The following is a 115,343-nucleotide window of genomic DNA, read 5'->3' as shown; positions in this document are numbered from 1 at the left end:
AATTAAATCATTCTTTAGATATGGTAAACAAAAGATAATTTTTCTATTTTTAATTTATTTTTACATCATTTTTTTAAATAAACGTTAGCAATAAGAAAGGAAACTAATTACGCTCAAAAACATCACGAAGTTAAAAGGAAGTAAAGCGTAATAAGGAAATGTGAAATAAACATAAAGCTGATACTGAATCTAAAATCATTTTGCAGCTGACAAAAAGATCTGAATCTCCGGAAAAGCAAAACCCTGACAGGACGCTTCTGAACGCCAGGCCACGGTTAACATGACATGACCTAAATGGAAGTTTTGATAGGCAAATGTCCCAATGAGAGGATGACTACACATGCCGCCATCATGCAGCGGATGAACCCGGGTATCCAGTTCATTCAAGTTTAAACGCACCCCCAGCCCAGAGGCTTTTAATACCGCCTCTTTGGTGGTCCAGACTTTAAACCAGTAATCTGGATCCTGCTCCAGTTCATTCCAGCACTGCAATTCATGCGCATGAAAAGCATGGTTGGCCAAGGCTTCAAACCTGACCTTACGATCCAGATCCTCAATATCCACGCCCAGATCGCGCATCTGCGCACTAGTAGCTAAGGCATAATTCTTCTGGCTATGGCTATGATTAAAATAGAATTGAGGAAAGTCGATTAAATAGGGCTTGCCATAATCGGTCGTTGCGAAATGTGCCTGTTGAATAGGAGTCTGTAATTGCTGGGAAAGTAATTGATTACGATAATCGTAGATCTGATGTTTTTGCAGCTGAATTTTGCTTTTGCGATCCAATTCCGCAGCGACTGACACGATCTGCTCAATGCGTTCCACATCCACGCGAATCAATCTGCCCACCTGCATCCACCCGATCAAAAATAGAATCATATCTTAAAAGAAAAAAGCCCAAAGATCACTTTGGGCTTTTTGAAAAATTTAAATCCTGAGATGATTAACGTTTAAATTTCTTCTCGGCTTTCTTGAACTTCTGTACATAACGGCGTTTACGCGCTGCAGTACGTTCATCAATCTGAGATTTACGCCCTTCAAACGGGTTTTCCGAGGTTTTAAATTCGATTTTTACTGGTGTACCTTCCAGTTTGTACACTTTGCGGAACACGTTTTCGAGATAGCGACGATAATCATTCGGGGTCTTATCCACTTTGTTACCGTGAATCACGATGGTCGGGGGATTTTGTCCACCCATGTGGGCATAACGCATTTTGATACGACGACCCTGTACCATAGGTGGATGATGCGCATCTGTAGCATCATTCAAGATCTGGGTAATTTTTGCCGGTGAAACTTTCAGGTGTGAAGAGTCATAAGCACGGTGAATAGATGGATAGAGATCACCTACCCCTGTACCATGCAAAGCAGAAATCAAGTGAATTTTTGCCCAAGGAATAAAGTCAAAGCGACGATCGACATCTAACTTACATTGTTTGCGATCATACTCAGACATGTTGTCCCATTTGTTGATCGCAATCACCATGGCACGACCGGCTTCCAGCGCATAACCAATCAAATGCAAGTCTTGCTCGACAATCCCGTCGCGCGCATCAACCACAATCACCACAACATGGGCATCTTTCATCGCTTGTAAAGTTTTCACGATTGAGAATTTCTCAATCATTTCATCCACTTTACCTTTACGACGTACACCAGCAGTGTCAATCAGAGTGTATTTACGACCATCGCGCTCGAATGGAATATACACCGAGTCACGTGTTGTCCCCGGTTGGTCAAATGCCACCACACGGTCTTCACCCAACAGGCGGTTCACTAAAGTCGATTTACCCACGTTTGGACGACCAATAATCGCTAAACGTAAGCCAGTGTCTCTGTCATGCTGATCTGGATTTTCATCTTCAGGTACATCTTGCAGTACTTCTTCCAGCATTTGCTGAACACCGCGGCCGTGGCTTGCAGCCACCTGCATCGGCTCACCCATCCCCAGTTTGAAGAATTCAACCAGTGCTGCTTCTGCGTGTACACCATCGACCTTGTTGGCCACAAGAAAGACTTTCTTGCCTAAAGTACGCAAGTCACGTGCAATCTGTTCATCAGAGGCAAGTAATCCGGCACGTGCATCCACCACAAAGATGATCATGTCTGCTTCATGAATGGCAGTTTTAGACTGCTCCGCCATGTAAGAGTCAATTCCACCTTCGGTTTCGCCAATACCACCAGTATCGACCACGATGAATGATTTATTTTGATAAGTCGCGTCGCCATATTTACGGTCACGGGTCAGACCGGCAAAATCAGCAACAAGCGCATCACGGCTCTTGGTGATCTGGTTAAACAGCGTTGATTTTCCGACGTTCGGACGACCAATGAGCGCAATTACGGGTTTCATAGATTAACCTTTATTCAAGATCAGCCAGTTTGAGTGGCCTGAACATCAGAAACTGTGGAAGAAAAAATAGACCAGAGATCTAAATAAAAACACGGGGTATTGAGAATTATCAATCACCCCGTGTTTAAAAAAATACGGATTTTGCTTAGTTTAACATAAGGCTGAAGAAAATTAACGATTCTGCCAAATGCTTAAAGCGCCCTTACGTGTTGCCACATAAAGCTGATTATCAATCACGCGTAGTGAACGCACTTCACCACTGGTTTTTGAACGACCAATCAACTGGCCTGTGGTTGGATCAATCAGATGCAAGACACCATCCAGATCGCCAACCACCAGATCCTGACCGAGCATGACCGGATTACTCAACTGGCGATGCAACAAACTGTCGTTTTGCCATAATTGCTCACCGGTTGCCAGTGCATAAGCGGTAATTTTGCCATCTTCCTGTGCAACATAGACGGTATTATTAGCCACTTCTGGACGCTGGATACTGCTGGCATCCTCACTCCACACAATTTGTTGTGCAGCCAGATCCATCACTGTCACTTGCCCCTGGTAACTTGTGGTCACCAGAAATTGGCCAGCCACCACAGGCTCGCCATCAATATCGTTCAGGCGCTGAATATCAGAACGGCCTTCACTCACAGCTACACGGCGCTGCATACGTGGCACACCACTAATGATATCCAGCGCATAAACATAAGCATTCGATGAGGCAATCAGCACCGTACGCGGATCAAGCGCTACCGGTGTGGCTGTACCACGCAAGCTAAACTGTACGTTTGGAAGATTATAGGTCCAAACCTGCTGACCGGTCGCCAAATCATGCGCATACACAGTGTCATCGTTGGTCAGGGTAATCACACGACCTGACTGAATAAGTGATGCAGATAAAATCGCACCCGATAACTGTGCAGTCCAGCGTTGCTCACCGGTCGCCTGATCCAGAGCAAACAGTTGACCTTTTTTATTGCCAACCACCACCAGACCTTCAGCAGCTTCAATACCTGCACTTAGTCCTGACTTCGTCACCTTTTTCTGCCACAGACGCTGTTTACCTTGATAAGCAGATACTTCACCATCTGGATTTACAGTGAAGACCACACCATTATCGGCATCCAAACGTAAACGTAACGGATCTTCTTTACTGGTAGAAGAAACGCTTTGAGAAAATACAGGAACAAGACTTTTTGCCTGAACCAATTTTGGCAATGGATTCGGTTTCACCTCTTCCACTTTTGTTTTATTCGTAGAACAACCAACGAGTGCAAAGGTTAAAATTGTTAGTGCAAACGGTATCTTGTATTTTCTATCCATCACGACTCATCCACTTGTGTTTCTAAAATTGGGCGTTCAACATCAGGATCATCAACTAAAACGCCGACACTTTCGAGTTTAATTTGTAAAATTTGACGTTCTTGTTTACGTTCAAGCAGTGCATCCCATGCACTCATGTACGATTTTTTAGCATTTTCTATATCATTTTTAGCAACATAGACATCACCTAGCGCTTCATCAGCCGTTGCTTTAAACGCCGGATCTGTGACTGCTGACAAGGTTTTAATGGCATCATCATATTTTTTTTGCGCAAGCTGTGCATAAGCCAAACGTAGTTTTACCACTTGTACCAGACCAGCATCATCGACTTTGGAATTTTCAACTTTTTTCAATGCACGTTCTGCATGAGCATAATCCGCTTTGTCATAAGCCAGTTTGGCCATTAACAATTGAGTTTGAATGGCCTGTGCAGAATCTGGAGCTTCTTTGACAATTTTGTCCGCAGTTGCAGACAATGCATTAAATGCGTTGGCATCATCCTTCACATTCTTTGCATCATCCATCAATTGCTGCACCTTGGCTGTTTCCATTTGTGATTCAGCCAGGTTCTTCTTCTGCCAATATTCCCAACCGAAAAAGGCAATCAACGCGATTAAAATCCCACTAATGATGGCCGAGCCATATTTTTTAGTGAAACTTTTTAAGCTATCAAGTTGTTCCTCATCACTCAATGCGTTCATGTGATTACCCTTTTCCTTATGTTTTTCGGTTTATTTTGAAGAAAATTTTTCGATGATAAATGGCAAAAAATCCGCCACCACGATTTCAGTCTGTTCAGCCGTTGCCAACTCTTTCACTGAAATTTGCTGTGCTTCCGACTCACGCTGACCAAAGATTAAAGCGTACACTGCACCGGCCTGATCGGCTTTTTTCATCTGAGATTTCATTGAGCCTTGTGAACCCACTTTCAGACGAATTGTGCTATTTGTCGCTTCAAGCTGGTCACGTATCTGCTCGGCAAGTACCAAAGCGTGGCCTTGAGTTGCAGGGTCTGAAACCAGAAAAATTTCACAGTCACGTACAGGTGTGTTGTCTTCAACCTGTTCAAGTAGAAGTAATAAACGCTCCATACCCATGGCGAAACCTACAGCCGGTACAGATTGATCAGCCTTACCTTTGAGCTGACCCACAAGACCGTCATAACGGCCACCGGCACACACTGTCCCCTGTGAACCCAAATGTGTGGTGGTCCATTCAAATACGGTTTTGTTGTAGTAGTCCAGACCGCGTACCAATTTCTGGTTAATTACAAAACTCACACCCGCATCAGTCAGATACTGCTGCAATTGTGCAAAGTGGGCCAAAGTTTCCTCACCCATAAAGTCGTGAAGTTTAGGCGCATTTTCCAGAATCGACTGGGTCTTCGCATCTTTAGAATCCAAGATACGCAGTGGATTAGTAGTCAAACGACGCTGTGAATCTTCATCTAAATCTGCTTTATGGGATTCCAAAAATTCAACCAAAGCCGCACGGTAAGATGCGCGCTCATCCGCTTCACCCAAAGTATTCAGTTCGAGCTGAACCTTGTTTGCCACACCCATACGTTTCCACAAACGAGCTGTCATCAGAATCAGTTCAGCATCCTGATCCGGTGTTGCCACACCAAAGGTTTCCACACCAAACTGATGGAACTGGCGATAACGACCTTTTTGTGGTTTTTCATAACGGAACATTGGACCGATATACCACACACGCGGAGTCGCACCACGCAGCAAGTTATGCTCTAGCATGGCACGCACACAGCCTGCAGTTCCTTCCGGACGTAAAGTCAAAGACTCTGGCGGATTACCTTTATCTAAAAAGGTATACATTTCCTTTTCAACGATATCTGTTGCATCACCAATTGAGCGCTTGAACAGATTTGTTTGCTCAACCATCGGCAAACGAATTTGTTGATAACCATAAGCATCCATTAATGATGCTAAATGTTGTTCAAGACGTCTCCACGCAGAAGTTTGCGTTGGAAGAATGTCATTAAAACCTTTAATTGCGACAATTGAACTCATGATCTACTCAGAAAAACTTGTGCGAATAATCTCTTTTGCTTTAGCGTCTTCAATATCGCTAACACGTTGACGAACCATCGCTTCGATTTCATCAACCAACTGATTTGTATCAATTAAATGGCTCTTTTCACCATTACGATACACCAGTGAACGTGGACTTGCACCTACCACACCAATATCGGCTTCTTTGGCTTCACCCGGGCCATTCACTTTACAGCCAATCACGGATACATCCATCGGTACGCGAACATCTTCAAGACGCTCTTCCAATGTTTGCATCACTTTAATCACATTAAATTCTTGGCGTGAACAGCTTGGGCAGGCAATAAAGTTAATGCCGTTAGAACGAAGTCCCAATGATTTTAAAATATCAAAACCAATTTTCACTTCTTCTTCAGGTTCAGCCGCCAGTGAAATACGCATGGTATCGCCAATGCCTTCCATCAGCAAACCGCCTAAAGCAATCGCCGATTTCACTGAACCGGTACGATAGACACCAGCTTCAGTCACACCTAAATGTAATGGATTATCAATTTGTTGAGACAGCAAACGATATGCATCCATGGTCAAAAATACATTGGATGCCTTAACCGAGACTTTAAATTCATGGAAATTTAAACGGTCTAGAATATCAATATGACGCATGGCAGATTCAAGCAGCGCCTGACCTGTCGGCTCACCATATTTCTTTTGAATATCTTTTTCCAGTGAACCGGCATTGACCCCAATACGCATCGAAATGTCATTGTGCTTCGCTGCAGCAACCACTTCACGTATTTTCGCTTCCGAACCAATATTGCCCGGGTTAATACGCAAACAGTCTGCGCCCAAGTCTGCAACACGCAAGGCAATTTTATAGTCGAAGTGAATATCGGCAACCAACGGCACCTGTACACGTTTACGGATTTCACCAAATGCTTCAGCAGCTTCCATACTCGGTACGGAAACGCGCATGATGTCCGCACCCACATCCACACAACGCTGAATCTGTGCAACAGTAGCTTCCACATCACAGGTTTCAGTATTGGTCATACTTTGGATGCTGATTGGGGCATCACCCCCTACATACACAGAACCGACACGAATTTTACGAGTGGGACGGCGCTTAATCGGATTTTCAATCATTGATATCGCTCTATTCTTTACCCATTAACGTGACAAACGGAAATCTGCTTTTCCGTTGACGGTATAAGATGACAATGCAATCTTCTCATTATTCAATGTTAATGTGACAGCAGATGCATCATCCAAACGGATTTGGAACGGCGTTTCACCATTCAATTTCAACGACGATGCCTGACGGCCTGTTGCCAGTACTTTACCAGTTGAATCAACAATATGCACAGAAGTTGGATGACTAAACTCAAGCTCAAGCTGATCACCTGTTACTGCCGTAGTATTATCCATATTCAGGACTTGTACATCAGATTCAGCCGGAGCAATGTCCTGACCATGATTTGCTGTATTGGATGTCCAATTTTGGACTGCCATAACAGCAGCAGCAAGGACGACCAGTACCACCAAAGCAATCAGAATTCGTTTCAGCAATTTTTTGTTGCGGTCACTATTAGAACCTGGGAGTTTACCCATGATTTTAATCGGTGAATTATTTAAGGCATGATTTGGCAACAACCCTGTATCATTTTGATAAATATCATCAAAACGCTGGATAATAGATGTCGCATCGACCTTTAAATATTTTGCGTAGCTCCGATAGTAACCCTTAATGAAGGTTGCTTCAGGCAAGGTCTTATAATCATCTTGTTCTAATGCAGTCAAAGTTTTCACAGGCATGTTCAAATCTTTGGCAACATCATTTAATTCACGCTTTTGTGCAATTCGAATTTGACGTAAGTACTCGCCTGGACGCTGAACATTTCCTAATGCATTGGGTACTACGCTTGAACCATTCGATTGCGGTGAATTAGGATTTACTTCCATACGGCCTCAGTACTGTACTGTAATTGCAGATAACGTTGGTATTCTGGACTCTCTGGGAAAAGTGCACGCAACTGATTGACCAGTACCTGTGTTCCCATTGTGTCACTGTTTGCACGCGCAATTCGGATACCAATCCAGAGTGCACGCGCACCTTGATTCTTTTGACCGACATTACGCACAAACTGTTCATACAATTGTGTCGCCTCTGCGGTCTGCTGTCTTACATAAAAAATTTCAGACAACTCTAACATTGAAATATAAGAGTCACGATTCGCTTGCAAGGCTTGTTTGAATGATTTTTCAGCATTCGCACTATCACCCAGCTTTAAATAAATTCGTCCTGCATTTTCCAATGCTTTGTAACGTTGCTCATAACCCAAAGTAGCGCCAGCCACCTTGAGCTGTTCAAGCGCATCATTATAGCGCTCAATTTGATACAAATAAGTACCGTAGTTGTTACGCGCTTGTGCATTTTTCGGATCTGCAGAGATAGCACGTTTGAAATAGGAGTCCGCTTTATCCAGACTGATTTTACTGCCCTCTTGTTGCAATAAAACACCCATCATCATATTTGCCGTTGAATCTCTCGAATCAACATCAAGCGCCTGATCCAAAGTACGTTTTGCCGCATCCAGATCGCCCGATTTAATATATTCTGCCGCCAATTGAGTGCGAACTTTAACTGCCTTTTCAGGATCTTTCTTACCCAATGCATCGGGTGTCTGACACGCAGTAAGTAAAATAGCAGACATACAAATGGTTGTAATAAAAGCTAATTTATACGTGGGCTTTCTCAATTGGCGTCCCCTTTTTTATCCTTGAGTGCGCAGAATCTCATTTTGCTGCGCAACTTTCTTTTTCCACTGTTCCGCACGGCGGGTGCGGTCAGCAACTTGTCCGACCAGTTGTCCACACGCAGCATCAATATCATCACCACGTGTCTGACGAATCGTACACACAAATCCGGCATCAGACAAAGTTTTTTGGAAAGAAATAATGCGGTTACGGCTTGAGCGACCGTATGGCGCATGCGGGAAAGGATTAAACGGAATCAAATTAATTTTGCTAGGTAAGTTTTTAAGCAACTTGATCATTTGCTGTGCATGTTCAGGATGGTCATTTACGCCATCCAGCATCACATATTCAATGGTGACATGCTTACGTGAACTTTCATTGCCATCTTTGGCAATATAACGCTGGCAGGCTGCAATCAGCTGTTCTAAAGGATATTTTTTATTGATCGGTACCAGCTCATTGCGCAGCTCATCATTTGGCGCATGCAGAGAGATCGCCAAAGCCACATCAATATCTTGTGCCAATTGGTCAATCTTTGGCACCACGCCTGAAGTGGATAAAGTCACGCGACGTTTTGACATACCGTATGCGAAGTCATCCAGCATGATGCGCATAGAGTTCAGTACAGCATCATAGTTCAGTAATGGCTCACCCATACCCATCATCACCACATTGGTCACTGAACGTTCACGTTCAGCAACAGGCACATCTTCCATATATGAGAAGTTCGCCATCCACAGCTGACCAATGATTTCCGCTTGACTCAAGTCACGCTGAAAGCCCTGTTTACCAGTCGAACAGAATGAACAGTCAAGAGCACAGCCCACTTGCGAAGAAATGCACAAGGTCTTACGCGCGCCGGTTTTGTCTTCAGCAGGAATCAGTACAGTTTCAACCAAGGAGCCATCACCGTCTCCCACACGGAATACCCATTTACGGGTACCATCTTTGGAATAGTTTTTATGCACCACTTCGGGGGCTTTAATTTCACAAATCTTTTCTAATTTTTCACGCAGTTTGCCAGAAATATTGGTCATTTCAGCAAAATCGGTCACGAAAAATTGGTGAATCCATTTCATCACCTGCCCTGCACGGAATTTCTTCTCACCCATGTCTTCGAAGAATTTTTCCATTTGCGGACGTGACATGCCGAGTAAATTCACTTTCTCCACAGCATTTTGCTGCGCAGGAGCGGATGGAGATTGCTGCTGTTCAGCCGAAACCGCAGAGACAGCGACTACTTCAGTACTCATGTGTAATTACCTAAACCATGTCTAAAGATGAAAGGAGAAGCTCAATAAACGAGCAAAGTTTTATTCAGGGAATAAAAAAACCAGATAAGCATGATAACACTTATCTGGCTTGAATACTTCGAATTAACGAGTACGCGGAGCAATCTCAGTTTGAGCGAAGAAGTAGTTAACTTCACGATCAGCAGATGCTACAGAGTCAGAACCGTGAGCAGCATTTTCGTCGATGCTTACAGCGAAGTCAGCGCGGATTGTACCTGGAGCAGCTTCTTTAGGGTTAGTCGCGCCAAGGATGTCACGGTGAGCAAGAACTGCGTTTTCGCCTTCAAGAACTGAAACAACTACTGGACCAGAAGTCATGAATGCAACTAGGTCACCAAAGAAACCGCGTTCTTTGTGCTCAGCGTAGAAGCCTTCAGCTTCAGCTTGAGTCAAATGTTTCATTTTAGTTGCAACGATTTTAAGACCAGCTTTCTCGAAACGAGCAAAGATGTCGCCGATGTGGTTTTTAGCAACTGCATCTGGTTTAACGATAGATAAAGTACGTTCGATAGCCATGATTGGCTCCTTAGGTCAATTTAGACATGAAAATTTTGCCGCATTATACCGAATAATGTGTTGTTTTCAGCTTTTGATATGTAAAAAATTTGGATTTTTCGATATAGCGATTAACGGACTTCGTCAATCCAGGCCATTTGAATCCCTTCCAGCAAACCTTCAGTCGATTTGTTCGGATCATCACTAAAGTCCGGCAAAGCGCAAACCCAGGTATGTAAATCGGTAAAACGAATCCACTGCGGATCCACATCTGGATGCGCTTCAGAAAGCTCAATCGCGATATCAATGGTATCTGTCCAGCGTAAACCCATAGGTATTCCTAATCTTTTCAAAATTGTTGCTGTACTTTAGCAAATTTTATAAAAATCGCGTGAGTTTCCTGAGGCTTCTGCCGATATTTTTATAACATGATATTAAAAAAAGGGGCGCTCATAATAATTCCGCTCGCCACCACTACACCAATTAAAGCACCTACCAGCACATCACTAGGATAATGCAGACCCAGCACCATACGGGAAATTGCTACCAAAATAGTGAACGGCAACATCAGAATAAGCAGTACCGGCTGTATATAACCCATCACCGTACTGGCCATTACGGCATGCAAAGTATGACCGGACGGAAAACTAAAGTGGTCCAGCGGCGGCTCTTGCAGGCGAATCACCTGATGCACCTGATAAGGTCGTGGTCGTACCGTTTTATTTTTTAATAGCTTATAAATGGCGGTACCGACTGATCCGCCAATCAACAAATAGAGTAGCTGCACAATATAGAATAAACCTTCCAGCATCCACAAACTGGCCAACATAATTAGCCAAAACAAACCATTGCCAAAACGGCTGATCATTTTAAAAAAATAGGCTACAGCTTGTGAATGCGAAAAGTGATTCAGGTACAAACAGCCTCTTAAATCGAGATCCAACATCGTTATTTTTGCTTTTTTTAAATTCATGATGATGCTCCTTTAAACTTGTGCTTAAAATTCAGGATGTCATTTCCGTCTCCATTGCAACCCCATACAATGCTTGCTCAAACTGTTGTACGGGATGCTGCCAACCTATATGCTGTACAGCCTCTCGGGCTTGCAGCCCCATCTGTTTTAATTGCCGGTTATTCGGCAACTGATAAATGGACTGAATAAAACTTGTGGTATCTCCCAAGGCACTTAACCAACCTGTTTCACTGTTTTTGACATGCAAATGTGCACAGGCATAATCATAAGCAATCACTGGCAAACCACTCGCCATCGCTTCTAGAACTACATTACCAAAGGTCTCAACCTGACTTGCAAATACAAAAACATTGGCACTTGCATAGGCTTGGGCAAGCTTCAGACCAGACAGATTTCCTGTAAAGACCACATCCTGACCTTGGCTTAACATTTCCAAACGTCCACGTTCCGGACCATCACCCACAATGACTAGCTTGATGTCCTGTTGTATATTTTTCTTCATGGAGCGATAGGCTTTGATCAGCACATCAATTTCCTTTTCAGGAGATAACCGCCCGACATACAGCATCACCTTGGTTGTAGATGTCGCACCCCATTGTTGACGCAACGCATCTGAACAATGCTGTGGAGAAAAACGTGCAATATCCACGCCACGCCCTACCACCACCAAAGGACAACAAACACCAAACTGTCTCAAAATATATTCCGTATCTTTACTGGGAATACAGGTGAGTTGTGTGTTGTTGTGAAACCAACGTAAATAGCGTTGAATCGGCTTAATTAAAAAGGCTAAATCGAAATAGCGACTAAATTCTTGAAAAGGTGAATGGAAGCCGCTCGAAACTGGTATACCCTTTGTTTTAGCAGCTTGCAAAACACTGAGTCCCAACGGCCCTTCAGTAACAATATGCACTACATTTGGTGCAAACTTATCTAAAGCATTCGAGACTTTTAAAAATTGTGGCCAGCCAAATTGCAAGCTTGGATATTGAGGAATAGCTTGAGCTTTGACCAGGCACTCATGATTTGGCAAGAATTCATGGCACTTCTGCTTTTGCTCAGGTCTAATCAGTAATATTTTATGACCTTGCTGCTGCAACCCTTTACATAGTTGCAATAAAGACAGCGCTACACCATTAATTTCAGGTGACCAAGTTTCTGTCACTATGGCAATTTTTAATCGCGGACGGATTAAATCCTGAAGCGTAGCAATACCATCACAAATTCGATTTTGTTGATTATTTTTAAAATAAAATTGAAAACTTTCTGGAAAATTTTGTTGTTTTAACAGGCTGTGCGCATAAAAATTTGCCATACAACACCTATGTTGTTCATTTTAATTCAGCATAGATGTTGTTTCTTTCAGTTTGATGATTTTTAAGTGACCGTTTGTTGACACATACCATTCAAAACTAACCCAATATACAATTTGATCAGCCTAATTGTTGCGAAACACATGAATGAATGCTGTTCACCCTAACCTATCATTTACACCTTTCTGGCACATGATTCAGCTAAAACAATAAGCTTATAAATACCACATCTCTATAAGTCCCCACCGGGGTACGAATAGAAGGCTGCTCTTCTAGACGCACAGCAATAATATATTTACTGTCTTTTAATGCGCCAGACTGTGAAAGAGGCACATTCCACTGATTTCTGACTGGTCCAGAAATGTTCATTCTGGTTTTTAAGCGATATGGCCCATTCGATACATAGCTTGAACCGTCAGAACTGCTTAAATTTAAACTACTAAATTGAATAGAGTAAGCTTGATCACAAAAAACCCGAAAAGAAGTCGCAGATTGACTATGATAATAATTAGCCAAACGCATGACTGGTTCCGAGACCGAATCTAAAGAGCATTGCCCTGCATACATCAAAGTACTGTTCGCAGAGAGCAAAATGACCATCATTATTTTTTTCATTTTAATCACCTCTAGCGGCAGATCACATCTTTCACTGACGGTTCTGTAGCTTTGTTATTTAAGTTTGGAACTTCAAAAGTGGCATGACACATTTTTCCTTCTTCCATTTTGGCTAAAATACGGTATTGCCCCGGCTTTAAGCCATACAAATATATTTTTCCTTCTGCACCCACAGGGAAATATTGACTATCTTCGTCATTCAAATAAACCTCCGTTGCACGAGGTAATATTTGATTATCCTGATCCTTTAAACGCAAAATAACTTGCTGGGTGTGATAAACAGGGAAATTCAAAATATAGCCACGCTGATTTAAACCAATCATTCTTTTATTTGAATAATCAAAAGCATCTTCAATATCTAACTGGTTCTGATCAAAAGAAATATCATAAGGAACATAAGGAATAATATTATGAACAAACAAATAACCATTTTTATTGGTACTGCCTATTGGAGACAATGACCTTGCAACATCCACATGAGGCGAATCTTGCACCTGTACCAAGGCAAAAGCATTATCCACAGATTTGGTCATAGCGACCTTACCGCCCAACCAGACCAAGGCACCACGATAAATAACCTGATTATTATCATAATCATCAGAATGATCGATTTGGACTCTTAAATCGCCAACATTCGATTTCAACAAACCGTAGCCTTGATAGGACAAATCACCATTACGCTGATTAGCGCCTAACACATAATCAAATCCGGTTTGCTTAGTGCTCGCCTTAACAAATTGAACCCGTGTTTCGTTCTCAGTTGAATGAGATAAGTAGGCATTTTTATTATTACCAAAACTATAGTTAAATGATATATAACCACCTGAATTTTCATTTCCAGCAAATTCTTTAAAATAAGAAGTGGTAAAATATAAATTAGGCAACAGCGTTCTAGAAATACCGACAGTCAAAATACGGCTATCGGAAACATTAAAAATATTACCCGGATAATAAACACGCTCAATATAATTAATATTAAAGTTTTGAATAATCGGGATATCATATTTACTAAAATAAAATAAAACCTCATATTTAGGAATAGAAACGGCATCGCTATAACCTAAATTTTTATACTCCTGACTTGAATACTGCGCACTTAAACCTAAGTAAATTTTACTTGCGTTACGACTAATTGAACCACCAACAGAATAGCCGTTACCTGCATCACTATTACTGCCTGCCATATACGTATCTAATAATGCATATTTACTAATTGCTTGAGTCCACAGTAACCCTAAATTTTTAACATCTTCACTATAAGCAGCATTAAAGCCAAGTGTTGTAGAGTTTGTAATACCTCTACGGAAATATAAATTAGAAAAAAACTCACGATAATCATCATTCTGAATATCATAATTGTATCTAATTTTCCCTAAAGCAATATTATATTCATTGAGCTTAGGTTTGAGTAAAAGGTTATTAATGTAGACTGGAAAAGTCTGAACCGACCTATTCCCCAAAACATCCTCAACCACAACTTGTACATCACCAGATTGTTGAATCATTGACCCAGGTTGTAGATTGTAATCACCTGGCGTAACCTTTTGTTGTGATATACTGACACCATTAATATAGAGATCTACCGTGGAAGGTAATACTGCACTCCCTTTTAGCGTCGGCATATTCCAATAAATATAATCAGGTCTGTCTGTAAAATTTGTACCAAAACTTAAGCCAGCAAATCTAACCGAATTAATGAAGGGATTTGAAATAGTTGACGTATCACCCAGAGTTAATTGTTGATATTTTTCGGGAAAGTCCAAATTTAGTGTAGATTTTAAACGTACTACTTTTTCTGTTTCAATATCTCCTTGCTGCTCTGGAATATCGAGGCTACGCACTATCATTGCATTTTGAAACATCCAATAGTCTTTAAAAATCCCCAATTCGGTCAATGTATTAAATTCATCTTGCTTGGAAGTCTGGCCATAAAAAAAATCATAATTTAAAAAAGCACCCAAGGCAGCCTTATCAGGCATAATCAACTGTTCTTGTTGAAGGTTTTTTACATTAAAAAATTCTGCAGGCAAGGTAACTTTAACAGACTGTATACTTGCATCCATTTCTGCTTGTATAGGGTTTTGAGTTAACAAGCAAAAATCTTGTTTTAACATATGTTTGGGAAATAGTTCTTGCTTTAAATCTAACTGGTTTAAAGCCTGACATTCTATATATATTTTTTTATTTTCTTCAAATGTAAGTGCTTCAATATTTCGATCTATACCATTTAACCACACATTGCTAAAAACAACATTATTCCCATCTGCATTTGCATGCTGAACAGGAATCACCACGCTTAAAAAAATGCATGGTAAAAATAATATAATTTTTTGCATAATTCATCATCCCGATAAATTAAATTCCATTGGCAAATTATTTCTATCCGTTTCAATAATTAATTTATATTTATTTAAGTTCTCTATTTTAACCTCCCCAAAATCAAAATCTTTTTGTTGGTTTTTAAGTAGATATTTCATGTCATTACTGACTGCGATTTCTTTCTTATTATCATCAACCAGTGTTATTTTTTTAATTTGAACATGGGTATTAGTATCATTTTTTACATTTAATGTGAGTTGTTTTCCTTTAAAAACAGGCTGTATTGCCAATTTAATTTTATCTTGTTTACCCACAAATAATGGAAGAGAGATATTGAACAAAAAACTGACAGCATTCTGCTTTACAATAGGTGGGACTTCATTAAAAACAATGCGCCAAGTCTCTTCATTTTTATCCGATGTTGGTTGAACAAAACCTACTCGCACAATTTGTTTACTATTTGGTTGTAATACAAAGTTTTTAGGATTAATGATTACAGATGAATCAGGTTCTAAAACATCCTCACCTTTTGAATTTTGTGTCCACTTTACAGCAGAAACCTCAAAGATTTTTGGGGTCTCTATATCTCTATATTCCATTGTTACTGTTGCACTTCTTTGCTTTTTCGTGTCAGATATATACAGCTGAATTGGTGTAATTTTTAATCCTGCATATATCGTTTGCGCACAAACCAATGAAATAGACATAGCAAATATTGATAATAACTTTTGCATAGTTCACCCACATCTAAATGTACTTTTATTATTTTTAATTTTTCTATCTAAGAATAAGAAAGTTGGAATTACCCGAAGGTAAAACCAACTTGATTTTTTTATTAGAATGAAACTGCAATACGTAGTTCTTCTTTATATGTACCAACAGGTTTATTAATACCAACTTCACCCACTTTAGCGGTTACGTCATATTTTGTCCAGCCACCAAGAGTAAATGGTTGACCACCTGTAGTCGCATTTAGAGGAATAACTGTGCCACCACGTTTAGTGACAATTGAAACTGGAATTTCATTATTAGCAAATTTTAATTTCTCACCATTTGCAGTTGTTAAGTTGATTTTAAATAGAGCATTTGCGCCCACTTTAAAACTACCAGTTTTAGTATCACCACCAGCTTTATCTTGTAAAGTTAAGGTAGGTGTAGTCACATCAATATCGCAGTGTGGTTCAACGTTTAAAACAATATCAATTTTATCTTTACAATCTACACCACATCCTACTGGTGCACGCTCAGGAGTACGTTTATCATTTTCACCTGCATATACACCTGTTGCGCAAGCACCGAGTACAAATGCAGCTAATGCAGCTTGAGTCATTTTATTCATGATTTTCTCCATTTCTTTTTTTAAAAGAATATATTTTTTGTTTTTTTAACAATTACGTTTGTAACTCTTTTAATTATGAGTAAGGTTACGTAACCGTTGACTTATCTTATTATCATTAAGTAAAAAACTGGCAAAAATGTTATTATTCACAATATATTTTATAACGAACTAATTTTCCTAAAAAATACATACAGCGTATTGTTTTATAAGTATTTTCTTAAAACATAAAATGATACAATTTAAATTTGTTTCTATTTATGTCTCACATAAACATATAAAACCCTGCCAAAGCACCATTAAGAAAAAAATAAATAATTAATTTTAAATGTTTTTTAAGTAAAATATATACATTACACAACCACTAAAGAACATTACCTAATTTACAAAAAGTTTGTAAATTATTGCATATAATTTAATAAATAAGTGATTTCATCCTTAATTTAAATTTAGTTTTCAAACAACATCACATTTCTAAATTACCGAATAGCACAATTTAGAACTAAAAAATCAATTCAAAGCAAATAATTATAAAAAGAATCCCATATAAAAACCTATATGGGATTTTTTATTTAAAATATCACTGTTACTTTGATTGTGCTTTTCTATTTAAATATTACCAAAAATGTAAAAATCTTGTAATCAACATAGTTATGTATGTAATTTCAACCTATTACCTTTTCCATAAAATAATTAATATTATAAAACATTATAATTAATATAAATATTCACTCAAAAAAAATATCATTCAATATGATATAAAAAATTTAAATATAATTAAAAACCTTAATTAAATATGTTTTTAATTATTTATCACCTGATTAAGCAGCCCATTTTCAACTTGATAAACATTACCATTACCGAAATCAATTTGCTGCTTTTCTCCATGAATAGCTGGAAATCCAACAATATTTTCTAATTGGGGTGAGCGTTGAAATTGATTAGTTTTAGGGTTATACATCCAATAGATGAAGCGCTTATCTTCCACTTTTCGATCATTTGAAGTATCTGACAAGACCACATCATAGTATCCGTCAAAGTTAATATCCATATAACCAATACTTTTAGGATAGGCCGTAAATCCGGTCAAACTTTGCACCACTTGATTATTTGTTTTATTTAATACGTCCACTTTTTTAATGGCTTTTCCATAAGGTTGCTGATTACCCTCCAGACCATAAAAATTAAAGACAAATAATGGCTTTTCTTTTGCTTTAAATGCAGGTTCAAATTGAATCGGAAAATTTACAGGATAATTAACTGACCTGAAAGCTGATACCAATTCACCTGAATTTGCATTTAACTGACCATTTAATTGATATTGCTCTGATGACTTTTCATCGCCATTGATACTGACAGACTTGAGATCTATTTGATCCCCCTTCTGCAATCCTTTAAATGCGATAGCTTTCTGATCAACGAGATCATAAAGAGTACCATGAGGATTCCAGATACCTGCATATAAATCCAGAAAGTATCGCCCCTCTACTGAACGGAGCATACGCTGCATGGAAACACGCACATTGGTAAAAGGCTTTAAGTTATTATTATTCGTGCCCGGAACGGCTTCTGCAAAGCTTAAACCAGGAAAGAACAAGGCCGCCAGACAGATAAAAGTTCGAGTATTCATTGTACAAGCACGCTCAACAATAAAATAAATTATGTCTACTGTATCACAATTAAAATTACATCTAATCTACATCCAAGCACTGTGTTTTGTTGCGAATTGGTAATAGAGTGATCTTCATACAAAGTAGCAATGCTTGAAATAATGCCCCGCTTTTGCAAAATTCTTATAGTATCAAAATTTGTTCTTTTCTCCCTATAATCTTCTTCACTTGAATTTAATATCTAAACGAGTACAAGGCAGAGCTACATTCTCCTACCATAAAAAACTCTTACCAATCTAAGTGGACTTTTAGCACTCCAATAAATGATTCTAAAAATCTGCTCTCCTCCCTATCAACAACCCTGTTTACTTAAGTTCAAGGTATGAAAGGGTTTAAAGAACTGGTTTGAGCAACGCTCAAGTTACCTATACATAATTAAAAAACCCACTCAAAACTGAGTGGGTTTTAGCATCAAATCAATAGATTCGAGAAATTAGTTTTTCTTTTTATCAACGATTTTGTTTGCATGAATCCAAGGTACGAGAATAGATGAAAGTACTGCTTTCATCTATTTGAGGCACGAAACCTGAGTTCTTTTCTTTATCTACAATTTTTTTTGCTTGAATCCAAGGTACGAAAAAAAATGGGAAAGCACTGCTTTCCCATTTTTTAAGGCACGTAACGCGACCTTAGTTCTTTTCTTTGTCTACGATTTTGTTTGCTTGAATCCAAGGCATCATCGCACGCAGTTTACCGCCAGTCACTTCAATACCGTGCGCCGCGTTTTGACGACGACGAGCAGTCATAGATGGGTAGTTCAACGCACCTTCTTGGATGAACATCTTCGCATATTCACCAGATTGGATACGTTTCAACGCATTACGCATTGCTTCACGAGACTGTTCATTGATTACTTCAACGCCAGTTACGTATTCACCGTATTCAGCATTGTTCGATACCGAGTAGTTCATGTCCGCGATACCGCCTTCGAACATCAAATCTACGATCAATTTAAGTTCATGTAGACATTCGAAGTACGCCATTTCTGGAGCATAACCAGCTTCGACCAAAGTTTCGAAGCCCATTTTAACCAATTCAACAGCACCACCACAAAGAACTGCTTGCTCACCGAATAAGTCAGTTTCAGTTTCTTCACGGAATGAAGTTTCGATAATACCTGTACGGCCGCCACCTACGCCAGAAGCATAAGAAAGCGCTACGTTACGTGCGTTACCAGAAGCATCTTGGTGAATCGCAATTAAGTCAGGAACACCTGAACCACGTTGGAATTCAGAACGTACAGTGTGACCAGGTGCTTTAGGTGCAACCATGATTACGTCTAGGTCTTTACGTGGAACAACTTGGTTATAAAGAACAGAGAAACCGTGAGCAAAAGCTAAAGTCGCGCCTTCTTTAATGTTTGGCTCGATTACGTCGCGGTAAAGTTGAGCTTGGAACTCATCTGGAGTCAAGATCATTACCAAGTCAGCTTGAGCTACAGCAGCAGGCACTTCTGAAACTTTAAGACCAGCATTTTCAGCTTTTTTCCAAGAAGTAGAACCTGCACGTAAACCTACAGTTACGTCAACGCCAGAGTCTTTAAGGTTAAGCGCATGCGCGTGACCTTGTGAACCGTAACCAATAATCGCTACTTTTTTGCCTTGGATGATAGATAAGTCTGTGTCTTTATCGTAAAAAATTTGCATTGCTGTCTCCGCTTAAATGCTTTGTGTCCGTTTCGCTTAATTTTTAGATTAAGCTCCTCTCCATAAATACAGGAGAGGATGAATGAGGTATTAAAAAATTAAATTGTTAAAACTTTTTCGCCACGTGCGATACCAGATACACCTGAACGTACGACTTCAAGAATCGTATTTTCTGCCAACGCATCGATAAAACCGTCGAGCTTTTCAGTGGTACCGGCAATCTGGATGGTATAAGTCGTTGGTGTTACATCTACAATTTGTGCACGGAAAATGTCGGCAGTACGCTTGATTTCGGCACGTGCTGATCCCAGTGATTTCACCTTAATTAGCATCAATTCACGTTCGATGTGCGCACCTTCTGACAAATCAACCACTTTCACCACTTCAACCAGTTTATTGAGCTGTTTGGTGATTTGTTCAATTTTATGATCATCACCATAAGTGGTTAAAGTTAAACGTGACATGGTTGGATCTTCAGTTGGCGCAACGTTCAAAGTCTCAATGTTATAATTACGTTGAGAGAATAAACCTACCAAACGAGAAAGCGCGCCCGCTTCGTTTTCTACGAGAACAGAAATGATATGTCTCATTGAGTGCGCTCCCCTTTTCCTAACCACATATCTTGCATCGATTGGCCAGCTACCAGCATTGGATAAACATGCTCGGCACGGTCAACCATAACGTTAATAAATACGCATTTATCGTTAATTGCCATAGCTTCTTCAAGCTTGGATTCAAGTTCATCAGCATGATCAATCTGAATACCGACATGACCGTAAGCTTCCATCAACTTGGCAAAATCTGGCAATGATTCAACATAAGAGCTGGAGTGACGACCTTCGTAGTTCATATCCTGCCACTGTTTCACCATACCCAAGGCACGGTTATTCAAGCAGAGAATTTTCACATTTAAGCCATATTGCTTACATGTAGAAAGTTCTTGGATACACATCTGAATCGATGCTTCACCAGTGATACAGACCACTTGCTGATCCGGGAATGCCAATTTCGCTGCCATGGCATAAGGCAAGCCCACACCCATAGTACCCAGACCGCCAGAGTTGATCCATTGACGTGGACGAGTGTATTTGTAATACAACGCGCCAAACATCTGGTGCTGACCAACATCAGAAGTAATAATCGCCTGACTATTGGTGATTTTATCTAAAGCTGCAACAACTTGCTGTGGCTTCATTGTGCCATCAGTTGGTGCTACAACTTTTAAGCCGTGCGCTGTACGCCACTCATTAATTTGCTTCCACCATGCTGCAATATCGTCAGAATTTGGTTTCGAAACATTCATTTGTTTCAATTGAACCAACATCTCTTGAAGTACAGGCTCTACCGCACCCACAATTGGAATGTGTGCCATGATGGTTTTAGAAATGGTTGCCGGGTCAATATCAATATGAATAACCTTGGCATTTGGACAGAACTTCGCCGGATTATTGGTCACACGGTCATCAAAACGTGCACCTACACACAGGATCAAGTCTGCATTATGCATGCTCATGTTGGCTTCATAAGTACCGTGCATCCCGAGCATACCCAAAAATTGAGGATCGTTGCCCGGGAAAGCACCTAAGCCCATCAAGGTATTTGTTACAGGATAGCCCAACAAATGTGCCAGTTCAGTCAATAAAGCTGATGCATTACCTTGTATTACACCACCACCAGAGTAAATCACCGGACGTTTAGCCGTGATCAGTTCATCAATCGCTTTACGAATTTGACCTGAGTGACCACGATGTGGCGGCTGATACGAACGCATCTTCACTTTTTCAGGATATTCATAAGCGAATTTTTCTGCAGGATTGGTCGCATCTTTAGGAATATCAATAACTACAGGACCTGGACGACCAGAAGAGGCAATATAAAATGCTTTTTTAATGATCGCAGGAATTTCGCTGGCATGACGCACTTGGAAACTGTGCTTTACGATTGGACGAGAAATACCGACCATATCGGTTTCTTGGAACGCATCCTCACCGATGAGATGGCTTGCAACCTGACCAGACAAAATCACCATTGGGATTGAGTCCATATAAGCTGTTGCAATTGGTGTTACGGTATTGGTCGCACCCGGACCAGATGTGACGAGTACCACACCCGTCTTACCTGTTACGCGCGAATATGCATCTGCCATATGACCGGCAGCTTGTTCATGACGTACGAGGTAATGATTGATTTTGTCTTGTTGAAAGAGCGCATCGTAAATATGTAATACTGCGCCGCCTGGGTATCCAAAAACATGTTCAACGCCTTCGTCCGCCAATGCGCGAACGAGCATTTCACCACCAGATAAAAGTTCCAACGTGATTCACCCTAATCTTTTTTCACGCACAAATGGAGGGCATTTGTGGTGATTCATTCATTCACTGTGTGCTCTGTTATAGCACACAAATTTCATAGTTTTCATAGCAATAAGAAAAAAATCTGACCCGGTTGCCGTTTGAGCAATATGAGGTCAAAAACATGTTGGGATAAACATATTTTGTTGGCTTTGTTCAGCTTCTCGGCTAGAGAAGAAGTCCATTGCTAAAATGTACTTATTCGAAGGGTGATCGATCTAAGACATATAAAACTAAAGCAGCATTTTTGTAGTTTCGTGTATTAAAGTCAAGTTTAAAAACTGGCTTTTTATGGATTATTTTTGAATTGCCGACTTTTTATTTAGCTGTTTTTTATTTCATTGTTAAAAAAGAATACTCAAATAAATAAAAAGCTTTTTTATTTCAATTTATTACAAATTATTTTCATGAAAAATAAATATTCCATTCATAAAAAAAATGAATAATTTTTTTCCTTATGCAAATCTGTTTTTTATTAATAAAGAACGTTTATCTCTCCAGCCATCAAATTTATCTTTTATACATCAATCTGAAATATCTTCGAGCAAAACTATTTTCTGCATGAACAAATAGAGGTACAGATTTAAGTGATGTAGCCCAAAACAATCCTCTTATCTACATTTTGTAACAGCTCATCTATTTTTTCTGTAAATCTATCAATATTCTATAAAATAACCCGAAAATAGGATGTTAATTTTTATCTGCTATTACATCTTTGATCATGACTATAGGACGTATCTATCATGGCATCATCTTTTATTAAAATTGGATTTATGACTGCAAGTCTGATGTTGAGTTTAAGTTCAACCACAAGTTTTGCTAAAGAATACTATAAATGGGTCGATGCTAAAGGTTCTACGCACTACAGCACCACTCCTCCACCAAAATCTGCAAAAAAGAAAGGGAAAGTAGAGACTTATGGTGCTAGTCACTCATCTAGCAACATGACCCATGAAAACAATAGCGTAAAAGAACAACCAGCTCAAAATACAACGAGCCTAACCGGTGACAAAGCCACTGCAGTTCCGAATCAAAATAATCAAGGCAAACCTTCCACTTCAGCCACTCAACAAAAACTTTAGATATAAAGTCAATTTCACTGAGTTGGATTTATCAAAAACTTCGATATTTTCTGATTTATCCAGAGCGCAAAATTCACTTTTCAGTGCATTTTGCGCTATGCTGTGCGTTAAACTTTTTAACCGTTATTCCTAATTTACGTTTATGACTACTCACATTGACCCTGAATATCAAGCCAGTGCGATTGAACCAACAGTCCAACAAGACTGGGAAACTCGCAAAGCCTTTAAAGTTGCCGACACTGTAGAAGGTCCACGTCGTTATATCCTCTCGATGTTCCCTTACCCAAGCGGCAAACTGCACATGGGTCATGTGCGTAACTATACTATTGGTGACGTGATCAGCCGTTTCCACCGCCTCAAAGGTGAAACCGTGCTGCAACCGATGGGTTGGGATGCATTCGGCCTACCTGCTGAAAATGCTGCGATTGCCCACCAAGTTGCCCCTGCAAAATGGACCTTTGAAAACATCGATTACATGCGTAATCAGTTGAAAAAATTAGGTCTGTCTATTGACTGGGATCGTGAATTCGCAACCTGTACCCCTGAGTACTATCGTTGGGAACAATGGTTATTTGTTCAGCTTTATAAAAAAGGTCTGATCTACCGTAAGCTTTCAACCGTGAACTGGGATCCTGTTGACCAAACAGTTCTAGCCAACGAACAAGTTGAAAATGGTCGCGGCTGGCGTTCAGGTGCATTGGTAGAAAAACGTGATATTCCAATGTATTACTTCCGCATTACAGACTATGCACAAGAATTATTAGACGACCTAGAAACATTAAAAGATGGTTGGCCACAACAAGTCTTGACCATGCAGCGTAACTGGATTGGTCGCTCACAGGGGATGGACATTACCTTCCCTTCCGCAAATCCAGAAATCTATGCCGATGGTTTGACTGTATTTACGACTCGTGCCGATACCTTAATGGGTGTGACTTATGTTGCAGTTGCAGCAGAACATCCAATGGCGCTTAAAGCTGCAGAGAACAATCCTGAGCTTAAAGCTTTCATCGAAGAATGCCGTATGGGTTCAGTGGCAGAAGCAGATCTTGCTACTGCCGAGAAGAAAGGCATGGCAACAGGTCTTTCTGTAAAACACCCAGTTACAGGTGAAGAAGTTCCAGTTTGGATCGCCAACTACGTCTTGATGTCTTACGGTTCAGGTGCGGTGATGGCAGTGCCTTCACACGATGAACGTGACTTTGAATTTGCCAATAAATATGGCTTAACCATTAAGCAAGTGATTGATGCCAAAGGCGCAGATGATGCTGAGTTCTCTGCTACAGAATGGCAAGAATGGTACGGTTCGAAAGAAGGCAAACTGGTTAATTCAGGCGAATTTGACGGTTTAGACTTCCAAGGTGCGTATGATGCATTCCTTGCGAAATTAGAACCAACTGAACTTGCAAACTCGAAAGTACAATTCCGTCTACGTGATTGGGGTGTTTCCCGTCAACGTTATTGGGGTTGTCCAATTCCAATGATCAACTGTGAAAAATGTGGTCAAGTCACAGTTCCAGAAGATCAATTACCTGTTGTACTTCCAACGGATGTGGTTCCAGACGGTTCAGGTAATCCACTCAACAAAATGCCTGAGTTCTATCAAACCACTTGCCCATGTTGTGGTGGCGATGCACGTCGTGAAACCGATACGCTAGATACTTTCGTAGAATCATCTTGGTATTATGCGCGTTATGCATCTCCAGACTTTACGGATGGCATGGTGAAACCTGAAGCGGGTCAAACTTGGTTGCCTGTAAACCAATACATCGGTGGTGTTGAACACGCGATTCTTCACTTACTTTATGCGCGTTTCTTCCACAAATTGATGCGTGATGAAGGTGTGGTACAAGGCAACGAACCGTTCACCAACCTGTTAACTCAAGGTATGGTACTAGCAGATACTTACTATCGTGAGTCTGAATCAGGTAAGAAAACTTGGTTCAACCCTGCTGACATCGACCTAGAACGTGATGAAAAAGGTCGTATTCTTTCGGCTAAGTACCAAGGTGACGGTCAAGAAGTGACTGTTGGCGGTCAAGAGAAGATGTCGAAATCGAAAAATAACGGTATCGACCCGCAAGCGATTATTGATCAATACGGCGCAGATACAGCACGTGTCTTCATGATGTTCGCAGCTCCACCTGACCAATCTCTTGAATGGTCTGATGCAGGTGTTGAAGGTGCAAACCGCTTCTTGAAACGTGTATGGCGTCTGGCAACCGGTTTCCTTGAAAAAGGCAATGCGGCGACTGCAATTGATGCTGCAAAACTTTCAACTGCTGCTCAAGACCTGCGTCGTAAAACGCATGAAACCATCCAAAAAGTGGGTGATGATATTGAACGTCGTCATGCATTTAACACTGCCATTGCAGCATTGATGGAATTGTTGAATGCCAACAACAAGTTTGAAGCGAAAGATGACAATGACGTTGCTGTAGCACGTGAATCGATCACGACACTCCTGACTTTATTGGCTCCCTTTGCACCGCACTTAAGCCAAACATTATTGGCAGAGTTTGGTATCGAATTGACTCAAGCAGCATTCCCAAGCGTTGACGAATCTGCATTGACGCGTAATACGCAAACCATCGTGGTGCAGGTCAACGGTAAACTTCGCGGTAAATTAGAAGTATCTGTAGATGCATCTAAAGATGACATTCTTGCACAAGCCAAAGCATTGCCTGAAGTTCAACAATTCTTGACGGGTCCAACCAAGAAAGAAATTGTAGTGCCGAATAAATTAGTGAACTTGGTGGTTTAATCCTTATAGCTCCTTCTCCCTCTGGGAGAAGGTTGGGATGAGGGTAATTAACCTCTCCCTAGCCCTCTCCTACAAGGAGAGGGAAAATCCCTTCTCCCATAGGGAGAAGGTTAGGATGAGGGGCACAAAAGGATTTCACAATTCCCAAACAAAGCCCGTTGTCAATCAACGGGCTTTGACTTTACAATCCAAATCAGAATTTCAAATTTTCCCCTTGGGGACAGTAGAGGACAACGCATGCATTTGGGCAAACGTTTAGCAGCAATTGTTTTAACTTGTGGTCTAGGTGCAGGCTTAGTCGGCTGCGGCTTTCATTTAAAAGGCACCAGCCCGATGACCGCGCCAGTAGCTTATTCTAAAATGAAACTGGTATTACCAGATAATACTGATGAATTACATGAAAAACTGGCAATTTATTTAGGTGCAACTGGCATTCAACTCAGTAATAGTCCAGATGCCTATGTGTTACATGTATTGGATTACACCCCACAGCGTCATGAATTGAACGGTAAACTGGTTGAAACTTTATTGCGTTTAAGCGTGACTTTCCGGATTGATGATGCGCAAGGGAATCCTGTTACAGAACCTCGCACCATTACTGCTTCACGTAGCTATCAATATGATGTTGCAACCGTAAATACCGATGATCAGGAACAAAAGTATCTCAAACAGGTGATTGTTGATGATGTTGCACAGCAAATTGTGCGTCAGATTTCATCGAATCGCTTACCTAAAGTTGTGACTCAACCTGCCGCATCAACAACACAACCTTAGTATAGACTGGAAGCTATGAAACTTGACTATACCCAAGCTTTTAAACGTGTTGATGAAGCTCGCGGCGCTTGGATTATGTATGGTCAGGAACCGCTGCTTGAACAAAATTTACTGGATGCATTTCGTCAAAGTTGGCAAAAACAGGAAATTGAGCGTCAGCGTTATGACATTAGTAATGTCAGTGACTGGAAAAATGTATTTAATGCCTTAAACAGCTTATCGCTTTTTTCCAATCAGCTGGCTATTGAGGTGCATGGCAACATCAAGCCCGATGCAAATGGCATTAAGCAGCTCAAAAGCTATATTCAGCATAATGAACAAAACCTTCTCCTGGTGGTTATGCCCAAACAGGATGGCAGCAGCTTAAAATCCAGTTTCTTTCAGGTGATAGATGCAAACGGCGTTACTGTTCCGCTTGCCGCAAATTATCCGCAAGATCGACAACGTATTTTAAGCATAGAAGCAGACAAGCTGGGGATTAAACTGGCAAATGATGCATGGGCCTGGCTGGAACAACATCATGAGCATAATCTGCTCGCTGCCAAAAACAGTTTAATGCGCGTCAGTGATACTTTTGCCGATGTTGAAATCATTCAGATTGAGCATTTGTATTCCTGTCTGCAAGACCAATCGCGCTATACCACTTATGATTTAAATGATGCCCTGCTTGCCGGAAATCTGGCTCAGGCAATGAAAATTTTCCAATACCTGACTGCTTCAGGCGAACCCATGAGCCTAATTCTATGGAGCATCAGCAAAGAAATGCGTCTGCTGATGCAACTGTTTGAACAGCCTCAAAATGCCTTGCAATTGGGAATCTGGAAAAATAAAGTCAGTGCATATCAGCAAGCGCTAAGACGACTCAATCCAAACGATTTCCTCAGTTGGCCTGCCATCTTGCTCAGGATTGATGCCTCCATCAAGGGTTTGGGCAATGAAAATCCTGAACATTTAATCATGCAAGCCATTGCAAGCATGTGCGGTAAAAGCTTATTCACGTCATCTATAGTTTAGCTGAAAAACCGTGAAAACCAGCTTTTCCCTTTTTTCTGTTCCTGTGAACGTAAATAGTGCAGCATATTATCACGCACGGCATCTACATAATCTTGATCATCATGCTGAATATGATTAATCAGCCACTTTGACAGTAATCGATATAAATCATTTTCTACCGATTCTCCCCGATCAAATTTTTGACGATACTCGTTCAACCGCTTAACGAACAGTTCATGTATGCCTCTATGTGAAGGTAAATACTGATAGTGAACTTGCTCAAGTAAATTTTCTTCGAAGCTAAAATGTGATTGAGTATAATCAATCAAATCTTCTAAAACCTCTCTGATTTTGTCTCGCCCCCCAGTCGCCCGAATCTTCTCTAGCGCATTAATATAATCCAGAATTTGACGATGTTGTTTATCAATCACCTCGATTCCAATATTATAACTTTCGTTCCATTCCATCTGTCCCAGCTCCTGCATTTTTCATATTAAAGTCATGATTTATTTTTAAAAATCAATTTACATAGCACTATTTTTATTAATCCCATAAAAAAAATATGGGATTTAATGTTACAAACTTTTTTTATTTAAATCTATAGAAAAAAAAGATTTTTTTAATTTCCAGAAAAAATTTAATTAACTAAACCAACCCTAAAAAAGGTACAGTCTCAAAAAAAATTCAAATCAAAACCACATCATCCAATTAAGATGTCATCTGCTCTGAATGCATCTTATTTGTTGGCACAAATGCATTTACCCAATAATCTTTTTATAAAACACCATGGTCAGACAAAACATTTCAAAAATGCATTCGGACTAAATGTAGGCAAACAAGTTGAACTCCCACATCGCTGCATCAAACAGGTGTAGTACTCAAGCACATCATCGCTTTTGAGTTTTTTAAATGAACAATAAAAAAGAAAATAATTCTCATTTGTTTTTAAAAAGTTCACGTTTTATCCTTATTTAGCTTTTATAATATTTTCAATTTTCTAAACTTATAAGCTCACCATGCCAAAAATAAAACCATCTAAAATCGTTGTCGCGGTGGTCTGTATTCTTGCTATTGCCGTTACTGCCTGGTTTTTCCTGAAACCTAAAGAACAACAACCTCAATATATTACTAGTGAAGTTAGTCGTGGTGATATTGAAGATTCAGTCCTTGCAACTGGCGTACTGGAAGCCACCAAGATGGTGAGCGTGGGTGCACAGGTGTCTGGTCAGGTCAAAAAGATGTATGTGAAATTGGGTGATCAAGTCAAACAAGGTCAACTGATCGCACAAATTGATTCGATTCGTCAGGAAAATGATCTCAAAACGGCTGAAGCGAGCATTAAAAACCAGCAAGCTCAACTGGCCGTTAAACAGGCCAATTTAGCCAAAGTTGAAGCGGAATATCACCGCCAGCAAGCCATGTATACCCAAGATGCAACTTCACGTGCCGAATTGGAATCAGCATTAGCCAGCTATAAAACAGCACAAGCTGACATTTTAGCGATTAATGCCCAAATTGAACAATCTCGTTTAACTTTGGCAACTGCCAAGGAAGACTTGGGTTATACCCAAATTGTGGCACCAATGGATGGCACCATTGTAGCGATTGTGACTGAAGAAGGTCAGACCGTAAACGCCAACCAAAGTGCACCAACGATTGTTAAACTGGCCAAACTCGACAATATGACCATCAAGGCTGAAATTTCTGAAGCCGACGTGATGAAAGTGGAAGAAGGTCAAACCGTTTATTTCACTACACTGGGCAATAGCGACAAAAAGCATTACGCTAAACTTCGTCAAGTCGAACCGGCACCCAATTCCATCAACACTGAAAGTACCAATTCTTCAACGTCATCTTCAAGTACAGCGGTTTATTACAATGCCTTGTTTGATGTACCAAATGAAGATGGCAAATTACGAATTGATATGACTGCACAGGTTTATATTGTCTTAAATGAAGCCAAAAATGTATTAACCGTTCCTGCTGCTGCTTTGCAGACCTCAAACCGCCCTCAAGGCAAACGTAATCAGCAAACCGGCAGCACAGACAAAACTGCAGAAAAACCTGCAGCGAGCAATGATCAAGCCAAAGCAGATCGTCCTAAACGCCTTGAACTTTCCGCAGAAGAAAAATCATGGATTGAACAAGGGAAAGCAACCATGGCAATGGTACGTGTGGTTCAGGCAGATGGCGTAGCAAAACCACAACCGGTGTTAATCGGCTTAAATAACCGTGTCACTGCTCAAGTGATCAAAGGTTTAAAACAAGGTGATAAAGTCGTCATCGCAGATGCTTCTGATACCTCAAATGATTCTGCAAAACGTAGTAACCGTGCTGGCGGTGGTGCTGGTCCAATGAGAATGTAATGATGAGTCTAGATCAACAACCTTTGCTCAAGGTCACAGATCTGACTCGTGAATTCCCTGCCGGGGAAAGCACCATTCAGATTCTAAAGGGCATTAATTTAGAAATTTATCCGGGCGAACTGGTCGCGATTGTCGGTCAGTCCGGTTCGGGTAAATCCACCTTGATGAATATCTTGGGATGTCTGGATCAGCCAACATCCGGTAGCTATCAGGTCAAAGGACGTGAAACACGCAAATTAGAACCGGATGAACTGGCACAACTGCGCCGTGAATATTTTGGTTTTATTTTCCAGCGTTATCACCTGTTGGGTGATCTCACTGCAGCCGGTAACGTTGAGGTTCCCGCGATTTATGCCGGGGTCGATGCTTCTGCCCGTCAAAAGCGCTCAACCGAACTGCTTTCAGACCTAGGTCTGGCCGAAAAAACCCAAAACCGTCCCAGCCAGCTTTCCGGTGGTCAGCAGCAGCGGGTGTCGATTGCGCGTGCCTTGATGAACGGTGGTGATGTGATTCTGGCCGATGAACCAACCGGTGCATTGGACAAAAACAGTGGTATTGAAGTGATGCGTATTTTACGTGAACTGAATGCCAAAGGTCATACCATTATTTTAGTCACCCACGATCTAAATGTGGCGAAGAACGCTTCACGTATTATTGAAATTAGTGACGGCAACATTGTTTCAGACCGGGCCAATGTGCCTGAAACGGATGGTGAAGTGCTGGAAAAACAGCAGCTTGATCGTACCCCGCAAAAGAAAACGCCGCCTTGGCGTTCGGCCGCAGACCGGCTGGCTGAAGCATTCCGCATGGCCCTACTGGCCATGAATGCCCACCGTATGCGGACCTTCCTGACTATGCTCGGGATCATTATTGGTATTGCATCAGTGGTATCGGTGGTCGCTTTGGGGAATGGCTCGCAGAAACAGATTCTGGAAAATATCAGCAGTCTGGGAACCAATACCATTACCATCTATCAGGGACGTGGCTTTGGCGACAACTCCAAAACTGCGCAGGTGAAAACTCTGGTACCTGCCGATGCAGAAGCTCTTGCCGAACAACCTTATGTGGATGGGGTCAGTCCTTCTGTGACTAATAGCGTCACCGCACGCTTTAAAGATACTGAAGCTTCCGCAACCGTTAACGGTGTGAGTGAAGACTTTTTCTATGTCAAAGGCATGAACTTTGAATCCGGGCAGCCTTTTGACAAAGCAGAAGTGACTGAACGTGCCCAAGATGTCGTCATTGACAGCAACACCAAGAACACCTTCTTTAGCGATGGTACCAATCCTGTGGGTCAGGTCATTTTGCTGGGTAGTGTACCCAGCCGGATTATTGGCGTGATTGAAGCGCAAAAATCGATGATGGGAAATTCAGACAGTCTGAATGTGTATCTGCCCTACTCAACCGTGATGAGCCGTATGCTCGGCCAGGCCAATGTGCGCAGCATCATTGTGCGGATTAAGGATGAATACCCGAGTGCAGCTGCTGAAAATGCCATTCTGAACTTGCTGGTACAACGCCACGGCGCACAGGATGTATTTACCCAAAATGCCGACAGTATCCGTGAAACCATTCAGCAGACCACCAAAACCATGACCCTGCTGGTTTCAGCGATTGCCGTAATTTCACTGATTGTCGGCGGGATTGGGGTGATGAACATCATGCTGGTTTCCGTGACTGAACGCACTCAGGAAATCGGGGTGCGTATGGCCGTAGGTGCCCGCCAAAGCGACATCTTGCAGCAATTCCTGATTGAAGCCGTACTGGTGTGTATTTTAGGCGGCATCCTTGGTGTCATGTTGTCCTTAGGTATTGGCCAGCTGATTAGCCAGTTTGCTGGTGATAGCTTCCAGATGGCCTATTCAACCACCTCGATTGTGGCGGCCTTTGTCTGCTCCAGCATGATCGGGATTGTCTTCGGCTTTATCCCTGCCCGTAATGCAGCACAGTTAAATCCTGTTGATGCACTTTCTCGCGAATAAGGAGAGATAGAATGCAAATCAATTTTACCCGACTTGCCAGCGCCCTGATGTTAAGTGGTTCATTGGTGGGTTGTGCTGCGGTGGTGAAAACACCTTATGAACAACCTGCCGTGAATATGCCGGGCAGTTTCCAGAACAGTAAGGCCATGAGTCAGCAGGTACATGCCGATGTCTATGCTGATCAATGGTGGACGTTGTTTGGAGATGCCCAGCTGAATCAACTGGTCAATCAGGTACTGGCCAAAAATACCGATCTGGCAGTTGCCGGGATTAACCTGCAACAGGCCCGCTTACAGGCCGGTTTGGCTCAAAACAAGCAAGGGCCACGGGTCAGCTCCAGTGTATCAGCGGGGCATAACATTGACCTAAATTCAGGCGATGATTCATCACGCGGCTTATCTTTAAGTGGCGGGGTGAGTTATGAACTGGACCTGTTTGGTAAGCTGGCACGTCAAACTGAAGCCAGTAAATGGGAAGCCTTGGCCACTGAACAAGACTTGCAAAGTACGGCCCAAAGTTTGCTGGCGACAACCACCAATTTATATTGGCAGTTGGGGTATTTAAATGAACGCTATCAAATGGCGCAGCAAAACCTGGCCAGTACGCAAAAGATTTATGAACTGGTACGCACACAGTATCGTGCTGGAGCAGTTTCCGGTCTGGATTTAACCTCGGCCGAGCAATCGGTGCAAAGTCAAAAAGCCACCTTAAGCCAGATTGAACAGCAAAAAGTCGAAACCCGAACCGCCTTGGCGGTATTGATGCAGCAGCCAGTGCAACAGCTGAATATTGCCGAACCACAACGCTTGCCTCGGATCACCTTGCCGACCATTGCCGCAGGTTTACCGGCGGATTTGCTGTCACGTCGTCCCGACTTGCAGGCGACCGAATTGCGTTTACGCAAAGCCTTAGCGACTAAAGATGCCACCAAGGCCAGCTATTATCCCTCTATCAGCCTGACCGGAAATCTAGGCTCTTCCAGCACGTCGTTAAGCAATCTGTTACAGAATCCGGCCCTGACTTTAGGTGCCAGTCTGAGCTTGCCTTTTTTGCAATATAACGACATGAAGAAAGATTTGGCGATTAGTGATCTGGATTATGAAAAAGCCATCGTCCAGTATCGTCAGACCTTGTATCAGGCCTTTGCAGATGTGGAAAATGCCCTGTCCTCTCGTACCGAATTAAATAAACAGGTGGCCTTACAGGAGCGCAATGTGCAACTGGCGGAGAAAACTGAACGTTTAACAGAAGTCCGCTACCGTAATGGTGCCATTGCATTGAAAAACCTGCTGGATGCACAGGAAACGACTCGCAGTGCCCGTTTGTCTTTGGTACAAACCAAACAAAGCCAATACAATGCCTATGTGACCTTAATGCAGGCTTTAGGCGGTAGCCCGATCAAACAGCTACCTTGAAGTTAAAGCATTAAAAAAGCCTCTAATGAGGCTTTTTTATTGAATCCAGTTTTATAGAAAAACTTTAGAAACTCGGACGGTAATATTTATAAGTCAAACCTTTTTCATTATAAACGTCATAACTTTTCTGCCTAAAGTCAGAGACCCATTGCTTGCCGGTAAATCCTGCAATATGACCGTATGTATGCTTACCGGTTCGATCTATAATATAAATATCACCTTCTTTAGGTGCATCAAACTTAGGATTGATTTGTCTATAGCCGATGTTCATCAAGGTACTACCCCAGTCAGCGGCAGCAACAGGATGACTTTGAAATCGTGCCCCTGCCGATTCGAGCGCCAGTCTGATACTTTTGGCACATTTTTGTGAACTGGTATTTGAACTAATACTTTGTAAGAAACCGGTGAACTTATTGATATCAATCCGCTGCCCATTTTGAGCCATCATTTTCTTTTGGGAGTTTGATTGAAAGGAGGAGAATTCTGAAGATTTCTTGGAATTTTTACCGGATTGGGAACGTATTATGATGTTAGCCTGCACAGGAGCATGAACTTCACTCAAGTTTACATTATGATCATAAGCCATTCTTTACTCAACACTCCTACCCTAGAAACCACGGGCCTTTCACTTATTCCGAAGCCACAGATACTACCGCTTTAAATGAGATATTTCATGCAAAAAATGTAATAATTTTTATACATATCTCATATTTTGGCTTAACTGACTATTTTTTAATTATTTTAGTCCCGAAAAAATCATAAACTTAATTTCAAAAGTCCAAAAATCGCCCTAAGTACATCCAAACCTGACCATCGGCACTACAGATATTTCGACGACTCAAACCCGCCTAGCTTCCCTTTGTAAAATCCATCTTTCAATTCACTTAATAGTGATCTCAATTTACATATGCACGGATCAAATTCAGGCTTTGCTACGCCATCATCCCGCATATTCAGTTTTACGATTTTTTATACTGATCATATAGATGGACACTTTAGAATTTAAAGCAGTATTCTCATCATTAAAATTAAAAGCACCTTAATAAAATATAAAAATCAAAATCTTATAAATATAAATCCAATTATTTCATCCACATTCACTACGTGATATCTGCTGTTTCCTCACCCTAAAAAAAAAGCTAATATAGCCGGTTAGCAAAATGAATTAATTCTGAGAGAACCATGCGCCAATACCTTGACCTACTACAACACATCCTCGACAACGGTGGCGACAAAGGCGACCGTACAGGTACAGGTACGCGTTCAGTATTCGGTCACCAAATGCGCTTTGATCTTTCTCAAGGTTTTCCTTTACTCACCACGAAAAAAGTTCATTTCCGTTCTATCGTGATTGAACTGCTATGGTTCTTAAAAGGCGATACCAACGTTCAATATCTACAAGACAACAAAGTGACGATTTGGGATGAATGGTCAACCGCAGAACAGACGGCGCGCTTTGGTCGCCCTGAAGGCGAGTTGGGTCCGGTCTATGGTCATCAATGGCGTAACTTTGGCGCAACAAAAAAAGAAAATGGCTTATATGAGCAGGATGGTTTTGACCAAATCAAATGGCTGATTAATGAAATTAAAACCAATCCCAATTCACGCCGTTTAATTGTGTCGGGCTGGAATCCGCAGGAAGCCGGAACAGTTGCCCTGCCACCATGCCATACTTTGTTCCAGTTTTTTGTACAGGATGGCAAGCTCTCTTGCCAGCTTTATCAGCGCAGTGCTGACGTGTTTTTAGGTGTGCCTTTTAACATAGCCAGTTATGCACTGCTCACCCATATGATTGCGCAGGTCTGTGGTTTAGGCGTAGGGGACTTTGTCTGGACTGGTGGTGATACTCACTTATATGTGAACCATTTTGAACAGGCAAAACTGCAACTCAGCCGTGAGCCTCTGCCATTGTGTCAGCTTAAATTAAACCCTGAAATTAAAGATATTTTTGATTTTAAATTTGAAGATATCGAAATTGTTGGCTATGAATCACATCCCGGCATTAAAGCCCCTGTTGCTGTTTAATTTTTCAGTATCTTTTTAACTTAATCCTCCTAAATTCCTAATTCCCCCTAAGTCCCTCTTAAAAAAGGGGGGACTTGAATAAAACAATCTCGGGGATACAGTCAGATAAGGCGAACTTTATGACCTTCCAAAATTTAGAAGTTGTGCATGTCGTGGCAATGGATCAGCAGCGCTGCATTGGTAAAAATAATGACTTGCCGTGGCACATCTCTGCGGATCTAAAACACTTTAAGGAAATTACCCAAGGCGGTGTGGTGGTCATGGGTCGTAAGACTTTGGAATCCATGGGCCGCACTTTACCTAAACGCGTCAATTGGGTGATTACCCGTGACCACAACTGGTCCTTTGAAGGCACCAAAGTCGCCTACTCGATTGAAGATGCCTTGGCTCAGGCGGTTGCCGACGTACAGACATCGGAAAAGCCAAACAGTATTTTTATTATTGGCGGTGGTGAAATTTTCATACAAACCATGCATATTGCGGACCGTTTGGAACTGACTCATGTGGAACTGAATGTGCAAGGCGATGCTTACTATCCAGAAATTCCCGCTGAATTTAAAAAAGTCGCCTCAGAACAACATATTGACGACAAATCTGGGATTGCTTTTGAGTTCGCAACTTACCGAAAATAAAGGTAATAATTAACTATAACCTTTAGATATGCATCATATAGAAAAAAAAGAATTCCTGACAGCCTTAGGCATGGGGCTACTCCACTCCATGTTCGGCCTGTTCGTGATTTTGTCTTCTATTTGGCTGTGTCTGGCGTTATGGTTTCAAGCCCCTATTAGCGGATTCATCACTCGCGCATTGATTGGAATCTGGATCAGCTTTACCTTAACCATCTTGGGTATTTATATCACCCAGTATCTACTCAACCGCCAAACCAGTGCGATCATTTATATATTGGCCTTTCTTTTAGGCCTATTTTGGTATTTAAGTCTGGAAGCCAAACAGGATCGTGACTGGAATCCAGAAGTGGCCCAAGTATTGTCATTCAAGCAAGCAGGTAATCTGGTCACGTTGCATAATGTGCGTAATTTTAATTGGCATACGGATGGCAGTTATGATCAGCGCTGGGAAACTCGTCAGTTTGATTTAAATCAAATCACCGGTGTGAATATTATTACCTCCTACTGGATGGGTCCACGTATTGCTCATACCCTGGTCAGCTTTGATTTTTCCAATGGTCAACCACTGACCTTTTCTATTGAAATTCGTAAACAAAAGAATGAAGAGTTTTCGACCTATGGAGGCTTTTTCAGAAAATATGAACTCAGCCTGGTTGCATCAGATGAAAAAGATCTGATTTATACCCGCAGCAATATCCGCAAAGAACAGGTCTATTTTTTCCCGGTAGATCTGTCCAAAGCCGAAAGCCGTGCCCTGTTTGAAGAATATCTGCACAAAGCCAATGAGCTGAAAGCACAGCCAAAATGGTATAACACGCTCACCAGCAATTGCACCACGCTGGTTTTTGATATGGTTCAAGCGGTATCCAAAAGGCATTTACCTACCGACTACCGTTTACTGGCGTCCGGATATCTACCCAATTATCTCTATGACCTGAAAGCCATTTCCCATAACTTAAGCATGCAACAATGGTACGACATTGCCCACATTAACCCTCGGGTCAGCCATTTGAATCATCTTTCTAGCGCTGAATATTCCAGTCTGATTCGTCAGGGCATTCCCAAACCCATTCCCGAGCCATCTGCGCATTAATCATGTAAAAATATATAAAACATACATTTAGCGCTAGTGAAATGACCGTATTTTTGTTTATATAGATCTAGTGAAATCAAGAATGAGAACTGCACGATGTTAAAAAAATTACTTGCTCTGGGCATAATAGGCTCTGCGATGGCTTTTACGGGTTGCACCACCACACCTAACCCGTCTGCGACAATTGAGGCTGAAAATCTGGTTCAGTTACAAAACCGCACCTGGATTGCAACGCATATTGGCAATACCGAAATCAAAACTGCCCCGTCGGCACATAACATTCCCAGTCTGCAATTTGATGCAGCCAGCAAACGTGTCAGTGGTGCGGATGGCTGTAATCGCCTGATGGGCAGCTATGAAGCCGGTCGGGACACCTTGGTGTTTGGTCCACTGGCAGGAACCAGAATGGCATGTCTGGATCAGAACAATGTAGCACCGCAATTCAATGAAGCCTTGGTCAAAGTCGCCAATTATCAGGTCTATGGCAAAACATTGAAACTGCTTGACCGTTATGGCAATGTAGTGCTGCAATTTAAGAGCGCCGTGCAACCACGTTAAACAGTTCACACAAAAGCCTGAAGCTTCAGGCTTTTGTGATTTAAAATGTAGCAATACATTGTAGCTTCATAAAAAGTCCCTATATTAAAAAACAATAAACAAATACAGGATAAAATCATGCAACAGGCATTATTTGGTGGTGGATGTTTTTGGTGTGTAGAAGCTGTATTTTTACAGCTTAGAGGGGTAGCAAAGGTGGTCAGCGGCTATGCTGGCGGCCATACGAACCATCCCAGTTATGATGAAATCTGTCAGGGCGACACCAACCATGCCGAAGTAATTTTGATTGATTATGATGAAAGCCAGATTAGCTTTGCCCAGCTTTTGGATGTGTTCTTTGCCACCCATGACCCAACTACATTAAACCGTCAGGGCAATGATATTGGTACCCAATACCGTTCCGTGATTTATTATTTCAATGCGGAGCAACAGCAGCAGGCCGAGCAAGCGATCGAGCATTTAACAGCAGAAGGTCTGAATATTGTGACGGAACTCAGCCCTGCACCTGAGTTTTTCCCGGCTGAAGAATATCACCAGAATTTCTTTGCCCGCAATCCGGCCCAAGGCTACTGCAACTTTGCCATTCCCCCCAAGTTAATGAAATTACGCAGCAAGTTTCAAGACCTGATGAAATCTGAATAATCGGCCGTGCAGCAAATTGCAGGTATAAAAAAAGCGACCCTCTCGGTCGCTTTTTTAAAATGCTCATCTAAGAATCAAATTAGTTATCACTGACAAAAGCAATATCACTGAGCCCGGCTTCGCTCGCACGTGACATCACTTGTGCAACCGTGTCATAACGGGATTCTTTATCTGCACGCAGTTGAACCGTCGGTTTACGTTCCGCCTTGCCTGCCTCATCAAAACGGGTTTGTAATTCTTCCAGAGTGATGATCTGATCATTCCAGGCCACTTCACCCTTGGCATTAATACTGACGGTGATTGCCTTCGGTGGTGGTTCAGTAATTTCAGCAGTCGTTTTTGGTAAAGTTAATGGAATTGATGGGTTAGCAACGGTTGCTGTCACCAAGAAGATGATCATCAATACCAACATAATATCGATCAGTGGAATGAGATTCATCTCATTCATACCTACGTCGTTGTCTTCACCCAATTGAAAGCCCATTAAGCTTGACCTCCAACCAAATGATTAGATGCCGCTTTTTCTGTAGCTGCTTGAGCTGAACTGTCTTGTTGCAACATGGTATCAATCAGCAAGCTATGCGCCTGGTCTTGTAATTCATGAGATAAACCACGATTCACACGGCTACAGATGTTATAGGCCAGTACCGCAGGAATTGCGACAGCCAGACCCAAACCAGTCATAATCAAGGCTTCACCAACCGGTGTAGCGACTTGAGCCAAACCGGCCTGTCCACTCTTACCGACTGCAACCAAAGCGTGGAAAATACCCCAAACGGTACCAAACAAACCCACAAATGGTGCCAGTGAAGCAATGGTACCCAAAACTGCCACGCCTTTTTCAGCACTGGCTTTTTCAGCTGAAATTTGACGCAATAACGCTTGTTCTGCTACAGCTTTACGTTGTTCAAAATTCAGCGGGGCAAATTTTGCTTTTAATTTGCTTAACGCTTGAGAAAGTTGAGCATAAGCTTGTTGCTTCAGTTGGCGAGTCCCCATTAACCGTAAAACGAAGATGGTCCATGTCGTAATCGACATTGCCAATAACACGAAATACAGGGTTTTACTCACTGCATCAGCATGTTGCCAATAAACTGAAAAGTTCATACTCGAACTCCTAATAAATGTTAGCCGCGTGGATTCAATGTCAATTCTAATGGTAGGTTAGCCTTGATTGGATAAGCCACGCCATTTTCTTTGTACGGTTTGAATTTGGAATTACGCACTGCGCGTAAAATCTTTTCATCTAAATCAGCAATACCTGTCGAACGCGTCATACGCGCTGAGGTAATTACCCCTTTTTCATTCGCTTCAATATACACCACGGCAGTACGCGTCTGACCTTCCAAGTCGCCATTGCTATAGGATGGTTTTGGCGAACGGCTCCATTGCACACCAGAACCACCAATCGAAACATTTTTTGGTGATGGCGGTGCAGGAGGCGCAGGCGGAGCGACCGGCGCCGGTGGCGCAGGTGGCGGTGTCACTGGAACAGGTTTTGCCACTTTGGTTTCAGAAATCGTAGTGCTTACTGTCGGTTTTGGTGGTGCTTCCACTGGTTTAACGACAGGTTTTGGTGTTTCTGCTTTTTTAACTTGTTGAACCTTTTCTACCTTTTTTGGTGGTGGAGGAAGCTGCTTTTTGACAATTTCAACTTTCTTCACTTCCTTAGGCTTTGGTTTTTCTTTTTTCGGCTCTGCCTTTGGTTTCGGCGGTATTGGTTTTGGTGGTTCTTGAATTTTGACAAAACGAACCTTCAACGGTTCTTTTTCAATAGGCTTGAGTTCAGGGGTTTTCATGTGCCCCACCGCCCACAATACACCCATGTGACCCACTACTACAGCAATCAATGCCGTGATAATTTTCTTTTTCATAGGATTGGGAGTTTGCATATTTAGAGCGGAAGATTGACTCATTAAAATCAGTTACCTAATTTAAGCGATTGTCGATCAATAAAGATTTCAGCAATCAAGCTCATCGGTTAGTACAATTAAAGTACGCCAATAATAAATGAGAAGTGTTTTCATTTGCAACTATTAATTCAGCAGTTTTGATGAGTTTTTTGAATCAAAAACAAAAAAGGCATGCCTAAAGCACACCTTTTAAATAAGTCATTGCTAACAATACTTATTGGAAAACAACTGTTTTGTTGCCATCTACAATAATACGGTCTTCAAGATGCCATTTTACTGCACGTGCCAAAACATTACGTTCTACATCTTGTCCAAGCTCACGCAATTGATCAACCGTGAAATCATGGTTTACCCGTTCCACATCTTGCTCAATGATTGGCCCTTGATCCAAATCAGCTGTCACATAATGTGCTGTTGCACCAATCAGCTTCACACCTTTTTCATAAGCCTGTTTATACGGATTCGCCCCAACAAAGGCAGGCAAGAATGAATGGTGAATGTTGATGACTTTCATTTCCCATTTGGCCACAAAGTCTTCATCCAGAATTTGCATATAACGTGCAAGCACCAACAAATCATTGCCTTGCATCAATTCATCGATCTTGGCATAGGCTTCGCGTTTGTTTTCTTTATTGACTGGTACCACTTCAAAAGGAATACCAAAGTTTTCTACAGCTTCACGCAAAGTTTCATGGTTCGACACCACTTTGGTAATTTCGCATGGTAAACCGCCACGCGAATGACGCCACAACAATTCAAGCAAGGCATGATCGACTTTAGACACTAAAATGCCGACTTTTTTCACGTCGCTGACCAAAGCCAAACGCCAATGCATGTTATAGCGTTCGGCAACATTGCTGGCAAAAGTCTGGATCAGACTTTCTTTACGGCTTTGCAGATTGTCCAGTTCAAACTCAACACGCATGAAATAACGCCCGCCTTGAGCTTCAGTTGCATATTGATCAAGTGCGGTAATATTTGCTCCCTGATGATACAAAAAGCTCGAAACAGCTTGCACGATCCCTGGTTTATCTTCACAAGTAATCAGTAAACGTGCTGTGTTAGCAGTGGTCATATTCATGTTGGTTTATATCACTAATCAGTTAAATCGAAAAACAAGCCGAGTATTCTAACGCTTTTTTCATGCTTTCTAAATAGATTATGTCGCGTCATGATTTTTACTTGAAGACAAACTTGCAAAAAGGTCCGAAGGTCCAAATGTTTCAAGTAAATGTTCGTAAGTGTTACGGCTTTCACCACGCAAATACGCCCCTTCCAGAAATACCATCTGGCGCAATGCCTGCCAGACCCACTTTTCTTCTAAATGGTTAGAATCGGTAATATGACCCGACATATACAAAAAGTTGGTCCAGTTGGTCAGCACAATCCACAGGTTAATGATTAAGGCTTCAATTTCTGAATCAGTCATTTGCATCAGACCGGCCGTAACGAAGGCTTTATAAATCTTTTGCCCCTGCTGCATGACCTGACCGGCAAAGCGTGGATACATTTTTCGAAAATCTTCATTATTTTCAACCAAATGATAGACATCACGATGCAAGAAACGGTATGCCCAAAGCTGGCTGCTCAGCACTTGAAAATAGCGGATCTTATCGTTGGCATCGAGCGGTCGATCATCTGGTAATGCAAGCATTTCCAAAGTTTCTTTTTGGTACTGCTCCATCAATTCCTTGATGATTTCACTTTTGTTACGAAAGTGGTAATACAAATTACCCGGGCTCATATTCAGTTCAGCGGCAATATGATTCGTTGTCACTGAACGCTCACCACGCTCATTAAATAACTGTAAGCTGAGCTGTAAAATACGTTCTTTGGTTTTCACCGTTTTGGAGTGAGACATCCTAAAGTAACCATTCATTCAATAGGTTAGCTAGCTAACACATAAAGTAACTTGACTATTTAGAGCTTTTACTCTAAAAATTAAATTAATCGCTTTTATTTAATGGTAGCAGGTCATGAATAGTCAAACAAAAACAACTTCAATGACACCACATTCTTTCGATATTCAGCACTTACACGATGTGCTGGAACACCAAAAACATGCCTATCAACGCCATCCTTTACCTACAGCAAAGGAACGGATTGATCGTTTAGCACGTTTAAAGCGTATCTTAGTTAAATATCAAGATCAATTTGCTGAAGCAATAAATCAAGACTATGGTAACCGTTCTATAGGCGAAACCAAAATCGGTGAATTACTCACCTGTCTTGAACAGATTAAATATTATAGCAAGCATTTGACCGATTGGATGAAACCTTCGAAACGCCATATCGGAATTATTCATCAACCTGCAAAAGCGTGGGTACAATATCAGCCTCTAGGCGTGGTCGGCATTATTGCCCCTTGGAACTATCCATTATTGTTGTCGGTTGGCCCGCTCATTTGTGCCATTGCTGCCGGCAATAATGCCATGATTAAAATCTCAAGTTCATCCAGCCATTTTGGTCGTGCGCTTGAAAAGGCATTGAGCGAAGCCTTTCCAACTGAATTAGTCGCAGTAATCAATGGCGGTGGTCCTATATCTGATGCATTTTGTCATTTAGCATTCGATAAAATCATTTTTACCGGCTCAACTGAAATTGGCAAAACCGTGATGGCGGCTGCCTCACAAAACCTGGTTCCGGTCATTCTGGAGCTGGGCGGCAAATCTCCGGTACTGGTTCATCCTTCCATTGAACTGGAAGATGTCGCACAACGTCTGGCTGCAGGTAAATTATGGAATTCTGGTCAGACCTGTGTAGCTCCAGACTATATGTTTCTGCCTAAAGGCAAAACGGCTGAATTTATTGAGCACTATAAAGCTTGCGTGGAAGAAATGTATCCAAGTATTGAATACAATCAGGATTATACCTCTATCATTAATGATAAACAGTACAATCGCCTGCAAGGCTACCTGGAAGATGCCCGCACCCAAGGTGCCAAAATTATTGAATTAAATCCTGCACATGAAGATTTAAGCAAAGTTCGTAAAATCGCCCCTACTTTAGTCACCGAGGTAACGACCGAAATGCGTATTATGAAAGAGGAAATTTTTGGTCCGATTCTTCCTATTCTAGAATATGATCAAATTGACGATGTAATTGACTTTATTAATAGCCGTCCGCGTCCACTTGCATTATACTATTTCGACTTTGATCAAGCTCGTGCCGACTATGTCGCACAGCATACCCATTCAGGGCATTTCGGGCAAAATATGGTATTGACCCATGTCGCACAGGATGACTTACCTTTTGGTGGTGTCGGTGCTTCAGGTATGGGCAAATATCATGGTCCAGAAGGTTTCTTCAGTTTGTCGCATGAACGGTCAGTGATGTCTAATCCTAAGTTGTATAGCTTAAAATTCATTCTCCCACCGTTTAATAAGCCGATTCACAAACTAATTTCGAAGACCCTTCTTCGATAACTGATCAAGGCATGACCTATCACACGGGATCATGCCGCGTTTTTCTTAAATTCGCTTGTCTTTTAAGCGTATTTTTGGTATAAAACGCCCCTTGAATGATTTCATCCGTTTACTTTTAATGACTAGCCGCACAATCGGTGCTGTCTAGCAATGGAGTTCACCATGTCTAAGGTTTGCCAAGTTACCGGCAAGCGTCCAGTCGTTGGCAACAACGTCTCGCACGCCAATAACAAAACCAAACGCCGGTTCGAGCCGAACCTGCATCACCACCGTTTCTGGTTAGAAAGCGAAAAACGTTTTGTACGTCTTCGTTTAACCACTAAAGGTATGCGTATTATCGACAAATTGGGCATTGAAAAGGTTGTTGCTGATCTTCGTGCTCAAGGTCAAAAGATCTAAGGAGTCAGTAGAATGCGTGATAAAATTCGCCTAGTTTCTTCAGCTGGTACAGGTTATTTCTATACTACGACTAAGAACAAACGTACTATGCCGGAAAAAATGGAAATCAAAAAATTTGATCCAAAAATCCGTCAACACGTAATCTTCAAAGAAGCTAAAATTAAATAATTTTGACTTCTTAAAAAAAGCGACCCTTTGGGGTCGTTTTTTTTTGCATTTTTTTTGCCCGACTTGTTACACTTTCAGGCATTCCTTTTTTGGCATTTTTTGTGCTTATTTTTTTTACCCTTAACTTTGGCTTAAGCTTAAGGAGTTTTTAGTGCCTCATGATGTAGATCTTATAATATTGCTTGCCGTTGGCTTTGGACTTGCACTTGTTTTTGGTTATATAGCTGCCCGCATTCGCCTTCCCCCGCTGATTGGTTATCTGGTCGCAGGTATTTTGATTAGCCCAAACACCCCGGGAATCGTGGGAGATATGCATCTGGCCAACCAGCTAGCCGAACTTGGGGTAATGTTTTTAATGTTTGGCGTTGGCATGCACTTCTCCTTAAGCGACCTGATGCAAGTGCGACGTATTGCCTTACCGGGTGCCGTATTACAAATTGCGGTCGCGACCTTGCTGGGTATCGGCGTTTCCATGATCTGGGGCTGGAGCTTTGGTTCAGCGCTGGTGTTTGGCTTGAGCTTGTCCTGTGCCAGTACCGTCGTCTTACTAAAAGCGCTAGGTGACCGCGGTCTGGTCAATTCGGTCAATGGTAAAATTGCCGTCGGCTGGTTACTGGTTGAAGATCTGGTCATGGTACTGGTTCTGGTGCTGCTTCCTGCGACCGCGGTTTTACTGGGTGGAACAGCAATTGCAGGCTCTGACCCAAATGCCAACATCTGGATGACATTAGCCGTCACTTTGCTGAAAGTGGCTGGTTTTATTGCCTTTATGCTGATTATTGGTAAGCGTCTGGTGCCATGGATTATGCAGATTGTTGCACGTCTGGGCTCACGTGAACTGTTTACCCTGACTGTAGTGGCAGCAGCCGTTTCAATTGCATTTGGCGCATATAAAGTCTTTGGCGTGTCCATGGCGCTTGGTGCGTTCTTCGCCGGAATGGTAGTCAAAGAATCCGATTTCAGCCATCGTGCAGAAGAAGAAACCCTGCCCTTACGTGAAATTTTCTCGATTCTATTCTTTGTCTCTGTGGGCATGCTGTTTGACCCACTTATTTTACTTGAACAACCGCTGCATGTACTTGCCGTCGTCGCTATTATTATGATTGGTAAGACCATTGCAGCCATGGCACTGGTATTGTTCTTCCGTTACCCCATTAATACCGCCTTAACCGTAGGTGCAAGTCTTGCGCAAATTGGTGAATTCTCCTTTATTTTGGCGACCTTAGGTGTTTCCCTGCACCTACTGTCACTGGATGGACAAAACCTGATTTTAGCCGGTGCGCTGATCTCAATCACCCTTAACTCATTCATCTTTTCTGCCATTGAGCCGGTGCAAAACTGGATTCGTGAACGCTCACATCTGGCGCGCTTACTGGAACGTAGTGGTGACCCGCTGGCCATGCTTCCCGATGAAGTATCACAAGATTATCTGCGCGATCAGGTGGTCATTGTCGGACATGGTGAAGTCGGTCGTCGCATTACCAAAGCATTGATGGCGCAAGATATTAAGGTAGTCATTGCAGAAGAAAACCGCGAGATTGTGGAAAGCCTGCGTGCCAAAGGCATTGCTGCGGTATCTGGACATGCAACCGAAGCGGGAGTACTCATTCAGGCGCATATCCAGCATGCGCGCCTGCTGGTGCTGTCTCCAATGGATATTCTGGATATTCATAAAATTGTCGATATTGCCAAAACATTGAATCCGCAAATTCAGGTATTGGTATGCGCCGAAAGCAAGGAAGAAGCTGAAGTGATTCGCCGTGAAAATATCGGTCAGGTTTATTTTGCCAAAGAAGAAATGGCCATCAACATGACCAACCATATTTTAAATCAGATTCAGATTGCACATCATCAAGAACCAACACACTAATCTTAGCCCATAAAAAAAGCGCACCGAAGTGCGCTTTTTTTATGGGCTAAGATTAGCTCATGTATTTGGGTTGTTCATCAACAACTTCAGCCTGCCATTCGTTGACCTGCTTTTCCATCATTGCAAACAACGCCGCCTGTACCATATGCTGGGCAATGACTGGCGTCTGGTCACCAAGCAACGCTTTGACTTCATCATTAAACTGAATTTTGACGAGCGGTTCTTTTTCAGAGCCTGCATTTCGCAATGCCAACTCACCACCTTCAAGTTGAACAAGTTCTAAAATCGCTTCTTGATTACCAAATAATTCTTTCAAATGTTCTATAGACATATATCCTCCATGTTCAACATGGTGGCAAAGGGCTGTTGCACTTTGCATTGCTTAGATTATTTATATAGGGTCGATGACATAAACTTCAAGCACGTTGATCGTAAAGTCTAAAATTCAACCATTTCATTACGAAAGCCATCAATCAGCTGGGTCAGGTCACGGTGCCATTCACGCAAGATTTTGGTGTCTGGTAACCAGGCTTGTGGGGTTTGAGTCACTTTGATGATCAGGTTAGAAGAAGTTTCATCTTCAGGTTCTGGTGCACTCGGTTCCGGTGCATATTGGCACATACGGTACGCACGTTTCAGCTCGGCAATAAAACCCTGTTTCGCGAGCTGCTGCATCACGGTCACTTCAGGCGAAATCTGACCTTTTTCTGCCATTTGATCTTCAATAGACTTCAAGGTAGGCATAAAGTCATTTAAACGGTAGTAACGTACCAACTCTTGCAAAAAGGCCAATACTGCGCCATGCAGATGAAATACCGCAGCTTCGCGATGTGCCTGCGCCTGTTGAATGTGATCGGTTTGCTCTGCTTGTTGGCATGCAAGACGTGCAAAATACAATTTTTGATTGGTACGATCGGCATGAAAGCGAGCAACACGAGACATGAATAGACTTCCTAAATTTTGGCGTTATTACATAGTTAAGATTAAACGTTCTTTGAGATAAAGCACAATAAAAATTATGGATGATCCATTTCAATTAAATAGATGTGCCGTTTGGCTGGCACGATCATTTCTTCTGAGATGGGCCGGATATCACTCAACTGCCAGGCATAATATCCTGCTGCCCAGTAGTTGGCACAAGCCGCTTCTACTTCATATTCACGCCATGGATGGACAGATTCCACATTCACCAGTGCGACTGCCAGACCGAATTCTTCATCACCTTCTTTGTTCAGATAGTTTTTATTTTCCACAATCACCAAGTCAGTTAAGGGTAACTGCTCAGGCTGCCACGAACGCACTTCAAGTGTTTTCAAGCCTTGAGCGATTCGCTGTCCAGCAGGTGCTACAATTGAAAGTGCATGAAAATTCCGTTTCATCTTGATCCAATAAAAAAGTCACATCCATAAAAAAAGGAGCATCGCTCCTTTTTTGTTTATTTCGCTTCTGGCTTCTCTTCCGCCTGTTTCACGCGGATACCATGTCCATGCAAACGTAAAGTATTTAACGCTTTAATGGCTTTTACCGCTTCACGGCCATGTGGCATTTCCACAAAAGCAAAGCCTTTAGATTTCCCTGTTTCAGCATCCAAAACCAAAGTGCATGAATCAACTGTGCCATATTGCTTGAACAATTCAAGCAATTCAACTTCTGTCACGGTACGTTCTAAATTACGAACTAAAATTTTCATCTCAAGACCTTAAAATAGGCTAAAAAAACCAAAAAGCACTCGCCTACTTACTTTTTGCACTTCAATATATTGAGATAGTTTAATCGAGATCGATACCAAAATCTAAATTAATCGATTGCCGTTCAATTAAGGCACTTTTGACTGTTTGTTGACGCGGTTTGTAATGGGTTTCAGTGGTGCATAAGTTGCGGGTCAAATCATTGAAGAAATAACTTTCAACTTTACGGCCCTGCTCATCCACCTGATCCCGAGCCCACAGGTTCAGATTTTGTTTGGTCAAAATCAGCTCGTCTTTGGCACGGGTCAAAGCTACATAGAGAACCCGGCGCTCTTCTTCAACTTCATCAAAATTACCCTGAGCACGCGCATGCGGATACTGCCCAGCGGAAACGTTTGCCACATAGCAAATCTTCTGTTCTGTGCCTTTGGCGGAATGAATGGTGATCAGGGTCACCACATCATCTTCAGACTGCCGCTCGATTTCACTGATCGACACCGGATCGAGTACATATTCTTCCAGAAATTCACTCAGCTGATCATGCTTGGTCGCCAGCTGCTTGACCAGATCAAAATCGCCCATCCGTTTGGACCAGTCTTTTTTGGCATAGTTTTCTTCAAGCTGCTCGACCAGTGCTTCTATGCCCAAACTTACACAGGCTTGAACTTCAGTTTTTAACACGGCCATCTGCTTCATGATCAGCAGCGTTTTTTCAGGAATGCGGCCAAATTTTTCCAGTTTCTCAAAAATCAGCTCGGTATCTGCTTGCTGCAATAACTGCTGTGCCAGTTTACTCGCCCCGACATCACCGACACCATTCCATAGGGTCAGAAAACGCATCCAGGCAATATCATCCAAAGGATTGGCAATCACCCGCAATAAACTGAGCAGGTCTTTCACATGTGCCGTTTCTAATAATTTCATCCCACCAATAAAGCGGTAAGGCACATTGGCCTGAATAAATGCTGCTTCAATATGCCGCGCAGCAAAACTGGAGCGCACCAAGACCATGTGCTCATGCCAGGGTGTGCCTTCCAGAAAATGCCGCTCTTTAATATCAATGGCAATCCATTTGGCTTCATCAAACTCATTCGGGAAAATATGCATTTTCGGCTTAATGCCTTCACCACGATAGGCATCTAAGCGTTTGTTATATTTGATGTCACTTTGATCGAGCAGCCAGTTGGACAGATCCAGAATTTGCTGAGTAGAACGGTAATTCTGTTCCAGTTTAAAAATCTGCGCATCCGGCACACGTTCTTTAAAATGGTGAATATTTTCAAAGTCTGCACCGCGAAATCCGTAAATGGACTGGGCATCATCCCCCACACAGAACAAACTGACTTTATCTTTTAAAGGTTCGAGTAAAGCCCATTGCAGTGGGTTGGTATCCTGCATTTCATCCACCAGCATATGCTGACAAATGGAGGCCACATAATCGCTAAGACCTTCCGATTGCGCCAGTGCTGAAGCCACGACTGCCAAAATATCGTCATAATCCAGAAAGCTACGGGCACGTTTTCGGGCTTCGTATTCTTTCATGATGTCCGCAATTTGATCTTTATATTCTAAAAATTCAGGATGCTGTTTTTCCAAAGAAATACTGAGTTTTTGTCGGGTATTGCGCGCAAAGGAATACAGATCACACAGCTGCTGAGGCTTAGGCAAGGCATTGGGATTTTTTTTATCATCTTTGCCGCGAATCAGACGGAACATCATCAACTGATCATCACGGTCGATAATCGAGAACTGTTCCAAACCAAAAGCCTTCGGTACACGGCGCAGCAAATACATGCAGAAAGTATGAAAAGTCGAAGCCCGCAGACCTTTGGCCTGATCGCCCAGCGCCAATTCAACCCGTGCCACAATTTCACTGGCAGAACGTCGGGTAAAGGTCAAAATTTGAATTTGATTAGCTGGAACACCTTGATCAATCAGATAAGCGGCACGTGCCACAATGGTTTTGGTTTTGCCACAGCCTGCTCCTGCAAGTACCAGACTATGCTTTGCCTCGGTCGTGGCAGCCTGTTTTTGTTGCGGGTTTAATTCATTAATCAGGGTGGCTAAACTCATGGTGTCTCATCGTGCTAGGGAGATGAATAGTTTAGCAGAGCTATCCACAGAAAACTTGCTATGAAAACTCTAGAAGGAATTTTCCTCGTGACAGGCAGCATGGATGCTGCCGTTATTCAGTGATGCATGGACGCATCATCTGAATAACAAAGGGGTTTGGTTACTTTGCCCTGTCAAAGTAACACTTTGCCTACGCGTTAGCATTTAGATATTCACATCCTTTCGAGGCCATGATGCTCTCTGCTTTTAGAATTTAGAATGCTCACTTTTCAAGTTTATTTAATACGGCTACTACTGCATCCTCCAAATGCCTTTCTGCATTTTTCATTGCATTGTCTAAATCAATGTTAGGTGGATTAATCCCTATAATTTGACTAAAACCCAAATCATAGAGCTCATCAATACCATCATCCCCAATCACACCCGCAAAAGCGATCACAGGTTTTTTCAATCGCTTAGCGACCTGCGCCACACCAAATGGTGTTTTACCAAATTTCGTCTGAAAATCAATTTTGCCTTCACCGGTCAATACATAATCCGCCTGCGCAATTTTTTCAGCCAGCCGGGTTTCTTGAATCACCAATTCAACACCGGATTGAATGGAAGCATGGGCAAAAGCCATCAGACCAAAACCCAGACCACCTGCTGCACCGGCACCTGCGATATCCTGTTTACTGATATTTAGCTCTGATTCAACAATATTGGCAAAATGCGCTAGGTTGCGGTCCAGTCTTTTCACCATTTCAGGGGTAGCCCCTTTCTGTGGCCCAAAAACAGCAGATGCACCATTTACACCACATAAGGGATTATTCACATCGCTGGCAATAACGATCTCCGTTTGTGCTAAACGCGCATCTAAACCTGAAATATCGATAGTTTGAATCTGGTCGAGCTGACTACCTCCTAGTGCAACCTCTTGCCCCTGCGCATCCAGAAACTTGACGCCCAAGGCTTGGGCCATACCACTTCCACCATCATTGGTGACACTCCCCCCTAAACCAATGATGATTTTAGAGACACCAAAATCCAAAGCGGCTTTAATCATCTCACCAGTACCCAAAGTGCTGGTCAATAGAGGATTCCGCTGAAATTTTTCTAATAGATGAATGCCATTTGCCATCGCCATTTCAATGACAGCCGTTTGATCATTTTCGATCAGACCGAAATAAGCCTGAACTTTGTAATCAACTAATGGGCCGGATACTTCAATGGTGACTTTGCGACCCTGTCGTGCAGCAACCAAGGCATCCACTGTACCCTCTCCGCCATCGGCCATGGGAACCGAAATACACACGGCATCTGGATAGACATGTTGGATGCCACGCTGCATAGCCTGACAGGCCTGTTCAGCACTCATACTTTCTTTAAAGGAATCGGGGGCTAAAATAAACGTTTTCATCATCCATAACTTCTTTGCAACAGAGCTTCACATTAACAGTTTTTCAACTAACCCTTTGATATTTATGTTTCATTTTGGCATTTATTTCTTGATTGCTAATCGTTTAAGTTTACCCACAAGTATTTGTTATCAGCGAGCCTGATCGGTAAAATAAAAACAGTCATATTTATTGCATTTTAGCGTTAAGATTATCCCAATCCATTTTTTAAAAGTTAAGCCATATGCAACGTATAAATCTAGGCAAGTCAGCGCCAGAACTATATAAAACCGTACTCGAACTTGAAAACCTGTCTATGCAAAAAGTACAGCAAGCAGGTATGGATATTGGTTTTTCACACTTACTCAAACTGCGTGCATCACAAATCAATCAATGCGCATTTTGCGTCAGAATGCACACGCAGGATGCGATTAAAGTCGGTGAAACTGTAGATCGTATTGCACTCATCAGTGCATGGCCTGAGTCTGAATATTTTTCGGAAAAAGAACGCGCAGCACTAAGCCTGATTGAAGAAATTACCCTGATTGCACAACAGCATTTTCCAGATAACGCTTATGCTCAGGCGGCTCAAGTCTTGTCTGCTGATGAAATCACCGCGATTGAATGGATTGCCATTGTGATTAACACATGGAACCGTATTGCCATCAGTAGCCAATATCAGGTCAAACCTTAAATAAAAAAGAGCGCTCTATGCGCTCTTTTATCCCATTCAGTTTTTATACATCTGCCGAACTTTGCGGTACTTCACGTTTAATATAAGAGGCCAAAGTCAGATAATTAATGCCCTGAAAGAGGATATCCACAGCCAGAAACAGTCCGAGCACCCAAAACGGCGCATCCGGCGATTTTAAAATAATAATCCCGGTAATCAGGGTTAATAGGCCTGAAAACAGCACCCAACCCCAGCCTTGATAAGCTTTAAAAACAATGGCACTAAAAATACGAATGATCCCGGCCACAACTAATACAATCGCTAAAAGATTGGTCAGTACAATGGCGGTTTTTACCGGTGTGGTAAATGCATAATAACCCGCAACCAGATACAGCACACCAAACAGGGCCCACAGCCAGCGGGAACCGCCTTCAAAGATTTTAAAAGCTGCAATCAAGTGCAGAACACCACCAATCATCATCAGTATACCGAACAGGAATACCACCGATAATGTGGCAAAAGGTAGCGAGGCAAGCAATACGATACCAAACAGGGTCAGCAGAATACCCAGACCTAAATACCACTTTCGATTTTCATGCAGCTGATGTCGAACTATGTCATTTCCTACTGTTTTCATGTTGTTCTCAAGTCTTTTGTTTAGGAATTCTTCCAGTATTATCCTTTTGTTCGCAAAAGTCTGTTATTTCCGTGCATTTTTATCCACATCATTTATTTTTTCCAACCTAGCTCGGTTGCCGTAATTTCATTAATCACGGTCTGTTTCAAAGAATCGGGCATCTTGCTTTTTTGTTGTGACAATGGAATATGTCCGGCCATTAACTCTGCTTTAGCCTGTGGAAATAAAGGCTGCTGATGCGGATCAGCATAACCACTAGGATACGCAGGTTGGCCTGTGGCTAGGTCATATTTATCCCTTGCACCAAAGCTATGCATTAACTCATGTACCAGTACAATCTTGTTTTGTTCTGACTGTTTTTTGGATGCGAATAAATTAACCGAACCAATCCGACCCTTTTGTAACGCAGTAGAATGTTTTAATTCTTTAGCAGTTTCAGGATCATAATAATTTAAAAACAAAGTCACACTAGGTGAACCATCTGCACGTTGATGCTGTTTCCATGCATAAAAACGGAATTTCAGACTCCATAAAATATTCTCCAACATACTTGTTTGTGCAGGTACTTTCGGTGGCAATTGTTTCAGCTCGCGTCCCAACTGAAAGTAAATCACGATCGGCTGTCCGCGATACTGTTCCGACATCTGTTGTAAATATTCTTGACTTCCTTTTAACTGAGAGAGATTCAGGGATTGAATATAATCTTGAGTCGCAGCCCGTCCATCTGCATTGATGGGATGCAACATCACAATAATAGGCTTGGACCAGTCCTGATTCTGGTCACGATAGGCATTCACTGCCACAATCAATAGAATCATCAATAAACATAAAATTCGTATTTTTTTCCACATATTACGCAATGCTCTGCTTTTTTATTTTTCTTAAATACATCTGACTCATTTCGATTTTAGTTTCAAACAAATTGAGCGTTTTAATTAGACCGGATAATTTAGCCCGGCCATAATTTCGAGAATCAAAATCAGGTTTTACTGCACTAATATATTGTCCAACCATACTCAAATTTGCCCAGCCATTTTCATCAGCGTTATCTTTAACAGCTTTATAAATTAAATTTAAAGTCGCCCGATCCATGGCTTCAGGTAGAGTACTTTCTTTGGTTTGTTGAATAGCCTTGGATTCTGTTGATTTTACTGTTTCCGCTATTTTTTTATCCTGCGCTGATGACAATTCTTCATCTTCACCATTTTTAACATCTGTATCGATTACTAGATTTTCCACATAAATAAATTTATCACAGGCCTTTTTAAAAGCTTCAGGAGTCGATTTCTTACCAAAACCATAGACACTCAGCCCATTTTCACGGATACGTGAGGCTAAAGGGGTAAAATCACTATCACTTGATACAATACAAAAACCATCTAATGCACCTGCATAGAGTAAATCCATGGCATCAATAATTAAGATCATATCTGTTGCATCTTTGCCTTTGGTATAGGCAAATTGCTGTACAGGAGTAATTGCATGAGGCAGGAGTACATCTCTCCACTTTTTTAGCGTCTCACTACTCCAATCTCCATAGACTCTTTTTACACTTGCTATTCCATACTTAGCGACTTCTTCAAGTACAGATGAAATGGCATTAATTGATGAATTATCCGCATCGATTAATACTGCAAACTTTTTTGTCTGGATTTCCACTCTTCCCCCAATTAATTGTTTAATTCAATTTTTTATATAAATCATTTTGGCATAAAAAATGCCGACTTTCGTCAGCATTTTCAAATTGTTAAAACTTAAGCTTCAATCCATTTTCCATCCTGGAATACCAGACTCCACTTGGTTTGCTTACCTTCAGGCGTTTCCGAACCAATATATTGCGCCTGGTTCTTACGGCTGAATTTCACCAAGGTTGGATTTCCTTCAGGGTCAGCATCCGGCGCTTGCAAAATAAACTGATATTTTGGATCAAGCTGCTCGGCCACAGTACGCAGTTCAGCCACTTTAGGTGCTCGTGTTTCACGTACTTTCGGGAACTTACTGGCCGCCAGAAATAAACCTGCCGCGCCATCACGCAGCACGAAGAAGTCATCATGCTTGGTTGAACGTAAGTGTTCCATTTTAATCGGATCTACACGAGGAGGTGCAGGCTGACCATTCTTTAACACTTTACGGGTATTGTCACAGCTGGTGCAGGCAAAATAAGGACCAAAACGGCCAGTCTTGAGCTGCATCTCGCCATCACATTTGTCGCATGGAATAGTTGGGCCATCATAACCCTTGATTTTGAACTCACCTTCTTCCAGTTCAAAACCGGCACAGTCTGGGTTATTGCCACAGATATGCAGTTTACGACCACCATCAATCACATAGCTGTCCATGGCAGTACCGCAAATCGGACAACGTTTTTTCGACATTAGGTCTGCAGTTTCTGCTGAATCATCATCAGACAATGCCGCCAGAGATTCGACTGGCGTTAAATTCAGGGTGCCTTTACAACGTTCTTTAGGCGGCAGGTTATAACCTGAACATCCCAAGAATACGCCTGTTGTCCCTGTACGAATCTGCATGGGACGAGAACATTCAGGACAATGCACCGCTTCCACTTCCACTGGCAAGTTACGGCGCATGCCTTGTTCGCCTTGGGCTGTAGTTAAGCGTTTCTTAAAGTCACCGTAGAAATTATCCAGCAATTCTTTCCAGTTCCGCTGACCGTCGGCCACTTTATCCAGCTGACCTTCAAGATCCGCGGTAAAGTCATAATTCATCAGGTTATTAAAACTTTCATCCAAACGATCCGTCACGATTTCGCCCATTTTCTCGGCAAAAAGACGACGATTATCCAGCTTCACATAACCACGATCCTGAATGGTGGAAATAATCGCAGCATAAGTTGATGGACGACCAATACCGCGTTTTTCCAGTTCTTTGACCAGCGATGCTTCAGTGAAACGTGCAGGCGGTTTAGTGAAGTGTTGTGATGGATCAAGTTTTTCCAGTTTCAGCACTTCACCGACTTTTACCGCAGGTAGCAGAATATCGTCATCCGCTTTGTTTGCACCGCGAACTTTGGTGAAACCATCAAAGACCAGAGTACGGCCTTTGGCTTTTAGTTCGACACCGTTGACATCAACTAAAATAGTCGATGACAGATATTCTGCCGGAGTCATCTGACAAGCCACAAACTGGCGCCAGATCAGGTCATACAAACGCTGTGCATCACGTTCCACACCGACCAGACTATCGCCTTTCAGTGCCACGTTTGAAGGACGAATCGCTTCATGGGCTTCCTGCGCACCGGCCTTGTTACCATAACGGTTGGGCTTGGCAGGCAAATATTTTGCGCCATATTCATTTTCAATATGACCACGCACCATATTGACAGCATCATCACTCAAGAACGTGGAGTCGGTACGCATATAGGTGATGAAACCGGCTTCATACAGACGCTGTGCCAGCATCATGGTTTTCTTCACAGAGAAACCTAAACGTGTACTTGCAGCCTGTTGCAGGGTTGACGTGATATAAGGTGCGCTTGGGTTGACCTTGGTCGGTTTATCTTCACGACTGGCAACTTTATATTCAGCATCTTTAATCAGGTTCAATAAAGCATCGGTTTCGGCTTTATTGTGCAGTTTGAGGGTTTTACCACCCTGCTTCACTGCTTCAAGACGGATATCATCCTTTTGCGATTTGGTATCTGCAAACACTTGCCAATATTCTTCAGGAATAAAGGCACGAATGTCACGTTCACGCTCAACCACCAGTTTGACTGCAACCGATTGCACACGACCTGCCGACAAACCACGGGCAATTTTTTCCCACAACAGTGGCGAGATCATGAAGCCAACAACACGGTCGAGGAAACGGCGGGCTTGCTGAGCATTGACCTTGTCAATGTCTAAGCGTGATGGCTGCTTAAAAGCTTCCTGAATGGCATTCTTGGTAATTTCGTTAAACACCACACGCTGGTAACGTGAATCATCACCACCAATGACTTCTTTTAAATGCCAGGCAATCGCTTCCCCTTCACGGTCCAAATCCGTTGCGAGGTAGACTTCATCGACTTGCGATGCCAGTTTTTTCAATTCTGCAACTACATTTTCTTTGCCCGGAAGCACTTCATAATGCGCTTTCCAGCCGTGTTCAGGATCAACCCCCATACGATTGACCAAAGCTAACTGGGCTTTTTCGGCTTTTTGTTCGTCGGTCAATTTGACACGGGTTGCAGGTTTTTTCTCTGTCGTTTTCGAACCGCCAGTCGGCAAGTCACGCACATGACCTACCGATGATTTTACGATGTAATTTGAACCTAGATATTTATTGATTGTTTTCGCTTTTGCAGGCGATTCCACAATCACTAAGGCACGTTTGTTCGCAGCACTCGGTGATTTTGCTGTGGTGCTTTTGGATGTAGACCGAGGAGCGTTCGCCATAGTTAACCATCATTCCTGTTTATAAATTAGGGATATAAATTAAAGTTCAGCCAAAGACTGTAAAAATGTTTTGATGTCTTCTAACTGTGTTGCACGAAGGTCTGATTCTTCGTCCCAATAGAGTCCTACACAGTTTGCTTGCATATCAATAGCATAAATGCCCTTTAATGCAATGGGCAAATCGTTAAACTTGTCATCACCTTGCACCAGTTTGAGCTTCTGATCTTCTACTCGTGCACGCATCAATGGAAGTCGGGCATCTGGAATTAAAACACTGTAATAGGCCACCATACTGGCACGGTTTTCCGTAGCCATCGGAATTTTAGTCCATTCCGGCGCTGCCACTAAACGCGGATGTAAAGCCATCTTGCGCGCCTTTTCACGCATCAGTCCTAAGGCTTTCTCTCTTGGGCTAACACGGAGTCCAAAAATCGAGCCAAGCACAAAGACCACAATCAGGACTGTAATCCAAATTCCAATATTTTCCATAGTACAACCTTTTTATTCCTTTATTAGAGTTGCATAAGCTGAATATAAAACGCAAGTTACAGCCATCAAATTAATTCAAGAACATCTCATGACTATACAGGACTTCACTGCCATTCCAGTAAATATATCCCTTTTCAATCAATTCTTTAAGTAATAAACGAACATCCGATTTGGGAAACATTTGCTCCAGCAAATCGCGCAAGGCATAAATGTCTTTTGGTTTATCTGATTTTAATTCGCGGAGTTTTTGCGCAACAATCACCTGTACAGGATCAATTTTGGAAAAGTTTTTAAATAACTCTTTTTGCGCCTGCTGTAATGTATTGTCCTGCTCCGACTCTCCTTCTTGTGAAGAATCGGTAGATAATTCAGCAAAAACAGTGGAAATATTTTGCGCTTTTTCTACAGATGCATTTTGCTCTAAATCCAGTTGCATCCACTGCTTGATGACTTTTTTACGGAAGCTGATTTGCTCGTCAAAACGTTTCACAATTTTGAGATTAATCAATAAACCGGTAAGGTGCTGCAGCTGATCGTTCTCAACCTGCAAAATATTGGCAAGCGAGTTTTTCAGTTTTTCCAGCGTATTCGGTTTGCCTTTCATTTTCCCTAAAGCATCACAATACTTTTTCACCAACAGCAAATCCGGTTTTTGCTTGATGGTTTCGATACCCGGGATTTTGTATTTTGAATTTGTAGCAGCTTCTTCAGGCTGCACTTGAATCAGGCTACAGTTCAGGTTTGAAGACTGCATCATGTCTAGCAAAATTTCACTGCTTGGCATGGCGGAAATGAGTTCAATCGAGGTATCGGCATCAAGTAGTGCAATCAATTGTCCCACCACAACCGCGTATTCAAATTCTTTGTGCTCGACTTCTGCCGTTTCCAGAATCACCACTTGCCCGCTGCTGATCCAACTTGAAAATTCAGTTAAATCTTCCAGAGCATATTCAAATTTTCCCTGACCATTAAACAGGTAAATTGTCTCGTAATGCGGAATGATATTACGCAGCAATTGCGCAGTCAGCATATTATTTTCAAGATCAAGAAGAACGACTTTATGACTCATATCTTCAAATAGACAGTTCAGCGAGGCAGATGCCGAGCATTAGAACGGTTAGCATGCAAAAGGTCAAATTAAATTTGGCTGCTCTACAATGTCAGCGTCGCAACAACAACGCCTTTTTTAGAAATTCTGACATCTACATCCGTAGATGGAAATGATTCCATTGAATCCATCAATAATGCGGTGGTCGGTTGGTCATTGGGTCAAAGGCAGCAATGCCTTCAGATAAATCTGCAGATTCGACACGCTGGTAAAGCAGCTGCATTTGTTTCTTTAAATCTGCAATTTCAATACTTTGACGCGTCACTTGTTCATTTAATTGTTCAACTAAATCATCTAAAAATGTAATTCGGACTTGCAAATCTTCTATGGGTGCGGAAAATGACGCCTGATCATTAAGATTTTTTTGTTTAGTCATTTTAAGTCCTCATTTGGGATTTCAGGAAACAGTATGGCCTATATTACTTTAAGGGATGTCCAACTTGCGTTTGGTGGACCGTCCCTGCTCGACGGCGCGAACTTTAATTTGGAACGCGGTGAACGAGTCTGTTTGATTGGCCGTAATGGTGAAGGCAAGTCTACCTTACTTAAACTCATCGAAGGAAGTTTACTGCCTGATAGCGGTGAAGTTTCATTACAAAATGGCATCACCATCTCCATGCTGGCTCAGGATGTGCCGATGGATTCCGGCAAAGTCGCTGACATTGTTGCCGATGGTGCAGGTGAAGCCGCAGAAGTATTAAAAGCATATCATGAAGCCAGTGACGCATGTGTACTGGGTGATATGGAAGCCTGCGACCGTATGGGTCACTTGCAACATAAAATGGATCTGCTCGATGGCTGGGCGCTTGAAACTAAAGTCAATTCTATTTTAAGTAAAATGGGCTTAGACCCGGATGCCGATTTAGCCGATTTATCCGGTGGTCGTAAACGTCGTGTACTGCTCGCCCGTGCATTATTGATGCAACCCGATGTTTTACTTTTAGACGAACCAACCAACCATTTGGACGTTGAAAGTATTGAATGGCTGGAAAAATTCCTGCTCGATCAAAATAATCTGACCTTGCTATTTATTTCGCATGACCGTTCATTTGTCGACAGTATTGCCACCCGTATTGTAGAACTGGATCGCGGCATTTTACGCAGCTTTGATGGTAACTATTCACGTTATCTCGACCTGAAAGCACAGCAAATGGAAGCAGAAGAAAAACAAAATGCTTTGTTTGACAAAAAACTCGCTGAAGAAGAAGTCTGGATTCGCCAAGGGATTAAAGCACGTCGTACCCGTAATGAAGGTCGTGTACGTGCCTTAAAAGCACTACGCGAAGAATCCAAAGCACGTCGCTCACAGCAAGGTAAAGTGGCGATGGCGACCCAAGAGGCACAGCGCTCAGGTAAAGTGGTCTTTGAAATTGAAAACCTCAGTGTTCAATTTGGCGACAGCGCACCGATCATTAAAGATTTCTCGGCGTTGGTATTACGTGGTGACCGTATTGGCCTCGTGGGTGATAACGGTGTAGGTAAAACCACATTAATTAAAGCCATTTTGGGTGAGCAAGAACATGGCGGCGTGGTTAAAACCGGGACGCAACTTGAAGTCGCGTACTTTGACCAGCTGCGTAATGCCTTAGATCTTGAAAAGTCTGTAAAAGATAACGTTTCTGAAGGTTCTGACCATGTTGACGTGAATGGTAGCCGTCGTCATATCTACAGCTATCTGCAAGACTTCTTGTTCTCTCCGGAGCGTGCTCGTACGCCAGTAAAAGCGCTTTCTGGTGGTGAACGTAACCGTATTTTGCTCGCCAAATTACTGCTCAAACCTTCCAATTTAATCGTGATGGATGAGCCGACCAATGACCTGGATATGGTGACGTTGGAACTGCTTGAAGAAATGCTCAGTGCTTACAAAGGTACCTTGCTGTTGATTTCGCATGACCGTGCCTTTATGGATAACGTCGTGACATCGACTTGGGTCTTTGATGGTAAGGGGAATATCGATGAATATATCGGTGGTTATCAAGATTACTTAGAACAACGTCCAGACCAAACAGTTGTCGACCAAAAATCTGCTGTTAAAAAAGCGGCGGCAAAAGCCGAAGCGGCAGCTGCTGCAACTGCGCCCAAAAAAGTCAAACTCAGCTACAAAGATCAACGCGCTTTAGATCAATTGCCTGCTGAAATTGACGCATTGGAAAAAGAACAAGCAGAACTTACTGATAAATTGGCAGATGGTTCATGGTTTATGACCGATGCTGATGCTGCGACCAAAGCCTCACAACGTCTTGCTGCTATTGATGACGAAATGTTAGAAAAAATGGAACGCTTAGAAGAATTGGAAAATTTAGCCAACGGCTAAGGCCGTAACTTTTTTCGTTCTTTAACCTTTTAGATGATAGTTTTATTGATGAGCGTCATAGTCACTATGGCGCTCATTTTTTTGCGACTTACTGCTAGCCAAAATCGTGATTAAATCAATATCGCCTGCAATTGCTTGCCAAGACCGAAATTGCAGCACAATATCGAGCACAGATACCCCGCATCAATACTCAACACAAATATCCTGCACATCAAAATGGTCTGTGTTGTAATCGGCTTAGCATTCGCATATCAACATTTGCATATCAACATCAGCAAATGAGCGAACTAATTTTTCGTTCTACTCGCCATTTTTTTAAGCTTTTTCTCATCTGGCTTGAATATTATGCGCAACTTGATCAACATTGAAATGCAACAATGTTCGCTTGCTCAAGTGCCAACATTGTTCATCACGCTCTCGATATAAAATCAAAAAATAAGGCAGATCTCATGCATCCCAAAGACCGAGCCAATACCTTGTATGTGGTCAAAATTTTAAGCTGTGCCGTCGCCATTGTGGTTTTGGCTTTAATTTTTGATAAAGACAAAGACACCAACTTTTTTCTTTGGGCTTCATTAACGGCATTTTTTACCATTCAACATGACTTAAACCAAAAGATTAATTTTAACCAAGTGACAGGCAATTTTATTGGTTCATTGGTGGGGATATTAATTTGGCTCGGCATGGCGCAAGCCAGCTTTTTGCATATGTATTACATTAACTTAGAGTACTTATTTTTTGTGTTGGGCATTTTCTTAACCACACTGATTTGCGTCAGTTGTCGTGCCACACAATATACCGGTATTGCCCTGTCTAGTTTTATGATTGTCTCTGTATATGACTTTGGGCATCACACGATTGATGGTGCATTGCTGCGTATTGTCTATTGTTTGGTGGGCTGTTTAATTGCCTATGCAGTGGAGTATTGCTGCCAACGTTTCATTCAAGATAAATGGTTTAAAGCATCCTAGCGAATGAATCTTTTACTGCAATTTTCATAGCATCTATTTACAAAATCCTTGCTGCCGAGCGCTGCGATCAGCATGTAGCACTTAGCCCAGACACAACAATCCTATTTAAAGGACTTTGGCTTTGCCGCAAAGCTTGCTATGTTGACTGCAACTTCACAATGAGACGTGATCATGCAAATTCGCGATCAAATTGTATTAGTCACTGGCGGTGCTCGCGGTTTAGGTTTAGCCATCAGCAAAACCCTGATTGCTGAAGGTGCACGGGTGGTGGTGAATTATTTTTCCAGTCAAAACGCTGCCGAAGAACTGGCCAGACAATATCCTGACCAGGTCTTTGCGTTTCAGGCTGATGTCACCGATAAAGCACAAGTTCAGCAGCTCTTTGCTGCCGCAAAACAGCATTTCGGTACCGCCATTACTTCGGTCATCAATAATGCATTGATTCATTTTGAATTTAATGGCGATGCCCGACCAAAGATTGAAGAGCTTGAGGTACAGACCATGAAGCGACAGTTTGAAGGCGCGGTACTGGGTGCCCTCTATACCACGCAGGCAGGTCTTGCCGATATGAAGCATGCAGGTTTTGGACGCATTATCAATATTGGCACCAATCTGGTACAAAATCCGGTGGTTCCTTATCACGATTATACTGCGGCCAAAGCCGCCTTATTGGCCTTTACCCGTACCGCAGCACATGAACTGGGCCCCTACGGAATTAATGTCAATATGCTTTCCGGAGGCTTATTACAAAGTACCGATGCCAGCAAAGCCACACCTGAAGCGGTGTTTGATTTTATTGCTGCAGCAACGCCCTTGCGTCACGTGACCACCCCTGAAGAGTTTGCCTCAGCGATCATGATTTTCCTCTCGCCTTATTCACGCGCGGTCACTGGACAAAACCTGATTGTGGATGGCGGACTGGTCAAATCTTAAATTGATAGGCCTTTAAATATTGCCAGAGATTTGAACTTTCTGTTTCAATTCAGCTTCATGCTAAAATGCACTTCACTGTAGACATAAATGGTTACCATGAGTAAAAAGCCAGATTACAAACCCGGAGAATTTCAATGGTCCTTCCTGTTACCCAAATATTGGGGCATCTGGATCGGAATTATTTTTCTGATGATTTTGGCAATTTTACCCTGGGCAATCCAGTATCGCTTGGCGACTTTGCTGGGCAATATTGCTTTTGACAAACTGAAATCCCGTCGTAAAACCACTGTGCGTAATCTGGAAGTCTGTTTTCCGGAATGGTCCGCACAGCAGGTGCAGGACAATGCGCGTCAGGTTTTTGTCGACCAGATGATTGGTATTTTTGAAACCCTGAATGCCTGGTACTGCCCGCAATGGTTTAAGGGACGGGTCAGTATTGAAGGTCTGGAACATATAAAAAATGCCCAGGCTGCAGGTCAAGGTGTGCTACTACTCGGTACTCATTCGACCTTGCTGGATGCCGGTGGCTATCTGTGTGCACAGTATTTCGAACCGGATGTGGTGTATCGTCCGCAGAACAATCCCTTGCTCGATATGCTGATTTACCGCTGTCGAGCCACCATATACGCTAACCAGATTGACCATGACGACATGCGTGGTTTGATCCGTAATCTCAAAGATGGACATGCCATCTGGTACAGTCCGGATCAGGATTTTGGCTTGAAACAAGGCATCATGGCACCGTTTTTTGGTACGCCTGCGGCCACCGTGACAGCACATCGCCGTTTGCTAAAAATATCCAAAGCTGTAGCCGTGCCTTTATATTTCTATCGTACAGGGGATTTAAAAGATCCGCGTTATCACGTGTTGATTGAACCTCTAGTCGAAAATTTACCGAGTGAAGATGAGCTGGATGATGCCCTCCGGGTCAATAAAATCATCGAAAATCAACTGCGTATTGCGCCAACCCAGTACATGTGGTTTCACCGTCGCTTTAAAACTCGTCCGGAAGGCTTTGAGAAGATCTATTAATAAGATAATTAAGAAACCTCGCACAGAATCTACTATCGTGTAAAGGCGACAAGGATGTCGCCCGTTGGACTGCGATATCATGGATGTATTGTCAGTCCAACAAATGGTTTTGTTACTTTTGCCGAAACAAAAGTAAGAAATAAACTCCAAATATTGGATAAATAAACGGTAAAACTCCGTTTTGCGACAATCCAAAAGGCAAAAAAACATGAAAGTGATGCAACTTCTTCCTGAACTGAATAGCGGTGGCGTAGAACGAGGCACCCTTGAAATCGCCCGTGCCTTAGTTGCAGAAGGCCATGAATCTCTGGTGGTGTCGAATGGTGGCCGGCTGGTGGTCCAATTGGAAGCGGAAGGCTCCACCCATCTGACTTTAGCCATTCATAAAAAAGCCCTGTCCAGTCTTTGGCAAATTCGCCCTTTGCGCAAGCTCATTGAACAGCATCAGCCCGATATCGTGCATGTACGTTCCCGTGTTCCTGCATGGCTAACCCATTTTGCTTTAAAAGGCATTCCGGCTGCGCGTCGGCCACATTTAATCAGTACCGTACATGGCTTCTATTCAATTAACCGTTATAGCCAGATCATGACGCAGGCTGAAAAAGTCATTGCCGTATCTGACAGTGTGGTGAAATACATTAGAGACAATTACAAAAACTGCCCACCACAGGATATCGTGCGGATTTACCGCGGGATTGATCCTGCCGCTTTTCCGCATGGCTATCAGCCTTCAGCACAATGGCTGAATCAAACCTTTAAAGACTTTCCGGAGCTGGAAAACAAGTTTTTACTCTGCCTGCCCGGGCGGATTACCCGTCTAAAAGGTCATGAAACCCTGATTGAATTGATGGAAAAATTACAGTCACAGTATCCCAATCTACATGCCGTAGTCGTTGGTGGCGCAGACCCGAAAAAAGCCGCTTATTTAAAAGAAATGCAGGACAATATTCAAAGTAAAGGTTTAACTGACAAAATCACTTTTGTCGGGCATCGTTCAGATATTCGCGAGTGGCTGGCTTTTAGTGATGTAGTGCTTTCATTATCCAATCAGGCTGAAACCTTTGGACGTACGGCCTTGGAAGCTTTATCGGTGGGCACACCAGTGATTGGCTGGAACCGTGGTGGTGTAGCCGAGATCCTGTCGCATGTCTATCCCCAAGGCTTAATTACTGTAGACGACCACACTGCACTCTTCAATACAGTTCAGCAGCATATTGATAAACCTCAGCAAGTTAAGCCAGTCACGATATTTAGTTTAAAAGAGATGTGTGACCAAACCCTTGCTTTATATCAACAAGTTTTAAAATAAATTCAGGTTTTATTGCCCCAGCCGCTTTGAATTTCTCCTCATAAAAGCCGGCTGGGTAAATATAGCATCAGATCTATATTGATAGCCTTAATGTTCTGTTCCAGCATAAATCCACATCGGCTCAGTTTGTCCTGCTCGAACAAAACCCATGGACTGATAAAATGTTATGGCTTGAAGTTCAGCCACCAATATTTTTTGATGAAAATCTTTATATTTGAGTAACATTGCCTGCATCATCAATCGCCCCACACCACGGTTTTGAAAATCGGGATGTACCAGCAAATGTGGGAAATACACCACCAGATGTCCATCAGATATCGCATTTCCCAGACCGATGAGCACTCCATCCTGTCTGGCTGTAACCAGACTATGTGAATGTTGTAATGCTGCCATCAACTGAACCGGCTTTTGCGCCGATGACCAGTGATTTGCCCGGTAAATTTTTAATACTTCTGCTTCCTGAATTTGATCATGCATGGATATTTCAACAGTCATCGTGTATTACCCCTTCCACACCCGAAATCGGGCCATCAGCCAAATGATCAAAGGCCAGAAAATGGTATTGATGATATCGTGCATACTGGCCCCAATCCGCCAAAGCCCATGATTGATTAGATCGTCTCTGGCATCAAACAGCTCGGCCGCAATGGCAACGATCACCACGGTCCAGATTGCCCACTTGGATTTCAATTGACGATGGTGAAAAAAAGCTACAACCAAAAACAACAGCAGCCCTAGATGAATATGCAAAGCATCACGTGATAATTCAGTAAAATTAATAATAAAAATTTTAAGTTCTTGAAATTTTGATAGGTACATGGCTGAAATTTTATTTTTAGGATGTTCTATAAAATCATAACCCGAGTTCTGCATCCTGCAAAACTCGGGCTCATGAGGTTGTGCTTTCAAATCTTATTTTTATTATGTTAATGCTTTCCATTGCTACATCATTTCCATGATGATTCACCACCAGCCATCAAATCTCTTCCGTAGTGGGACTTTCCATTCCCTGCTCCTTGGCTGATGAGTCTAGATTAAGAGAATCAATAAAAAAGAACTATTCGCAATTGACCTAAATCAATGTAAGCCATTTCGTACACTTTTCTCTTATTTACGGAGCCTGCTTGTTGCCATTTTTGTAGTCCTGCGCAATTTCATCTGTAACCAGTTTTTCTTCTTTTTCAGCTTTTTCAATGCCTTCTTGAATGGCTTGTTGTGCTTCCTGTTCATCGGCATCGGTTTGTTCCAATTCATCCTGAATTTGCTCGAACACACGTCCGGTTTGTAGCACCACATAGACAGGAAAATGGTCTGACCCCATATGACGCAACCTTTTCATCTGAACCAAAGCAAAATCTGTGCTATGAAAAATATGATCCAGAGACCAACGCAACAAAGGATAATCGGCATGAAAAGTATTCACGAAGTGACGACCGACACGAGGGTCCAGTAAACCACTGATTCGCTGAAACAGTCGGGTCGTACGACTCCAGGCTACATCATTGAGATCTCCCATCACAATACAACTTTCATCCAGATCCTTGATTTGATCTCCGACAATTAAAAGTTCAGCATCGCGTAGTGTTGAATCTTTGGCTTCAGTAGGGCTGGGTGGTTTCGGATGTAAACAGTACAACTGTACCGGTTGCCCGGATCGTAAAATCACGCTGGTATGAATTGACGGAATTTCATCACTCAAAATAAATTTTACTTCAGTATCGACCAGCTTTAACTTGCTATACAAATGCATGCCATACAGATTATCCAAAGGGACAGGCACACGATAGGGATAATCCTGCTCAATAACCGATAGTTCATTTTGCCAGGTCTGATCTGTTTCCAGAGTCAAAACTAAATCGGGACGATGTTTGCGAATATGCTCAATTAATAAATGATATTTGGTATTGGGGGTCAGCACATTCGACACAATCATTGAAATTTGCTTATCTGTATTTAATTGCTCTGAACGAACCTGTTTGACCTGTTTTTTCCAGACAAAGGTATAAGGAAGCACCATTTTAAGTTGATAGGCCAGCGCGGCCATCAAGGCAACAAATATAATTTCTCGGCGCAAATTCCACGGCTGATCCCAGACCAGAAGCAGGACAAAAGTAATCAGACCTAAAGCCAAAATTTGTAAGCGTGGAAAATCGGCACCACGAAACCACCATTCATCTCGTGGGATCAGTGACCAGAAGCTCAGCCATATCACTAGAACTGCAATTATTTCCACCCAAATCATTAGCCTATACTCTTTTTTATCTTTGTATTTTTTCTACAGTTAAAATAACTTTATCAATTTTGTATGTAACATAAACAAGATATTCCGCTCAATAATATTGATGTTTTGATTATGTAGTACTTGCAGTTGTGGGCACTTTTGATACACTCAAACCCCCTTTTATTTTTTAACGCACCGAGGCAAAGTGACATGAAAGTAGGTCTGGTCGGTTGGCGCGGGATGGTTGGTTCTGTCCTTATGCAACGTATGGTTGAAGAGAATGATTTTGCTCATTTTGAGCCATTCTATTTTTCTACCAGTAATGCCGGTGGTGAAGCACCTGCATTTGGTGGTAAGACTGCCCCAGCACTTATGGATGCATCAGACATTAACAGTCTGAAGCAAATGGATGTCATTATTACCTGCCAAGGTGGTGATTACACCACTGAGGTTTTTCCTAAACTTAAAGCAGAAAGCTGGAATGGTTACTGGATTGATGCTGCATCTACATTACGTATGGCAGATGAAGCCATCATCGTACTTGATCCAGTTAACATGAATGTGATCAAAGACGGTTTAGTGAATGGCACTAAAACCTTTGTTGGTGGTAACTGTACCGTTTCATTGATGCTTATGGGCTTAGGCGGTCTATTCCAAAACAATTTGGTGGAATGGGCGACCTCTATGACTTATCAGGCAGCTTCTGGTGCGGGCGCGCAAAATATGCGTGAACTCATCAATGGCATGGGTTATCTCTATAACAATACCAAAGATTTGTTAGATGATCCACGTTCACCAATTTTAGACATCGACTCTAAAATTGCACAATTACAACGTGGCGAAGGCTTCCCTTCTGCAAACTTTGGCGTGCCTTTAGCGGGTTCTCTCATTCCGTATATCGACAAACAGCTTGAAAGCGGTCAGTCAAAAGAAGAATGGAAAGGTCAGGTTGAAACCAACAAGATCTTAGGCAACCAGCAAATCGTTCCAATTGATGGTCACTGTGTTCGGATTGGTGCAATGCGTTGCCATTCTCAGGCAATCACATTAAAACTGAAAAAAGACATTCCGTTGAACGAGATTGAAGACATTATTGCAAATGCAAATGACTGGTCTAAAGTCGTGCCAAACACTCGTGAAGCGTCTATGACTGATCTGACTCCAGTCGCAGTAACAGGTACCCTGTCTGTTCCAGTCGGTCGTTTACGTAAATTGAACATGGGTAAAGAATACTTAGGTGCCTTTACTGTGGGTGACCAATTACTTTGGGGCGCAGCAGAGCCTTTACGCCGTATGCTCCGCATTTTGATTGAATATAAAAATGCTTAATCCTTAAGTAAAAAAAGAAAAGCCGATCTCAGTTGATCGGCTTTTTTATGTATCCTTTATGTTAATATTTTACAATTCTCCAACACCTCGTTAATCTATATAATTATTCGCAGTGCGATACAAAAACCGAGCTAAAGATTAAGATGACCGTATATAACAAATTAAAGATAGCCATTTTAGCCATTATTGCTTCGCAGAATATTCATGCGATTATTGTTGACCCGATTCAAATTCAGTCTGCTCCTGGCGAATTGCTCTATGCAGAAATGAATTTTCGTCAGGCTGATCCTCATGCCTCTATACAGGCCAGTCTGGCAGATGAAAATGACATTACCACTTTAGGAGTGGTTCATCAGCCGCCGGGACATCTTAATTTCTTTACCCGTCGTGATAGTTCTGGCAATGGGGTGATTACCATTACCTCTTCACGTCCTTTAACTGAACCCGAACTCAACATTATTATTAAAATTCAGGAAGGCAATTCCACACGATTACAACATATTAAGACCCCTTTACAACGTAGCTCAGCAAAAATTCAGGCTCGAAGTATTGGCAATGAAAAGCCCCTTATGCCGATCACCATCGTCAATGAAAAGGATATTGCCTTACATTTACCTGAAAGCACGCAATATAAAATTGAAAAACCTAAAACAACTGCAACATCATCAGAAAGTCCTCTGATGGTACGTAAATCAGCGCCACCAAGCTTAAATACTGTAACTCCCGCTCCTGTGGTCATTTCCACCATGAGTATACCTTCAGCCCAACCCGTCAAGGTCAGTCCAGAACCTATAGTCGAGAGTAAGGCATCAACAGCAAGTGTTACTAAAAATGAGCTAAAAACCTCAAATTCAAATGTTTCTGCTGATCCTTTAGTCAAACAATATGCAGAATCTCAATCTACTGCGGTTGTCACAAGTAAAGTAGCGGCACAAGCTCGTCCACCTGTTGCCGCAAAAGCACAGCCTGTACCTGTAGCAAAGGCGACAACTCAAGCTGAAGGTACAAAGCATATCGTACAGTCCAATGAATCCCTTTGGGCAATTGCATCACGTGTGGCTACAGAACAAAATCGTCCAGTGGGCGAGGTAATGAAACAAATAAAGGTCAATAATGAACATGCCTTTATTCAAGGGGATGTGAATCGCTTACGCCGTGGTGCAGCACTAGATTTAAATACATCCGCTCATCCAAAGAATGATAAAAAAGCTGTAGTCACGCAGTTGGCTAAAAGCCCTTCCAATCAGTCAGGAAAAGCCAAATATCGCTTGAATCAGGCTGAAATGAGTCTGGTTGCAGAGAAAGAACAAGATTCAGCCAGCGGTTCTGCAAAAAAGAACACAGAAAAAAATCAAACTTCTAACGAGTTATCATTAAAAGTTATGACATCTCGAGAAAAAACCGTTAAATTACAGAGAAACGTAACTCAATTAGAATTGGCGCTAAATCAGAAGGATCACAGAATTCAATTATTAAATGCCCGCCTAGCTCAATTGCAACAACAATTGAAAGCTCAACAGGCAGATAAGAAGCCAATACACTAACTCAATGTTACATAAGATGATTTTTTGAGTAGGCAACTCTCTAAAGTCCTACTCTCTAGGGGTTAAAAATATGCTGATTTATGTGATTCCATTAGTAATATTAATCATTGTTTTGGTCGTTGTTAAAAAACGCCAAGGCAACCAAGAATCAGGTAAAACAACAACAGCCAAGAGTAAAGCTCAAAAAGCCAGCTCAACAAAAAAAACAGCAGCTAGAACCAAAGAAGTTGCTGATACTGTTATTGAAAAGAAAAAAACCACCCCTTTATCTGACGAACAGCGTAATAAAATTGAAAGTCTGATTCGTGATCATAATTTTTTCTCTGCTGAAGCGCAGATTAATCAAGCTTTAAACAAAGACAACTCTCAGCATGAATTGTATTTGCTATTGCTTGACATACATATTTTACAAAAAGATGAGTTTGCGATTAGCCAGCTGATTAATCATCTACGTTCTCTCGAACTGGATGATTTCCTTGAACAAGCGCTGGCAAAAAAACAGGCTCATGACAAAGAAATTGCTGGCTCTAGAGATGCTATTGATTTTAAAATGGAATCTGCTGTAGCTCCAACGTCTGAACCAGTCGTTGCAGAAACCCAAAATACTGCTGATTTTGATGCCTTGATGAATAATGCGGTTGCACCTGCTGCAACAACAAATGATCTGGCTTTTGATCAATTACAGCAAGATCACAGTGCTCCTCAATCTGCAACTATTGAAGAAATCAAACCCCTCGACTTCAATACACTATCGCTAGATTCAGTTACTCCAGCAAGCACTCCAGCTGAAGAAATTAAGCCCTTAGATTTTAGCAACTTCCATCTTGATCAAGCACCGGTTGAAGAGACCAAAGTAGAAGCTGCACCTGTTCAGGAAATTCAACCACTAGATTTCTCATTTAGCTTAGATTCAGCTAAACCTGAACAACCAGCACCGGTGGCTGAGCCAACGACTGATTACACTACGGCAGAAACAGAAGAAAAGCCTGAATTTAATTTTGATTTCTCTGTAGCAAAAACCACTCCAGAAACTGAAGCACACGTTGCAGTTGAAAATACAAAACCTGCCTTAGATTTGGACTTCAATCTAGAACCTGCAATTCCTACGGATGAAACCACTGCAGAAACACCTGCAGCAAAAGCATCTGGAGTGAGTTTTGATATTAGCAATGTCAGTTCATCTGCAGCGAAAATAGACAACAACGATCCGCTGGTCCAGTCCTTCCCCGAATTGACTGAAGTGGATGAAATCCATCTAAATCTGGAACTTGCGCAGCAATATATTCAACTGGGTGCATATGAATCGGCACGTGAGTTATTGGCAGAACAAGAAACCAAATATACATCTGAACAAAAGCAACAAGCTGATCAGCTACTCAATCAGATAGCATCTTAAGCTATTTCGATCTACTATAAAGCAGTCATCCTTGGCTGCTTTTTTTATGATGAAAAAAATAGCGTTAATCTATATGGGCGGTACATTTGGCTGTATAGGCGATCCGCTGAGTCCCATGCCTGCGGTCGATTTTATTCCCCAATTACAGCATGTGCTGCCGCTCGATCAGCATATCGAATGTTTTGTAGCACCAGTGATTCAGGACAGTAGTGCCTGTACGGCCACAGATTGGCTGAAACTGGTGCAATACATTCAGCAGCTTCAGCTGCAGCAATTTCAGCATTTTGTCATTATTCATGGTACAGACACCCTTAGTTATGCCAGTGCAATTTTGGCCCGCTTTCTCGGCCAATCTTCCTATGTGGTGCTCACTGGTAGCCAATATCCCCTACTCAATAGCACTGGTGATAATACCCGTGAATTTAGCGATGCCATTGATAATTTAAACTTTGCCTTAGATACCGTCATAAAAGCCCCAGTCGGTGTTTATCTGGCCTTTCATCATCAATTGTTCCATGCCCAGACCGCATTAAAAATACATACGAGTGAGCTTGATGCATTTACAGGGCAAAAAGCCGAGCAAACAGCGCAGCAAGCCACACAGAGCTATGTAGTGCAGGATGCAGATATTCAGAAGGCAGCATCTTTCAATTGTTTAAGCTTGATGATGCAACCGATTGATCTAGATCAACAAGTTTCAAATTTGCAAACCATTGCTCAGTCACCGCCGCATTGTCTGATTCTACAAGGCTTTGGAAGTGGAAATCTGGCCGTGAATGATCCATTCATGGCTTGCCTGCAAAACTTACAACAGGCCGGCTGTGCTGTCGTTTTGACCACCCAAGTGCCTTTTGGCGGTATCAATCAACATTATGCAATCAGCCAGTGGATCCAGCAGAGCAATATTCTCCTCAGCGATTGTGCAGGACATGCAGATCTTTATGCAAAAGCATTGAAAATGTATTTACAATACGATGCTGTAGACCAATGGCAGGCCCATTGGCATGATCACGGCTAATTTGAGGTAAATATGCAACGTTTTGCAGTCGGTATTGAGTTTTGTGGCATTCGATATAGAGGTTGGCAAACTCAACAGCCTGGTGTACCAAGCGTGCAGGAAACCATTGAAAAAGTGCTCAGCAAAATTGCCGATGAACCGATCATTTTACATGGCGCTGGCCGTACCGATGCAGGCGTGCATGCTACCAATATGGTGGCGCATTTCGATACCAACTCCATCCGCCCGATTCGTGGCTGGTTGATGGGTGCCAATAGCCAGCTTCCCAAAGATATCGCCTTCCAGTGGATTAAAGAAATGGACAGCGATTTCCATGCACGTTTTAAGGCTCAGGCACGTCGTTATCGTTATGTGGTCTACAATAATCCGCAGCGCCCTGCACTTTTGCACAAACAGGTCACGCATGCCTATTATCCACTAGATGTGGACAAGATGATTGCAGCGGCGAAAAAATTTGAAGGCACCCATAACTTTGAAAGTTTCCGTGCCGCAGCCTGTCAATCCAATCAACCTGTTCGCCATGTCAAACATTGCCGTTTGATACGTCATGGTTGTTATCTGGTGCTAGATATTCAAGCCGATGGTTTCCTGCATCACATGGTGCGTAACATTATGGGCTGCTTACTGGAAATTGGTCAGGGCATGTATGACGTTGATCATATTGATGCCATTTTTGCCGCTGAAGACCGGAAAGCAGCAGGCATTACCGCCCCACCCGATGGCTTGTATTTCATCCATGCCGACTATCCAGAGCAGTTTGATCTACCTAAAACACCATTAGGCCCGCATTGGCTCAATATGCCGGAATAAGAAATCCCTCCCAACCTCCCTTTTTTAAAGGGAGGAGTTCCCCTCCTTTATTAAAGGAGGGGTTAGGGGAGGATTTTTAGCATATCAAACTTAGCGTTGCTTCCTTTTTCGATATTCCACCGGCGTTTCATTGGTCCAGCGCTTAAAAGCTCGATAGAACGTACTAGGCTCGGAAAAACCAGTGAGATAAACAATCCGTTCTACACTCTCATTGGTATTGGCCAATAACTTTTTCGCCAAACGACAGCGGTAGTCAGACAGAATCTGCTGAAAACTGGTATTGGCTTCACTCAGCTGGGTCCGTAAACGACGTGGTGTGATATTCAAATGTGTAGCTACCGTTTCCAAGGTAGTCTCACCACTTTCCAGCGTCGAACCAATCGCACGACGCACTTCACCGACCAGATCATAACGTGCCAGTTCTTGCAGCTTTTCTATGGCCAATTGTTCATGGAGCTGTAACAGCTCTGGCTCCGCTTGCCATAACTGATAGTCTAAAATTGCAGGATCAAAATACAGGCGGGTTTCTTTTTGCCCCAAACTCACCGGACATTCATAAACCCGGAAATATTCGTCATCTGGAGCACCGTGGCTGAAATTAAAGTCGATATAAATCGGTTGAAAGCGCCCTTCGGTAATAAATTTAAAGAAACGCAGCACCCCCGACATCGCACACTCAGAAAAATGGCGATTAACAATATTCTCGCTCCATGACTGCTGGCCATTGGTTAAATAGCAGCGACCATCTTCATGCACCAGTTTGGCATGAAAGGCATCACTGATCAGGCGTTGATACGCCAATGCGCGCTTTAACCCTTCTCCAAAGTTTTCACTGGAAATAAACAGATGTTCAATCACCTGCCCTCGATATAAAGGCAGATGTTCACCTAAATGCAAACCAATATCAGGGTCTTTACTGACCTCTTCTGCAGCCACCCAAAACGCATATTGGGCACTGAGCGGAGTACGATCATTGGTCTCGACCTGATTTAAGGCTACACCAGCTTTCAGTAAAATTTCTTCAGTTGGCAAACCCGAACGACGAATGGCTTGGTAACCCAGTCGCAAAACAACCGATGCATCAGTTAGCTGACCCACGCAAAGACCTTCCTTGTATGTTGTTCATTTATACTTAAAAAGATTAATTTTAGATTAACTGTGATTGACCAAACTGACAACATGACAATACGTTTTTTTGTAGAAAATATTTATCCGGTGCGTTCGCTTATTTAACTGACAGATGAACGAGCAAAGCCCCATTGCGCCTTGTTTTATGCAAAAAAATTGACTATAATTTGCGCCTTTCCAATTTATTCATTCAGGTAGGCTATGGCCAATAAAGAGGAACTCATCGAGTTCGAAGGCGTTGTCACCGAGACGCTTCCTAATACTATGTTCCGTGTACGTTTAGAGAACGGTCACGAAGTGATTGCCCACATCTCTGGCAAAATGCGTAAACACTATATCCGCATTTTAACTGGCGATAGTGTGAAAGTAGAAATGACTCCTTATGATTTGACCAAGGGTCGTATTACTTATCGTGCACGTTAAGTTTTAGCGTAAGCAAAAAAGCCGCAGAAAACGCGGCTTTTTTTATGCTTGGAGGACATACGCTCCGAGACTTAATACAAGGTGCCCGTTTTACAGCCAATTGTCTTACATTCACGCAAGCGTTCGCGCAGCCAGTTATTGCGCTCTTGCGTGGTACTGAGGCGACATTCCACATTAATACCTGTATCTGTTGTGCACTGAGTATCACGCTCACGAATCCATTCTAGCTGGGACTTTTTTAAAATATTTTTTTGCTGAGCATTCAGCTTCGTACGAAGTTGCTTGTAATTATTATTTAACTCTACATCTGCACTCGCATACAGTTTATTGGTGCAATAGATCGCATCATAATCATTGCGTGCCCGCTCACAGTTATCAGCAAGCGTAGCCGCAGAAAATAGGCAACCGCTAAGCAGCAAAATAATTTTTTTCATTTTCTTTTCCGTGTTTTTTATTGTGTATAAAATTATATAGATGAAACGTGCAGACAGTATAACAACTGTCATTTAAGCAGTAAAAAACTGAACATTTCAGCACTGACTGCAAGCAACGCCATTTTAACCATCTCTTGCATCGAATTTTAATCAAAATTGTCAGACGATAGCTTATTCAAATAGTCATACTAGTTGTCAGAACTTAGGTTCTACATTTCCTGACTTACTGATCTTAGCACCGTGTATCAAATCACAACGTTCATTGACACTTTATCCATTTAAAATAAAATTTTATATAATGGAGAAAAGGCTATGTCATTTCTTCACATCATTGCCCTGTTTGTCACGCTTGGCCTATTATCTGGTTGTACCACTTACTCAACGACCAGCATCGAACAACGGGATGCGTATTTACAAAAATTTCTAGGTGAAAGCAGCCAGCATATTCAAGCCAACCTTCATCTGTCTGAATTAGGTTATCAGCAGGTACACCCTCCTATCGTTGACAGTAATAGCATTACATATACCGTCATGCGTCCCGTCACCATTCCAGTTCCCATGGCGCAAACCCGACCGGGGGCTGTACCCATTCAAGTCACTCCACGGGCAGAAAGTTATGATGTCAATTTACAATGCAAAATTATCTATCGCTTAGAACATAATATCGCTAAGTCAGTGTATTACACCGGTCGGACCTGCTAAATCACATTTAATTTCCCATAAAAAAACGCAGCACCAAGGCTGCGTTTTTTATTCGATAGAACTTAGTTCAATGCAGAAACAACTGCTTGCCCCATTTCTACGGTACCGACTTTGTTCATGCCTTCCGACATAATGTCTGCCGTACGTAAACCTTGATCCAGAACATTACCAACTGCATCTTCAATCGCTTTGGCAGCAGCTTCTTCACGGAAGGTATAACGAAGCATCATGGCAACAGAAAGAATGGTCGCCAATGGATTCGCCAGGTTTTGACCCGCGATGTCTGGCGCTGAACCATGACAAGGCTCGTACATCCCTTTGCCATTTTCATCAAGCGATGCAGACGGCAACATGCCAATAGAACCGGTTAACATTGCCGCTTCATCAGACAAGATGTCACCAAACAGGTTAGAAGTCACAATCACATCAAACTGTTTCGGTGCACGTACCAATTGCATGGCAGCATTATCAACATACATGTGTGACAAGTTGATTTCCGGATATTCTGCTTCTTTCATGGCAGTCACGGTTTGTTTCCAAAGCTCAGTCACTTCAAGCACATTGGCTTTATCCACTGAACACACTTTACCGCCACGAAGACCCGCAAGTTCAAACGCTACTTTAGCAATACGCTTGATTTCAGATTCTGAATAAACATCGGTATTGAAACCTTGTTTCTCACCATTTTCTAACTCGCGGATCCCGCGTGGTTGACCGAAGTAGATCCCGCCTGTGAGTTCACGCACAATCAGGATATCCAGACCTGCAACAATTTCAGGTTTCAAGCTTGAAGCATCTGCCAATTGCGGATAGAGGATCGCTGGGCGCAAGTTAGCAAACAGATTCAGTTCGCTACGTAATTTTAATAAACCGCGTTCTGGACGAATTGAGCGTTCAATGCTATCCCATTTAGGCCCACCGACTGCGCCCAATAAAATTGCATCAGCTTTTTTAGCCTGTGCAGAGGTCACATCTGGATATGGCGCGCCATGTGCATCAATTGCCGCACCACCTAAAAGACCTTGTTCCCAAGTCAAACCTAAATTGAATTTCTCATTTACTCGAGTGAGCACTTGCTCTGCAGCTTTCACAATTTCAGGGCCGATGCCGTCACCAGCTAAAATCAAAATATGTTTAGACATGAGATTTTCCATTTTCAAATTCAGTCACAAGACTGTTTGGATATTAAATTTTTTGTTCTACAAACTCACCTAAGCCATTCAAGACATTGTAGGGTTTGCAGAAACGGCGAATAGATTTTTGTGCTTGCTGAAGATCGACACACAATGGATCAGGTGCAGAAACATTCAACAAACTACCGGTATGCTTGCTCCGGTCTCGATACATCTTAAAGGTATAGTGTTTCTTGGCATTAAAATTGTGAAAGACATGGAGCGTCTCTGCGCGATCTTTAGAGATCGGATAGAAGCGAATCACGACTTCATGCTGTCCAGTCGGTACAGATAAAAATAAAGGATTAGGATCGTTTAACGATTTCTCTTTCAAACGAACAATACCCTGTTGAATCGCCTGACGACTTAATCGATGCGTTTGGGCATCAATAATCTGGGTTTCATCTAGGCGCTCGAATTCACACTGTTCTGTTCCCGCACAGAAAATCAATGCATTGGATTCTGTTGACGTGGTTTCTTTCACATATTTAACACGTGCTGTATCAATACTTTGGCATGCACTTAAGGATGCGACCATCAAACCCAGCATCGCAAGCTGACCATAAACTTTTGTCATTGTCCGAGCCCAACCCTCACCAATTAAAGCCAACTGAATATTTTTATGGATTCGATATTAGCAAGAGTTAAGCTCCGATACTACTAGCGCTGAAAATTCAAATAATTAACCGTGAATTTCCTGAAACACCCAAGGACGTGATTGCTTGGTTTTTTCTTCATAAGCACGAATATCATCCGCAGCCTGTAAAGTTAAACCAATATCATCCAAGCCATTTAACAAGCAGTGCTTACGGAAAGGATCGACTTCAAATTTGAAAGCTTCGCCTGATGGTGTACGAACTTCTTGCGCGTCCAAATCAATGGTCAATTGATAGCCTTCGGTTGCCGCACATTCTTTAAATAACTGATCAACAATCTCTTCAGACAAGATCACTGGCAACATGCCATTTTTGAAACTGTTATTGAAAAAAATGTCAGCATAGCTTGGTGCAATCACAGTACGGAAACCGTATTCATTCAATGCCCAAGGCGCATGTTCACGGCTTGAACCGCAGCCAAAGTTGGCACGAGAAATTAATACGGTCGCACCTTGGTAACGTGGCTGGTTCAAAGCAAAATCTGGGTTTTTAGGACGCTTTGAAATGTCTTGCCCTAAATAACCTTCATCCAAATAACGTAATTCATCAAATAAGTTATCACCAAAACCGGTACGTTTGATGGATTTCAAGAACTGTTTTGGAATGATTAAATCTGTATCGACATTGGCACGGTCTAATGGTGCAACGATACCTTGTTCAACGGTATATTTTTTCATTGTCTTTGTTCCTAAAGAATATCATCACTTTAAATCTCCCCTACCCCCTTTTTAATAAAGAGGGGAACTTCCCCCTTTTACAAAAGGTGAGAAGCATTGCTTCGCAAGAGGGGGATTTTAGAACGAACGCACGTCAACAAAATGACCTGCAATTGCTGCCGCTGCTGCCATTGCTGGACTTACCAAATGCGTACGACCACCATTACCCTGACGACCTTCAAAGTTACGGTTTGAAGTTGATGCACAGTGTTCGCCCGGTTGTAATTTGTCAGCATTCATCGCCAAACACATTGAACAACCCGGCTCACGCCATTCAAAACCGGCTTCAATCAAGATTTTATCTAAGCCTTCCGCTTCAGCTTGTGCTTTCACTAAACCAGAACCCGGTACCACCATTGCTTGCTTAATTGTGCTGGCAACTTTTTTGCCTTTAGCAATTTCTGCTGCTGCACGAATATCTTCAATACGTGAGTTTGTACAAGAACCAATAAACACACGGTCTAATTGAATATCTGCCAAGGCCTGACCCGCAGTTAAACCCATATATTGGTAAGCACGTGTCCAGTCATTGCGTTGTACATCATCTTTGGCTTGTTCTAAAGTTGGTACCGCTTGAGAAACTGGAATCACCATCTCAGGAGAAGTTCCCCAAGACACTTGTGGTTCAATCTCTTCACCTTGTAACACCACAACGGTGTCAAAGTGCGCGCCTTCATCTGAATGCAAAGTATTCCAGTAGGCAACCGCTTGGTCCCACTGCTCGCCTTTTGGCGCATATGGACGGTCTTTCACGTATTCAATGGTTTTGTCATCGACAGCCACCATACCAACACGTGCACCACCTTCGATCGCCATGTTACATACGGTCATACGGCCTTCAATCGACATATCACGGAATACTTGACCACCGAATTCAATCGCATGACCTGTACCACCCGCAGTACCAATTTTACCGATAATCGCCAATACTACGTCTTTAGGAGTTACGCCCTGACCCAATTGTCCGTCAACGCGTACCAACATGTTCTTCATTTTCTTTTGAACCAAGCATTGGGTTGCCAATACATGTTCAACTTCAGAAGTACCAATACCATGCGCCAAACAGCCAAATGCACCATGCGTCGCTGTATGAGAGTCACCACACACCACGGTCATGCCTGGCAAAGTCAAACCTTGTTCAGGACCCACCACATGCGCAATACCTTGGCGCACATCGTTAATGTCAAACTGCACCACATTAAAGGTTTTACAGTTGTCATCTAAAGTTTGTACTTGAATACGTGAAGTATCATCTTCAATCCCTGCAATTCCTTCAGAACGTTCTTTTTTAGACGTTGGAACGTTATGGTCAGGGGTAGCTACGTTGGCACTTAAACGCCATGGCTTACGACCCGCAAGCTGCAACCCTTCAAATGCTTGAGGAGAAGTTACTTCATGCAATAAATGACGGTCGATATACAACAATGAAGAGCCATCATCTCGTTGTTTTACTAGATGGTCATCCCACAATTTGTCATATAAGGTTTTTGCTTTTTGGGTTTCGCCTGCCATGTCGATATGCTCCACTGGACTGGGTAAATTCTTTCGTTAAATCGATTATAACGAGCTATTCACATAAATCTAATTTATCATTTTTATTAGTTTAAAAACTTTTTGGAATTAATTTTAACCTGAGTCACACCCTGTATTTTCGGCCAAAATTTTATCCATAAATTTTTAAACCAAGCCTGTTTTCCTCCTCAAAAACTATATTCCACATAAAGACCTACTTATGCTTTTATGCAGAACAGCGTGATACAACATCGCTATGAGCTTCAGCACATACCCAATCAACATTTCTCATCTATTAATGATTCAAGATCAATTCAAAGCAGATTTTTAAAGGCCGATTGAGTCTTTACGATACTCAGCACCAGATTGAGATGCTAACCAGATTACTGCTGCCTCTTATACAGCCCAGAAGCTAACTGGAGTCTTTATATTGATGAATCGCGTTTAGACTCGACCAGTTGCTCAATCGCCCTGATGAGTTCCGCTTTGGCGGCATTACACTCAGCCGCGGCACGGTTTTCATCACCTTCATCATCTGCTATTTCATAGACCCCCATACGCTTTTCGACTGCTTGCTCGAAAATATCCAAGAGGTATTTGATATGTTTAATGTCCATGACTACCACCCTGTTAGAAACGTATCGGCATTGGATACGGTTCCCCTTAGATTAAGTTTGCCCAGCGAATAATTCATAAATCCGATTAAAATGAATAATAAATTTGTTTTTACAAACTAAATAATAATGATTATCATTTGAATATATCCCGAGTAAAGACTGAGGAACAACCCATGGCTCATATTCAAAAATTTGTGAACAACAACCAGCGTATGTTCAAAAAAACCTTTAGCTATTACATTATGCACATCACGATTGCCATGTTGGTCGGTTATTTCGTGACAGGAAGTATCTGGATGGCAGTGACCCTGAGCTTGCTTGAGCCGACAATTCAGGCGATTGCCTTCTTCTTCCATGAAAAAATCTGGGAAGCTAAACCGGCTAAAATGCAAAACAGGAACAACGCCGTTATCTAAACACCGGTCAGGCGATACAGATCGCATGGGTTGCCGTTTCACTCTTTACAAGAATCACCACATTTTCATGCGGTGATTTTTTTTATTTCTACGCTTTAAATTTATATCTGTATACATTTTTATCGTGAATTTTTTAGCAACGGATTCGCTTACATCATAAAAATATTTTATAATTACTTGAATATTTCATAACCAAATGACCACTATGAATCTTGCTGCCTTCGAAGCCTTTATTAAAGTCATGGAAACAGGCTCTATTTCTATGGCTGCTGACCTGTTGTTTATTACCCAGCCTGCGGTGACCAAACGGATTCATAGCCTGGAAGAATATTTTGGGGTGAAACTTTTTGAATCTGCCGGCCGTGGGGTTCAAGCCACCCATGCAGCACACTCCTTGCTGCCGAAAGTCAAAAACTGGCTGAATGAGCTGGGAGATATTCATCACACCCTCAGTCATGAACAGGAGCAGGTTCAGGGTAAACTGAAAATTGGCACTAGCCACCACATTGGCCTGCATCATTTACCGCAGCATCTGCGTAATTATGTGCAGCAATTTCCAGAAGTGACTTTGGATGTACACTTTGTCGATTCCGAACAGGCGCACGAACAGGTGTTGGCAGGTGATCTGGAACTGGCGTTTTTGACCCTTCCCCCTCAAGGCGATGAACGTCTTAAATATGTGACCATTTGGGATGATCCTCTGGTCTTTGTCGCTGCACCGTTTCATCCTTTGGCACAAAAAAGCAATTTGACTCTGGAAGATTTAATTCAATACCCCAGTTTGCTTCCTGCCTCACAAACTTATACCAGCCAAATCACCTTGGCCGAGTTTGAAAAACAAGGCGTAAAACCGAAAATCACCATGAGCAATAATCCATTGGAATCCATTCGCATGCTGGTTTCGATTGGTCTGGGCTGGTCGGTATTACCCAAAACGCTATTGAATCAAGAGCTGCAACGTCTGGATATCAATCTGGAAATGAACCGTCAGTTGGGCATGGTCTGGCATCCGGGTCGCACCCAGTCACGTGCCGTACAGGAACTAGTCGCCATGATGCAACAGCATTAAGCAGCAAACAGTAAAAAAAGCCGTCATTGTGACGGCTTTTTATAATGATTTAACTTTATTCAATCACCGCAGCAGACTTAACCGACAGAATCTTCATGTAAAGATTCACTCAGCTGATCGACAGTAATTGCCCATGATCCATCTGACTTCAGTTTTTCTATTAAAAACTGGCGCTGTGCATCAGTCCAATATTCTGCTTCGGTAATTGGGGTATCAGCAGTGAGTTGATGCGTCGCAATAAAAAGTGAGATCGCCTCTTCACTTGAATCTAAGCCCAGCTGTTCAAATAGGTTGGTCATTCTTGGACGTGTCTGGCTCATTGTTCTCTCCCATTGTTCTTGAATTTGAAACTGTAAATTTGCTCTTTTACCCTTTTGCTTTCATCTTAATATACGGTAAAGGCAGGCCAATAGTAAGGGGTATTTTGTCGTCCAGAACTGCAATTTATCCGCTGAAAAAAACCGGCCCCAGACGGAAAATTTTTCCATTCCATAACAACTGATAATGGCTCTAAAATGTTTTTTTAATGTTTTTTATTTTTTAGATATTTTTACTTTCCTCGATCCTTTTCATCATTTATGGAGAACCGTGATTTTCCACACCATTCTCCATCAGACGACTTCAACGGTTAAATCGACCAGTCCTGAATGTCCCAGTTTTGTTCTTTGGCCAACGCCTCTAAACGCTCGTCCGGATTGACCACAATGGCATGGTCGGCATATTCCAGCAAGAAACGGTCATTGAATGAATCTGAATAGGCCCATGACTCATCAATATTACGGCCTTCCAGCCATTGTTCCAGACGGATCAATTTACCTTTTTGATAACATGCAGTATTGATAACTTTACCGGTATATTTGCCATCAACCACTTCTGCATTGGTGGCAATAATTTCAGTAATGCCAAACTCATGAAAAATCGGGGCGGTAATAAAATCAGACGTTGCGGTAATCCCCACCAGCTCATGTCCTGCATTTTTGTGCTTTTGAATGGCAGCAAAACCTTCAGGGCGCATTTGCGGACGAATGACTTTTTTCATGAACAATTCATGTAATTCTGTCAAATATTCATTGTCGTGCTGGGTTAAAAATTCGAATACAAATTCGTTGTAGGCAATCGGGTCAAGTTGCCCTGCTTTATAGTCTTCATAAAACTTGTCATTCATTTGACGATGTCGGATTGGATCGACTAAACCCTCGGTTACTAAAAACTCACCCCATGAATAATCTGAATCGGTATTGAGTAAGGTGTGGTCGAGGTCAAATAAAGCCAATTTCATGAAAATACTCGTAAAAACTGCAATTTAAGAAAAAAATTGTAAATCTATCTCCGCTAGTCGATAGAAATTCGTTAAGATCATAGCAATTTTTAACATTTAAGCTGTGCTTTTTTTTGAGATGGATATAGAAATAACAATCCCCGTAAAAAAAGCCACACATTACACAAGATTTAGGTAGGCCAAATGATCGACTCAGAAGGTTTCCGACCGAATGTCGGGATCATTTTGGCAAACGACATTGGACAGGTTTTATGGGCAAAACGCATTGGACACAATGCTTGGCAATTTCCACAAGGAGGTATCCAGTATGGAGAAACCCCTGAACAGGCACTTTATCGTGAGCTGAGAGAAGAAGTTGGCTTATTGCCCGAACATGTTCAAATTGTAGCGCAAACAAAAGGTTGGCTGCGTTATCGTTTGCCACAACGGTATATACGCCCGGATTCAGATCCGGTGTGTATTGGTCAAAAACAAAAGTGGTTTTTACTCAAACTGACAGCCCCAGCCAGAAACATTCAGCTGGATTTGTCAGATCCACCGGAGTTTGACCAATGGCAATGGGTAAGTTACTGGTATCCATTAGGACAGGTCGTGAATTTTAAACGCGATGTATACCGTAAAGCGATGGTAGAACTGTGTCATCAGTTACCCACCATCTAAAGATAAAAAATCGTATGAAAATGCAGATTTTTTAGCAGCATGTTGTTATAACTAAAAGCAGGTTTAAACTTTTTTTGGAGCAGATTTTATGTCGAATATGCAACTGGACACCTTAAGACGCATTGTGCAAGAAATCAATGCGTCCACCAGTTTGCATGAATCCCTCGACATTATGGTCAATCAGGTGGCAACCGCCATGCAGGTGGATGTCTGCTCCATCTATCTGCTAGATGAACGCAATCAGCGTTATCTGCTCATGGCCTCTAAGGGTTTAAATCCTGAAGCGGTTGGACACGTTTCCTTGCACACCAGCGAAGGTCTGGTCGGGCTGGTGGGACAACGTGAAGAAATCGTCAATCTGGACAATGCGCCCAAGCATGAACGCTTTATGTACCTGCCGGAAACCGGGGAAGAAATTTATAATTCATTCCTTGGTGTTCCGGTGATGTACCGCCGTAAGGTGATGGGCGTTCTGGTGGTGCAAAATAAAGAATCACAAGATTTTAGTGAAGCGGCTGAATCGTTTCTGGTGACCTTGTGTGCCCAGCTTTCCGGTGTGATTGCCCATGCCCATGCCGTGGGTAATATCGATGTGTTCCGCAAGCCAAGCAATTTGCCTGCTTATAAAACCTTTCAGGGCGTTCCCGGTTCAGGCGGGATTGCTTTAGGGCGTGCGGTAATTCTCTACCCGCCTGCAGACCTGGCGGCTGTACCTGATCGTGAAGCAGATGACATCAGTGAAGAACTGGAGCTTCTGGATGCCGCATTAAATGCAGTGCGTCAGGAAATTCAGGCACTGGATGAAAAAATGCAGGATGCCTTGATGGCTGAAGAACGGGCTTTATTTAGCGTGTTCTTGCGCATGCTGGATGAAAATGCGCTCCCTTCTGAAATTAAAGCTGAAATCCGCGATGGTAACTGGGCTCAGGGTGCAGTGCGTATTGTCATTGATAATCACATTGCGCTGTTTTCGCAAATGGAAGATGACTATCTACGCGAGCGTGTCTCTGATTTAAAAGATCTGGGCCGTCGTATTTTGGCGTACTTACAGGAAGCCGATGCCAGCCATCGTGAACTGACCGATGAAAGCATTCTGATCGGGGAAGACATTTCAACCGCGGCACTGGTTGAATTACCGGTGGATAAAATTGCCGCGATTGTCACCACCGAAGGTGCCATGAACTCACATATGGTGATTGTGGCACGTGCACTAGGCATTCCAACCGTGGTCGGTGTGACTGAACTGCCAATCAATACCCTGGATGATGTCGAGATGATTGTCGATGCCCATCAAGGCCGTGTATTTATCAATCCGCCGCGCCGTTTGCGTAGCCGCTACAAAGAAATTCAAAAAGAAGAAGAACAGCTTGCTAAAGATTTAAAGCAATACGAAACCAAAGATGCCATTACCCCCGATGGCGTTGCAGTCAAACTTTTTGTCAACACGGGCTTGATGATTGATGTGGTGCGTGGCGTACAGCGTGGTGCCAAAGGCGTCGGTTTATACCGCTCTGAAATTCCGTTTATGCTGCGTGACCGCTTCCCGGGTGAGGAAGAACAGCGTTCGATTTACCGCCAGCAACTGAGTCACTTTGCCAATAAACCGGTGGTGATGCGTACCCTCGATATTGGGGCCGACAAAGACCTGCCTTATTTCTCGATTGAAGAAGAAAACTCAGCACTGGGCTGGCGCGGGATTCGCTTTACCCTCGATCATCCGGAAATTTTTTCTGCCCAGATTCGTGCCATGCTTAAAGCCAGTATTGGCCTGAATAACTTACACATTTTGCTACCAATGGTGACTAGTGTCAGTGAAGTAGAAGAAGCTTTATATCTACTGGACCGTGATTGGACCGCAGTGCAGGAAGAAGAACAGGTTAAAATTACCAAGCCCAAAATTGGCATTATGGTTGAAGTGCCGAGTGTACTGTTACAGATTGAAGAATTTTCCGAACTGGTGGATTTCTTCTCGGTCGGTTCCAATGACTTGACCCAGTATCTTTTGGCGGTAGACCGTAATAATCCACGCGTTGCCAATGTATATTCGCATTTTCATCCTGCGGTTTTACGTGCCCTGACCCGTCTGGTTCAGGAATGTCACAAGTACGATAAACCGGTCAGTATTTGTGGGGAAATGGCGGGAGATCCGCTGTCTGCCATTCTGTTGATGGCAATGGGCTTTAATACCCTGTCGATGAGTTCCAGCAATATTTTGCGGGTGCGTAAAGCGATTTGTCATGTCCCAATGACGGATGCACAAGAACAGCTAGAGCGTGTGTTAAAAATGAGTAATCCACTGATGGTGAAAAGCTGGATGGAGTATTACTTTAAGACCCATGGTCTGGGGGATATGGTGAAATCTGCAACCCGTATTGTGGGTGTTTGATCAGATTCAGATCTAAGAAAATACAGTGCAATAAAAAGGGAGATAATCATCTGAATATCTCCCTTTTTTGTGCTTGTCATAGCCACGTCTTGCATTTTTCTTTCGATCTACAAAAGTTTGGCTTTTGTTAAAATCGTTCATGTGTTTTGCCACAAAGTTGCGCATCTCAACTTCTGGCAGGACTTTTTTCTTTGCCATTTGCATTCACCTTTTATGCCCACACAACACCATGCGGATATAATGCATATATTGGACATTTTTTGGCAAATTTCAAGTCATTTTTCAGCCTGATTAAAACAAACTCGCATAGACTGGCGCCATCACATTCAGCTCTTTATAAAGCAGACTAACCGCCAAAAAGCCCATGATGCACGCCAAACTCCGCACCAACATTTTCTGCACATGCTGTGGCTTTAAAACTTTCTTTAAGCCAAGTGAGCAGAAAATATAGAGCCCACCAATGACAGCCAATGTCAGCAACGTGACTGCCATGAGCATTGGGCTTTTTTCCCTTAAAGAGACCGAACCAAAAATCGCAGGCACTAAGGCCAAATAAAAGGAAATCGTCTTGGGATTACTTAACGTAATCAATAAACCCTCTTTGTAAGCTGTAAGGGTTTTTCCTAGATTGAGCTCATTGCTACTGGCCAGTAAATCTCCCTTAAATGTCCAAAACTGGTAAGCCAAATACAGTAAGTATGCACTCGAAAAGACGATTAAATAAAATGAAAAGTTTGGGCTGAGTTGACTGATATAACTTAATAAAAAAATCGATGCAGACAGATAAAGCATGTCCGCAGTCATTAAACCCAAGAGCATGATGATACCCGCCTGATAACCTTGAGATAATGTCTTAAACATGAGTCCTGTCATGCCCGGCCCAGGTAATAATGTCGCCAAAAACAGCGTAAACATATAAGTGGAAAATTGTGTGAAATGTTCCATGTTGCACAGGTACGATCAGCAATGAATGGCACTATTTTTGAATAATTTTAGAGGTAAAACTGATCTATTTATTTTATAAAAACGCAATAAAAAGGTATAAATAACCGATATATTCATTTTTAGGGTTATTTATACCAATGAGCCTTTTAGATAAAACTGATGCTAGAATTTTAAAATACTTACAAGAAGACTCGCGTATGACCAATGCCGAATTGGCAGAGCAAATTGGTATGTCCACTTCACCCTGCTGGCGTCGCGTGAAACAGCTAGAAGATACTCAAGTGATTAAGGGCTATGGGGTATTACTCGACCGTAAAAAAATCGGGCAAGGCGTGATGGTTTTTATTCGTGTATCCATTGATAGCCACAGTGAAAAAGAAGCCAAAAAGTTTGAAGAGCGGGTCTCTGAACTTGAACATGTGGTGGCCTGCTATAGCGTTGGGGGGGATGCTGACTTTTTATTGCAAGTGGTTTCTCCAGATCTCGACACCTATGCTGAATTTTCCATGTCGACCATTCGGCGCTTGCCTGGGATTAAAGAAATGCAAAGTATTTTTGTGCTTAAAGAAATTAAACCTTTCTTGGGTTATCCGATTCATAGCCAAAAATAAAAACGCTCGTGCAAACCCTCTCCCTTATGGAGAGGGTATATTCAATGAAATTAACTGGCAAAGGCCCTTTCTAATAAACGCTCTACATCTACCTGTTTTGCATCCAGCATACCGACTACTTGGCCATGCTTGGCGCTATAACGGCTTTGAATAAAACCCGCTGCCACATAGTCAGGTGCATATCTTTTTAATAACACCGCTTGTGCCAATACCGTTAAGCGACTGACTAAGCTACGCCCCATAAATTGCAAGTCCTCAGATGATTGATGAAATAATCTAAACAAGTCTTGTAATTCAGTTTGCAGGGTTGCATCTGTATGTGCTGTGATCGATAAATCTTTAAATAATACTTCGATGGACTCAGCATCACGTGCAATTGCACGCAGCACATCCAAACACATGACATTGCCCGAGCCTTCCCAAATGGTGTTCACCGGCGCTTCTTTAAAAATCCTTGCCATGATGCCGTTGTCTACATAGCCATTGCCGCCAAAGACTTCCATCATTTCACCGGTGAGCTCTACTGTACGCTTACAAATCCAGAACTTGGCGGCTGGGGTCATAATACGTTTCCATGCCACAGACAAAGCATCATCGGATTCATAACATTGTGCCAAATGAAAACTAAGCTGAGTGGCTGCTTCACTTTCTAAAGCTAAATCTGCCAAAACTGCACGCATCAATGGTTGATCAATCAATAGTTTGCCAAAGGCTTTTCGCTGACGCGTATAGGCAATGCACTGCACTAAGGCTTGGCGTAGCATGGCACTTGAACCGACTGAACAGGTTAAACGGGTGTAATTGGCCATTTCAATAATGGTCGGTATGCCACGTCCTGCTTCGCCAATCATGATGCCCCATGCATTCTTAAATTCGACTTCAGAGCTTGAGTTGCTGCGGTTACCGACTTTTTCTTTTAAGCGTTGCACCTGAATTTGATTTTTGCTGCCATCTTCCAACCAACGAGGGACAAAAAAACAGGCCAAACCGTCTTGTTCGGTTTTTGCCACCACCAAATGCGCATCACACATAGGGGCAGAGAAAAACCATTTATGACCTGTAAGTAAATAAGCTTGTCCTCGACCTGTTTCCGCGACTGGTACGGCAAGGGTTTCATTGGCACGCACATCCGATCCACCCTGCTTTTCTGTCATGCCCATACCCAGCCAAATCGACTTTTTCTGTGCAATCGGAACATCACGCTCATCGTATTCAGTGGATAAAAGCTTCTCACCTATTTTTGCCCAAAGTTCAGGTTCACGTTGTATGAGTGGAATGCTACCTAGCGTCATTGAGTTTGGACATAAATTGCCGCATTCGACTTGGCCTGATAAATAAAAACGCGCTGCCCATTCTACCCATTTACTTTTAGAGTCCGGCTGATTGAAGGGATGTGCATGGGTATCAAACTGACGGTTTAGACTCATCCATTTATGCCATGCAGGATGGAATTCAATGTAGTCTTTTCGGCGCCCACGAGCATCAAAAGCTTGTAAAATTGGAGTGTGGCGATTGGCAAGATCTGCATATTCATAATATTCACTAGAACCTACAACTTTGCCCATTTCGCACAAGGTAGCCTGATCATGGCTGCCATAACGTTTTAATATTTCGTGTAAAACCGCATCACTTGAAAATAGATTGTAGTTTTCCAATTCATCAAATTGATTCGTAATTTGATGGGTCATCCATGTCTGATCGAATGTCGGATTTGATGTCTGCATTGTTTATATTTCCTGCTTGTTCTTATCTCCATTTCATTTCAGTATAGCCAATTATTCACTGCTATATGTTCGGCTTTTCTTGGCCTGTCTTTATGAAATATTCTGAGATAAACGTACGACGTAAGCCTCGCCAATCACGCGCAAAGCTCACGCAAGAAGCATTACAAGAAAGTTTTGTTCGGCTTTTACATGAACGGCCTGCCAATAAAATTACCATTCGTGAGATTACCGACCTGGCAGGTGTCGGCTTAGGCACCTTTTATGAGTATTTTTCCAAAAAAGAAGATTTGATTGCGCTGACCATTCATTTACATGTGAAACACAATGCCGAACAGATGAAAACTTATGCACAATCGCTGATGCAGTTATCCACAGCTCTGGATTTATCGGCTTATTTACAGCAGATGATCCATTTTCAAATTGAGCAGGTTCAAGGACAGCAATTTTTATGGGCGCAGGTGTTTTTGCTAGAACGGCAGATCTCCAGTATTGAAATCTATCAAAAAAGCTATGCCATGATGGTGGACATGTGGCGCTGTATTTTGGCGCCATTTGAAGCTGAAATTGCACTCGATCGACTGGCATTAAATATGCAGCGGGTGTGTTATGGCTTTATTTCACAGACTTTGTTGATCCAGCCAGAGTTCGACGACTGGCATATTTTAAAAGAGGATATGATGATGGCGATTCATCCTTTAAGCTATCCGCATACGCCGCGATGAGTAAAAATACCGCATAAAAAAAGCGGGATTTTCCCCGCTTTTCCTTTTTAAACAGCCGTCTGAATTATTGCGCTTTAGCCGGCTTTGGATGGTCTTTAGCATTTGCATCTTTCGGTGGCATTGGACAGCCGTTGGCATCTTTTGGCGGTTGCGGACGATCTTTGCCATTGGCATCTTTTGAAAGGTTTTTAAAGTTAGCGTAACGACCTACTTTCATGTTTTTGGATTCAGATGCTATGTAACTTGAACACGGAATTTAGACATGCCACAGGCGATTATGGCTTTATTTTGCAAACCTAGTGGATAGAGCCGGAGTTTGCGGAGTGGGATGAGTTGAAAGAAGATATTATTCAGACTTTGGTTAACTTAATTTTTTAATAGAAATGGCCTTTTTTTTAAATTAAAGATCCTTTTTTGATTGGCAAAAGATTTTGAATTGATCACAAAAAAATCCGGATTGTTTCAAAAAGAGGCTTTTTATGTATTCTTCAAGTTAAAATAATTTCTTAAATTATTGATATTTAATAATATTTAACTTAAATAACGACCATTATGTAAAATGGCGAATAAAAGTTTTTTACTTTGATAATAATAATGATTATTATTTGCACCGACATTAATACTTACTATATCGGAAGATAAGAATGCAATTGTCCCACTTTAGTCTTTGCCTTCTCACGACTGCTATTTGTACCCATCTTTATGCAGATGACACAAGTGCAAGCGTATCTAAAACACCAAATGCCGAAGTGCAACTTGCTACCATCGTGATGACGGCAACGCGTACACCAAAAAGCATTGCTGAAACTGCGGGTACCGTGCAAACCATTTCTGCAGATGAAATTGCCCAGCAGGCGGGTACAGGACGTAAAGTGGCTGATGTTTTGGCACAACTGGTTCCGTCTTTAGCACCAAGTAGTGGCACTACCAGTAATTATGGTCAAACCATGCGGGGTCGTAATGTACTGATCATGATTGATGGAGTCTCACAAACCGGTTCACGTGATGTGGCGCGTCAGTTGAACAGTATCAGCCCGGATTTGATTGATCATATTGAAGTGGTTTCTGGGGCGACCAGCATTTACGGTTCCGGTGCGACAGGCGGTATTATTAATATTATTACCAAACGTGCGGACAAATCCAAACCAGTCAGTTTCCAGACCAAATTGGGTGTGACATCAGCGGATAATTTCCGCAGTGACAGTCTGGCCTATCAAGTTGGACAAACAGCATCCTTTGCAAATGACAAGGTCGATGGTTTTCTCGGTTTAGACTATACCAGCCGAGGTTCGCAGTTTGATGCGAATGGTGATCGTATTTCATTAAGCCCATGGCAGGGTAGCAATATGGATAGCGACACTATTGATGTAAATGGTCGATTAAATTTTAATTTAACTGACAATCAGAGTCTAAGTTTTGGCGCTCAATATTATAAGGATGAACAGGATACCAAATATGGCCCTGATTATTCATACCTGCTGACAAAAACAGATCCATCTTTAAAAGCAATAAAAGGCTGGAGCTTAAATAATCAACCGTTTACAGAACGTTATGCCTTTAATACACAGTACCAAAATCAGGATTTCCTGGGACAGGTTTTAAATGTTGAAGCGTATTATCGCAATGAAGAATCGCGTTTTGTGCCTTATGGTTATTCAAAAGATGGTACCAATGTAAAACAAAGCCAGTCGAATGTGGACTATGCAGGTATTCGTTCAACCCTGCAATCACATATGAAAGTGGCCGATCGAGATCTAAAACTCACCTATGGTCTGGATTATGACTGGGAAAAAGATCATCAGTGGGCGGACTACTATACGCCAAGCAATAATGGTCTAGTCTATACCCCGACTGGAGAAAAACAAGGTTCAGGGCCCGATACACAAATCCAGAATATTGGTACCTTTGTGCAAGGAGATTATGCATTAACCGATCAGCTGAATATTCAAGCTGGTGTACGTTACCAATATGTTCAGGCGGATACGGACAGTTATTTAACTGCACGTAACCCGATTACCTTAATGGCTGCTGATTCAACAGATTCTGATAAATTCCTGTTTAACCTGGGAGCCGTGTATAAACTCACGGATGCACAGCAAATTTATGCCAATTTCTCGCAAGGTTATAGCTATCCAGATGTACAACGTGTGTTGCGTGATGTCGCTGCATATACCTTAACGACTTCTGGAATTGCACCAATTACAGTCAATAGCTACGAATTAGGTTGGCGTTTAAATCAGGATTCTGGTTTAAATCTAGGCTTAACAGGTTTCTATAATACTTCTGACAAAGTCGTTCAGTTTAACTCCGACCGATCAGTGAATGTGGTCGATACCGATCAACGTATTTATGGCGCAGAGGCCACAGTCAGTTATCCATTTATGGACAATTACAAAGTCGGTGGAACGCTAGGTTATACCCAAGGTCAATACAAAGACGCGGCTAATAACTGGCATGAGTTAAATGCTTTTGCGGTTTCACCGATGAAAGGTACATTGTTCGCTGAATGGAATCATGCAGAAGGCTATGGTGTACGTGCTCAAATGTTGGCCATCAAAGGCACTGATAAAGCCTATAAAGATGACCTTGCATTAAAAGCTGCTGGTATTACTGATGGTAATAGTGCAGCAGATATTAAAGGCTATACTACCATGGATGTATTGGCGCATTTCCCGTTAGCGAAAGGTCGTGTGGACTTTGGTGTTTATAATGTATGGGATAATCAATATAAAACCGTATTTGCGCAACAGGCTGCTGTGACCAATGCCAATTCACTGCTGGCAATTCCTGCTGAAGGTCGTACTTTTGCATTGGGCTATACTGTTAATTACTAACGCAATAGGCATGAAAGGTATAGAAATGATTAATTTTTCCTAAAATTACCATTCTACTCGTCATATGAAATTTAATATAAATTAAGTAATATCAATACCTTAAAACATTAAAAACTGTGCAGATCAAAACTCAGTTTTTTTCATAAGCGATCATTGTTTCACAAAAAAACCGCCCGAGGGCGGTTTTTCTAATTTCACTACAGATTATTTTTTCACATCAAAACGGTCTGCATTCATCACTTTAGTCCAGGCTGCCACAAAGTCTTTTACAAACTTCGCTTTGTTGTCATCTTGCGCATAGACTTCTGCATAGGAGCGCAGAATCGAGTTAGAACCAAACACAAGATCTACACGTGTTGCAGTCCATTTCGCGGCACCTGTTGCACGGTCTACAATGTTATAGCTGTTCTTGCCAGTTGGCTTCCAGTTGTACTTCATGTCAGTTAAGTTCACGAAGAAGTCATTGCTCAGCACACCCACGCGATCAGTGAATACACCCTCTTTCGCGCCACCGTAGTTCGCACCAAGTACGCGTAAACCACCAACCAGCACGGTCATTTCAGGTGCAGTTAAACCCAGCAATTGTGCGCGGTCTAACAGCATTTCTTCAGGTTGAACCACAAAATCTTGTTTCACGAAGTTACGGAAACCATCTGCTTTCGGTTCGAAATCTTCAAACGAATAAACATCAGTTTGCTCTTGAGATGCATCACCACGACCTGAAAGGAATGGTACATTTACGTCCACGCCTGCAGCATGTGCTGCTTTCTCAACCGCTGCTGTACCACCTAATACAATGAGATCTGCAATGCTGACATGAGCGGCTGAAGCTGCTTTGATTTCTTCAAGTTTCGCCAATACTTTCGCTAAACGCGCTGGCTCATTGCCAACCCAGTCTTTTTGCGGCACCAGACGGATACGTGCACCATTTGCACCACCGCGGTAATCTGAACCACGGAAGGTACGCGCGCTGTCCCATGCTGTTGCAATCAGTTCCGCTGAAGTTAACCCGCTGTTTAAAAGTCTTAATTTTAAATCTGCAACATCTGCTTCAGATAATGTATTGCCTTTAGGCGTTGGATCTTGCCAGATTAAATCTTCTGCAGGAACATCTGCACCTAAATAACGTGTTTTAGGCCCCATGTCTCGATGCGTCAATTTGAACCAGCCGCGAGCAAAGGCATCTGCCAATTTGTCTGGATTTCTATAGAAATCTTCCGCAATTTTGCGGTATTCAGGATCAAATTTCAGTGCCATATCGGCATCTGTCATCATTGGGTTACGGCGGATGTTTGGATTGTGCGCATCAACAGGCTTGTCTTCCTCTTTGATATTCACAGGTTCCCATTGTTTCGCGCCTGCAGGGCTTAACGTTTTTTCCCATTCATAGGTGAATAGCAAGTAAAGGAATTCATTGTCCCATTTGTCTGGATGCGTTGTCCAGGCACCCTCTAAACCGCTGACCATGGTATTTGGGCCATTGCCTGTACCTTCAGGGTTATGCCAGCCTAGACCTTGGAATTCTACGTCTGCACCTTCAACGTCTTTGCCGAGCAGTTCAGCTTTACCATTACCGTGTGCTTTACCGACGGTATGACCACCTACGGTTAATGCAACAGTTTCTGCATCATCCATACCCATACGGTCAAAGGTCACACGCATGTCTTGAGCCGTACGAAGTGGATCTTGAACGCCATCTACACCTTCGGGGTTGACATAGATCAAGCCCATTTGTACCGCTGCAAGTGGATTTTCTAAAGATGAACGGTCAGCATCGCTCGCATAACGCTCTTTGGTTGGCGCAAGCCATTCACGCTCTTCACCCCAGTAAATATCTTTTTCAGGTGCCCAGATATCGGTACGACCACCGCCAAAACCGAAAGTTTTCAAGCCGGCAACGTCATAAGCAACGGTACCTGCCAAGACAATCAAATCACCCCAAGAGATTTTGTTGCCGTATTTACGTTTAATCGGCCAAAGTAAGCGACGGCCTTTATCGGTGTTGACGTTATCTGGCCAACTGTTGAGTGGTGCAAAGCGTTGGTTACCGGTATTTGCACCACCACGCCCATCTTGCTTACGGTAAGAACCTGCCAAGTGCCAAGCAGTACGCACGAACATACCAATATAACTTCCATAGTCCGATGGCCACCAGTCTTGGCTGCTGTTGATCAGCTCGCGTAGATCTTGTTTCACCGCTTCCAGATCCAATGAGTTAAATGCTGCCGCATAGTCAAAGTCTGGATCCATTGGATTGGTTTTTTTATCGTGTTGAGACAGAATGTCGAGATTAAGGGCATTCGGCCACCAGTCGGCATTGTTGGTACTGGCTAAACTGGTTTGACCACCCTCTTGTTTGTTGTGGAATGGACAACCTGAAGATTGTTGATCTTGTGACATGTTTGAACTCCCAAAAATACGTTCAAATGATTATTGTGAGGAACCGTTTAAATACATCTAATTCATAATCAAAATAACTGTTTTTTATGACAATCTAAAGCAGCTTTTACGAATGAAAACAATCGAAAATGTCTATTTATGTCTATGCAGAAGTAAAAGATTGATGCAGCTTGAAAAAGCAAAGCAAAAGTCTTAAAACATGTATTATCAATACACTTAAAAAAGCATCATGCGCACACTTTTGACGCTGTTTTTTTATCCATCACTGTTTGCTATAGTCATGCCATAACCAACTAAAAATAAATTAGTCATGTCCTATCCTATTGCCACCATTATTCAAAAACATGACATTATCTTATTTGATGCCATCTGCATGATTTGTAACGGCTGGGCAAAATTTCTGATCAAACATGATCAACACGCAAAGTTCAAACTGGTTTCTGCTCAATCGGCTTTGGGTGAACAAATTCTGCACTATTACGGCATGTCCACCAGCCACTACACCACCATGGTGGTGATTCTAAATGGACAGCTGCATACCGAATCAACCGCTTTACTCAAAGTCATGCAGCATTTGGGACTGCCTTTTTCGCTGATGAATGCAGGTTATCTCATGCCTCGGCCCATTCGGGATTTTCTCTACCGCCGTGTCGCACTGAATCGCTATTGGCTCTTTGGTCAAACCAATAATTGTCTGATCCCTTCTGCTGAAAACAGACCGCATTTTTTGGAACATGCCATTCGTGAATCATAAACTTCTATTAGACAGACCGCTTCTTCTCATCCAGATCACACTTGCTGTGCTTTGGATTTATCAGGGCCTGATCCCTAAAATATTGTTTCAGTCGGCTGCTGAAATCGCCATTTGGCAAAGCATGGGTCTAGAGTTACATCTGGCAAAAATCTGTGTTGCCCTCTCAGGCATGATTGAAATAATGTTTGGCTGTACTTTTCTGCTTTGGCAAAGAGCAGTCTTCATCCATCAGCTTAATATACTGGGCTTGAGTGGATTATTACTGCTCATTATGATCACCGATCCCCTGCAACTCACCACTGCCTTTAATCCAGTGGTGATGAATATTGCCATGATTACCCTTTCACTGCTGGCGATTCAACTTTTCAAGCTAAGCCAACAGTCATCCTAAAAAAATCATCAACATAATCAACAATCATCTTAAACAGACTTAAACCACCAGACGCCGCCCTTCCCGCACGCAGTAAAACGGCGTCATCAGTTTGGAGGTGTTTTTCATCGCCACTTTTAAATCAATCTCAGGCTGTTCCCGACCTTCATCGGTCAGCTGAAAGGTTCGATAATGAACCGCCAGCGAACATTTAGAATGTAAATCCTTATGCGCCTGAAAAGCCTCCTGCGGGTTCAGGTGCATATAACGCATCAGCTCACGCGGCTCATAGGCCCCAATCGGTAACAGTGCAACACGCGGTGCGCCCAAACGGCTGTGAATTTCTTTAAAATGTGGCGAATAACCGGTATCACCAGCAAAGAAACAGTGGTCTTTGCCATGCAACACGGAAAAACCGCCCCAGAGTGCCCGACTATGATCACGCAAGCCGCGACCGGAAAAATGCTGTGCCGGGGTATAGATAATTTTTAAATCATGCAACAAAGATGATTGCCACCAGTCCATTTCCAGTACATGAAAACTTTTGGGCAAATACCAGGAATTGCCCAGACCGGTATAAATGGGCATGGCAAATTTATCGTGCAACCATTCCAGACTGGCCAGATCCATATGGTCATAATGATTGTGACTGAGCAGCACGGCATGAATGGTTGGCAATTCTTCCAGAGCAATCCCGGCAGGAATTACCCGTTTTGGACCTGTGCCCTGCTTCGGACTGGCATATTCACACCAGACCGGGTCTGTAAGCAAATTATAGGGCCCAATTTGAATCAAGACAGTGGCATGGCCGACAAACCACACTTGCCAATCATCCAGACTGGCATTGGGCCGATCCTGCGGAATGGCCCGTTTGCTGGCATGAAATTCGGCCTGTTCCTTAGCCGTATCGACATTCCAGGTCGATGACTTGCGGGTGAGCAACCACTTGATCAGCTCGGCCCGTCCACGCCCTGCCGGATTGGGCAATGCATTGAAGAATCGCTCACCATTATGATGATTCGAATACATAAATTGAAATGAAGGCTGACGCCAGGTATGTGACCAGCTTGCTTTGGTCGGGAGTTGAAAGTGTAATTGCTCAGGCTTCTGCTTCATGTACATTCAATTTCTTAGTGTGACCTAAACATCCAAAATCCGATATCTTGAATGTCGCGCCATATATATCACGTTTTATTCCAAACGTCCTTTCATACGTTCCAACCACACCTGTTTAGTTTGCGGTTTGATAAACAATGCCACAATTTCCGGGTGAATCTGTTTAATTTTCGCTTCAATTCTGTTGACGCAAGCCTCAATGTCATCGGAACTTAAATTGTCTTCAAACTCCAGACTTAAGGATGCCACGACTTGATGCGCACCCATCTGTTCAGTCAACACACCATTGGCCGACTGTACCGCCTCATCTTCCTGGGCTATCAACAGAATATTGTTGCGTAGTTGTGGATCGGCCGTTTCACCCAGCAATAGCCCTTTGGTTTCACGGGCTAATAAAATAGCAGAAATCGCCAGCACAATGCCAATCAAGATCGAGGCCACCCCATCCAGTTCAGGCATGTTCAGAGCATGAGCCAGATAAATACCGATTAATGCAATAAAAAGACCACACAGCGCAGCACTATCTTCAAATAGTACTGTAAAGGTGGTCGGATCTTTACTGCGGCGAAAAGCTTCGAAATAGCCTTGATTCCCTTTGACCTTGCGAAAAGCTTTTAAGGCCACAAACCATGAAGTGCCTTCGCATACAATCGCGATAACCAAAACAATATAGTTGATAGTGGGATTGAGCATTTCTTCAGGATGCAGCACATGCTGTATGCCCTGATAGATGGACACGATGGCACCGAGAGCAAAAACCATTAATGCCACAATAAAGGCCCAAAAATACAGTTCTCGCCCATAACCAAAAGGATGTTTATAGTTGGCCGGCTGTTGCGATTTTTTCATGCCGTACAGCAGCAAAATTTCGTTCAGGGTATCCACAACCGAGTGAATCGCTTCACTGAGCATGGCCGAACTGTTGGTCAGATAGGCAGCGACGAACTTGACCAGAGCAATGGCCAGATTACCTGCCAGTGCCGCATAGACCACAATTTTATTGGAATCAGACATTCAAATTTGTCCTAAACTTATTGTTATCAAACAGATCTATTTGATTTTATGAATCGTTCCATAGTACTCAATCTCATCGCGCGAGTTGTTTATTCTTTTGTTGTTTTTAGCGCAACTGACGATTGTTTCATCAGTTTATAAGTTGCTTATATTTAAAATGTTCCATGTGGAACAAAATATTACTTTTAGCTTGAAAAGGAATTGCAGAGAAGAAATTAAAATCTGATTGATGAAAGTGATTTTCAAGCATTTTTTCGTTAATCAAATAGCAATTTTATTCTTTAATATTTTGTTTATACAAAGATTTAAAGTCATCTTGTTAAAGTTAGGAACTTCATTGCCACATTTTTTCAATAAAATTGAAAATTATTTGTGTAGGCGAAGTCTTACTTTTGAAAGGCTAAAAGTAAGCAAAAGCCTTTGTTACCCATACACAACATCCTTGTTGTGATGGGTAACGTGTGGCATCCCTGCCACACTCGTGTATCCAAAGCTTGCTTGAATTAATTTATAACATTAGTAGCCTTCAGCTCCTTTGTTCTATCCACATATTACTTAATGCCTGGAAAAATACTGCTCGCGCCACTCTTTCCAAAAGTACATCACAATACCAAACATCACAACGACGATTCCGATAAAGGCATTCGAGCTAATATTTTCACTGTTCAACGTTGCTCCCAAAACCAATGCAATGACAGGTGTCATCACATTACTGAGGGACACAGTTGATGCCGCCAAACGTTTGATCAGCCAGAAGTAACACAGCATCGCCACAATTGATGACATGATCATCGTAAAGACAAAACCGATCATGGCACGACCGCTTGGCAACGCGGTTGGAAAATGCTGCCAAATAAATGGAATGATGAGCACCGAACCCAAGGCAGAAACAATCAGGGAACCGGTCGCCTGAGACATCGGTTTTAACGGTGCGTTAATCTGCTTCACCCAAAAAATCGAACTGATATACGACACCATGCTGATTAGCATCAGTAGGATACCAATTGGATTAACTTTACTATCAGCAGAGTCGGCAAAGACAAAAGTTAAACCACCCACTGCAACTGCCATGCCCAACCACTGCAAAGCGACCAATTTATGTGTTTTTAAAATCACATGTCCAATCAAACCGGCAATTAAAGGTGAAAAGCCAAAAATCAGTGCCATTAAACCTGAAGTGAGATAATTGGCTGCGAGATAAATAAACAGCTGCGCGCCAATCAAATTCAAACTCCCTGCCACATAACTTTTCATTGAAGTTTCATCAAACGGCAAAGGATCACGCATCAGTTTTAATAAAAATAGTGCAATGATGGATGCACCAAAGTAGCGAATGATCAGCACCCACATCGGGTGGATTTCCTGCACACTCCACACAATCGCGAGCGGCGTCGTCGCCCAAATCAGTACCAAAAGCGCATAAATACTTGCCGTCACCAATATTGGCGTTGAGTTTGAATTCATAAATTGCTCAATTAAATTTATCAAAAAGAACTGAACTCAATTTATGTTCAATCCGGTATCAACAATACTGATGGCGGCATGGATGCCGCCCGATCGTTTGGGATACACGGAAGTATCCTCAAACGATCAAAAGATTTTTGTTACTTTTAATCTTTTAAAAGTAAGGCATCGCCTGCGCAAAGGCATATAAACCAAAATGTAATGTAAGGCCGTGACGCTAAAACTAAAGACATAAAAAAACAGACCCACGTTACCGCAAGTCTGCTCTTCTTAGACATTCAGCTTACTTTACAAGTTTACGTAAATCTTGGCTTAAATCTAAATATTTATCCGCTTCAAACGCCGCATTTTTGCTAATCAATTTTTTCAAATGACGCATCTCTTTCGCAGCATTCACAGTGATACCCCCAACGATGACACCGTCAGTCACACCAAACAATACAAATGAAGACTCAGCCGCCAACTCAGGTTTGATTTCACCACGAACGATCCATTCGCTTGCAGCCATATCACCGACAAACTGGTAGTTGATATTCAACTGATCTGTCCAGAACCACGCTGGGTTTGGTGTAGGATGTTCTACATCCATTACATGACGCGCAAAGATACCTGCTTGAAGATTTGCATTTTCCCAAGTTTCGACACGACGGTGATTACCGCAGTCACGAAGCTGAGTCGCAACGTCACCCGCTGCATAAATGTCTGGATGCGAAGTTTGGCAGTTATCATTCACTTTAATTGCGAAATCAACATCTAAACCAGCATCTAATGCAAGTTGAGCATTTGGTACAATACCAATACCGTAAACTACAGCATCTGCACGAAGTTCTTCACCACCTTCAAGCGTGATCACCACTTCTTCGCCATCCAACTTACAGTCAGCAATAGAAGTCGAAAGACGAACATCTACACCGGCAAGACGTTGTTGAGCCAATAAAAATTCGCTCAATACACGTGGAGATGAACGACCCATCACCATTGGGCCCATTTCAATCACGGTCACGATACAGTCTTTAGATCGTGCTGAAGATGCAAGCTCAAGACCAATCACACCACCACCGATCAATACAATACGGCGACCCGCTTGTAATACAGGCACCAATGCTTGTGAATCTTCAAGGTTACGTAAGGTATAAACGTGTTTACCCAAAGCATCGAAATTCGGTAAACGGCGTGCTGCACCACCGGTTGCTAGAAGCAACTTGTCAAATGCAACGTTTTCACCATTTTTCAATTCAACAATTTTCGCATCGCTATGGATTTTCACCACGCCATTGCCACGAATATGTTCAACACCGAGTTCTGCCAATTTTTCTTCTGACAGAATTTCGATTTTGGTTTCTTCAGGTTTTAGAATCACGTCTTTAGACAAAGGCGGACGTTCATAAGGAAGATGTGTTTCATCACCCACCAAAATGATTTTGCCTTCATACTTGTTCGCACGGAGTTCTAAAATGGCGCTAGCACCAGCTTGACCAGCTCCAACAATAACGATGGTTTCGATACCATTTTGGCTCATGGGTTTGTTCCTTATTTCAATTCTGCAGATACGATGCCGAAGCCCGCAATCCACTCACTAATATCTTCGTAGCAATGTGTTGTCATGTCGTATTCGCCCACTTCATGTAGTGCAGCAAAAGCAGCCATCCAAGAACGAACTTCTTGACCGCCACGACCACCTTCAACACGAATTTCAGCTTCAGTCATTGCTTCAATTGCAGCGAAGTCAGCTTTGGCAAAAGTTTCAAGCAATGCACGATCCCATTCAGGGTTAAGTGGCACTGCGACAGAAGTATCACCAGCTGCGAGCTTTTGACCTACTGCAATAATTTTGCCTTGACGTGCATTACGCGCATCAATTGTTGGGTTACGACCTGCAATCAGGAATTCTTCCACTTCAGGAGGCACTGAACCCATTTGCGGTGTTGGTGGATCATGAGACAAGCCACCTGTACCCAAAACAAGTACACGTTCATTTTCTAAGTTCAATGATTTAATGAACTGACCGACTGCACGACCCAAAGCGACTGTACGCTTGGTTGTTGGCATCGGCGCAGCTGCACCATTGATAAAAATTGGAATCGTTGGATAACGATCGAGTTGACCACCACATAGGAAATGCAATGGTTGAGTCACACCGTGGTCTGCCTGCATACGATAAGAGTATGCAACATCAACACCTTCATCCAATACACGACGAACCAGACTAATTGCTGTTTCTTCAGGCACATTGATATGGTCATTGTCTTTACCATAATCCCAATCGCCTGCTGCTTTGGCACGGATACCGACGCAGAAAGATGGCATGAGGTCATAAAAGAAACCATTGAAATGGTCGGGACCAAAAGTAATGATCAATGTTGGATTATAGTCTTCAACTTCTTTCGCAAGTTTGGCAAAAGTTTCGCGAACTTTTTCCTCTTTGTATTTCTCTTGCGGAGAAGCGAATTCCATGAGGGGACTGTGCGATGCACAAATAAGTTTAACGGCCATGGGTGACTCCTAAACGGAAGGCAGCCAAGACGGCTGCCGATTAAGTCCTTTACGTATTTGGCGAATTAGATCTCGTCAAAGAAGCCAGCACGTGGTTGACGTAAACCACGGATACCCAAACCACATTCTGCGTTAATTAAAACACCAGTCAGCGGACGGTTGTTTTGACGAGAAGCCAATAACACATAAGAACCAGTCATATCTTCAGGTTCTGGCAAGAAGCCAAGCGGCATACCGCGCCCAATTTTTTCAGGATCACGGGCATCAAGCAGGCCAAGGTTTTCCTGACCTAAAGACGCAGCGCCTTTGATGTTGACATTCATACCTGACGGAGCAACAGCGTTCACTCGTACTTTAGGCGCAAGCTCATAGGCTAATTCTTTCATCACGCCCACACCCGCATGCTTAGATGCTGTGTATACAGGGCCTCCGCCTGCTGAATACAGTGCTGAGTTAGACAAAGTAAATATGATAGAACCTTCTGAAGTTATCAATGCATCAAGTGCAGCTTTAGCACCTAAGATGAGAGATTTGGTGTTAATACCCATAATCTCATCAAAAGCTTTTTCCAGCTGTTCACCCGATGTATTGACGATATCTGCGTAATGATCCCAGATACCTGCGTTTCCAACGAAACAGTCAAGTTTCCCAAAACGCTCAACCGTTGCATTTACAGCACGGACGTTATCAGCATAGCTGGCTACATCACCCTCGATCGCAAGAACTTTACCGCCGAAGTGTTCATTTAAGGCATCCACTTTGGCTTTTGAACGCTGAAGAACCGCCACTTGCGCACCTTCTTCCAAAAAGCGTTCAACCAATGCCCAGCCTAAGCCTGAACCACCACCGGTAATAAGTGCAACTTCGCCTTGTAGCCAACCCATGATTACTCTCCTGCCATCTCTACGTATAAAGCACCATCTTCAACAATCACAGGGAATGTTTTGATAGGATCTGTTGCTGGTAAGCATAATGCTTGACCAGTTTTCAAACAGAATCGAGCCGAATGAAGTGGACATTCAACAGTGCCATCATCTTCAAGATAACCTTCAGACATTGAAGCATTACCATGTGAACAACGGTCGTTCATCGCGAAAAATTCGCCATTATTGTTGAATACTGCAAGCGCATCGATACCGTTAACGCCGCAATCTACTTTCAATGCTTCGCCTTCGTCTAATTCGTCAACTTGGCAAACAAAAATCTTATTCATTAGAAGAACACGCTCAGGTTATGTGAGTTGTAAGTCACCTGATCAAGGGTAATCTTACGGTTGAAGATTTCGAAACCTTGCTCAGTGTCGACTTTGCGGATCTTGTCGTGACGCTTACCACAGTAGATTGTTACATCTTTCTCTTTCTGGGTACGGTACAACAAGTACGTTACGTAAACGTCGTATTCGCCTTCAACTTCAGTCGCTTCAACAATCACATTTGAAACCATGTGTGTTGTACGTGAAGGAGGTTCTTCAGCCCAAGCCATACCTGTCTCTAAACGAGCTACACGGCGTTCCAACAAATCTTTAGTATCGTTAAATACCCAAGTTGTTGGTGGCTCAATCGAACGACGACGGTCACGTGTTTGCGCGTTTGGTGTTGTGCGTAGCGTATAAGAAATATCTTCCGCTAATACAGCTAACCAATCACGGAACTTCCAATCGTCTAGCAATTTTGCTTCACGATAAAGAAACTGACTAATTTGGTGATGGAGTTCTAAACTAATTTGACTCATTTCATAAGCTCCTTCTCATATTCGTCAGCCGCAGCTTCAACGTCTTCCCATTTTTCATGAATCAATAGGTCAGCCCAACGACGGTACATACCACGTGCAGCTGTTTCTGAGAAAATGTAGTTGGTGATACCAGGGATACCATCTTCACGAACTTTCTCGTTACCTTTACCCATTTCCATAATCAATTTGTTTTGACGGGCTTTATAACCACGTAAAACTTTTTGAATTTCAATCCAGTTCTCAGAGTCATCTTGCTCAAGGAAACCAGCAGGACCGAATGCGCGAGTCGCAGAACGTTCGAATGCTTCTTTCACTTCTTGAGATGCTTCAGCGTCTGCAATACAGAATGCCCATACTTCAGTTTTGTTTGGACCACGTGGGTGCCATACACGAAGTGTTGCTGTACCGTTCAACCAAGACAATGTTGGGAACATGGTGTTGTGACCAGCAAGACGTAATGCACGTACTTCGCCTAAACGCTCTTTCACTTCTTCGAATGTTTCACGGAAGTAGTTAGCAACTTCACCATCTACCCAAACGTTAGCATCTGGTTTTTCTGTGAAGAAGAAGCCTGAACCGTGACCACGTGAACCGTATTGGATCGCGTCTTTCGCAGTTTCCCATACAGGACGAGCAGTTTGTGCAGCACCTAATTTCTTAGATGATTCGTCATCTGGTTTTGCACCCAAAACTTGGATTGCAGATGCGTGAGAGAACAATGCGTGGTATTGGTCAGATGCAAACTGTTCAGCTGCAAATTTCCAGTTACACTCGATTTCCCACTTGTGTACACCACCGATAATTTCTGTACCACCTGGACGACGGTCAAGAACACCATCTAAGTACCAAGCGATATCGCCCATGTATTCTTCTAGGTCAGGTGTTGTTTCATCCCAACAAGCGAATACCAAGCCTTTGTATGATTTAACACGGTTAACTTCAACCAGACCCCATTGCTCTTTGCATGCGCCTTGCGGGAAAGCACGTTCTTCAAGCGGGATATCTTTTAAAGAACCGTCAATGCCGTAAGACCAGCCGTGATATGGGCAAGTAAATGCACGTGTATTACCACAGTCTGCAAAGCTTACGCGCATAGAACGGTGACGGCACTGGTTTAAGAATGCTTTGATTGAGCCATCTTTTTGACGTGCCACAATGATTGGGTCTTCACCCATGTAGGTATTGAAGAAATCACCAGCCTTAGGAATTTGGCTTTCATGGCAAAGGAATAACCAAGTACGACCGAATACACGTTCGAGTTCGAGTTCGTATAAATCTGGGTCAGTATAGATGGATGGCGAGATACGTCCATTTTGCGCATCGACTAAAGCGTCGATTTCGCGAACATCAATTTTTCCACTCATGAAAGCTCTCCTGCGACAACCGTGGGGTCACAAACAAATAGACTCAACTTTTACTGGATGATGGTTTTTTAGAGGCTTTTAGTGAAATATTTTTTTTGTTTCAATTAAGATATTTTAAAGATAATTGGCAGACATTTTTCTTATATTAAAACATCAATAGATTGCGCCAGACCATTTATTTTCTAAATAGCAGAATCATCTTCACGCCATAGTTGTTTATAGATTATACTCTTAGCAAATCATAGTAATACATTTTTTGGATTACTCATTGGACGGATTATATGGAATTACGACACCTTCGATATTTTATCACCGTTGCAGAAGAACTAAACTTCAGTAAGGCAGCGTTAAAGCTTTATACTGCCCAGCCATCTTTAAGTCAGCAGATCAAAGATTTAGAAGATGATGTGGGCGTAAAGCTGCTATATCGCACCAAACGCAAGGTTGAATTGACCGAAGAAGGTGCTGTATTCCTGGAACAAGCACGTTTAACGCTGGCTCAGGCAGATAAAGCCATTGCCATGGCACGTCAGGTTTCACAGGCCAAGCAGCAAATGCTACGCATTGGTTTTGTCCCTGTCGCGGAAATGAAAATTTTCCCTTATGTACTACCCAATTTACGTGTACAAAACCCTGATTTAAAAATTGATTTGCTTAGCCTGAATAACAGTGAGCAGATGAAATTGCTGAAAAAAGGTGAGCTGGATGTTACCTTCACCCGACATAATTTCAATAGTGATGAAATTGAAAGTTTATTTGTTTTACGTGAGCCGCTGATCTTTATCTTGCCGGAAAATCACCCGTTGGCAAAATATGAACGCATACCAGTTAAAGCATTGAATAGTATAGATTTTATTATTCCAGCAGCAGAGCAATCATTGACCTTGCACAATGCCATTTTAGACTTTTCCAAAGCTAATGGCATTGAGTTTAATATTGTGCAAAAAGCCGACAATATCTTATTTAATATTAATGCTATAGGTATGGGACTCGGTTGTACCATTCTGCCAGGTTATGTTGCACCACTCATCACAAGCAATTCAGTGATTCGCACCCTAGATGTTGAACTTCCTTACCTCGACTTGTATGCGAGTTACCATAAAAACAGCAATTCTATCGCGGTGAAGAAGTTTATCGAGCTACTTACTCATGTGTTTTATCTAAATATTAATCGTGATTAAGTCATTTTTTTCAGACTAAAGTTGAAAATTGCAGCCCTCATTATTTTTCTCATAAATAATGGGGGCCTTTTTTATTTCAAATTGTGTATTTTTAAACCATTTCAGACTTAAGTCTTAGGCATATTTCTTATCGTTTACTCTTTGATGATAGGAAATAACTTATAATTTTTTCCTCATTCACCCATAAAATTTTTTTTTATAATCAGAAATTACAACTTAAGTCTAATAAAACTTTGACAGGCAGCTGAGGCTCTGGTGGTATCTAAAACAACAATAAAGGACAAGATGATTATGCAGCTGATTCAGCAGATTAAAACCAGTATTCAATCGCATCTTTATTTCTTTGTTATCTTTCCAGCAATAGCTGTGCTGTATCTGATTTTAAATTTCGTCACGCCATGGAGCTGGTCGACCTGCCTATTAATCAGCTGGAATATCACCATCTATACATATTTGTTTTTCACCGTCACTAAACTCTGGCGTATAGACCATGGTCATATCCTGCAGCGTGCCATGCAGCAAGATGCCAGCAAATGGATCATTATGTTTTTGGTGATCCTCACCTTAATCATGTGCTTTATTGCCATTATTATTGAAATTAATCATTTACCTCAAAATACGAGCATTCGAACCGGTCATTTGGTCCTCTCTATTCTCACCATTGCTTCCGCATGGTTTTTTATGCATACCATCTTCGCCATTCATTATGCACATGATTTTTATTTGGCCCTGGAAAAACATAAGGAAGGTGGCTTAGAATTTCCAAAATCACCGCAACCAACCTATCCTGACTTTTTATATTTCAGCTATATCATTGGCACCTCTGCGCAAACAGCTGATGTCAGCATCACCCGTCAAAGCATGCGGGTTTTAAATACCTTACATTTAATTTTGGCTTATGGTTTTAATACCACCATTCTGGCCATCAGTATTAATGTTGCAGCTAACTTTATAAGTACCTGATCGATTTAAAATTCCATAAAAAAAGGATGACCGAAGTCATCCTTTTTATGGCTTTATAGCAAGATATACTTAAACGCCACGTGCAGCTAAGTAATCTTTAATTACAGTGTTAAATTCTTCTGCTTTTTCCACTTGAGACCAGTGACCACACTGGCTGAAGATGTGTGCATCTGAATTTGGAACCGTGTTTAAAATATCCCAAGTACGTGACACTGGAATCACTACGTCTTGTACACCATGAATGAGCAATACTGGAACAGTAATGTCTTTCATTTTTTCAAAATCAAGCGGGAATTCAAAACGGTCACGGTCACGTGCGCCCACAACGTCCATTAAACGGTTAGATGCATAGTCATTTGCAGCTGAAGCAAAACGTACTTTTACCAATTCTTCAGTGATCAAGTCTTTGTTTACAACAAACATAGACAATGTTTTCTTGATGCCCTCTTCAGTCAATACCGGGTTAGCATGCGCTTTTAGTGCAGCAGTCTGTTTCGCACCACCTGTACCCATAGACACAATACCCAGTACACGCTCTGGATAATCCAATGCTAATTGGAATGCCAACCAGCCACCCAAAGAGTTACCCACCAACCAGGTTTTTTCAATGCCAAGTGCGTCTAAAGTACGTACCGCGTGGTCTACCCATGCACGAATACCGTAAGCGGTATTTGGTGCAACCACAGTTTGACCATAACCAATCGTGTCGATTGCGATACAACGTGCTTGCTCACCAATTTGTGGCAAGTTTAACCACCAGTTTGCCGCAGCCGATACACCTGTACCTGAACCGTGCAAGAAAAGAATAGGAGTACCTTCACCCACTTCGTGATAGTGAGTCAACTCACCTTCTGCTGTTTCAATCCATTTGTCTTCTAAGCCAAAGAATGGATCTGTTGTATATTCAGGGATTTGAACAGTGCTCATACATACTCCTCGTACAGTCTTTAGCTTGCGTTTCCATCTTTATTGAGAATTTAACGTCAAGTTGACTCAGTGAAATTTACTTTTTTACAGCCTTATATTACCTGTTCGCATCCGTCCAACTGATACAAATTTACGATCAAACACTATAAAAAAACGATAATTTAACTATTTGTTTTTAAATACTTTATTTAAATTAAACCCTTAGATTTTTGAGGGTATTCAAAAATAAAATACGTTTCAAGCATAAAAAAGAGCGACTGGTCTACAGTCGCTCTTTTTATCCGTTTCACCAATTAGAACTTATAGGTATAAGTGGTAGCTACACGGTACTCTTTCAGATCAGACTTATAATCGAAATCCGCATCGATATACATCGCCTGGAAGCCTAAACCTTTCAACTTACCCTCAGGAACGGTGTAGTTTACAATTGCATTAAATTCTTCAGAGTCTTGATTTTTCAGTGCACCAACAGTTGCATCCTGCCCCATCATGTACACAGCTGTTGCCGATAAACCTTTAGCACCTAAATCAGAAAAATCATAGCCGTATGTTAAACCAAGTGATTTTTCATCAGGGTAAGTAAATGTTGCTACACCCCAGTTCACTAAGTAAGGCTGCGGTACCCAGCCACCCAAGGTTGGAAACGCACTTTTACCAAACATTTGCTGATAACCCAAACCTACCGTATGTGCACCGTAATTCACTTTTGCACCAACAGACAACGCCTGATTATCAATCTCTTTATACAGCTTGTCACCAGACTCCGAGTTATCAAAGTAACGGATATGGCTGTCCAACTTGGCTTTTTCACCTAGTTTGGTTTTGTAGTTCACACCCACATAATGCTGTTGGTAAATGTCTTTAACATCGGCATACCAGTAACTAGCGCCAATTTCCGGAGTAAATTGATGATCAATACCCGCAATATACATACCGTCAGCAGCAGGACCATTGTCATAATATTTCGCACCTTTTGCCGGCGCAAACAACGTCAAGTCACGGAACTGGTTGTCATAACGGTTATTAATACCATCAATGTAGGCCAAAGTAAGTTTGGTATCTTTAATATCTTTAGATTCCAGCCATGCACCGCTATACGTCGTAATTAACTGACGAGACGGATCAAAGACTAAAACTGGTGATACCGGCAATAACTCACCCACTTTTAATTCAGTTTGTGAAACTTTGGCTTTTAAAGTCGCACCGACTTTACCAAAGTTGTCTTTAGACTCTTTACCATCATGTGGCAAAACCCAGTCTGCATTTTTATCACGACCATTTAACTTGAATGCATGCTGAACCAACAGGTCCGCACCCACCTGAATGCCAGCACCAATATCTTGATAGCCTGACTTCGCATCCAAAGTCACGCCTTGAGACCATGAGCCCCAATTTTTATTTGGTGTTTCCGCAATCTGACGGTCTAAATAGAAATTTTTAAATTTCAATTGTACTTGGCTGTCGTCAACAAAATCTGCACGTGATGCAGTTGTCCCTAAAGTTGCTGTCGCAGCAAGTATTGCTATCCATAAATTTTGACGACGCATGGCTTATTCCTAGTAATCAAATTAAGCTATGACGCCATCATGCTGAACTATGTCGTGAAAAAAAATCCGACCAGAGTCTTAATATTGCAATAATTTAACGTTATTTTTGTCGTTTTTTAAATTGTGTAGCCTATTTCGTTAAGAACTTTAAACAATAAGATATTTCACATAAATTTTATCCTGTGATTTTTAAGGCCTTGTTCCGGTGTCTATTTTTAGCATTTTTTGCTTTTTTGCTTGCTAAAAAGAAATGATTAATCGTTTTTAAGTTTAAACAGCTTTAAAATTCAGTTAAGCAATTGATTATATTAATATATTTCAACTATTGCATGATATTTTTTATCTATAAATTAAATATTCAGGCATAAAAAAGCACCCAGGTTAGGGTGCTTTTTTGGCTTGATTTTTAATTAAAACTTAAAAATCAAGCATTCGCTTCTTTGGCTTTAGACATGGTCAAGGCCAAATCTTCGATCATGTCTTCTTGACCGCCAACAGTACCGCGGCGACCCAATTCCATAAGAATTTCACGTGCTGATACGCCGTATTTTGCTTCTGCGCGTTTAGCGAACAATAGGAATGAAGAGTAAACACCTGCATAACCTAAAGTTGCTGCATCACGGTCAGCACGGATTGGCTGATGCATCATTGGAACAACCAATTCTTCTGCAACGTCTTGGACTTTGAACAAGTCTACGCCAGTGTCCATACCCATACGGTTAGCCACAGCAACGAATAATTCAAGCGGTGTATTACCTGCGCCTGCACCTAAACCGGCAGATGCCAAGTCAACACGGATCGCGCCAGCTTCAACTGCTGCAACAGAGTTTGCAACACCCATACCCAAGTTGTGGTGACCATGGAAACCGAGTTCGATGTCTGAACCTAAGTTTGCACGTAAAATGCCCACACGGTCAGTTACATCTTGAGGAAGCATATAACCAGCAGAGTCAGTCACATAGATACAGTTTGCACCGTAAGACACCATTTTTTGCGCTTCTTCGAGCAATTTTTCTGGAGAAGCCATGTGCGCCATCATCAAGAAGCCCACAGTGTCCATGCCCAATTTTCGCGCAGCAGTAATGTGCTGTTCAGAAACGTCTGCTTCTGTTGAATGGGTTGCAACACGAATGGTAGAAACACCCACATCATGCGCCATGTGCAAGTGATCCACCGTACCGATACCCGGAAGTAAAAGTGCAGACACTTTCGCTTGTTTAAGGTTTGGAATCACCGCTTTTAAATATTCTTCGTCAGTCGCCGCAGCAAAACCATAGTTTACTGAGTTACCGCCAAGACCGTCACCGTGTGTCACTTCAATTAAAGGAACACCGGCATCATCAAGCGCAGTTGAAATTGCAACCATTTGCTCGATTGATGTTTGATGGCGCATTGGATGCATACCATCACGTAAAGTCATATCGTGAATAATAACCTTAGACATGTGGCTACTCCTTAAGCTTCAACTGTTGATAAAACGCGTTCTGCAAACATTTCTGCAGTACGTGCAGCAGCAGCAGTCATAATGTCGAGGTTACCTGCATATTTAGGCAAGAAGTCACCTAAACCTTCAACTTCTAAGAAGATTGAAACACGGTTACCGTCAAATACTGGACCGTTTACAAGTTTGTAACCCGGTACATATTTTTGAACTTCTTTAATCATTGCATGCACAGATTCTGTGATCGCAGCTTGATCTGGTTCACCTTCAACAAGGCAGTGAACTGTATCACGCATCATCAACGGTGGCTCAGCCGGGTTGATGATGATGATTGCTTTACCTTGTTTCGCACCGCCCACTTGTTCAATTGCGCCCGCAGTGGTACGTGTAAATTCATCAATGTTTTTACGTGTACCTGGACCTACTGATTTAGTCGATACAGTGGCAATGATTTCACCGTAGTTCACTGGTTGAACGCGTGAAATAGCCGCAACCATAGGAATGGTTGCCTGACCGCCACATGTCACCATGTTTACGTTTGGCACTTCACCTTGTTCAAGCAATGCTTCAAGGTTTACTGGCGGTACACAGAATGGACCAATTGCAGCCGGTGTCAAGTCAATCATCAACACGCCAAGTTCATTCAACTTGCGGCTGTTTTCAGCATGCACGTATGCAGAAGTAGCATCGAATGCAATTTTGATGTCGTCTGCAATCACGTGAGGCAATAAACCATCTACACCTTCTGCAGTGGTTTTAATGCCCATTTTTGCAGCGCGAGCCAAACCTTCAGAAGTTGGGTCAATCCCCACCATCCATACAGGTTCTAAAAATTCACTGCGTTGTAATTTGTATAGCAAGTCAGTACCAATATTCCCTGGACCGATCAATGCACATTTAATCTTTTTCATGAACAATATCTCTTAAAAATGCGCTTAAAATTCTGACTTATTCAGCAGCAAAAGCAGCAGTTACAGAACCAAAGCCTTCAATTTCCACAACAAATTCATCACCGGCATTAGCTACAACCATAGGACCTAATGCACCAGTTAAAATAATGTCACCTGCAAGTAAAGGACGACCACGACGTACCATTTCATCCGCTAACCAAACAGCAGCATTCAACGGGTTAGATAAACATGCTTTACCCACACCTTGAGACACGATTTCTTCACCGCGTTTCATGGTCATTTTGCAATTTACAAGATCGAGATTTTCAAGTTTCACTGGACGTGAACCTAAAACATAAGCTGCTGAAGATGCGTTATCTGCAACAGTATCAATCAATGAAATTTTCCAGTTTTCAATACGGCTATCGACCACTTCTACAGCAGGCAATGCATATTCTGTTGCACTGATAATGTCTGCATAAGTGTGTTTTTCTTGGGTTAAATCTTTGTTGATGATTAACGCGATTTCTGCTTCAACTTTCGGTTGAATCAACAGGCCAGCTGGAATCGCTTCGCCATCGCCATAAGCCATGTCGGCAAACAGCATACCGAAGTCAGGCTGATCTACACCTAGCTGTGCTTGAACAACTTTAGAGGTTAAACCAATTTTACGACCGGTTAGGCGACGACCTTCAGCCACGGCGCGTTGGGTATTTACTTCTTGAACTGCATATGCAATATCAACATCTGCACTTTCGCCGCCAAGCTGTGGGCGTACAGGTGCAATCGCAGTTTTTGATAATTCAGCGTCACGTAAGGCTTGCGCAACTGATTCAACAACAGCAGAATTCGACATCAATGTTTCCTTAAACTGCAAAAATTGGACTTATACCGTTTTTGATGGAAAGGCGATGAACACTAAGAACAAATCTGTAAACTACTCAAAGCCCAGCAAATGGCTGCTGCCATCTTGGTAAACGCGTATATGTATAAACAGTTTTAGAATCGGAAAATTGCGGTTTTTATGCCAATACTTATTTTATTTATGACAATAGCTAATTCCTATAAATTAGCTTGGTTTTATTTTTTAAAAACAACCATATGAGAAAAACTCTAAAAAATGCATTCCTGCATCAGGTGTAGAAGAAATCATCCGCTATCCTCAAACATGTATGATCTACGACTAAAAGACTAGATTAAGTGATTATTTTGAGCGCAAACATCATATTTCAGCATACGCAAAGATGTTACTTATATCATTCAAATCAATAAACTAGATATTTCATGAATAACAAACTCATATTAAGCACATTCTTATTGTGCACCTTTTCTAGTGTAACTTTTGCACAAAATTATCAAGATTCACTTAAAGGCAAATATCTTATTTTAGAGGGCGCTGAATGTGCCGGCTTAAAATTTAATGCTCAAGCCACTACAGCAGCATGGCAAAATGAAATGGAATGCAGCCGCGGTTATTATAATAAAGATGCATGGCGCATCACCTGGCTGTCACCAGAAATTTTTGTCATGACCGAAGTCATTCGCCCGAATGATATTTCACCACCCCGCAATGATATTTATAAAATTATGAGTATTCAAAATAAGATCGTCACTGTTACCAATTACTGGACAGGATGGGGAAATCAAAAACCTGAGGTACAAAAATTTAGAATTAAATAAAAAGGGATCACCTCACTGCTGTCCCATAGTTTGCTTTAAATAAAAAACCTGAGTCTAAAGTAGTTAAAATATAAGTGCGACCAAACACTTTAACTATAAGGACTCAGGTTTTGTCACATCAGAATACCGTATTTCATCAA

113 protein-coding genes are annotated in these 115,343 nt (G+C 42.2%); 41 read left to right on the top strand and 72 right to left on the bottom strand.

Going from position 1 to position 115,343, the window contains the following annotated elements; all coding sequences use genetic code 11:
- Positions 1-195: 195 nt before the first annotated feature.
- The 21 genes from FB6_RS02380 to FB6_RS02280 all read right to left on the bottom strand — a co-directional run bounded on the left by FB6_RS02380 (position 196) and on the right by FB6_RS02280 (position 22,409).
- Entirely contained in the window at positions 196-849 is a 654-nt protein-coding gene (locus FB6_RS02380) for a 4'-phosphopantetheinyl transferase family protein (protein WP_254592182.1), read from the bottom strand.
- A gap of 94 nt (positions 850-943) precedes the next feature.
- Positions 944-2,353: a ribosome biogenesis GTPase Der gene (gene der / locus FB6_RS02375; RefSeq protein ID WP_174558468.1), complete on the bottom strand. Its 1,410-nt coding sequence runs from the start codon at positions 2,351-2,353 to the stop codon at positions 944-946.
- A 171-nt stretch (positions 2,354-2,524) separates the two neighbouring features.
- Positions 2,525-3,673, bottom strand: coding sequence for an outer membrane protein assembly factor BamB (gene bamB, locus FB6_RS02370; protein ID WP_174558467.1), 1,149 nt, complete (start codon positions 3,671-3,673; stop codon positions 2,525-2,527).
- Positions 3,673-4,374, bottom strand: a complete 702-nt coding sequence (locus FB6_RS02365) for a YfgM family protein (RefSeq protein ID WP_174558466.1) — start codon at positions 4,372-4,374, stop codon at positions 3,673-3,675. The genes bamB and FB6_RS02365 overlap by 1 nt, the downstream gene beginning before the upstream one ends.
- Positions 4,375-4,404: 30 nt before the next feature.
- On the bottom strand, positions 4,405-5,700 hold the full coding sequence (hisS, locus tag FB6_RS02360; protein ID WP_174558465.1) for a histidine--tRNA ligase: 1,296 nt from the start codon (positions 5,698-5,700) through the stop codon (positions 4,405-4,407).
- 3 nt (positions 5,701-5,703) lie between these two features.
- Positions 5,704-6,825, bottom strand: coding sequence for a flavodoxin-dependent (E)-4-hydroxy-3-methylbut-2-enyl-diphosphate synthase (ispG, locus tag FB6_RS02355; RefSeq protein ID WP_174558464.1), 1,122 nt, complete (start codon positions 6,823-6,825; stop codon positions 5,704-5,706).
- Positions 6,826-6,849: 24 nt separating this feature from the next.
- On the bottom strand, positions 6,850-7,641 hold the full coding sequence (locus FB6_RS02350) for a helix-turn-helix domain-containing protein (protein WP_174558463.1): 792 nt from the start codon (positions 7,639-7,641) through the stop codon (positions 6,850-6,852).
- Positions 7,632-8,393 carry a type IV pilus biogenesis/stability protein PilW gene (pilW, locus tag FB6_RS02345; RefSeq protein WP_174558462.1) on the bottom strand — a complete coding sequence of 254 codons (762 nt, stop codon included), beginning with the start codon at positions 8,391-8,393 and terminating at the stop codon, positions 7,632-7,634. Before pilW ends, FB6_RS02350 begins: the two co-directional genes overlap by 10 nt.
- Positions 8,394-8,453: 60 nt before the next feature.
- Positions 8,454-9,689 (bottom strand): 23S rRNA (adenine(2503)-C(2))-methyltransferase RlmN, encoded by a 1,236-nt coding sequence (gene rlmN / locus FB6_RS02340; protein WP_174558461.1) that lies wholly within the window; start codon positions 9,687-9,689, stop codon positions 8,454-8,456.
- A 123-nt stretch (positions 9,690-9,812) separates the two neighbouring features.
- Positions 9,813-10,244: a nucleoside-diphosphate kinase gene (ndk, locus tag FB6_RS02335; protein WP_086179247.1), complete on the bottom strand. Its 432-nt coding sequence runs from the start codon at positions 10,242-10,244 to the stop codon at positions 9,813-9,815.
- Between the two features lie 110 nt (positions 10,245-10,354).
- Entirely contained in the window at positions 10,355-10,555 is a 201-nt protein-coding gene (iscX, locus tag FB6_RS02330; protein WP_174558460.1) for a Fe-S cluster assembly protein IscX, read from the bottom strand.
- An 89-nt stretch (positions 10,556-10,644) separates the two neighbouring features.
- The gene (locus FB6_RS02325; RefSeq protein WP_174558459.1) at positions 10,645-11,196 is read right to left on the bottom strand and encodes a phosphatase PAP2 family protein; all 552 of its coding nucleotides are present in this window, start codon (positions 11,194-11,196) and stop codon (positions 10,645-10,647) included.
- A 31-nt stretch (positions 11,197-11,227) separates the two neighbouring features.
- Positions 11,228-12,511 (bottom strand): glycosyltransferase family 4 protein, encoded by a 1,284-nt coding sequence (locus tag FB6_RS02320; protein WP_174558458.1) that lies wholly within the window; start codon positions 12,509-12,511, stop codon positions 11,228-11,230.
- Positions 12,512-12,710: 199 nt separating this feature from the next.
- On the bottom strand, positions 12,711-13,124 hold the full coding sequence (locus tag FB6_RS02315) for a hypothetical protein (RefSeq protein WP_174558457.1): 414 nt from the start codon (positions 13,122-13,124) through the stop codon (positions 12,711-12,713).
- A gap of 11 nt (positions 13,125-13,135) precedes the next feature.
- Positions 13,136-15,460, bottom strand: coding sequence for a fimbria/pilus outer membrane usher protein (locus FB6_RS02310; RefSeq protein WP_174558456.1), 2,325 nt, complete (start codon positions 15,458-15,460; stop codon positions 13,136-13,138).
- Between the two features lie 6 nt (positions 15,461-15,466).
- Positions 15,467-16,177 carry a fimbrial biogenesis chaperone gene (locus tag FB6_RS02305; RefSeq protein WP_174558455.1) on the bottom strand — a complete coding sequence of 237 codons (711 nt, stop codon included), beginning with the start codon at positions 16,175-16,177 and terminating at the stop codon, positions 15,467-15,469.
- A gap of 101 nt (positions 16,178-16,278) precedes the next feature.
- Positions 16,279-16,782, bottom strand: a complete 504-nt coding sequence (locus FB6_RS02300; protein WP_174558454.1) for a hypothetical protein — start codon at positions 16,780-16,782, stop codon at positions 16,279-16,281.
- Between the two features lie 799 nt (positions 16,783-17,581).
- Positions 17,582-18,409 carry an XAC2610-related protein gene (locus FB6_RS02295; protein ID WP_174558453.1) on the bottom strand — a complete coding sequence of 276 codons (828 nt, stop codon included), beginning with the start codon at positions 18,407-18,409 and terminating at the stop codon, positions 17,582-17,584.
- A 669-nt stretch (positions 18,410-19,078) separates the two neighbouring features.
- Positions 19,079-20,095: a ketol-acid reductoisomerase gene (ilvC, locus tag FB6_RS02290; RefSeq protein ID WP_174558452.1), complete on the bottom strand. Its 1,017-nt coding sequence runs from the start codon at positions 20,093-20,095 to the stop codon at positions 19,079-19,081.
- Positions 20,096-20,193: 98 nt separating this feature from the next.
- Entirely contained in the window at positions 20,194-20,685 is a 492-nt protein-coding gene (ilvN, locus tag FB6_RS02285; RefSeq protein WP_086173954.1) for an acetolactate synthase small subunit, read from the bottom strand.
- Positions 20,682-22,409, bottom strand: a complete 1,728-nt coding sequence (locus FB6_RS02280) for an acetolactate synthase 3 large subunit (protein WP_174558451.1) — start codon at positions 22,407-22,409, stop codon at positions 20,682-20,684. Before FB6_RS02280 ends, ilvN begins: the two co-directional genes overlap by 4 nt.
- Positions 22,410-23,189: 780 nt before the next feature.
- On the opposite strand from FB6_RS02280, the gene FB6_RS02275 reads away from it, so the two are divergent.
- The 4 genes from FB6_RS02275 to holA all read left to right on the top strand — a co-directional run bounded on the left by FB6_RS02275 (position 23,190) and on the right by holA (position 28,080).
- The gene (locus FB6_RS02275) at positions 23,190-23,528 is read left to right on the top strand and encodes a DUF4124 domain-containing protein (RefSeq protein WP_174558450.1); all 339 of its coding nucleotides are present in this window, start codon (positions 23,190-23,192) and stop codon (positions 23,526-23,528) included.
- Positions 23,529-23,670: 142 nt separating this feature from the next.
- Entirely contained in the window at positions 23,671-26,292 is a 2,622-nt protein-coding gene (gene leuS / locus FB6_RS02270; protein ID WP_174558449.1) for a leucine--tRNA ligase, read from the top strand.
- A gap of 237 nt (positions 26,293-26,529) precedes the next feature.
- The gene (locus FB6_RS02265) at positions 26,530-27,066 is read left to right on the top strand and encodes an LPS-assembly lipoprotein LptE (protein ID WP_174558448.1); all 537 of its coding nucleotides are present in this window, start codon (positions 26,530-26,532) and stop codon (positions 27,064-27,066) included.
- 15 nt (positions 27,067-27,081) lie between these two features.
- Positions 27,082-28,080 carry a DNA polymerase III subunit delta gene (gene holA / locus FB6_RS02260; RefSeq protein WP_174558447.1) on the top strand — a complete coding sequence of 333 codons (999 nt, stop codon included), beginning with the start codon at positions 27,082-27,084 and terminating at the stop codon, positions 28,078-28,080.
- Here holA and FB6_RS02255 read toward each other — a convergent pair.
- A complete protein-coding gene (locus tag FB6_RS02255) occupies positions 28,077-28,526 on the bottom strand; it encodes a bacteriohemerythrin (protein WP_174558446.1) in 450 nt (149 codons plus the stop codon). The two genes, holA and FB6_RS02255, sit on opposite strands and share 4 nt — an antisense overlap.
- A 549-nt stretch (positions 28,527-29,075) precedes the next feature.
- On the opposite strand from FB6_RS02255, the gene FB6_RS02250 reads away from it, so the two are divergent.
- Genes FB6_RS02250 through FB6_RS02240 form a run of 3 tightly spaced genes read left to right on the top strand, consistent with a single transcriptional unit; the run spans position 29,076 to position 33,822 of the window.
- On the top strand, positions 29,076-30,425 hold the full coding sequence (locus FB6_RS02250; RefSeq protein WP_174558445.1) for a MacA family efflux pump subunit: 1,350 nt from the start codon (positions 29,076-29,078) through the stop codon (positions 30,423-30,425).
- A gap of 2 nt (positions 30,426-30,427) precedes the next feature.
- A complete protein-coding gene (locus FB6_RS02245) occupies positions 30,428-32,407 on the top strand; it encodes a MacB family efflux pump subunit (protein ID WP_174558444.1) in 1,980 nt (659 codons plus the stop codon).
- Positions 32,408-32,418: 11 nt separating this feature from the next.
- A complete protein-coding gene (locus tag FB6_RS02240; RefSeq protein WP_174558443.1) occupies positions 32,419-33,822 on the top strand; it encodes an efflux transporter outer membrane subunit in 1,404 nt (467 codons plus the stop codon).
- A 64-nt stretch (positions 33,823-33,886) separates the two neighbouring features.
- Here FB6_RS02240 and FB6_RS02235 read toward each other — a convergent pair whose 3' ends face one another.
- Complete coding sequence (locus FB6_RS02235) at positions 33,887-34,408, bottom strand: CHAP domain-containing protein (RefSeq protein ID WP_174558442.1); 522 nt, start codon at positions 34,406-34,408, stop codon at positions 33,887-33,889.
- A gap of 596 nt (positions 34,409-35,004) precedes the next feature.
- Here FB6_RS02235 and thyA point away from each other — a divergent pair.
- From thyA to msrA, 5 genes are all read left to right on the top strand, one after another.
- Entirely contained in the window at positions 35,005-35,847 is an 843-nt protein-coding gene (thyA, locus tag FB6_RS02230; RefSeq protein WP_174558441.1) for a thymidylate synthase, read from the top strand.
- 119 nt (positions 35,848-35,966) lie between these two features.
- A complete protein-coding gene (locus FB6_RS02225; RefSeq protein ID WP_174558440.1) occupies positions 35,967-36,479 on the top strand; it encodes a dihydrofolate reductase in 513 nt (170 codons plus the stop codon).
- A gap of 28 nt (positions 36,480-36,507) precedes the next feature.
- Positions 36,508-37,572 (top strand): Lnb N-terminal periplasmic domain-containing protein, encoded by a 1,065-nt coding sequence (locus FB6_RS02220; RefSeq protein WP_174558439.1) that lies wholly within the window; start codon positions 36,508-36,510, stop codon positions 37,570-37,572.
- A 96-nt stretch (positions 37,573-37,668) separates the two neighbouring features.
- Positions 37,669-38,130, top strand: coding sequence for an META domain-containing protein (locus tag FB6_RS02215; RefSeq protein ID WP_174558438.1), 462 nt, complete (start codon positions 37,669-37,671; stop codon positions 38,128-38,130).
- Between the two features lie 117 nt (positions 38,131-38,247).
- On the top strand, positions 38,248-38,772 hold the full coding sequence (gene msrA, locus FB6_RS02210) for a peptide-methionine (S)-S-oxide reductase MsrA (protein WP_174558437.1): 525 nt from the start codon (positions 38,248-38,250) through the stop codon (positions 38,770-38,772).
- Between the two features lie 79 nt (positions 38,773-38,851).
- Here msrA and FB6_RS02205 read toward each other — a convergent pair whose 3' ends face one another.
- From FB6_RS02205 to FB6_RS02185, 5 genes are all read right to left on the bottom strand, one after another.
- A complete protein-coding gene (locus tag FB6_RS02205) occupies positions 38,852-39,256 on the bottom strand; it encodes an ExbD/TolR family protein (protein WP_174558436.1) in 405 nt (134 codons plus the stop codon).
- Positions 39,256-39,879 (bottom strand): MotA/TolQ/ExbB proton channel family protein, encoded by a 624-nt coding sequence (locus FB6_RS02200; protein ID WP_174558435.1) that lies wholly within the window; start codon positions 39,877-39,879, stop codon positions 39,256-39,258. The genes FB6_RS02205 and FB6_RS02200 overlap by 1 nt, the downstream gene beginning before the upstream one ends.
- Positions 39,880-39,899: 20 nt before the next feature.
- Positions 39,900-40,688: an energy transducer TonB family protein gene (locus FB6_RS02195; protein WP_174558434.1), complete on the bottom strand. Its 789-nt coding sequence runs from the start codon at positions 40,686-40,688 to the stop codon at positions 39,900-39,902.
- 211 nt (positions 40,689-40,899) lie between these two features.
- Positions 40,900-41,766: a formyltetrahydrofolate deformylase gene (gene purU, locus FB6_RS02190; RefSeq protein WP_174558433.1), complete on the bottom strand. Its 867-nt coding sequence runs from the start codon at positions 41,764-41,766 to the stop codon at positions 40,900-40,902.
- 78 nt (positions 41,767-41,844) lie between these two features.
- Positions 41,845-42,546: a TetR/AcrR family transcriptional regulator gene (locus FB6_RS02185; protein ID WP_174558432.1), complete on the bottom strand. Its 702-nt coding sequence runs from the start codon at positions 42,544-42,546 to the stop codon at positions 41,845-41,847.
- Between the two features lie 115 nt (positions 42,547-42,661).
- Here FB6_RS02185 and FB6_RS02180 point away from each other — a divergent pair, with 115 nt between their 5' ends.
- From FB6_RS02180 to FB6_RS02165, 4 genes are all read left to right on the top strand, one after another.
- Entirely contained in the window at positions 42,662-44,110 is a 1,449-nt protein-coding gene (locus FB6_RS02180; RefSeq protein WP_174558431.1) for a coniferyl aldehyde dehydrogenase, read from the top strand.
- 162 nt (positions 44,111-44,272) lie between these two features.
- Positions 44,273-44,509 (top strand): 50S ribosomal protein L28, encoded by a 237-nt coding sequence (gene rpmB, locus FB6_RS02175; protein WP_000048256.1) that lies wholly within the window; start codon positions 44,273-44,275, stop codon positions 44,507-44,509.
- A gap of 12 nt (positions 44,510-44,521) precedes the next feature.
- The gene (rpmG, locus tag FB6_RS02170) at positions 44,522-44,677 is read left to right on the top strand and encodes a 50S ribosomal protein L33 (protein WP_001205031.1); all 156 of its coding nucleotides are present in this window, start codon (positions 44,522-44,524) and stop codon (positions 44,675-44,677) included.
- A gap of 151 nt (positions 44,678-44,828) precedes the next feature.
- Complete coding sequence (locus FB6_RS02165) at positions 44,829-46,547, top strand: cation:proton antiporter (RefSeq protein ID WP_174558430.1); 1,719 nt, start codon at positions 44,829-44,831, stop codon at positions 46,545-46,547.
- A gap of 52 nt (positions 46,548-46,599) precedes the next feature.
- On the opposite strand, the gene FB6_RS02160 is transcribed toward FB6_RS02165, so the two are convergent.
- From FB6_RS02160 to FB6_RS02135, 6 genes are all read right to left on the bottom strand, one after another.
- On the bottom strand, positions 46,600-46,878 hold the full coding sequence (locus FB6_RS02160) for a hypothetical protein (protein WP_174558429.1): 279 nt from the start codon (positions 46,876-46,878) through the stop codon (positions 46,600-46,602).
- Between the two features lie 107 nt (positions 46,879-46,985).
- Entirely contained in the window at positions 46,986-47,489 is a 504-nt protein-coding gene (locus FB6_RS02155) for a DUF6586 family protein (RefSeq protein ID WP_174558428.1), read from the bottom strand.
- 74 nt (positions 47,490-47,563) lie between these two features.
- Positions 47,564-47,926, bottom strand: a complete 363-nt coding sequence (locus FB6_RS02150) for an ASCH domain-containing protein (RefSeq protein WP_174558427.1) — start codon at positions 47,924-47,926, stop codon at positions 47,564-47,566.
- Between the two features lie 56 nt (positions 47,927-47,982).
- Positions 47,983-48,237 (bottom strand): RNA recognition motif domain-containing protein, encoded by a 255-nt coding sequence (locus FB6_RS02145; protein WP_174558426.1) that lies wholly within the window; start codon positions 48,235-48,237, stop codon positions 47,983-47,985.
- 79 nt (positions 48,238-48,316) lie between these two features.
- Positions 48,317-50,308 (bottom strand): ATP-dependent helicase, encoded by a 1,992-nt coding sequence (locus FB6_RS02140; RefSeq protein WP_174558425.1) that lies wholly within the window; start codon positions 50,306-50,308, stop codon positions 48,317-48,319.
- Positions 50,309-50,570: 262 nt separating this feature from the next.
- The gene (locus tag FB6_RS02135; protein WP_174558424.1) at positions 50,571-51,710 is read right to left on the bottom strand and encodes a glycerate kinase family protein; all 1,140 of its coding nucleotides are present in this window, start codon (positions 51,708-51,710) and stop codon (positions 50,571-50,573) included.
- 218 nt (positions 51,711-51,928) lie between these two features.
- Here FB6_RS02135 and FB6_RS02130 point away from each other — a divergent pair, with 218 nt between their 5' ends.
- Complete coding sequence (locus FB6_RS02130) at positions 51,929-52,378, top strand: carboxymuconolactone decarboxylase family protein (protein WP_174558423.1); 450 nt, start codon at positions 51,929-51,931, stop codon at positions 52,376-52,378.
- 43 nt (positions 52,379-52,421) lie between these two features.
- On the opposite strand, the gene FB6_RS02125 is transcribed toward FB6_RS02130, so the two are convergent.
- The 7 genes from FB6_RS02125 to FB6_RS02095 form a co-directional block, all read right to left on the bottom strand.
- Positions 52,422-52,994, bottom strand: coding sequence for an HdeD family acid-resistance protein (locus FB6_RS02125; protein ID WP_174558422.1), 573 nt, complete (start codon positions 52,992-52,994; stop codon positions 52,422-52,424).
- A gap of 92 nt (positions 52,995-53,086) precedes the next feature.
- Positions 53,087-53,845 carry a hypothetical protein gene (locus tag FB6_RS02120; protein ID WP_174558421.1) on the bottom strand — a complete coding sequence of 253 codons (759 nt, stop codon included), beginning with the start codon at positions 53,843-53,845 and terminating at the stop codon, positions 53,087-53,089.
- 1 nt (position 53,846) lies between these two features.
- Positions 53,847-54,653 (bottom strand): NYN domain-containing protein, encoded by an 807-nt coding sequence (locus FB6_RS02115; protein WP_174558420.1) that lies wholly within the window; start codon positions 54,651-54,653, stop codon positions 53,847-53,849.
- 95 nt (positions 54,654-54,748) lie between these two features.
- Complete coding sequence (gene topA, locus FB6_RS02110) at positions 54,749-57,388, bottom strand: type I DNA topoisomerase (protein ID WP_174558419.1); 2,640 nt, start codon at positions 57,386-57,388, stop codon at positions 54,749-54,751.
- 39 nt (positions 57,389-57,427) lie between these two features.
- A complete protein-coding gene (locus FB6_RS02105; protein ID WP_174558418.1) occupies positions 57,428-57,877 on the bottom strand; it encodes an ammonium transporter in 450 nt (149 codons plus the stop codon).
- Positions 57,878-57,947: 70 nt separating this feature from the next.
- The gene (locus tag FB6_RS02100) at positions 57,948-58,946 is read right to left on the bottom strand and encodes a hypothetical protein (RefSeq protein WP_174558417.1); all 999 of its coding nucleotides are present in this window, start codon (positions 58,944-58,946) and stop codon (positions 57,948-57,950) included.
- A gap of 169 nt (positions 58,947-59,115) precedes the next feature.
- Positions 59,116-59,361, bottom strand: a complete 246-nt coding sequence (locus tag FB6_RS02095) for a SlyX family protein (protein ID WP_174558416.1) — start codon at positions 59,359-59,361, stop codon at positions 59,116-59,118.
- A gap of 33 nt (positions 59,362-59,394) precedes the next feature.
- Here FB6_RS02095 and FB6_RS02090 point away from each other — a divergent pair, with 33 nt between their 5' ends.
- The 5 genes from FB6_RS02090 to FB6_RS02070 all read left to right on the top strand — a co-directional run bounded on the left by FB6_RS02090 (position 59,395) and on the right by FB6_RS02070 (position 65,544).
- Positions 59,395-61,299, top strand: coding sequence for an ATP-binding cassette domain-containing protein (locus FB6_RS02090; RefSeq protein ID WP_174558415.1), 1,905 nt, complete (start codon positions 59,395-59,397; stop codon positions 61,297-61,299).
- Positions 61,300-61,748: 449 nt separating this feature from the next.
- Entirely contained in the window at positions 61,749-62,270 is a 522-nt protein-coding gene (locus FB6_RS02085) for an FUSC family protein (protein WP_174558414.1), read from the top strand.
- A 171-nt stretch (positions 62,271-62,441) separates the two neighbouring features.
- Positions 62,442-63,203 (top strand): 3-oxoacyl-ACP reductase, encoded by a 762-nt coding sequence (locus tag FB6_RS02080; protein WP_174558413.1) that lies wholly within the window; start codon positions 62,442-62,444, stop codon positions 63,201-63,203.
- Positions 63,204-63,299: 96 nt separating this feature from the next.
- Positions 63,300-64,235 carry an LpxL/LpxP family acyltransferase gene (locus FB6_RS02075; protein ID WP_174558412.1) on the top strand — a complete coding sequence of 312 codons (936 nt, stop codon included), beginning with the start codon at positions 63,300-63,302 and terminating at the stop codon, positions 64,233-64,235.
- Positions 64,236-64,443: 208 nt separating this feature from the next.
- Entirely contained in the window at positions 64,444-65,544 is a 1,101-nt protein-coding gene (locus FB6_RS02070; RefSeq protein ID WP_174558411.1) for a glycosyltransferase family 4 protein, read from the top strand.
- 87 nt (positions 65,545-65,631) lie between these two features.
- Here the strand turns inward: FB6_RS02070 and FB6_RS02065 are convergent, their stop codons facing one another.
- The 3 genes from FB6_RS02065 to FB6_RS02055 form a co-directional block, all read right to left on the bottom strand.
- The gene (locus tag FB6_RS02065) at positions 65,632-66,039 is read right to left on the bottom strand and encodes a GNAT family N-acetyltransferase (protein ID WP_174558410.1); all 408 of its coding nucleotides are present in this window, start codon (positions 66,037-66,039) and stop codon (positions 65,632-65,634) included.
- A gap of 6 nt (positions 66,040-66,045) precedes the next feature.
- Entirely contained in the window at positions 66,046-66,417 is a 372-nt protein-coding gene (locus FB6_RS02060) for a hypothetical protein (protein ID WP_254592181.1), read from the bottom strand.
- A gap of 238 nt (positions 66,418-66,655) precedes the next feature.
- Positions 66,656-67,786, bottom strand: coding sequence for an endonuclease/exonuclease/phosphatase family protein (locus FB6_RS02055; RefSeq protein ID WP_174558409.1), 1,131 nt, complete (start codon positions 67,784-67,786; stop codon positions 66,656-66,658).
- Positions 67,787-67,975: 189 nt separating this feature from the next.
- Between FB6_RS02055 and asd the strand changes: the two genes are divergently transcribed.
- The 5 genes from asd to truA all read left to right on the top strand — a co-directional run bounded on the left by asd (position 67,976) and on the right by truA (position 73,862).
- A complete protein-coding gene (gene asd / locus FB6_RS02050) occupies positions 67,976-69,094 on the top strand; it encodes an aspartate-semialdehyde dehydrogenase (RefSeq protein WP_174558408.1) in 1,119 nt (372 codons plus the stop codon).
- Positions 69,095-69,237: 143 nt separating this feature from the next.
- Positions 69,238-70,638 (top strand): type IV pilus assembly protein FimV, encoded by a 1,401-nt coding sequence (locus FB6_RS02045; RefSeq protein ID WP_174558407.1) that lies wholly within the window; start codon positions 69,238-69,240, stop codon positions 70,636-70,638.
- Positions 70,639-70,708: 70 nt separating this feature from the next.
- Positions 70,709-72,034, top strand: coding sequence for a fimbrial protein FimV (locus FB6_RS02040; protein WP_174558406.1), 1,326 nt, complete (start codon positions 70,709-70,711; stop codon positions 72,032-72,034).
- Positions 72,035-72,080: 46 nt separating this feature from the next.
- Complete coding sequence (locus FB6_RS02035) at positions 72,081-73,052, top strand: asparaginase domain-containing protein (RefSeq protein WP_174558405.1); 972 nt, start codon at positions 72,081-72,083, stop codon at positions 73,050-73,052.
- 12 nt (positions 73,053-73,064) lie between these two features.
- Positions 73,065-73,862, top strand: coding sequence for a tRNA pseudouridine(38-40) synthase TruA (gene truA, locus FB6_RS02030; RefSeq protein ID WP_174558404.1), 798 nt, complete (start codon positions 73,065-73,067; stop codon positions 73,860-73,862).
- 90 nt (positions 73,863-73,952) lie between these two features.
- Here truA and FB6_RS02025 read toward each other — a convergent pair whose 3' ends face one another.
- A complete protein-coding gene (locus tag FB6_RS02025; protein ID WP_174558403.1) occupies positions 73,953-74,960 on the bottom strand; it encodes an AraC family transcriptional regulator in 1,008 nt (335 codons plus the stop codon).
- A 231-nt stretch (positions 74,961-75,191) separates the two neighbouring features.
- Here FB6_RS02025 and infA point away from each other — a divergent pair, with 231 nt between their 5' ends.
- The gene (infA, locus tag FB6_RS02020) at positions 75,192-75,413 is read left to right on the top strand and encodes a translation initiation factor IF-1 (RefSeq protein WP_001284370.1); all 222 of its coding nucleotides are present in this window, start codon (positions 75,192-75,194) and stop codon (positions 75,411-75,413) included.
- Positions 75,414-75,484: 71 nt separating this feature from the next.
- Here infA and FB6_RS02015 read toward each other — a convergent pair whose 3' ends face one another.
- On the bottom strand, positions 75,485-75,847 hold the full coding sequence (locus FB6_RS02015) for a lysozyme inhibitor LprI family protein (RefSeq protein WP_174558402.1): 363 nt from the start codon (positions 75,845-75,847) through the stop codon (positions 75,485-75,487).
- Positions 75,848-76,159: 312 nt separating this feature from the next.
- Here FB6_RS02015 and FB6_RS02010 point away from each other — a divergent pair, with 312 nt between their 5' ends.
- Positions 76,160-76,549, top strand: a complete 390-nt coding sequence (locus FB6_RS02010; protein ID WP_174558401.1) for a hypothetical protein — start codon at positions 76,160-76,162, stop codon at positions 76,547-76,549.
- Between the two features lie 62 nt (positions 76,550-76,611).
- Here the strand turns inward: FB6_RS02010 and leuB are convergent, their stop codons facing one another.
- From leuB to FB6_RS01985, 5 genes are all read right to left on the bottom strand, one after another.
- A complete protein-coding gene (gene leuB / locus FB6_RS02005; RefSeq protein WP_174558400.1) occupies positions 76,612-77,691 on the bottom strand; it encodes a 3-isopropylmalate dehydrogenase in 1,080 nt (359 codons plus the stop codon).
- 43 nt (positions 77,692-77,734) lie between these two features.
- Positions 77,735-78,298, bottom strand: a complete 564-nt coding sequence (locus tag FB6_RS02000) for a hypothetical protein (protein WP_174558399.1) — start codon at positions 78,296-78,298, stop codon at positions 77,735-77,737.
- A gap of 105 nt (positions 78,299-78,403) precedes the next feature.
- Complete coding sequence (gene leuD / locus FB6_RS01995) at positions 78,404-79,054, bottom strand: 3-isopropylmalate dehydratase small subunit (RefSeq protein ID WP_174558398.1); 651 nt, start codon at positions 79,052-79,054, stop codon at positions 78,404-78,406.
- Positions 79,055-79,171: 117 nt separating this feature from the next.
- Positions 79,172-80,605, bottom strand: a complete 1,434-nt coding sequence (gene leuC / locus FB6_RS01990; protein ID WP_174558397.1) for a 3-isopropylmalate dehydratase large subunit — start codon at positions 80,603-80,605, stop codon at positions 79,172-79,174.
- Between the two features lie 425 nt (positions 80,606-81,030).
- Positions 81,031-81,222: a hypothetical protein gene (locus FB6_RS01985; RefSeq protein ID WP_174558396.1), complete on the bottom strand. Its 192-nt coding sequence runs from the start codon at positions 81,220-81,222 to the stop codon at positions 81,031-81,033.
- A gap of 173 nt (positions 81,223-81,395) precedes the next feature.
- Between FB6_RS01985 and FB6_RS01980 the strand changes: the two genes are divergently transcribed.
- Positions 81,396-81,638 carry a DUF2061 domain-containing protein gene (locus FB6_RS01980; protein WP_174558395.1) on the top strand — a complete coding sequence of 81 codons (243 nt, stop codon included), beginning with the start codon at positions 81,396-81,398 and terminating at the stop codon, positions 81,636-81,638.
- Positions 81,639-81,843: 205 nt separating this feature from the next.
- Positions 81,844-82,707 carry a LysR family transcriptional regulator gene (locus tag FB6_RS01975; protein ID WP_174558511.1) on the top strand — a complete coding sequence of 288 codons (864 nt, stop codon included), beginning with the start codon at positions 81,844-81,846 and terminating at the stop codon, positions 82,705-82,707.
- Positions 82,708-82,784: 77 nt separating this feature from the next.
- Here the strand turns inward: FB6_RS01975 and FB6_RS01970 are convergent, their stop codons facing one another.
- A complete protein-coding gene (locus FB6_RS01970) occupies positions 82,785-83,027 on the bottom strand; it encodes a DUF2789 family protein (protein ID WP_174558394.1) in 243 nt (80 codons plus the stop codon).
- A 308-nt stretch (positions 83,028-83,335) separates the two neighbouring features.
- Complete coding sequence (locus FB6_RS01965) at positions 83,336-83,986, bottom strand: HAD family hydrolase (protein WP_174558393.1); 651 nt, start codon at positions 83,984-83,986, stop codon at positions 83,336-83,338.
- 183 nt (positions 83,987-84,169) lie between these two features.
- Between FB6_RS01965 and FB6_RS01960 the strand changes: the two genes are divergently transcribed.
- Both FB6_RS01960 and ptsP read left to right on the top strand, forming a co-directional pair.
- Positions 84,170-84,646: an RNA pyrophosphohydrolase gene (locus FB6_RS01960; RefSeq protein ID WP_174558392.1), complete on the top strand. Its 477-nt coding sequence runs from the start codon at positions 84,170-84,172 to the stop codon at positions 84,644-84,646.
- Between the two features lie 88 nt (positions 84,647-84,734).
- Positions 84,735-87,032, top strand: coding sequence for a phosphoenolpyruvate--protein phosphotransferase (gene ptsP, locus FB6_RS01955; protein ID WP_174558391.1), 2,298 nt, complete (start codon positions 84,735-84,737; stop codon positions 87,030-87,032).
- A gap of 12 nt (positions 87,033-87,044) precedes the next feature.
- Here ptsP and FB6_RS01950 read toward each other — a convergent pair whose 3' ends face one another.
- Positions 87,045-87,230, bottom strand: coding sequence for a DUF7230 family protein (locus tag FB6_RS01950; RefSeq protein ID WP_174558390.1), 186 nt, complete (start codon positions 87,228-87,230; stop codon positions 87,045-87,047).
- A gap of 93 nt (positions 87,231-87,323) precedes the next feature.
- On the bottom strand, positions 87,324-87,977 hold the full coding sequence (locus FB6_RS01945; protein ID WP_174558389.1) for a LysE family translocator: 654 nt from the start codon (positions 87,975-87,977) through the stop codon (positions 87,324-87,326).
- 137 nt (positions 87,978-88,114) lie between these two features.
- Between FB6_RS01945 and FB6_RS01940 the strand changes: the two genes are divergently transcribed.
- Positions 88,115-88,588, top strand: a complete 474-nt coding sequence (locus tag FB6_RS01940) for an Lrp/AsnC family transcriptional regulator (RefSeq protein WP_217427318.1) — start codon at positions 88,115-88,117, stop codon at positions 88,586-88,588.
- Positions 88,589-88,638: 50 nt separating this feature from the next.
- On the opposite strand, the gene FB6_RS01935 is transcribed toward FB6_RS01940, so the two are convergent.
- Positions 88,639-90,312 (bottom strand): acyl-CoA dehydrogenase family protein, encoded by a 1,674-nt coding sequence (locus FB6_RS01935; protein WP_174558388.1) that lies wholly within the window; start codon positions 90,310-90,312, stop codon positions 88,639-88,641.
- A gap of 92 nt (positions 90,313-90,404) precedes the next feature.
- Here FB6_RS01935 and FB6_RS01930 point away from each other — a divergent pair, with 92 nt between their 5' ends.
- Entirely contained in the window at positions 90,405-91,034 is a 630-nt protein-coding gene (locus FB6_RS01930; RefSeq protein WP_174558387.1) for a TetR/AcrR family transcriptional regulator, read from the top strand.
- Positions 91,035-91,098: 64 nt separating this feature from the next.
- Here the strand turns inward: FB6_RS01930 and FB6_RS01925 are convergent, their stop codons facing one another.
- On the bottom strand, positions 91,099-91,251 hold the full coding sequence (locus FB6_RS01925) for a hypothetical protein (protein WP_174558386.1): 153 nt from the start codon (positions 91,249-91,251) through the stop codon (positions 91,099-91,101).
- A 427-nt stretch (positions 91,252-91,678) separates the two neighbouring features.
- Between FB6_RS01925 and FB6_RS01920 the strand changes: the two genes are divergently transcribed.
- Positions 91,679-93,868, top strand: a complete 2,190-nt coding sequence (locus FB6_RS01920; protein WP_174558385.1) for a TonB-dependent receptor — start codon at positions 91,679-91,681, stop codon at positions 93,866-93,868.
- 204 nt (positions 93,869-94,072) lie between these two features.
- On the opposite strand, the gene katG is transcribed toward FB6_RS01920, so the two are convergent.
- Positions 94,073-96,268 (bottom strand): catalase/peroxidase HPI, encoded by a 2,196-nt coding sequence (gene katG, locus FB6_RS01915; RefSeq protein WP_174558384.1) that lies wholly within the window; start codon positions 96,266-96,268, stop codon positions 94,073-94,075.
- 310 nt (positions 96,269-96,578) lie between these two features.
- Here katG and FB6_RS01910 point away from each other — a divergent pair, with 310 nt between their 5' ends.
- Together FB6_RS01910 and FB6_RS01905 are read left to right on the top strand one after the other, a co-directional pair.
- Positions 96,579-97,022: a thiol-disulfide oxidoreductase DCC family protein gene (locus FB6_RS01910; RefSeq protein WP_174558383.1), complete on the top strand. Its 444-nt coding sequence runs from the start codon at positions 96,579-96,581 to the stop codon at positions 97,020-97,022.
- A complete protein-coding gene (locus FB6_RS01905; RefSeq protein WP_174558382.1) occupies positions 97,003-97,413 on the top strand; it encodes a DoxX-like family protein in 411 nt (136 codons plus the stop codon). The genes FB6_RS01910 and FB6_RS01905 overlap by 20 nt, the downstream gene beginning before the upstream one ends.
- 39 nt (positions 97,414-97,452) lie before the next feature.
- On the opposite strand, the gene FB6_RS01900 is transcribed toward FB6_RS01905, so the two are convergent.
- The 9 genes from FB6_RS01900 to hcaE form a co-directional block, all read right to left on the bottom strand.
- The gene (locus FB6_RS01900) at positions 97,453-98,508 is read right to left on the bottom strand and encodes an MBL fold metallo-hydrolase (RefSeq protein WP_174558381.1); all 1,056 of its coding nucleotides are present in this window, start codon (positions 98,506-98,508) and stop codon (positions 97,453-97,455) included.
- Between the two features lie 75 nt (positions 98,509-98,583).
- Positions 98,584-99,522, bottom strand: coding sequence for a cation diffusion facilitator family transporter (locus FB6_RS01895; RefSeq protein WP_174558380.1), 939 nt, complete (start codon positions 99,520-99,522; stop codon positions 98,584-98,586).
- Between the two features lie 555 nt (positions 99,523-100,077).
- The gene (locus tag FB6_RS01890; protein WP_174558379.1) at positions 100,078-100,986 is read right to left on the bottom strand and encodes a DMT family transporter; all 909 of its coding nucleotides are present in this window, start codon (positions 100,984-100,986) and stop codon (positions 100,078-100,080) included.
- Between the two features lie 283 nt (positions 100,987-101,269).
- Complete coding sequence (gene hcaD / locus FB6_RS01885; RefSeq protein WP_174558378.1) at positions 101,270-102,505, bottom strand: 3-phenylpropionate/cinnamic acid dioxygenase ferredoxin--NAD(+) reductase subunit; 1,236 nt, start codon at positions 102,503-102,505, stop codon at positions 101,270-101,272.
- An 11-nt stretch (positions 102,506-102,516) separates the two neighbouring features.
- Positions 102,517-103,479, bottom strand: coding sequence for a 3-carboxyethylcatechol 2,3-dioxygenase (locus FB6_RS01880; protein WP_174558377.1), 963 nt, complete (start codon positions 103,477-103,479; stop codon positions 102,517-102,519).
- Positions 103,480-103,544: 65 nt separating this feature from the next.
- Positions 103,545-104,363 carry a 3-phenylpropionate-dihydrodiol/cinnamic acid-dihydrodiol dehydrogenase gene (gene hcaB, locus FB6_RS01875; RefSeq protein ID WP_174558376.1) on the bottom strand — a complete coding sequence of 273 codons (819 nt, stop codon included), beginning with the start codon at positions 104,361-104,363 and terminating at the stop codon, positions 103,545-103,547.
- Between the two features lie 2 nt (positions 104,364-104,365).
- Positions 104,366-104,692, bottom strand: a complete 327-nt coding sequence (hcaC, locus tag FB6_RS01870; RefSeq protein WP_067763933.1) for a 3-phenylpropionate/cinnamic acid dioxygenase ferredoxin subunit — start codon at positions 104,690-104,692, stop codon at positions 104,366-104,368.
- On the bottom strand, positions 104,692-105,210 hold the full coding sequence (hcaF, locus tag FB6_RS01865) for a 3-phenylpropionate/cinnamic acid dioxygenase subunit beta (RefSeq protein WP_067763936.1): 519 nt from the start codon (positions 105,208-105,210) through the stop codon (positions 104,692-104,694). Before hcaF ends, hcaC begins: the two co-directional genes overlap by 1 nt.
- Complete coding sequence (gene hcaE / locus FB6_RS01860; protein WP_174558375.1) at positions 105,207-106,574, bottom strand: 3-phenylpropionate/cinnamic acid dioxygenase subunit alpha; 1,368 nt, start codon at positions 106,572-106,574, stop codon at positions 105,207-105,209. The genes hcaF and hcaE overlap by 4 nt, the downstream gene beginning before the upstream one ends.
- Positions 106,575-106,855: 281 nt before the next feature.
- Here hcaE and hcaR point away from each other — a divergent pair, with 281 nt between their 5' ends.
- Both hcaR and FB6_RS01850 read left to right on the top strand, forming a co-directional pair.
- On the top strand, positions 106,856-107,755 hold the full coding sequence (hcaR, locus tag FB6_RS01855; RefSeq protein ID WP_174558374.1) for a DNA-binding transcriptional regulator HcaR: 900 nt from the start codon (positions 106,856-106,858) through the stop codon (positions 107,753-107,755).
- A gap of 285 nt (positions 107,756-108,040) precedes the next feature.
- Positions 108,041-108,718 (top strand): DUF1345 domain-containing protein, encoded by a 678-nt coding sequence (locus tag FB6_RS01850; RefSeq protein WP_174558373.1) that lies wholly within the window; start codon positions 108,041-108,043, stop codon positions 108,716-108,718.
- Positions 108,719-108,787: 69 nt separating this feature from the next.
- Here FB6_RS01850 and FB6_RS01845 read toward each other — a convergent pair whose 3' ends face one another.
- The 5 genes from FB6_RS01845 to mhpD all read right to left on the bottom strand — a co-directional run bounded on the left by FB6_RS01845 (position 108,788) and on the right by mhpD (position 114,379).
- On the bottom strand, positions 108,788-109,645 hold the full coding sequence (locus tag FB6_RS01845; RefSeq protein ID WP_174558372.1) for an alpha/beta fold hydrolase: 858 nt from the start codon (positions 109,643-109,645) through the stop codon (positions 108,788-108,790).
- A 293-nt stretch (positions 109,646-109,938) separates the two neighbouring features.
- Positions 109,939-111,192, bottom strand: a complete 1,254-nt coding sequence (locus FB6_RS01840; RefSeq protein ID WP_174558371.1) for an OprD family outer membrane porin — start codon at positions 111,190-111,192, stop codon at positions 109,939-109,941.
- A gap of 424 nt (positions 111,193-111,616) precedes the next feature.
- Entirely contained in the window at positions 111,617-112,636 is a 1,020-nt protein-coding gene (dmpG, locus tag FB6_RS01835; RefSeq protein WP_174558370.1) for a 4-hydroxy-2-oxovalerate aldolase, read from the bottom strand.
- An 11-nt stretch (positions 112,637-112,647) separates the two neighbouring features.
- On the bottom strand, positions 112,648-113,544 hold the full coding sequence (locus FB6_RS01830; RefSeq protein ID WP_174558369.1) for an acetaldehyde dehydrogenase (acetylating): 897 nt from the start codon (positions 113,542-113,544) through the stop codon (positions 112,648-112,650).
- Positions 113,545-113,581: 37 nt separating this feature from the next.
- Entirely contained in the window at positions 113,582-114,379 is a 798-nt protein-coding gene (gene mhpD / locus FB6_RS01825; protein ID WP_174558368.1) for a 2-keto-4-pentenoate hydratase, read from the bottom strand.
- Between the two features lie 428 nt (positions 114,380-114,807).
- Between mhpD and FB6_RS01820 the strand changes: the two genes are divergently transcribed.
- Positions 114,808-115,203 carry a hypothetical protein gene (locus FB6_RS01820; RefSeq protein WP_174558367.1) on the top strand — a complete coding sequence of 132 codons (396 nt, stop codon included), beginning with the start codon at positions 114,808-114,810 and terminating at the stop codon, positions 115,201-115,203.
- The last annotated feature ends 140 nt before the right edge of the window (positions 115,204-115,343 follow it).

The sequence above is a fragment of the Acinetobacter bouvetii genome (assembly GCF_902753875.1).
GTDB lineage: Bacteria > Pseudomonadota > Gammaproteobacteria > Pseudomonadales > Moraxellaceae > Acinetobacter > Acinetobacter bouvetii_A.
Note: the sequence above shows the minus strand (reverse complement) of the source record. Positions and strands in the feature narration are given on the sequence as shown.

Bases quoted from the DNA above. Each gene is read 5' to 3' on its own strand.
- FB6_RS01830 (WP_174558369.1), bottom strand. From the start codon at position 113,544: ATGAAAAAGATTAAATGTGCATTGATCGGTCCAGGGAATATTGGTACT.
- FB6_RS02305 (WP_174558455.1), bottom strand. From the start codon at position 16,177: ATGCAAAAGTTATTATCAATATTTGCTATGTCTATTTCATTGGTTTGT.
- FB6_RS02135 (WP_174558424.1), bottom strand. From the start codon at position 51,710: ATGATGAAAACGTTTATTTTAGCCCCCGATTCCTTTAAAGAAAGTATG.
- FB6_RS01905 (WP_174558382.1), top strand. From the start codon at position 97,003: ATGCCATTCGTGAATCATAAACTTCTATTAGACAGACCGCTTCTTCTC.
- FB6_RS01890 (WP_174558379.1), bottom strand. From the start codon at position 100,986: ATGAATTCAAACTCAACGCCAATATTGGTGACGGCAAGTATTTATGCG.
- infA (WP_001284370.1), top strand. From the start codon at position 75,192: ATGGCCAATAAAGAGGAACTCATCGAGTTCGAAGGCGTTGTCACCGAG.
- FB6_RS01960 (WP_174558392.1), top strand. From the start codon at position 84,170: ATGATCGACTCAGAAGGTTTCCGACCGAATGTCGGGATCATTTTGGCA.
- FB6_RS02235 (WP_174558442.1), bottom strand. From the start codon at position 34,408: ATGGCTTATGATCATAATGTAAACTTGAGTGAAGTTCATGCTCCTGTG.
- FB6_RS01940 (WP_217427318.1), top strand. From the start codon at position 88,115: ATGAGCCTTTTAGATAAAACTGATGCTAGAATTTTAAAATACTTACAA.
- FB6_RS01970 (WP_174558394.1), bottom strand. From the start codon at position 83,027: ATGAGCCAGACACGTCCAAGAATGACCAACCTATTTGAACAGCTGGGC.
- hcaE (WP_174558375.1), bottom strand. From the start codon at position 106,574: ATGAGTGGAAAAATTGATGTTCGCGAAATCGACGCTTTAGTCGATGCG.
- ispG (WP_174558464.1), bottom strand. From the start codon at position 6,825: ATGATTGAAAATCCGATTAAGCGCCGTCCCACTCGTAAAATTCGTGTC.
- FB6_RS01925 (WP_174558386.1), bottom strand. From the start codon at position 91,251: ATGAAAGTAGGTCGTTACGCTAACTTTAAAAACCTTTCAAAAGATGCC.
- FB6_RS01950 (WP_174558390.1), bottom strand. From the start codon at position 87,230: ATGGCAAAGAAAAAAGTCCTGCCAGAAGTTGAGATGCGCAACTTTGTG.
- FB6_RS02070 (WP_174558411.1), top strand. From the start codon at position 64,444: ATGAAAGTGATGCAACTTCTTCCTGAACTGAATAGCGGTGGCGTAGAA.
- msrA (WP_174558437.1), top strand. From the start codon at position 38,248: ATGCAACAGGCATTATTTGGTGGTGGATGTTTTTGGTGTGTAGAAGCT.
- FB6_RS02310 (WP_174558456.1), bottom strand. From the start codon at position 15,460: ATGCAAAAAATTATATTATTTTTACCATGCATTTTTTTAAGCGTGGTG.
- FB6_RS01935 (WP_174558388.1), bottom strand. From the start codon at position 90,312: ATGCAGACATCAAATCCGACATTCGATCAGACATGGATGACCCATCAA.
- FB6_RS02060 (WP_254592181.1), bottom strand. From the start codon at position 66,417: ATGCAGAACTCGGGTTATGATTTTATAGAACATCCTAAAAATAAAATT.
- FB6_RS02095 (WP_174558416.1), bottom strand. From the start codon at position 59,361: ATGACTAAACAAAAAAATCTTAATGATCAGGCGTCATTTTCCGCACCC.
- FB6_RS02065 (WP_174558410.1), bottom strand. From the start codon at position 66,039: ATGACTGTTGAAATATCCATGCATGATCAAATTCAGGAAGCAGAAGTA.
- FB6_RS02185 (WP_174558432.1), bottom strand. From the start codon at position 42,546: ATGTCTCACTCCAAAACGGTGAAAACCAAAGAACGTATTTTACAGCTC.
- FB6_RS02120 (WP_174558421.1), bottom strand. From the start codon at position 53,845: ATGTGGAAAAAAATACGAATTTTATGTTTATTGATGATTCTATTGATT.
- FB6_RS02245 (WP_174558444.1), top strand. From the start codon at position 30,428: ATGAGTCTAGATCAACAACCTTTGCTCAAGGTCACAGATCTGACTCGT.
- bamB (WP_174558467.1), bottom strand. From the start codon at position 3,673: ATGGATAGAAAATACAAGATACCGTTTGCACTAACAATTTTAACCTTT.
- leuS (WP_174558449.1), top strand. From the start codon at position 23,671: ATGACTACTCACATTGACCCTGAATATCAAGCCAGTGCGATTGAACCA.
- FB6_RS02320 (WP_174558458.1), bottom strand. From the start codon at position 12,511: ATGGCAAATTTTTATGCGCACAGCCTGTTAAAACAACAAAATTTTCCA.
- FB6_RS02315 (WP_174558457.1), bottom strand. From the start codon at position 13,124: ATGAAAAAAATAATGATGGTCATTTTGCTCTCTGCGAACAGTACTTTG.
- FB6_RS02225 (WP_174558440.1), top strand. From the start codon at position 35,967: ATGACCTTCCAAAATTTAGAAGTTGTGCATGTCGTGGCAATGGATCAG.
- truA (WP_174558404.1), top strand. From the start codon at position 73,065: ATGCAACGTTTTGCAGTCGGTATTGAGTTTTGTGGCATTCGATATAGA.
- leuD (WP_174558398.1), bottom strand. From the start codon at position 79,054: ATGAAAAAATATACCGTTGAACAAGGTATCGTTGCACCATTAGACCGT.
- FB6_RS02220 (WP_174558439.1), top strand. From the start codon at position 36,508: ATGCATCATATAGAAAAAAAAGAATTCCTGACAGCCTTAGGCATGGGG.
- FB6_RS01820 (WP_174558367.1), top strand. From the start codon at position 114,808: ATGAATAACAAACTCATATTAAGCACATTCTTATTGTGCACCTTTTCT.
- hisS (WP_174558465.1), bottom strand. From the start codon at position 5,700: ATGAGTTCAATTGTCGCAATTAAAGGTTTTAATGACATTCTTCCAACG.
- ndk (WP_086179247.1), bottom strand. From the start codon at position 10,244: ATGGCTATCGAACGTACTTTATCTATCGTTAAACCAGATGCAGTTGCT.
- holA (WP_174558447.1), top strand. From the start codon at position 27,082: ATGAAACTTGACTATACCCAAGCTTTTAAACGTGTTGATGAAGCTCGC.
- leuC (WP_174558397.1), bottom strand. From the start codon at position 80,605: ATGGCAGGCGAAACCCAAAAAGCAAAAACCTTATATGACAAATTGTGG.
- dmpG (WP_174558370.1), bottom strand. From the start codon at position 112,636: ATGTCTAAGGTTATTATTCACGATATGACTTTACGTGATGGTATGCAT.
- FB6_RS02150 (WP_174558427.1), bottom strand. From the start codon at position 47,926: ATGAAACGGAATTTTCATGCACTTTCAATTGTAGCACCTGCTGGACAG.
- FB6_RS02015 (WP_174558402.1), bottom strand. From the start codon at position 75,847: ATGAAAAAAATTATTTTGCTGCTTAGCGGTTGCCTATTTTCTGCGGCT.
- FB6_RS02300 (WP_174558454.1), bottom strand. From the start codon at position 16,782: ATGAATAAAATGACTCAAGCTGCATTAGCTGCATTTGTACTCGGTGCT.
- FB6_RS02155 (WP_174558428.1), bottom strand. From the start codon at position 47,489: ATGTCTCGTGTTGCTCGCTTTCATGCCGATCGTACCAATCAAAAATTG.
- FB6_RS02240 (WP_174558443.1), top strand. From the start codon at position 32,419: ATGCAAATCAATTTTACCCGACTTGCCAGCGCCCTGATGTTAAGTGGT.
- FB6_RS02090 (WP_174558415.1), top strand. From the start codon at position 59,395: ATGGCCTATATTACTTTAAGGGATGTCCAACTTGCGTTTGGTGGACCG.
- FB6_RS02035 (WP_174558405.1), top strand. From the start codon at position 72,081: ATGATGAAAAAAATAGCGTTAATCTATATGGGCGGTACATTTGGCTGT.
- FB6_RS02085 (WP_174558414.1), top strand. From the start codon at position 61,749: ATGCATCCCAAAGACCGAGCCAATACCTTGTATGTGGTCAAAATTTTA.
- FB6_RS02295 (WP_174558453.1), bottom strand. From the start codon at position 18,409: ATGAATACTCGAACTTTTATCTGTCTGGCGGCCTTGTTCTTTCCTGGT.
- ptsP (WP_174558391.1), top strand. From the start codon at position 84,735: ATGTCGAATATGCAACTGGACACCTTAAGACGCATTGTGCAAGAAATC.
- FB6_RS02365 (WP_174558466.1), bottom strand. From the start codon at position 4,374: ATGAACGCATTGAGTGATGAGGAACAACTTGATAGCTTAAAAAGTTTC.
- FB6_RS02145 (WP_174558426.1), bottom strand. From the start codon at position 48,237: ATGAAAATTTTAGTTCGTAATTTAGAACGTACCGTGACAGAAGTTGAA.
- hcaF (WP_067763936.1), bottom strand. From the start codon at position 105,210: ATGAGTCAAATTAGTTTAGAACTCCATCACCAAATTAGTCAGTTTCTT.
- ilvN (WP_086173954.1), bottom strand. From the start codon at position 20,685: ATGAGACATATCATTTCTGTTCTCGTAGAAAACGAAGCGGGCGCGCTT.
- FB6_RS01840 (WP_174558371.1), bottom strand. From the start codon at position 111,192: ATGCGTCGTCAAAATTTATGGATAGCAATACTTGCTGCGACAGCAACT.
- topA (WP_174558419.1), bottom strand. From the start codon at position 57,388: ATGGCGAACGCTCCTCGGTCTACATCCAAAAGCACCACAGCAAAATCA.
- FB6_RS02130 (WP_174558423.1), top strand. From the start codon at position 51,929: ATGCAACGTATAAATCTAGGCAAGTCAGCGCCAGAACTATATAAAACC.
- FB6_RS01930 (WP_174558387.1), top strand. From the start codon at position 90,405: ATGAAATATTCTGAGATAAACGTACGACGTAAGCCTCGCCAATCACGC.
- hcaC (WP_067763933.1), bottom strand. From the start codon at position 104,692: ATGAATAAGATTTTTGTTTGCCAAGTTGACGAATTAGACGAAGGCGAA.
- rpmG (WP_001205031.1), top strand. From the start codon at position 44,522: ATGCGTGATAAAATTCGCCTAGTTTCTTCAGCTGGTACAGGTTATTTC.
- FB6_RS02075 (WP_174558412.1), top strand. From the start codon at position 63,300: ATGAGTAAAAAGCCAGATTACAAACCCGGAGAATTTCAATGGTCCTTC.
- FB6_RS01880 (WP_174558377.1), bottom strand. From the start codon at position 103,479: ATGGCCGTTAAACTTATTTGTGCATCGCACAGTCCCCTCATGGAATTC.
- asd (WP_174558408.1), top strand. From the start codon at position 67,976: ATGAAAGTAGGTCTGGTCGGTTGGCGCGGGATGGTTGGTTCTGTCCTT.
- FB6_RS01845 (WP_174558372.1), bottom strand. From the start codon at position 109,645: ATGAGCACTGTTCAAATCCCTGAATATACAACAGATCCATTCTTTGGC.
- FB6_RS02105 (WP_174558418.1), bottom strand. From the start codon at position 57,877: ATGGAAAATATTGGAATTTGGATTACAGTCCTGATTGTGGTCTTTGTG.
- FB6_RS02350 (WP_174558463.1), bottom strand. From the start codon at position 7,641: ATGGAAGTAAATCCTAATTCACCGCAATCGAATGGTTCAAGCGTAGTA.
- FB6_RS02055 (WP_174558409.1), bottom strand. From the start codon at position 67,786: ATGATTTGGGTGGAAATAATTGCAGTTCTAGTGATATGGCTGAGCTTC.
- FB6_RS01965 (WP_174558393.1), bottom strand. From the start codon at position 83,986: ATGAAATTGGCTTTATTTGACCTCGACCACACCTTACTCAATACCGAT.
- FB6_RS02325 (WP_174558459.1), bottom strand. From the start codon at position 11,196: ATGAATTTAAAAAAAGCAAAAATAACGATGTTGGATCTCGATTTAAGA.
- FB6_RS02010 (WP_174558401.1), top strand. From the start codon at position 76,160: ATGTCATTTCTTCACATCATTGCCCTGTTTGTCACGCTTGGCCTATTA.
- FB6_RS02160 (WP_174558429.1), bottom strand. From the start codon at position 46,878: ATGTCTATAGAACATTTGAAAGAATTATTTGGTAATCAAGAAGCGATT.
- ilvC (WP_174558452.1), bottom strand. From the start codon at position 20,095: ATGCAAATTTTTTACGATAAAGACACAGACTTATCTATCATCCAAGGC.
- pilW (WP_174558462.1), bottom strand. From the start codon at position 8,393: ATGTCTGCTATTTTACTTACTGCGTGTCAGACACCCGATGCATTGGGT.
- katG (WP_174558384.1), bottom strand. From the start codon at position 96,268: ATGTCACAAGATCAACAATCTTCAGGTTGTCCATTCCACAACAAACAA.
- FB6_RS02275 (WP_174558450.1), top strand. From the start codon at position 23,190: ATGGCATCATCTTTTATTAAAATTGGATTTATGACTGCAAGTCTGATG.
- FB6_RS02125 (WP_174558422.1), bottom strand. From the start codon at position 52,994: ATGAAAACAGTAGGAAATGACATAGTTCGACATCAGCTGCATGAAAAT.
- leuB (WP_174558400.1), bottom strand. From the start codon at position 77,691: ATGTCTAAACATATTTTGATTTTAGCTGGTGACGGCATCGGCCCTGAA.
- FB6_RS02040 (WP_174558406.1), top strand. From the start codon at position 70,709: ATGCTGATTTATGTGATTCCATTAGTAATATTAATCATTGTTTTGGTC.
- FB6_RS01945 (WP_174558389.1), bottom strand. From the start codon at position 87,977: ATGGAACATTTCACACAATTTTCCACTTATATGTTTACGCTGTTTTTG.
- FB6_RS01980 (WP_174558395.1), top strand. From the start codon at position 81,396: ATGGCTCATATTCAAAAATTTGTGAACAACAACCAGCGTATGTTCAAA.
- FB6_RS02180 (WP_174558431.1), top strand. From the start codon at position 42,662: ATGAATAGTCAAACAAAAACAACTTCAATGACACCACATTCTTTCGAT.
- FB6_RS02045 (WP_174558407.1), top strand. From the start codon at position 69,238: ATGACCGTATATAACAAATTAAAGATAGCCATTTTAGCCATTATTGCT.
- hcaD (WP_174558378.1), bottom strand. From the start codon at position 102,505: ATGAGCCAAAATGGTATCGAAACCATCGTTATTGTTGGAGCTGGTCAA.
- FB6_RS02080 (WP_174558413.1), top strand. From the start codon at position 62,442: ATGCAAATTCGCGATCAAATTGTATTAGTCACTGGCGGTGCTCGCGGT.
- FB6_RS02100 (WP_174558417.1), bottom strand. From the start codon at position 58,946: ATGAGTCATAAAGTCGTTCTTCTTGATCTTGAAAATAATATGCTGACT.
- FB6_RS01985 (WP_174558396.1), bottom strand. From the start codon at position 81,222: ATGGACATTAAACATATCAAATACCTCTTGGATATTTTCGAGCAAGCA.
- FB6_RS02205 (WP_174558436.1), bottom strand. From the start codon at position 39,256: ATGGGCTTTCAATTGGGTGAAGACAACGACGTAGGTATGAATGAGATG.
- der (WP_174558468.1), bottom strand. From the start codon at position 2,353: ATGAAACCCGTAATTGCGCTCATTGGTCGTCCGAACGTCGGAAAATCA.
- FB6_RS01910 (WP_174558383.1), top strand. From the start codon at position 96,579: ATGTCCTATCCTATTGCCACCATTATTCAAAAACATGACATTATCTTA.
- thyA (WP_174558441.1), top strand. From the start codon at position 35,005: ATGCGCCAATACCTTGACCTACTACAACACATCCTCGACAACGGTGGC.
- FB6_RS01900 (WP_174558381.1), bottom strand. From the start codon at position 98,508: ATGAAGCAGAAGCCTGAGCAATTACACTTTCAACTCCCGACCAAAGCA.
- mhpD (WP_174558368.1), bottom strand. From the start codon at position 114,379: ATGTCGAATTCTGCTGTTGTTGAATCAGTTGCGCAAGCCTTACGTGAC.
- hcaB (WP_174558376.1), bottom strand. From the start codon at position 104,363: ATGGGTTGGCTACAAGGCGAAGTTGCACTTATTACCGGTGGTGGTTCA.
- iscX (WP_174558460.1), bottom strand. From the start codon at position 10,555: ATGGGTTTACGCTGGACAGATACCATTGATATCGCGATTGAGCTTTCT.
- FB6_RS01850 (WP_174558373.1), top strand. From the start codon at position 108,041: ATGATTATGCAGCTGATTCAGCAGATTAAAACCAGTATTCAATCGCAT.
- FB6_RS02195 (WP_174558434.1), bottom strand. From the start codon at position 40,688: ATGAGTCAATCTTCCGCTCTAAATATGCAAACTCCCAATCCTATGAAA.
- rlmN (WP_174558461.1), bottom strand. From the start codon at position 9,689: ATGAGTACTGAAGTAGTCGCTGTCTCTGCGGTTTCGGCTGAACAGCAG.
- FB6_RS01920 (WP_174558385.1), top strand. From the start codon at position 91,679: ATGCAATTGTCCCACTTTAGTCTTTGCCTTCTCACGACTGCTATTTGT.
- FB6_RS02255 (WP_174558446.1), bottom strand. From the start codon at position 28,526: ATGGAATGGAACGAAAGTTATAATATTGGAATCGAGGTGATTGATAAA.
- hcaR (WP_174558374.1), top strand. From the start codon at position 106,856: ATGGAATTACGACACCTTCGATATTTTATCACCGTTGCAGAAGAACTA.
- FB6_RS02250 (WP_174558445.1), top strand. From the start codon at position 29,076: ATGCCAAAAATAAAACCATCTAAAATCGTTGTCGCGGTGGTCTGTATT.
- FB6_RS02265 (WP_174558448.1), top strand. From the start codon at position 26,530: ATGCATTTGGGCAAACGTTTAGCAGCAATTGTTTTAACTTGTGGTCTA.
- FB6_RS02215 (WP_174558438.1), top strand. From the start codon at position 37,669: ATGTTAAAAAAATTACTTGCTCTGGGCATAATAGGCTCTGCGATGGCT.
- FB6_RS02200 (WP_174558435.1), bottom strand. From the start codon at position 39,879: ATGAACTTTTCAGTTTATTGGCAACATGCTGATGCAGTGAGTAAAACC.
- rpmB (WP_000048256.1), top strand. From the start codon at position 44,273: ATGTCTAAGGTTTGCCAAGTTACCGGCAAGCGTCCAGTCGTTGGCAAC.
- FB6_RS01975 (WP_174558511.1), top strand. From the start codon at position 81,844: ATGAATCTTGCTGCCTTCGAAGCCTTTATTAAAGTCATGGAAACAGGC.
- FB6_RS02000 (WP_174558399.1), bottom strand. From the start codon at position 78,298: ATGACAAAAGTTTATGGTCAGCTTGCGATGCTGGGTTTGATGGTCGCA.
- FB6_RS01895 (WP_174558380.1), bottom strand. From the start codon at position 99,522: ATGTCTGATTCCAATAAAATTGTGGTCTATGCGGCACTGGCAGGTAAT.
- FB6_RS02140 (WP_174558425.1), bottom strand. From the start codon at position 50,308: ATGAGTTTAGCCACCCTGATTAATGAATTAAACCCGCAACAAAAACAG.
- purU (WP_174558433.1), bottom strand. From the start codon at position 41,766: ATGAATATGACCACTGCTAACACAGCACGTTTACTGATTACTTGTGAA.